Source organism: Sediminibacterium sp. FW305-C-269, from assembly GCF_058231045.1.
Map to the genome: position 1 here is coordinate 57,672 of NZ_JBIQXQ010000004.1, position 115,343 is coordinate 173,014.

Annotated in this window: 95 protein-coding genes and 2 tRNA genes (2 of these 97 cut by a window edge); 58 read left to right on the forward strand and 39 right to left on the reverse strand. The window is 47.1% G+C overall.

Annotated features, from left to right (window positions below; all coding sequences use genetic code 11):
• Positions 1-675: the end of a capsule assembly Wzi family protein gene (locus ACH3Y6_RS13930; RefSeq protein ID WP_490836232.1), read on the forward strand. Its footprint begins 990 nt before the window's first position; only the last 675 of its 1,665 coding nucleotides appear in the window; its start codon lies beyond the left edge, outside the window; its stop codon occupies positions 673-675.
• A gap of 42 nt (positions 676-717) precedes the next feature.
• Here the strand turns inward: ACH3Y6_RS13930 and ACH3Y6_RS13935 are convergent, their stop codons facing one another.
• The 15 genes from ACH3Y6_RS13935 to ACH3Y6_RS14005 all read right to left on the reverse strand — a co-directional run bounded on the left by ACH3Y6_RS13935 (position 718) and on the right by ACH3Y6_RS14005 (position 19,741).
• Positions 718-1,785 (reverse strand): hypothetical protein, encoded by a 1,068-nt coding sequence (locus ACH3Y6_RS13935; protein ID WP_490836233.1) that lies wholly within the window; start codon positions 1,783-1,785, stop codon positions 718-720.
• An 18-nt stretch (positions 1,786-1,803) separates the two neighbouring features.
• The gene (locus ACH3Y6_RS13940) at positions 1,804-4,113 is read right to left on the reverse strand and encodes an SLBB domain-containing protein (RefSeq protein WP_490836234.1); all 2,310 of its coding nucleotides are present in this window, start codon (positions 4,111-4,113) and stop codon (positions 1,804-1,806) included.
• 66 nt (positions 4,114-4,179) lie between these two features.
• On the reverse strand, positions 4,180-5,826 hold the full coding sequence (locus ACH3Y6_RS13945) for a capsule assembly Wzi family protein (protein WP_490836235.1): 1,647 nt from the start codon (positions 5,824-5,826) through the stop codon (positions 4,180-4,182).
• A gap of 320 nt (positions 5,827-6,146) precedes the next feature.
• Positions 6,147-7,553, reverse strand: a complete 1,407-nt coding sequence (locus ACH3Y6_RS13950) for an undecaprenyl-phosphate glucose phosphotransferase (RefSeq protein ID WP_490836236.1) — start codon at positions 7,551-7,553, stop codon at positions 6,147-6,149.
• A gap of 332 nt (positions 7,554-7,885) precedes the next feature.
• Complete coding sequence (locus tag ACH3Y6_RS13955) at positions 7,886-8,650, reverse strand: WecB/TagA/CpsF family glycosyltransferase (protein ID WP_490836237.1); 765 nt, start codon at positions 8,648-8,650, stop codon at positions 7,886-7,888.
• A gap of 39 nt (positions 8,651-8,689) precedes the next feature.
• Positions 8,690-9,859: a glycosyltransferase family 4 protein gene (locus ACH3Y6_RS13960; RefSeq protein WP_490836238.1), complete on the reverse strand. Its 1,170-nt coding sequence runs from the start codon at positions 9,857-9,859 to the stop codon at positions 8,690-8,692.
• Between the two features lie 29 nt (positions 9,860-9,888).
• Positions 9,889-10,851 (reverse strand): GDP-mannose 4,6-dehydratase, encoded by a 963-nt coding sequence (locus tag ACH3Y6_RS13965; protein ID WP_490836239.1) that lies wholly within the window; start codon positions 10,849-10,851, stop codon positions 9,889-9,891.
• A 99-nt stretch (positions 10,852-10,950) separates the two neighbouring features.
• A complete protein-coding gene (locus ACH3Y6_RS13970; RefSeq protein WP_490836240.1) occupies positions 10,951-12,093 on the reverse strand; it encodes a glycosyltransferase family 4 protein in 1,143 nt (380 codons plus the stop codon).
• Positions 12,094-12,237: 144 nt separating this feature from the next.
• The gene (locus tag ACH3Y6_RS13975; protein WP_490836241.1) at positions 12,238-13,341 is read right to left on the reverse strand and encodes an acyltransferase family protein; all 1,104 of its coding nucleotides are present in this window, start codon (positions 13,339-13,341) and stop codon (positions 12,238-12,240) included.
• Positions 13,331-14,710 carry an O-antigen ligase family protein gene (locus ACH3Y6_RS13980; protein ID WP_490836242.1) on the reverse strand — a complete coding sequence of 460 codons (1,380 nt, stop codon included), beginning with the start codon at positions 14,708-14,710 and terminating at the stop codon, positions 13,331-13,333. Before ACH3Y6_RS13980 ends, ACH3Y6_RS13975 begins: the two co-directional genes overlap by 11 nt.
• Before the next feature lie 229 nt (positions 14,711-14,939).
• A complete protein-coding gene (locus ACH3Y6_RS13985) occupies positions 14,940-15,881 on the reverse strand; it encodes a glycosyltransferase family 2 protein (RefSeq protein WP_490836243.1) in 942 nt (313 codons plus the stop codon).
• Positions 15,881-16,711, reverse strand: coding sequence for a class I SAM-dependent methyltransferase (locus ACH3Y6_RS13990; protein ID WP_490836244.1), 831 nt, complete (start codon positions 16,709-16,711; stop codon positions 15,881-15,883). Before ACH3Y6_RS13990 ends, ACH3Y6_RS13985 begins: the two co-directional genes overlap by 1 nt.
• Positions 16,712-16,940: 229 nt before the next feature.
• Positions 16,941-18,206, reverse strand: a complete 1,266-nt coding sequence (locus tag ACH3Y6_RS13995; RefSeq protein WP_490836245.1) for a lipopolysaccharide biosynthesis protein — start codon at positions 18,204-18,206, stop codon at positions 16,941-16,943.
• A gap of 11 nt (positions 18,207-18,217) precedes the next feature.
• The gene (locus tag ACH3Y6_RS14000; RefSeq protein ID WP_490836246.1) at positions 18,218-18,895 is read right to left on the reverse strand and encodes a hypothetical protein; all 678 of its coding nucleotides are present in this window, start codon (positions 18,893-18,895) and stop codon (positions 18,218-18,220) included.
• Between the two features lie 24 nt (positions 18,896-18,919).
• Entirely contained in the window at positions 18,920-19,741 is an 822-nt protein-coding gene (locus ACH3Y6_RS14005) for a class I SAM-dependent methyltransferase (protein WP_490836247.1), read from the reverse strand.
• 833 nt (positions 19,742-20,574) lie between these two features.
• On the opposite strand from ACH3Y6_RS14005, the gene ACH3Y6_RS14010 reads away from it, so the two are divergent.
• The 10 genes from ACH3Y6_RS14010 (at position 20,575) to ACH3Y6_RS14055 (ending at position 35,621) form a co-directional block, all read left to right on the forward strand.
• On the forward strand, positions 20,575-22,272 hold the full coding sequence (locus ACH3Y6_RS14010) for a hypothetical protein (protein WP_490836248.1): 1,698 nt from the start codon (positions 20,575-20,577) through the stop codon (positions 22,270-22,272).
• Positions 22,273-22,289: 17 nt separating this feature from the next.
• Positions 22,290-26,075: an Ig-like domain-containing protein gene (locus tag ACH3Y6_RS14015; RefSeq protein ID WP_490836249.1), complete on the forward strand. Its 3,786-nt coding sequence runs from the start codon at positions 22,290-22,292 to the stop codon at positions 26,073-26,075.
• Positions 26,072-26,941, forward strand: a complete 870-nt coding sequence (locus tag ACH3Y6_RS14020) for a hypothetical protein (RefSeq protein WP_490836250.1) — start codon at positions 26,072-26,074, stop codon at positions 26,939-26,941. Before ACH3Y6_RS14015 ends, ACH3Y6_RS14020 begins: the two co-directional genes overlap by 4 nt.
• Positions 26,942-27,282: 341 nt before the next feature.
• Positions 27,283-27,720: a dUTP diphosphatase gene (dut, locus tag ACH3Y6_RS14025; RefSeq protein ID WP_490836251.1), complete on the forward strand. Its 438-nt coding sequence runs from the start codon at positions 27,283-27,285 to the stop codon at positions 27,718-27,720.
• Between the two features lie 7 nt (positions 27,721-27,727).
• Positions 27,728-28,564 carry a lipoprotein insertase outer membrane protein LolB1 gene (gene lolB1 / locus ACH3Y6_RS14030; protein ID WP_490836252.1) on the forward strand — a complete coding sequence of 279 codons (837 nt, stop codon included), beginning with the start codon at positions 27,728-27,730 and terminating at the stop codon, positions 28,562-28,564.
• A gap of 59 nt (positions 28,565-28,623) precedes the next feature.
• Positions 28,624-29,982 (forward strand): murein hydrolase activator EnvC family protein, encoded by a 1,359-nt coding sequence (locus tag ACH3Y6_RS14035; protein ID WP_490836253.1) that lies wholly within the window; start codon positions 28,624-28,626, stop codon positions 29,980-29,982.
• Between the two features lie 324 nt (positions 29,983-30,306).
• A complete protein-coding gene (gene glpK, locus ACH3Y6_RS14040; protein WP_490836254.1) occupies positions 30,307-31,797 on the forward strand; it encodes a glycerol kinase GlpK in 1,491 nt (496 codons plus the stop codon).
• A gap of 66 nt (positions 31,798-31,863) precedes the next feature.
• Entirely contained in the window at positions 31,864-32,814 is a 951-nt protein-coding gene (locus tag ACH3Y6_RS14045) for a class I SAM-dependent methyltransferase (protein ID WP_490836255.1), read from the forward strand.
• A gap of 75 nt (positions 32,815-32,889) precedes the next feature.
• Positions 32,890-34,416 (forward strand): glycerol-3-phosphate dehydrogenase/oxidase, encoded by a 1,527-nt coding sequence (locus ACH3Y6_RS14050; RefSeq protein ID WP_490836256.1) that lies wholly within the window; start codon positions 32,890-32,892, stop codon positions 34,414-34,416.
• A 497-nt stretch (positions 34,417-34,913) separates the two neighbouring features.
• Complete coding sequence (locus tag ACH3Y6_RS14055) at positions 34,914-35,621, forward strand: MIP/aquaporin family protein (protein WP_490836257.1); 708 nt, start codon at positions 34,914-34,916, stop codon at positions 35,619-35,621.
• A gap of 265 nt (positions 35,622-35,886) precedes the next feature.
• Here the strand turns inward: ACH3Y6_RS14055 and ACH3Y6_RS14060 are convergent, their stop codons facing one another.
• Positions 35,887-36,990 carry an AI-2E family transporter gene (locus tag ACH3Y6_RS14060; RefSeq protein WP_490836258.1) on the reverse strand — a complete coding sequence of 368 codons (1,104 nt, stop codon included), beginning with the start codon at positions 36,988-36,990 and terminating at the stop codon, positions 35,887-35,889.
• A gap of 148 nt (positions 36,991-37,138) precedes the next feature.
• Between ACH3Y6_RS14060 and ACH3Y6_RS14065 the strand changes: the two genes are divergently transcribed.
• The 5 genes from ACH3Y6_RS14065 (at position 37,139) to atpC (ending at position 40,218) form a co-directional block, all read left to right on the forward strand.
• Entirely contained in the window at positions 37,139-37,387 is a 249-nt protein-coding gene (locus tag ACH3Y6_RS14065; RefSeq protein WP_490836259.1) for a YtxH domain-containing protein, read from the forward strand.
• 10 nt (positions 37,388-37,397) lie between these two features.
• A complete protein-coding gene (locus ACH3Y6_RS14070) occupies positions 37,398-37,760 on the forward strand; it encodes a phage holin family protein (RefSeq protein ID WP_490836260.1) in 363 nt (120 codons plus the stop codon).
• On the forward strand, positions 37,753-38,109 hold the full coding sequence (locus ACH3Y6_RS14075; protein ID WP_490836261.1) for a hypothetical protein: 357 nt from the start codon (positions 37,753-37,755) through the stop codon (positions 38,107-38,109). The genes ACH3Y6_RS14070 and ACH3Y6_RS14075 overlap by 8 nt, the downstream gene beginning before the upstream one ends.
• Before the next feature lie 250 nt (positions 38,110-38,359).
• On the forward strand, positions 38,360-39,862 hold the full coding sequence (gene atpD / locus ACH3Y6_RS14080) for a F0F1 ATP synthase subunit beta (protein WP_490836262.1): 1,503 nt from the start codon (positions 38,360-38,362) through the stop codon (positions 39,860-39,862).
• A gap of 104 nt (positions 39,863-39,966) precedes the next feature.
• Positions 39,967-40,218: an ATP synthase F1 subunit epsilon gene (gene atpC, locus ACH3Y6_RS14085; RefSeq protein WP_490836263.1), complete on the forward strand. Its 252-nt coding sequence runs from the start codon at positions 39,967-39,969 to the stop codon at positions 40,216-40,218.
• 143 nt (positions 40,219-40,361) lie between these two features.
• On the opposite strand, the gene ACH3Y6_RS14090 is transcribed toward atpC, so the two are convergent.
• On the reverse strand, positions 40,362-40,913 hold the full coding sequence (locus tag ACH3Y6_RS14090) for a YqgE/AlgH family protein (RefSeq protein ID WP_490836264.1): 552 nt from the start codon (positions 40,911-40,913) through the stop codon (positions 40,362-40,364).
• 108 nt (positions 40,914-41,021) lie between these two features.
• Between ACH3Y6_RS14090 and ACH3Y6_RS14095 the strand changes: the two genes are divergently transcribed.
• Positions 41,022-42,353, forward strand: coding sequence for a sensor histidine kinase (locus tag ACH3Y6_RS14095; RefSeq protein WP_490836265.1), 1,332 nt, complete (start codon positions 41,022-41,024; stop codon positions 42,351-42,353).
• An 8-nt stretch (positions 42,354-42,361) separates the two neighbouring features.
• On the opposite strand, the gene ACH3Y6_RS14100 is transcribed toward ACH3Y6_RS14095, so the two are convergent.
• Positions 42,362-43,588 (reverse strand): S-adenosylmethionine:tRNA ribosyltransferase-isomerase, encoded by a 1,227-nt coding sequence (locus ACH3Y6_RS14100; RefSeq protein ID WP_490836266.1) that lies wholly within the window; start codon positions 43,586-43,588, stop codon positions 42,362-42,364.
• Positions 43,589-44,197: 609 nt separating this feature from the next.
• Between ACH3Y6_RS14100 and mraZ the strand changes: the two genes are divergently transcribed.
• The 14 genes from mraZ (at position 44,198) to ACH3Y6_RS14170 (ending at position 62,024) form a co-directional block, all read left to right on the forward strand.
• Positions 44,198-44,647 (forward strand): division/cell wall cluster transcriptional repressor MraZ, encoded by a 450-nt coding sequence (gene mraZ, locus ACH3Y6_RS14105; RefSeq protein WP_490836267.1) that lies wholly within the window; start codon positions 44,198-44,200, stop codon positions 44,645-44,647.
• Positions 44,648-44,768: 121 nt separating this feature from the next.
• Positions 44,769-45,668, forward strand: a complete 900-nt coding sequence (rsmH, locus tag ACH3Y6_RS14110; RefSeq protein ID WP_490836268.1) for a 16S rRNA (cytosine(1402)-N(4))-methyltransferase RsmH — start codon at positions 44,769-44,771, stop codon at positions 45,666-45,668.
• Between the two features lie 91 nt (positions 45,669-45,759).
• Entirely contained in the window at positions 45,760-46,086 is a 327-nt protein-coding gene (locus ACH3Y6_RS14115; protein WP_490836269.1) for an FtsL-like putative cell division protein, read from the forward strand.
• A gap of 26 nt (positions 46,087-46,112) precedes the next feature.
• Complete coding sequence (locus ACH3Y6_RS14120; RefSeq protein WP_490836270.1) at positions 46,113-48,221, forward strand: penicillin-binding protein; 2,109 nt, start codon at positions 46,113-46,115, stop codon at positions 48,219-48,221.
• Positions 48,222-48,266: 45 nt separating this feature from the next.
• Positions 48,267-49,730: a UDP-N-acetylmuramoyl-L-alanyl-D-glutamate--2,6-diaminopimelate ligase gene (locus tag ACH3Y6_RS14125; RefSeq protein WP_490836271.1), complete on the forward strand. Its 1,464-nt coding sequence runs from the start codon at positions 48,267-48,269 to the stop codon at positions 49,728-49,730.
• A 66-nt stretch (positions 49,731-49,796) separates the two neighbouring features.
• On the forward strand, positions 49,797-51,107 hold the full coding sequence (gene mraY, locus ACH3Y6_RS14130) for a phospho-N-acetylmuramoyl-pentapeptide-transferase (RefSeq protein WP_490836272.1): 1,311 nt from the start codon (positions 49,797-49,799) through the stop codon (positions 51,105-51,107).
• Between the two features lie 3 nt (positions 51,108-51,110).
• Entirely contained in the window at positions 51,111-52,451 is a 1,341-nt protein-coding gene (gene murD, locus ACH3Y6_RS14135; RefSeq protein ID WP_490836273.1) for a UDP-N-acetylmuramoyl-L-alanine--D-glutamate ligase, read from the forward strand.
• A 68-nt stretch (positions 52,452-52,519) separates the two neighbouring features.
• On the forward strand, positions 52,520-53,833 hold the full coding sequence (locus ACH3Y6_RS14140; RefSeq protein ID WP_490836274.1) for an FtsW/RodA/SpoVE family cell cycle protein: 1,314 nt from the start codon (positions 52,520-52,522) through the stop codon (positions 53,831-53,833).
• Complete coding sequence (murG, locus tag ACH3Y6_RS14145; protein WP_490836275.1) at positions 53,830-54,972, forward strand: undecaprenyldiphospho-muramoylpentapeptide beta-N-acetylglucosaminyltransferase; 1,143 nt, start codon at positions 53,830-53,832, stop codon at positions 54,970-54,972. Before ACH3Y6_RS14140 ends, murG begins: the two co-directional genes overlap by 4 nt.
• Positions 54,969-56,330: a UDP-N-acetylmuramate--L-alanine ligase gene (murC, locus tag ACH3Y6_RS14150; RefSeq protein WP_490836276.1), complete on the forward strand. Its 1,362-nt coding sequence runs from the start codon at positions 54,969-54,971 to the stop codon at positions 56,328-56,330. The genes murG and murC overlap by 4 nt, the downstream gene beginning before the upstream one ends.
• Before the next feature lie 2 nt (positions 56,331-56,332).
• Positions 56,333-57,421, forward strand: coding sequence for a cell division protein FtsQ/DivIB (locus ACH3Y6_RS14155; RefSeq protein ID WP_490836277.1), 1,089 nt, complete (start codon positions 56,333-56,335; stop codon positions 57,419-57,421).
• Between the two features lie 106 nt (positions 57,422-57,527).
• Entirely contained in the window at positions 57,528-58,898 is a 1,371-nt protein-coding gene (gene ftsA / locus ACH3Y6_RS14160) for a cell division protein FtsA (RefSeq protein ID WP_490836278.1), read from the forward strand.
• 72 nt (positions 58,899-58,970) lie between these two features.
• Positions 58,971-60,866 carry a cell division protein FtsZ gene (gene ftsZ, locus ACH3Y6_RS14165; protein WP_490836279.1) on the forward strand — a complete coding sequence of 632 codons (1,896 nt, stop codon included), beginning with the start codon at positions 58,971-58,973 and terminating at the stop codon, positions 60,864-60,866.
• Between the two features lie 228 nt (positions 60,867-61,094).
• Positions 61,095-62,024: a TIGR01777 family oxidoreductase gene (locus tag ACH3Y6_RS14170; protein WP_490836280.1), complete on the forward strand. Its 930-nt coding sequence runs from the start codon at positions 61,095-61,097 to the stop codon at positions 62,022-62,024.
• A 5-nt stretch (positions 62,025-62,029) separates the two neighbouring features.
• Here the strand turns inward: ACH3Y6_RS14170 and ACH3Y6_RS14175 are convergent, their stop codons facing one another.
• Together ACH3Y6_RS14175 and ACH3Y6_RS14180 are read right to left on the reverse strand one after the other, a co-directional pair.
• Positions 62,030-62,854 carry an ABC transporter permease gene (locus tag ACH3Y6_RS14175; RefSeq protein WP_490836281.1) on the reverse strand — a complete coding sequence of 275 codons (825 nt, stop codon included), beginning with the start codon at positions 62,852-62,854 and terminating at the stop codon, positions 62,030-62,032.
• 10 nt (positions 62,855-62,864) lie between these two features.
• Entirely contained in the window at positions 62,865-63,761 is an 897-nt protein-coding gene (locus ACH3Y6_RS14180; RefSeq protein ID WP_490836282.1) for an ABC transporter ATP-binding protein, read from the reverse strand.
• Between the two features lie 144 nt (positions 63,762-63,905).
• On the opposite strand from ACH3Y6_RS14180, the gene ACH3Y6_RS14185 reads away from it, so the two are divergent.
• Positions 63,906-64,448, forward strand: coding sequence for a hypothetical protein (locus tag ACH3Y6_RS14185; protein ID WP_490836283.1), 543 nt, complete (start codon positions 63,906-63,908; stop codon positions 64,446-64,448).
• 82 nt (positions 64,449-64,530) lie between these two features.
• Here the strand turns inward: ACH3Y6_RS14185 and ACH3Y6_RS14190 are convergent, their stop codons facing one another.
• Positions 64,531-66,906 (reverse strand): 3-hydroxyacyl-CoA dehydrogenase/enoyl-CoA hydratase family protein, encoded by a 2,376-nt coding sequence (locus ACH3Y6_RS14190; protein ID WP_490836284.1) that lies wholly within the window; start codon positions 66,904-66,906, stop codon positions 64,531-64,533.
• 536 nt (positions 66,907-67,442) lie between these two features.
• Here ACH3Y6_RS14190 and gatC point away from each other — a divergent pair.
• From gatC to ACH3Y6_RS14205, 3 genes are all read left to right on the forward strand, one after another.
• Positions 67,443-67,733, forward strand: coding sequence for an Asp-tRNA(Asn)/Glu-tRNA(Gln) amidotransferase subunit GatC (gene gatC / locus ACH3Y6_RS14195; RefSeq protein WP_490836285.1), 291 nt, complete (start codon positions 67,443-67,445; stop codon positions 67,731-67,733).
• 28 nt (positions 67,734-67,761) lie between these two features.
• Positions 67,762-68,469 (forward strand): ABC transporter ATP-binding protein, encoded by a 708-nt coding sequence (locus tag ACH3Y6_RS14200; RefSeq protein ID WP_490836286.1) that lies wholly within the window; start codon positions 67,762-67,764, stop codon positions 68,467-68,469.
• Between the two features lie 87 nt (positions 68,470-68,556).
• A complete protein-coding gene (locus tag ACH3Y6_RS14205; RefSeq protein WP_490836287.1) occupies positions 68,557-69,120 on the forward strand; it encodes a cob(I)yrinic acid a,c-diamide adenosyltransferase in 564 nt (187 codons plus the stop codon).
• A gap of 257 nt (positions 69,121-69,377) precedes the next feature.
• Here ACH3Y6_RS14205 and ACH3Y6_RS14210 read toward each other — a convergent pair whose 3' ends face one another.
• Positions 69,378-70,028: an ABC transporter ATP-binding protein gene (locus ACH3Y6_RS14210; protein WP_490836288.1), complete on the reverse strand. Its 651-nt coding sequence runs from the start codon at positions 70,026-70,028 to the stop codon at positions 69,378-69,380.
• 147 nt (positions 70,029-70,175) lie between these two features.
• Between ACH3Y6_RS14210 and ACH3Y6_RS14215 the strand changes: the two genes are divergently transcribed.
• Complete coding sequence (locus tag ACH3Y6_RS14215) at positions 70,176-70,397, forward strand: DUF2795 domain-containing protein (RefSeq protein WP_490836289.1); 222 nt, start codon at positions 70,176-70,178, stop codon at positions 70,395-70,397.
• Between the two features lie 106 nt (positions 70,398-70,503).
• Here the strand turns inward: ACH3Y6_RS14215 and ACH3Y6_RS14220 are convergent, their stop codons facing one another.
• From ACH3Y6_RS14220 to ACH3Y6_RS14245, 6 genes are all read right to left on the reverse strand, one after another.
• The gene (locus ACH3Y6_RS14220; RefSeq protein WP_490836290.1) at positions 70,504-70,791 is read right to left on the reverse strand and encodes a SemiSWEET family sugar transporter; all 288 of its coding nucleotides are present in this window, start codon (positions 70,789-70,791) and stop codon (positions 70,504-70,506) included.
• Between the two features lie 89 nt (positions 70,792-70,880).
• The gene (locus ACH3Y6_RS14225; protein ID WP_490836291.1) at positions 70,881-71,696 is read right to left on the reverse strand and encodes an enoyl-ACP reductase FabI; all 816 of its coding nucleotides are present in this window, start codon (positions 71,694-71,696) and stop codon (positions 70,881-70,883) included.
• Between the two features lie 116 nt (positions 71,697-71,812).
• A complete protein-coding gene (gene recN, locus ACH3Y6_RS14230) occupies positions 71,813-73,465 on the reverse strand; it encodes a DNA repair protein RecN (RefSeq protein ID WP_490836292.1) in 1,653 nt (550 codons plus the stop codon).
• Between the two features lie 176 nt (positions 73,466-73,641).
• Positions 73,642-75,114, reverse strand: coding sequence for a tetratricopeptide repeat protein (locus ACH3Y6_RS14235; protein WP_490836293.1), 1,473 nt, complete (start codon positions 75,112-75,114; stop codon positions 73,642-73,644).
• Between the two features lie 157 nt (positions 75,115-75,271).
• Positions 75,272-76,027 (reverse strand): zinc ribbon domain-containing protein, encoded by a 756-nt coding sequence (locus ACH3Y6_RS14240; protein ID WP_490836294.1) that lies wholly within the window; start codon positions 76,025-76,027, stop codon positions 75,272-75,274.
• A gap of 102 nt (positions 76,028-76,129) precedes the next feature.
• Positions 76,130-77,230: a Nif3-like dinuclear metal center hexameric protein gene (locus ACH3Y6_RS14245; RefSeq protein WP_490836295.1), complete on the reverse strand. Its 1,101-nt coding sequence runs from the start codon at positions 77,228-77,230 to the stop codon at positions 76,130-76,132.
• 179 nt (positions 77,231-77,409) lie between these two features.
• Here ACH3Y6_RS14245 and ACH3Y6_RS14250 point away from each other — a divergent pair, with 179 nt between their 5' ends.
• Positions 77,410-78,300: an aminotransferase class IV gene (locus ACH3Y6_RS14250; RefSeq protein ID WP_490836296.1), complete on the forward strand. Its 891-nt coding sequence runs from the start codon at positions 77,410-77,412 to the stop codon at positions 78,298-78,300.
• A gap of 32 nt (positions 78,301-78,332) precedes the next feature.
• Positions 78,333-79,643: a cryptochrome/photolyase family protein gene (locus ACH3Y6_RS14255; protein WP_490836297.1), complete on the forward strand. Its 1,311-nt coding sequence runs from the start codon at positions 78,333-78,335 to the stop codon at positions 79,641-79,643.
• A gap of 4 nt (positions 79,644-79,647) precedes the next feature.
• On the opposite strand, the gene ACH3Y6_RS14260 is transcribed toward ACH3Y6_RS14255, so the two are convergent.
• Positions 79,648-80,472 carry a 1,4-dihydroxy-6-naphtoate synthase gene (locus ACH3Y6_RS14260; RefSeq protein WP_490836298.1) on the reverse strand — a complete coding sequence of 275 codons (825 nt, stop codon included), beginning with the start codon at positions 80,470-80,472 and terminating at the stop codon, positions 79,648-79,650.
• Between the two features lie 49 nt (positions 80,473-80,521).
• Complete coding sequence (gene mqnB, locus ACH3Y6_RS14265; RefSeq protein ID WP_490836299.1) at positions 80,522-81,190, reverse strand: futalosine hydrolase; 669 nt, start codon at positions 81,188-81,190, stop codon at positions 80,522-80,524.
• A gap of 157 nt (positions 81,191-81,347) precedes the next feature.
• Between mqnB and ACH3Y6_RS14270 the strand changes: the two genes are divergently transcribed.
• The 5 genes from ACH3Y6_RS14270 (at position 81,348) to fabD (ending at position 85,890) form a co-directional block, all read left to right on the forward strand.
• The gene (locus ACH3Y6_RS14270; protein WP_490836300.1) at positions 81,348-81,758 is read left to right on the forward strand and encodes a 6-pyruvoyl trahydropterin synthase family protein; all 411 of its coding nucleotides are present in this window, start codon (positions 81,348-81,350) and stop codon (positions 81,756-81,758) included.
• 281 nt (positions 81,759-82,039) lie between these two features.
• Positions 82,040-82,453 (forward strand): 6-pyruvoyl trahydropterin synthase family protein, encoded by a 414-nt coding sequence (locus ACH3Y6_RS14275; RefSeq protein ID WP_490836301.1) that lies wholly within the window; start codon positions 82,040-82,042, stop codon positions 82,451-82,453.
• 23 nt (positions 82,454-82,476) lie between these two features.
• Positions 82,477-83,073, forward strand: coding sequence for a GTP cyclohydrolase I FolE (gene folE / locus ACH3Y6_RS14280; protein WP_490836302.1), 597 nt, complete (start codon positions 82,477-82,479; stop codon positions 83,071-83,073).
• A gap of 182 nt (positions 83,074-83,255) precedes the next feature.
• Complete coding sequence (locus tag ACH3Y6_RS14285; RefSeq protein WP_490836303.1) at positions 83,256-84,941, forward strand: tetratricopeptide repeat protein; 1,686 nt, start codon at positions 83,256-83,258, stop codon at positions 84,939-84,941.
• A 58-nt stretch (positions 84,942-84,999) separates the two neighbouring features.
• A complete protein-coding gene (gene fabD, locus ACH3Y6_RS14290; RefSeq protein WP_490836304.1) occupies positions 85,000-85,890 on the forward strand; it encodes an ACP S-malonyltransferase in 891 nt (296 codons plus the stop codon).
• A 65-nt stretch (positions 85,891-85,955) separates the two neighbouring features.
• On the opposite strand, the gene ACH3Y6_RS14295 is transcribed toward fabD, so the two are convergent.
• From ACH3Y6_RS14295 to ACH3Y6_RS14310, 4 genes are all read right to left on the reverse strand, one after another.
• On the reverse strand, positions 85,956-86,408 hold the full coding sequence (locus ACH3Y6_RS14295) for a GNAT family N-acetyltransferase (RefSeq protein WP_490836305.1): 453 nt from the start codon (positions 86,406-86,408) through the stop codon (positions 85,956-85,958).
• Between the two features lie 59 nt (positions 86,409-86,467).
• Positions 86,468-88,138 carry an N-acyl-D-amino-acid deacylase family protein gene (locus tag ACH3Y6_RS14300; protein WP_490836306.1) on the reverse strand — a complete coding sequence of 557 codons (1,671 nt, stop codon included), beginning with the start codon at positions 88,136-88,138 and terminating at the stop codon, positions 86,468-86,470.
• An 18-nt stretch (positions 88,139-88,156) separates the two neighbouring features.
• Positions 88,157-89,983 carry a serine hydrolase gene (locus ACH3Y6_RS14305; RefSeq protein WP_490836307.1) on the reverse strand — a complete coding sequence of 609 codons (1,827 nt, stop codon included), beginning with the start codon at positions 89,981-89,983 and terminating at the stop codon, positions 88,157-88,159.
• Positions 89,984-90,061: 78 nt separating this feature from the next.
• Positions 90,062-91,291 (reverse strand): trans-sulfuration enzyme family protein, encoded by a 1,230-nt coding sequence (locus ACH3Y6_RS14310; RefSeq protein ID WP_490836308.1) that lies wholly within the window; start codon positions 91,289-91,291, stop codon positions 90,062-90,064.
• Between the two features lie 69 nt (positions 91,292-91,360).
• Between ACH3Y6_RS14310 and ACH3Y6_RS14315 the strand changes: the two genes are divergently transcribed.
• Positions 91,361-91,849 carry a DinB family protein gene (locus ACH3Y6_RS14315; RefSeq protein ID WP_490836309.1) on the forward strand — a complete coding sequence of 163 codons (489 nt, stop codon included), beginning with the start codon at positions 91,361-91,363 and terminating at the stop codon, positions 91,847-91,849.
• 91 nt (positions 91,850-91,940) lie between these two features.
• Here ACH3Y6_RS14315 and ACH3Y6_RS14320 read toward each other — a convergent pair whose 3' ends face one another.
• Positions 91,941-92,930: a beta-ketoacyl-ACP synthase III gene (locus ACH3Y6_RS14320; RefSeq protein ID WP_490836310.1), complete on the reverse strand. Its 990-nt coding sequence runs from the start codon at positions 92,928-92,930 to the stop codon at positions 91,941-91,943.
• Between the two features lie 197 nt (positions 92,931-93,127).
• On the opposite strand from ACH3Y6_RS14320, the gene ruvA reads away from it, so the two are divergent.
• Both ruvA and sov read left to right on the forward strand, forming a co-directional pair.
• The gene (ruvA, locus tag ACH3Y6_RS14325) at positions 93,128-93,715 is read left to right on the forward strand and encodes a Holliday junction branch migration protein RuvA (RefSeq protein WP_490836311.1); all 588 of its coding nucleotides are present in this window, start codon (positions 93,128-93,130) and stop codon (positions 93,713-93,715) included.
• A 72-nt stretch (positions 93,716-93,787) separates the two neighbouring features.
• Complete coding sequence (sov, locus tag ACH3Y6_RS14330) at positions 93,788-101,056, forward strand: T9SS outer membrane translocon Sov/SprA (protein WP_490836312.1); 7,269 nt, start codon at positions 93,788-93,790, stop codon at positions 101,054-101,056.
• Positions 101,057-101,121: 65 nt separating this feature from the next.
• On the opposite strand, the gene ACH3Y6_RS14335 is transcribed toward sov, so the two are convergent.
• Together ACH3Y6_RS14335 and ACH3Y6_RS14340 are read right to left on the reverse strand one after the other, a co-directional pair.
• Positions 101,122-102,456, reverse strand: coding sequence for an ABC transporter permease (locus ACH3Y6_RS14335; protein ID WP_490836313.1), 1,335 nt, complete (start codon positions 102,454-102,456; stop codon positions 101,122-101,124).
• Between the two features lie 26 nt (positions 102,457-102,482).
• Positions 102,483-103,421 carry an ABC transporter ATP-binding protein gene (locus ACH3Y6_RS14340; RefSeq protein WP_490836314.1) on the reverse strand — a complete coding sequence of 313 codons (939 nt, stop codon included), beginning with the start codon at positions 103,419-103,421 and terminating at the stop codon, positions 102,483-102,485.
• A gap of 126 nt (positions 103,422-103,547) precedes the next feature.
• Here ACH3Y6_RS14340 and ACH3Y6_RS14345 point away from each other — a divergent pair, with 126 nt between their 5' ends.
• The 3 genes from ACH3Y6_RS14345 to ACH3Y6_RS14355 all read left to right on the forward strand — a co-directional run bounded on the left by ACH3Y6_RS14345 (position 103,548) and on the right by ACH3Y6_RS14355 (position 106,692).
• A complete protein-coding gene (locus ACH3Y6_RS14345) occupies positions 103,548-104,552 on the forward strand; it encodes a zinc dependent phospholipase C family protein (RefSeq protein WP_490836315.1) in 1,005 nt (334 codons plus the stop codon).
• A 731-nt stretch (positions 104,553-105,283) separates the two neighbouring features.
• Complete coding sequence (locus ACH3Y6_RS14350) at positions 105,284-106,069, forward strand: sensor histidine kinase (protein WP_490836316.1); 786 nt, start codon at positions 105,284-105,286, stop codon at positions 106,067-106,069.
• Positions 106,066-106,692 carry a response regulator gene (locus ACH3Y6_RS14355; protein WP_490836317.1) on the forward strand — a complete coding sequence of 209 codons (627 nt, stop codon included), beginning with the start codon at positions 106,066-106,068 and terminating at the stop codon, positions 106,690-106,692. The genes ACH3Y6_RS14350 and ACH3Y6_RS14355 overlap by 4 nt, the downstream gene beginning before the upstream one ends.
• Before the next feature lie 250 nt (positions 106,693-106,942).
• Here the strand turns inward: ACH3Y6_RS14355 and ACH3Y6_RS14360 are convergent, their stop codons facing one another.
• Positions 106,943-108,535, reverse strand: coding sequence for an NAD(P)/FAD-dependent oxidoreductase (locus tag ACH3Y6_RS14360; RefSeq protein ID WP_490836318.1), 1,593 nt, complete (start codon positions 108,533-108,535; stop codon positions 106,943-106,945).
• A gap of 61 nt (positions 108,536-108,596) precedes the next feature.
• Positions 108,597-108,974, reverse strand: coding sequence for a DUF3127 domain-containing protein (locus ACH3Y6_RS14365; protein ID WP_490836319.1), 378 nt, complete (start codon positions 108,972-108,974; stop codon positions 108,597-108,599).
• 113 nt (positions 108,975-109,087) lie between these two features.
• Between ACH3Y6_RS14365 and ACH3Y6_RS14370 the strand changes: the two genes are divergently transcribed.
• The 9 genes from ACH3Y6_RS14370 to ACH3Y6_RS14410 form a co-directional block, all read left to right on the forward strand.
• Complete coding sequence (locus ACH3Y6_RS14370; RefSeq protein ID WP_490836320.1) at positions 109,088-109,831, forward strand: 5'-nucleotidase C-terminal domain-containing protein; 744 nt, start codon at positions 109,088-109,090, stop codon at positions 109,829-109,831.
• Positions 109,821-110,759 (forward strand): bifunctional metallophosphatase/5'-nucleotidase, encoded by a 939-nt coding sequence (locus ACH3Y6_RS14375; RefSeq protein WP_490836321.1) that lies wholly within the window; start codon positions 109,821-109,823, stop codon positions 110,757-110,759. Before ACH3Y6_RS14370 ends, ACH3Y6_RS14375 begins: the two co-directional genes overlap by 11 nt.
• A 151-nt stretch (positions 110,760-110,910) precedes the next feature.
• Positions 110,911-112,344: a chromosomal replication initiator protein DnaA gene (gene dnaA, locus ACH3Y6_RS14380; RefSeq protein WP_490836322.1), complete on the forward strand. Its 1,434-nt coding sequence runs from the start codon at positions 110,911-110,913 to the stop codon at positions 112,342-112,344.
• Positions 112,345-112,485: 141 nt separating this feature from the next.
• Positions 112,486-112,574: transfer RNA gene (locus ACH3Y6_RS14385), tRNA-Ser, on the forward strand.
• Positions 112,575-112,632: 58 nt separating this feature from the next.
• Positions 112,633-112,709, forward strand: a tRNA-Pro gene (locus tag ACH3Y6_RS14390).
• 79 nt (positions 112,710-112,788) lie between these two features.
• On the forward strand, positions 112,789-113,586 hold the full coding sequence (locus tag ACH3Y6_RS14395) for a HipA family kinase (RefSeq protein WP_490836323.1): 798 nt from the start codon (positions 112,789-112,791) through the stop codon (positions 113,584-113,586).
• Positions 113,564-113,947 carry a DUF3037 domain-containing protein gene (locus ACH3Y6_RS14400; protein WP_490836324.1) on the forward strand — a complete coding sequence of 128 codons (384 nt, stop codon included), beginning with the start codon at positions 113,564-113,566 and terminating at the stop codon, positions 113,945-113,947. Before ACH3Y6_RS14395 ends, ACH3Y6_RS14400 begins: the two co-directional genes overlap by 23 nt.
• A gap of 20 nt (positions 113,948-113,967) precedes the next feature.
• On the forward strand, positions 113,968-114,858 hold the full coding sequence (locus tag ACH3Y6_RS14405) for a PfkB family carbohydrate kinase (protein ID WP_490836325.1): 891 nt from the start codon (positions 113,968-113,970) through the stop codon (positions 114,856-114,858).
• 108 nt (positions 114,859-114,966) lie between these two features.
• On the forward strand, positions 114,967-115,343 hold the beginning of the coding sequence (locus ACH3Y6_RS14410; RefSeq protein WP_490836326.1) for a M28 family peptidase. 1,093 nt of this gene lie beyond the right edge of the window; the window shows 377 of its 1,470 coding nt (coding positions 1-377); it begins with the start codon at positions 114,967-114,969; its stop codon lies beyond the right edge, outside the window.

Sequence of the window (115,343 nt, forward strand, 5' to 3'; positions counted from 1 at the left end):
ACGCAGGCGGAGCGATTGGGTAAGAAATCATCCCTGGGTTCTTTGTTCGTACGGTATGTGATGCCCGGTGATCATGCGGAATTATATATGGAATATGGCAGGAAAGATCTTTCCCTGATGCCCTGGAATATCATTCAGACCGATGCCTACCGGAGGGCCTATGTGGCGGGTATCCGGAAATTATTTCCTACCCGTAACCAGGCCCATATACAGCTGGCAGTGGAACTAACACAGCTTCAGGCCCCCACGGCGGAACTGATCAGGGACCCCGACAGTTGGTATACGGATCGTTTTGTGCGCCAGGGTTATACCCATATGGGAAAAACGATCGGAGCGGGTATTGGTCCCGGAAGTAATAGCCAGACGCTGGCGATCGCCTGGGTAAAAGGCGCTAAAAAGATCGGGCTCCAGTTTGAGCGCCTGCGGCATAACAGTGATTTCTATTATTATGCATTCGAAAAAATTGGTGATTTTCGCCGACATTGGGTCGATCTTTCCACCACGGCACAGGTATCCTGGAGCTGGAAACGGGTTTGGTTGAATGCCCAGTTGGCAGTGGTGAGGTCGTATAATTACCAGTGGCTGATCGTACAAGTGGATCCCACGAACTATTTTATTCCGGGGAATGAATTTTTGAATATCCAGGGAAATCTATCGGTGACCTACCGGCTGTAAGGGGGCCTTTGCCATCAGGAAAAAAAAGCTGATCCATACGGGTCAGCTTTTCTTTTTCCTGAGAACCAGTACGGCCAGGGCCATGGCGATGATGGCAGCGAAAGCGCCAGCGGTTGCGGCAACCCATCCATGCAGGGCATTATCCGGTAAGGGAACTTCCGGCTCATCTACCACCTGAACAGTGGGTGTTTCCTGGATCATGGCAGTTTTACTGATCTCCAGGTTCTTTACGATCTCGGCATAGATGGTGGATTGCATGAATTTATCCCGGGTAGAGATCTCTGCCGACACTTCGGGAGAGGCATAGGCAGGATTGGCATCCAGTAATAAGCGGGTGGCATCTGCTGCGGAATAGGTCTTCCTGTTCAGGGATGCCGCCAGGCTGTCGGCCTTTGCCTGTAACCGGAGTACATTGTTTTTAAGCCGCCTGGTCTTGGTATCGATATAAAAATCAGTGGTAACGGAAAGCAGTCTCTGGCAAAACAGGAGGCTCAGCGTTTCGTCGCGCATACTCGCAGTGAGTTCAAAGAAGCCAAGTTTCCGGTCGGGTTTTGAAATGGAAAGGTCTTCCTTGAGGATCTTTGTAATGACGGTTTGTAACAAACTATCCTCTGTTCTGTTCAGGGGCTTCTGCTGGTTGAAGTTCACCCATCTGCCTACTTTTTGTTTCTTTTCCCATTTCCGCTTCAGGCCATAGATCTCTGCATACGCATCTGCCAGGTTCTTACCGGTACTGTCGTAGGGGGTTAACAGGGTCTTGCGGATGAGAGAATGACTTTTTAAGAGTTGCAATACATTATCGCCGGCCAGGATGCCATTGCTTCCGGACATACTTCCAATATCGAACCCGAATTGACCGGCCAATGCAGATACCAGGTTACCCCCGCCCATTTTGGATTCTTCCACCACAAAACTGATCCGGGCCGTATATTTTACGGGTTTGATCCAGAGATACCCCAAACCGAGAAGGCCACCGGCCAGGGCTGCCATGACCAGGTAACGCCAGTGGCTGAGTACATACCGCAGGGCATCCTGTACAATGGCCCATTGATGTTTCAGGGAAAAGGGGGCGTCTTCCGGAAGATCTTGATAGGTGGTAGGCTCGGACATGAAAATAAGTTAGGTGATTTATTTCTTCAGAAGGCTAACCATACTTACGATGGCCGTAAGGATACCGGTTAGTGCCGATAATTCAAAAATAGACAGTCCTTTTTTCTCGCCTGGATTTTTTTCCGGGACAAAGATCCTGCTGCCAGGAAACACTTTAGGGTATTTCCGGAAAAACAGGAAATGATGCACTTGTTTGTTTACGCCATTGCTATACTGGATATACGCTTTGCGGAGATTGGCTTTATCTGTGGTGCCGCCGGCATCGGATATATACGAAAGGAATCTTCTGGAGTCATACCGGAAGATCTGCTGGTTGAACACTTCGCCCTTTACTTCCACGAATGATTCGTTACGGGGAATGAAGATGCTGTCGCCGGGTAACAACAGGAACCTGTCAGCTTCATTGCCGGTATTATCCAGCATGGTGGCGGCTACCCTGAGTTTGTTCCTGTATACCTGTGTATTGGCAAAAGAGCCATTGGGCGTAACGCCGCCGGCACGTTTGATGAGTTCCTGTACGCTTTCATCACGTCTTTCCAGCGGATAGTCGCCGGAATACAATACTTCCCCCCTGATCTTGATATTGCCCAGGTTCCGGTAATTCAATAACCGGGGTACAAAGATCTGGTCCTCTGGCTGCAGCAGGGTCTTGCCGGTGAGGCCGGCATCCACTTCCACCGATATCATATCGATGAGTTTATTGGCCAAAGTGTCTGACTTGTTTTTTTCGAGTCGGGATATCTCCACCTTATGTGTGGCGGCATCATTGTTGAAACCTCCTGCCAGGAGGATGACATCTTCCAGCGACATGCCTTGTTTGAATTGAAAACTGCCGGGCATTCTTACCGAACCTCCGATGGTGATCTTAGCCACTTCTTCCAGCTCGTTCCTGGAAAAGATCCGTACCGAATCCTCTTTGACCAGTGTGATATCAGGTGCGGCACCCGACAGGATCTGGGTGATGTCAAAAGAGATCAGTTCTCTTTCATAACTCCCCGGTTTTCTGCGAGACAGGTACCCACGATGGCTGAACGCATCATCCAGCAACCCATCTGCTTTGCGGATCAGTCCCGATACACTCAGGCCGGATACCAGCTCATATTCTCCGGGCCGTTTAACGGCGCCATTCAGTATAACACGGTTCGTGAATAGGAACGGGATCTTTTCAATATACACCGAGTCCGCATTGCGGGGGATAAAATAACTGAAGTCAGCTGCCGCGATATCACGCAGTTTCCGTTCTTTTTCTCCCAGCTGTACCACTTTCACGGATTGTTGATAGGCGGTATCGCCCAATCCGCCCGCATAGCGGATCAGATCGGCCAAAGTTTCTTTTTCCATCAACTCGTAAATAGCGGGACGTTTCACTTCGCCGCTGATAGAGACCCTTTTCTGGTATACGGGGAAACGGATGATATCCTGGTTCTCTAGTTTCGTATTCTTTGAAAACAGCCCTTTTTGCAGGAATTCATAGAAATCGATGGTTTCGATCAATTGATTGTTCCGGATCAGTTCAATCTTTCTGAGCGAACCGGTGGGGGTGGGGCCACCAGACAGGTAGAGTACATTGAAGAAACCTGCCAGGGCAGATACGGTATACGTGCCCGGCTTTTCCGCTTCGCCGGCAATGGTGATGCTGATGGTCTTTACATTATCGATGGTCACCAATAATTGGGTCTGTCCGGTTGCCAGTGCCGGGTAGGCCAGTTTCATTTTGGATTTGATCTTCTGCGTAGCCTGATCCAGTGTAAGACCGGAAAGGTTCACAATACCCGCATAAGGGATCTGGTAGTTGCCCTCGCGGGAGATCTTGGCAGAAACAGTGGTTTCGTTGACACCGGTAAGTGACACCGTGAGCAGGTCTCCAGGGCCCAGGATATAATTTTTCGGAGGTGCCTGGTTGAAATTGGGTTCGAAACTGATCTCAGGATTACTGAAAAAATCCAGTCCATAGTAGGGAGACCGTTTCCGGATCTGCGGTACCGCAATGACCCAGGAACTGTCTTGCAGGAAATCGGTCGTGTCTTTAATGAGGGATTGGCTGCCAAAATTGGATTTTGACCGGCTCTGCAGTTGTACGAGCCGTTTTTTAAAACTGTTGACGTCTGCTGCCGGCAAGCCTTTTTTGACCAGCTGTTTGATGGCTTCATTTTCAGACATCCCCGATTTCTGTGTCTGCTGCCAAAGTTGGAGGATCTGCTGATCGGACAACTGGGTGGCTTTGAGCGTACCACCGGACTGCTGTGCCTGGGTAAAATGGGCAGTTCCTACCAGCAGGCAGGACAGGAAAAACGTACATATCAGTTTGCCGGGTTGACGATTCATCATATTCAGAAATTACTCAAATATCGTGATTATATGGTACCTGTGAGCAGAAAACGGCATTTTGGGCCGTTATAGGCCATACCGGATCCCCAAATACAAGCTTCTGTCGGTGATGGTGGCCGGAGCAGCGGGATACCTGTTATGGGTATACGTATAATACCCCGTCAGGTACAGGTTGTTATACCATTCGTAGGAGCACTGGAAAAGCCATTCCTGTTGTTTCACTTGCAGATCGAACAGGAATGCCGGTTGTGGTTGCTGGAAATACTGCTGGTCGATGGTGCCGGGCCCTCCTTTTCGCAGATATTGGTAACGTAAGGCCATTTTTAATCTGGGCAGGGGGGTATATTTCAGGGAGGCGATAAAACGGTCGGCATTATTGCCCATCCAGTCGCCTAGTGAATACTGGTGGCTGGTATAGTCCTGGGCAGGTATCAGGTTTCGGTATACGAACGGATTGATGCGGGTATATTCCAGCCCCGCCGTCAGGTACGGAATGCCCAGGTCTGTAACAGATGCACCAACGGTATATCCTAACTGGTTACGGCTTTTGGCACGGTCGAAAACGGAACCTAACCTGATCTCATCAATGAACAGCGTTCCGTACAGATGGGTGTTGCGTAGATTGTTGCGGGAGCTGATCTGGGCAAAGATCTGCCCATTGGACCCGTTATTGATACGGTTATTGCTGATCAGGTTGTCGTATATCTTAAAGAAGGAAACAGGGATGAGGTAACCGATATTCAGCTCGTCGCTATACACCACCGACTCCCCGATGGCCAGATCGACCCCCTTGGTTAGTCCAATACGAAGGCTATGTTGCGCCATGAATTTTCTGACGAACAGTTCCCTTACACCGCCATAGGCCGTATATCCTGTGCGGTAGGTCCTGGCAGAATCCAGGATACCGGATTGTAACCAGGCATGCGTGTAATGAAAACTAAGCCAGGGCAATGGTTGATAGTCCAGCCGGATATAGGGATAAGCCGGTGCTTTGGCGGATAGAACGATGTGTCCGTTTTCGCCATATCCCCAGGTCAGGCGATCCTGTCCCAGGCTGATGGATCCGTTGTTCCAGCTATAGGAGATACCGCCCCTGAGTTCGCTGAAATTGTGGCTTTTTCCGTTACTGGCAATTTTGGTAACGATACCGGGTTCCGCCGTGAATTTTCGGAGGGTATCTATGCCAGTTCCTTTTTCGTTGACATCGTTATAGGAAAGAAAGAAGCCCCAATGTTTGTTGCCATAACCATACAGGTTGAATCCGGAACTGTACCGGGTAACCTGTTTGCCACTGCCGCTGAGGGTAGCGGCGCTTAAGACAGGGTCTACCCGCAGGAGAAAAGAACCCGATGACACGGATATGGAACGCCAGCGATGATAGGGGTCCTTCGAAAACAGGCTCTTTTTTTCAACAGAATCATTTTGACGAAAGAATTGTTGATCGGTCAGGTCCCTTTGATAAAAGCGCAGTTCTTTGATCTCGATCTCAGAGAGCTGGTTGGACCGGCTATCCAGTGAATCCAGGCAGGCGGCCAGGTAGACGCGGCTGAGCGGTCGGATATTGTCATCAAAACGGATCAATCCTTTCTGGGCCATTCTGTACAGAAAATGATAGACTTCACTATTCGGATTTTCCCAAACTACCTGAGACACCAGGGGGGTAGTAAACAGGATGAAAACCAGTGTAGATAGAAGTAAGTTTTTTTTTAGCATGGGATGGGATTAGTCTTTGGTCTTTAGTCTTTAGTCTTTAGTCTTTGGGAAGAACATTCAATTGATAGCATTATTATTTAACTTCATCATTCTTTGTTCATCTGTTCAATATTCCCCTGGTCTTTAGTGGATTCGCAGGTAGCTCCTGCTACTCACGGCTCACGGCTCACAGCTCACAGCTGACGCCTCACAGCTCACGCCTCACAGCTGACGCCTCACAGCTCACGCCTCACAGCTGACGCCTCACAGCTGACGCCTCACAGCTCACGCCTCACAGCTGACGCCTCACAGCTCACGGCTCACGCCTCACCACTTCCCGCTTAATACGCATTCTGATCCCCCCTGATCATGTTAATCATGGTTTGCAGGATGATCTGACAATCCAGCCAGAAGGTCCAGCGATGGATATAATACAGGTCAAAATTCACCCTTTGCTGCATGTCGCTGGGTGATTTTGTCTCCCCCCTGCTGCCATTGACCTGTGCCCAGCCGGTGATACCGGGTTTCACCACATGCCTCAGCATATAATTATCAATGGTGTGCATGGATTCAAGGTTCAAGGGGGTGGGGTGTGGACGAGGTCCAACCACCGACATATTGCCCACCAGCACATTCCAGAACTGGGGTAATTCATCCAGGTTGGTTCTGCGGAGAAAAGCCCCTACTTTAGTGACCCGGTGATCGTTCCTGGTTGCCTGCTGATAGGCGCCGTTCTCATCAACATCCCTGCTGCTGATGACCATGGTCCTGAACTTGTAACAAATGATCTTCTCATTATTCAGTCCCCATCTTTCCTGCTTGAAGAAAGCGGGTCCTTTTGAGGTGAGTTTGATGCAGATGGCGATCAATGGCAGCAGCAGGATCCCGATGGTTGAAAAAAAACAAAGTGCGAACAGAAAGTCGAAGGCACGCTTCAGTATCTTGAACTCGGTTCTGTCGAGGGGCAGCGGCCGTACATTGATAACAGAAAGCAGGCCGATATTATTTACCTGAGTCGTTGCTGAAGTATACTGCTGAAAATCCGGAATGATACGGGCTTTGATGCGATAATAATCACAGACCTCCACACAATCCCTGATCTGGTCGTTCTGAGAGGCGGGTAACGCGATCACTACCTCATCCACAGGCTGTTCTTTTAAGACAACCGAGAGGTCCTTTATTTTGCCACGATATAAGCAGCCATTCATTTTTTGGGTATGGTTGTCGAGGAAGCCAATGCATTTATAGCCGTAATAATAATACCGATTCACCGTTTCATAGAACTCAAAGGCAGAGGGAGTAGCGCCAACGATCAGCATATTATCGAGCAGCTTACCCTGGTAAATGGCAGAGTGAAGGTATTTTCTGATGATATATTTAGTGAGGGTAAGGCATACAAAGAGCAAAAGCAATAAGATACCAAAGAAATGATTGCTGTGCTCGAGATTGAGGGGTTCTCTTAAAAAGAAGAAGACCGAACTCAGTGTGATGGCATACACCAACAGCGTGTAGATGATAAAAATGATCTCTTCGGAATATTTATTTGACCGGCGGTCTGCATATAACCTGGAGAAGGAGGAACATAAGTACCAGACCACCAACGCGATACAACATTGAATCAGGAACCTGCCGTCCTGTACCAAATTTTCTCCCAAAGAAAGCAGGGAGGCAAGGATAAAACAGATAACCACGATCGGTGCATCGATCATATAACGTATCCCGGTATAGTTATTCTGTTTATGTAACATATGTTTTCGGTCGATTCTGTTTATTACTGACCAAGACAAAAATTCAGCCAGTTTTGATGCCTCAGTATTGGGGGGAAGGCTGCTAAAATACAGAATAATTCACTCCGGGATAAATGGATTAACTTTTATTATAAAGTGTTAACATCTTTGGTTTAAGGCTTATAGTTGATGCGATGCCCTGTCTTCTGTTCGGATGAAGGATCAGTTTTTTGTTAAAAAGGAAAGTGGTTTTTTTGAATGATGGGGGTATCACCTTCTGGTTGTTGTTTACTGTTGCCGGTTTTGTTCGATTACATTCACTTGGGCCGGTGAAAACAGGCCGTTTCGATGGCCTATTGCGACCATTTTTGTTTGATCAGGGCGGGCAGAAAGGCTGGGGCTTCCACCAGGTACCTTCTGAATAATCTGCGAGGTTCTTTATATAAACGGTACAGCCATTCCAGTCCGTTTTTCTGCATGAATACCGGGGCGCGGCTGATATTACCAGCCATGACATCCAGCGCCCCGCCAATTCCAATGGCGATCTTTGTCTGGAGTTGTTCAAAATGCTCGTAGATCCAGAGGTCCTGTTTGGGGGCCGTTAAACTGACCCACAGGATATCAGGCTTTGCTGCTGCGATCAGGGAAAGCATCTTTTGATTTTCTTCTTCAGAGAAAACGGTGGCATAGGGGGGGCTATAACTGCCTGTGATCCGGATACCCGGATATTTGTCTTCCAGTTGGGAACGCAGTTTTTGTAAGGTGGACGCTGCGCCTCCGAGAAAAAACATGGAGTAATTCTTTTTATGGCAGGTCTCTGTAAAAGCGGGCAAAAGGTCCAGGCCCGTGACCCTGCCCTTCAATACACCATTGCCAAGGAAGCGGGAGGCCCAGATAAGGGGTACGCCGTCGCATAGGGTAAGGTCTGCACTGTTATACACCTGCTGCAAATACCTGTTTTTTTCGGCCCATACCAGGCAATTGATAGGGGTAACGCAGATCCTTTTCTTTTCTTGCCGATCGATCCAGTCAGAAAAATAAGCAATGGTCTCCTCCAGGTCTATATTGCTGATACCTGTACCAATGATATTTATTTTTGAAGTGATCGTTTCATTCATAATACGAAAAGAGTATGGCTTGGATTATGTAAAGGTAAGTCAGAGTGTATTGTATATCTCCTCAATGGCTTCCAGATGTTTGACTTCTGTATAATTTTGTTGAAAATGGTCATGGGCGGCCATTGACATATGCAGTAACTGCTGCTCTGTTGATCGCTCAAATGATGTCAGTACGGCATTCAGACTTTCTGCATTGCCTGCTTCATAGAAGTGGCCGGTTTCGCCTTCTTGTATCATTTGTTCCGTGGTTGCAGACCTGCCTGCAATAATGATGGCACCGGTACTTTGGGCTTCAATAATGGTCATGGGCTGACCTTCCTGCCAGATTGAAGGAAATACAAAGGCCTTGCATTGGCTGAACCATGACATGAGTTCTGACCTTTCCACTGCGGGATAATAACTGATATTATCATCGGTTTGTGTTAGGATCCAATCACGCAGTGGTCCGCTACCCACCAGTCGCAGGGGTCTTTTCGTCTGCTTGAATGCTTTGATCAGGTGTTGGATACCCTTCTCTTCACTCATTCTGCCTGCAAACAGATAAAAGTCCTTGCGATCTTGTATCGGGCTGACCGGGTGATTTGACAGATCAGGGATATAATTCGCTTTGAGACGTATTTTTTCTTCGGGTATGCCCAGCAACAACAAAGAGTCATACATCAGCCTGTTGATAGTGAGGAAACGATCTACTTTCCGATTCCATGTTCGCATATTCCGGTGGAACATTTGCGATGCAGCAAGTGCCCTGGAATACAGGGCTGAACCTTTGAAACATTTTCGCTGTATGCCATCACGAAAGCTCATTTTGTTCAGACAGTTGGTACAGGTGGTACCGTTGTAGAAAAAAAGACCATTCAAACAGAACAAACGGTAATTGTGCAGGGTGTAGACTGTTTTGGCGCCAGCCATTTTTGCTGCCCAGAAAACGGACGGTGAAGCATTGTAATAGAAATTGTGTACATGCACGATGTCTATTTTGTATTTTCTGACCCTTCTGTAAACAGCGAGAAAGGAAGAGAGATTGAAGAACAATCTCAACGGCGTGGTTACAACGGACGATACGGATGGTTTTACCTGCTGGTTATGTAAAAACAGCGATCTGACAACATAACCCTGCTTACTAAGTGTGTTGATTTCCTGCTCCACAACATTGTCCTCACCTCCGCGTTGCAAATACCTGTTGTGTACAATGAGGATTGATTTTTTCATGTCAGGAGCAGGATGTTGTGATAAGAGGTTTAGCGATCATGCCGGAGCTCTTCTTCTATCAGCAGGTTGAGAACTTCCATAAAATCCTTGTTATAATTCCAATGCAGGGTTTCTTTGGTTGCCCTGTTATCGCCATAAAGGTCCATGATCTCTGAGGGTCTGTACAGGTTGGGGTCGATCAGGATCCTATCTTTGTCAATTTTCAAATAATCAAATACATGTTCTATGATCTGCCTGAGCGATACGGATCTGCCTGAGCAAACAATATAATCAGCAGCCTTGTGATGATGCATGGCCAGATACATGGCTTCTACATAGTCGGGGGCATAGCCAAAATCTCTTTTGATGTCGATGTTTCCCACCCTCAGCTCTTTCTGAACCCCTTTTTTTATCTGTATGGACTGTGTGATCACTTTTTTGACAAAGAAATTGGTCGTTCTCAGAAAGGATTCATGATTGAAAAGGATACCATTGATAGCGAAAAGTCCGTACGCATCTCTGTAGTTGCTGGTCAGCATGTATCCTGAAGCTTTGGAAACAGCATAGGGGCTTACCGGATTCAGGTGGGTATCAACCGACACCGGTAACTGGGTGACGGAGCCAAACATTTCGCTGCTGGATGCCTGGTAAAAACGGATATCAGGGTTGCAGAGGCGAATGGCTTCCAGCAGGTTCAATACGCTCTCAATATTGTATTTGATGGTACTGATCGGTTGCTCAAAAGACAGTTTCACGGAACTCTGGGCCGCAAGATTATAGATATGCGTGGGATTGTATTTCTTCAGCAAATGAATGATGCCTACGATGTCATATAGGTCACATTCCGTGATCTCGATCTCTTTGTCGATGCCAAGATATTCCAGGTTTCTGAAATTCGCGGTTGTATAACTCCTTGTTATGCCTACAACCTTATACCCATTTTGTAAAAGCAGCTTACTGAGGTAAGAGCCGTCCTGGCCTGTGATACCTGTGATCAGCGCTGTTTTTGACATGGTTTGTTTTTTAGATCCGTCAGCTACAAATATACAGTGTAGCCAGTTACCTGATGATCCAAAGTTAGCAAATGATCCGGTAAGGGGGGCTAAATAGGGTTAGCGCTGTTCTACGATATTCCGGAACTCCTTTTTCAATGCTGTGACAGCTTTTTCCCATGAAAAATTCAGTAGTCTTTCTTTCCCTTTGGTGATCAGCAGGTCAGCTGTCTCGGGGTTGCTGATCACCTGTTGCATTTTGCTGCAGATGTCTTCCACGTCATAGGGGTCAAAGGTTAATACCGCATCTCCTCCCACTTCGGGGAGACTGGTATTATTGGCTACCAATACGGGAATATTTGCTTTGAAAGCTTCCAGCACAGGGATCCCAAACCCTTCATTAACGGAAGGGAACACATACAAGCTGGCGTGTTGATACACCATATCCACTTCTGCATCCGGCAGATAGCCGGTACATATTATTTTGTGACCCCAGCCGGAATGCGCAATGGCTTGCTGTACCTGTACGGAATCATCAGAAAATATTTTTCCATTGCCCTGTCCTACCAAAACGAGATAGAGATCATCGCCTGTTCTTTCCAACAGAAGTGCGAATGCTTTGATCAGCGCCGGCAGGTTCTTTCGTTTCTCCATTACCCCCACATGCAGTACATATTTTTTGTGGATAAAGGACTGCACATGTTCCGGGATTACAGTGAGTGCTTTCTTTTCGGAAATGGTTTTGGGGGCAAGGGGTATCACTGCCATTTTATTCCTGTCGATCCCTGTGAGTTCTGCAATTCTGCCTTTGGCATATTCAGTTGTTGTCATGATCACACTGCAGCGTTTTGCAGCCGGCATGGCCAGCTTATGAAACAATTGTAACCATAACTTATTGTAATGCTCGGGGTATTCAAAAAAAAATGCATCATGAAATACCTCTACGGTCTTAAAGTTCAAATGCAGGTAGGGAACAAAGTAGTCGACGCAGAATACGATATCACATTTTTTATACCAGGCTTTTAGCGGAAGAACGCATTGTTTCCAAAAATGATACCGAATATGCTCAATCATGAGTTTCCATTTGACCTTGCCTGTATATACGGGTAGAACAGAGTCTATGAAAATAAACGAAAAGTCTTCGTTGGTAGAAGCGGCAAATTGCTTGCACAACTCTTCGGTAACTGTCTTTTGGCCTGTTTTGGCAATACGAAGGTCTCTGATATCAATGCCTACACGGATAGGTTTCTGAAATTGAGCCATCGTATTGTAATGATATTTTTAGAAAACGATGAGATGATACATCGGTCTGAACTTGCAATATAATAACAAATCAGTTTTGTTTCGATGAGGAATAGATAAGTTCTTGGGAATGCCTGGCTGTATTGGGTCCTGGGATGATCGCTTTTAGGCGATGGCATTGGAACCAAACTTTCTTCTTAAAGCAACAAAAGGTTGCTCCACATAATGATAGGAGAGGAGGGCACAGGCAATGGTTAAGGGCCAGAATAAGCTTTGCCATTGCCAGGAATGTTCCGCAAAAAAATGGTTGGCCAGTTTGGAAATGCCCCAGTGGAATAGGTACAGCGAGTAGCTGATCTTTCCGATAAAAATCAGGATGTTCGATTCAATGATCCTTCGTATACCCTGATAGGCAGGTAGGTGTAAGGCGGGTACCAGTAATGCCAGGCCTATTCCCTGAAAGCTAAAGAGTAATGTTTGCCGGAACAGTTCCTGTCGGATGGCCACTGATAAAAAGAGGAGAAGTATTCCTGCGAAAAAAACAATTCTTCTTGAAATGAATGAGATAAAAAAGGAGGAGCTCTTACCAAAGAGCCATATTGCCGACAAGCAACCCCATAAAATGGAATCCATTCTTGTGTGAGAGGAAAAATAGATCCGACCGGCCACTGCTGAAACATCACCCGGATTACTGAAATACAACCCGTATCTGAATACCAGTGCCATAATACTCAAAATGAGTAATAAGATGGTAAAAGCAGAAAATGCTTTAGGGTTGGAACTGGAAAGAAAGAGGGAAAAAAGGAAGGGAAAGAAAAAGTAGAAATGTTCTTCTACGGACAATGACCATATGATGTCTAAAAGGCGCAAGCAATCAGGCACAACGGGCCTGATCCAGCCTACATAATAATTGGTGAAATAAAATAGTGCAGACGCTATATCCTTTCCTGGAACAGGGCATTGGATGATGCTGCCCAACAACAGGCTTACCAGGATCATGGTGAGCAATGCGGGATATAACCTGAAAAACCGACGCAGATAGAACTTGCCGATAGCGATCTTGCCCTTTTTCTCGATTTCGAGCAGCAATAATTTGGTAATCAGGAACCCGCTGATAAAGAAGAAAAAAGTGACCCCGAATTTTCCGGGTATCACCTTGCCCAGACCTGCGTGCGACAATATAACAATCAGGATAGCCATTCCCCTGCAGCCATCTATATAGGACATGTGCTCATCCTTATTGGATATCATGTTCGGTTTATTTTTCATGTTGCAGTGGTAAAGGATGTTTGAATAGGGGTGGGGTCTTGATCAGATTGGCAACGATCCCGGTAAGCAGCCAACTGAAATACGATAGGTACATATAAGACTCTGTATTGGCAGTCAGCAACGGTATTATGATCCCAATTTTGATCAGTAGGAGTGCCAGGGCTGGTTTACGCGACTTACCTGTGGTGTGCCGGAACACCTGGATACAGGTTCTGATCGTATAGATATAGATCGCGATGTATAGCAGCACCGCTACCAGCCCTGCCTGAACGCCGATAATGATCAACTGGTTCTCACCGCCCACGTTAGAATCATTGGCGCTGGAAACGCGTCCTGACATACCGATACCCATTCCCAGGGGATGCGTTTGAATGGCATTCAATCCATCGAGCCACTGCATTACGTGAAATGCACTGGATGAGTCGCTGAAGTCTATGGTGTTCATTACCCAGTCATACAGATCTCCCTGCAACCAGAGCCCTCCGGCTATAATAGCAGCTATGATGCCATAATGGAAAATTTTCAACACCGTTTTGTTTTCAGTGAGAAATGCATAGATGTAAATGATAAAGAAATAACTGACAAATGCAGCCCTGGACAGTGCCATGAAAATGGCATAAAGAGAGAAGGCCAGGGTAGCAATGATCAGGTTGCTTGGCTGGAAACGATTTTTATCGTTGGTGCTCAAGGCAATGGCTACGGATACGGTACAGACCGTATTGACCCCCAATTCAAGGGGCCCCCCGTAAAAACTGGCAAACCTTTTCAGACCATTCGATGTTTCAAATGTCCAGCTGAGTCCGAAATTTCCGCCGGGTTCCTGTTTGAAAAATTGCCTGTTAAACTCGGCATATCCTGTATAGAGTTGCAAGTGTTCGTATCTTATCGCTTCTATAATGAGTACACAGCCTGCAAGGATGGCCACTATACAGATATAGGAAAAATAGGTGTTGAAATTGATCTTACTGACGTCCAGTAACCGGCCGGTGAAGTATACGAAGGGAAAAAAGGAGAGACTTTTGAATGCCAGTAACCGATCTGTAAAAGAAAAGTCGCCCAGGGGAAGAAGTGTATAGATCAGGGTATAGGTAAAATAGGCAATGATCAGCCAGTCAAGTGTATGGAGATGTATGGGTTGTTTTCTGTGATAGATAAGAACGCCAAGGCTGATGAGGATAATGATTTCCTTAAAGCTCTGCAACAAGGGGATGAAAGCCCCCATTCCATTGATGTAAGCGATGGAGAGGGCTGTAAAATAGATGGGTAGTCCCAGGATAATGAACAGAAAGGCCCTTCCAATATTTCCCTTGAGAATACCGGCCAATGAAATGACAAATGCCAATGCGTATATGACAAATAATAGGATCATTTTTTTTCAGGAACTATACAGTAAATCTGGCCTGACACTGTTTTATGGGTACTTCGTGATAGTACTTGGGTATACTGTTTGGCATGTTCAATACTTGATCGGAATGATGCGTGCATGTTATGCTTCTTTAATACTGAAATGATCTGGTAGGTAAGTCAGTGATACCTGCCGTACGTTTAAGTCGGGGGTAGATCCCGTTGGTTCCTTTAGATACAGGCTATTGTATATCTTATCTATAGTCAATAGCGCCTGAGATCCCATCCTTAACAGCATTGATCACTGCATTCATTTTGCGGAATCGGAACCGTACAGTGAAATACCCCAACACTAGTGTAATGTAAATAAAATTTGCAAAAAATGTGGGCAGGGCAAATTGCCATTTGCTATATTTTTTTAGGATCCATATCCTGTTTCGTTGATTTAAATAATGCACCTGTGGGTTCACAAAACCATCTTTTCCTTTTGTCTTTCGTTTATTCGACATTCCGGCAATATGAAAGATCAGGGAATCGGCAACATAGATAAGTTGATAACCATGCTTGCGGATACGGAAGGATAGATCCACGTCTTCACTATACATGAACATGTTTTCTGCCAGTAATCCAACCTGTTTCAATATGGTGTTCTTTACCAAAAAAGCACACCCGGTGATCCAATCGACCTCTTGGTTGATCAAATGTTCTTTTTGCGGTGCTCTGTTTTCTCCTCTTGTATAAGTAAAGCCCCAAAACTGATTGAAATAGGAACCGCCATTCCATAACAACTGCCTGTTATGATCAAAATGTATGCGGGGTTGAACGGCACCGATCGTTTCGGAGCTTTCTATGATATTCATGAGCTTACTGAGAAAATCGGGCTCAACGATCGTATCGTTGTTGAGCATCATCGAGTAATCGAAATTATTTTCAAGTGAGTACCTGAAGCCTGTATTATTGCCGCCTGTGAAGCCGGTGTTTGTATCAGAAAGGATCGTTATGATATCGGGATGCGCTCTCTGGATCTTCATCCCAGATCCATCTGCGGATCCGTTATCAACGAAAATGATGGTGTAATTCGGGTAATCGATCTTTTTTAGTGAAAGGATACAATCATTGCTCACCTCATAGCTGTTCCAGTTGACCAGTATGATGGCAACGCTTGGTCTTGTTTTTTGTTCGGATACTCGATTCATCAGCTGCGGTAACCCTGGTATTGTGACAATAATTCTTTATCAGACAGCAGATAACCTTCCTGTTTTTCGCCGCAGAAATAATACCCGCAGGCAGCATCCAGTGTTCCCCTGGTGTGGTTGGTGAGATAGTCAAAGTATTTGATCCAGAACACAAGGAAGCAGGAAATATAACTAAGCACTTTATCGATCTTTTTATTAGGCGCAAAACTGAGTATGAAATACCTCAGCGCCCAGGCAAGCGAAGAACCTGCGCCTGCAACCACGCCGCTTTTGATCTCTGTAAAATGCCTGAACAACCTGCGATGACCCAGGTGTGTAAACCTGTGAAAGTCATATTTACCACCGTGTACCTGTTGCATGAATGGTGTTTCGGCATATACCAGGCCACCTGGTTTCAATACCCGGTGAATTTCGCCCACACAAATAAATGGGTCAAGTACATGTTCCAGCACAGCTTGCGCGATGACCAGGTCAAAAGAATTATCGCGGAATGGAATATAATGGGAGTCGAAAATGATACTTGTGTTCGGTCCGTGGGCAACGTCTGACTCTATCAGTACCGTATGGGTCGGTAATTTTTCCTTCAGGGTTTTGATTCCGTTGCCATCAAAACTCCCGCCGATAATAAGTATGCGTAGTTGTTCTTTGGTGGCTAGTCTTTTGGCAATATCGGTGTAATTGATCTTACTGGTATAGTTAAGTGTAATATCCGGCCGTATCTTTTTAAGAAACCGGATGACCGGGTTCTTGTATTGTTTAAAGAAAATATCAGGTGGTTCCTTAATAGCAAAATCAGACTGCGTGAAAGACTCATTGCTTTGAGGGATCATAACGGGTATGTCAAAGAAAACGGGGTAGCTACTGCCGCAGCTGCTCTGATTGCTGCAGGTATACAGGTTGTTGCTGAAAGTTAATGCAGACCGGCATTGGGGGCAGATCAGCAAGTCTTGATATGATGAATGATCCATTGATTTCTGTGTTTATCCGGGCTGTGGCCTACAGGTGCGTATTATGTATACTTCAATACTACGCGAAAGTAATCAACTGTTATTGATTGAGCTACCCTTGTTTGGTATTATTTTTTTTTATAAAGTATAAATAAAGAGGCAAAGCACTTAATTCAACGATGATCGGGTAAAAACCGAAAGCGTGGGTGTTCCCGGAGTAGATGAAGATCTCTGTCACTACAACGGAGATGGTAATGATGATCAGGCCGATCCTGAAGATGGTACGGTAATCGCCCCTCATTAGCATATCAATCACATTGAGGGCATTCAGTGCCGCAGCAAGGGGTACAAGACTCACCGCCTTTACAAAATTCGCTGCAAGCTGATTGGGGGTGCCTGTGATAATAGATACGATCCAGTGCGCGTAAAAAAATAAGACGACGCTGGTACAGGCGAATACTGCCACCAGAAGATAATTCATTTTTCTCTTGAAAGTGGTCCAATAGGAGTTCCCTGCCTGGAACAGGGAAACTGCTTTAGGGTAAACGGCATTTGCAAAGGAAATGATCAGTATCCGGAACGACCATACAATTTTATCGCATAATGAATAGGCGCCGAGAAGTATCGGGTTCCCCATTCCTGACACAGCAAACAGAAAAAAGGATTGTTGCAACTGTACCAGTATGTTGTTTCCGGTAAGGTAGGAATTCTGGATCATATATTTCCGGAAGCTGCTGAGCGATATTTTGCAGAAGGATAATTTGTATTTTCTTACGGCATATATACAGAGAAGCAAATACCCGATAGCATTGGTAATTCCCAGGTAAAAGTTGATCCACAGGCTTTGGTCTGCAGACCTGATGAAGATCAGTATCAGTATGGCAGACAAGGTTTTTGTTATGAGGTTTGTCAGGTTGTATACAAACAGGTTTTGTAAACCGATAAAAAAGAACAAGGGATTTACCGCTTCGCTCAGTATGATGGCGTTGGCCATTAAAAAATGACCTGTATAATGGAACTGCAGCAGGTACATGATTACCAGGGAAAGCAATGAGAGCGAAAACAGAAAAAGCCTCACCCCGAAAATGGTATAAAAGGTGACCGATAAGGCGAAGGGATCATCTTTGTGTATGGCAACATCCTTCACACCCGATTGACTGCTGCCAAAGTTCACCAATAACGAAACAAGGGCAGCATAGGAGCTTGCCACCATTACCTCACCGAAGGACGCGAGCCCAACACTGCGGGTAATGATCGGGATCATTAATACCTGTATCAGGATATTGGCACCCTGGATGAAACTCAGGTTGATAAAACTGAAGATGGATGCCAGATTCCGCGTGATCAGGTTTTGATAAGCTGATAATCCTTGTTTCATGCAGAAAGGCTTTACCGGGTTACCGCTGTGATCTTAATATTGTCGATGGACCAGCTTTTGAGGCACAATTCATTATACGGCTGCAATGCATCGTTCATGTCTAAGATCATTTTATTACTGCTATGCGATGTTATGTACTCTATGATATAATGTGATGAGCCATCCTTTTTACCTGCCCAGGAACATACACCCGGGGTCAGGTCCCAGGCATTGCTCCGGGGTGGATTTTTAGAAACAGTGCCTGTATAATTATCAGGGAATGACTGGTTATGGGTAGTGTTGGAAAAAGTGGTTGCATAAATAGGATAATTATCAATACTCATGTTCCAAACATCCGGAATGCTAAATCCCGGTCTGATATAGTCTCCATCCCACTGGTCTTGTATGTACAGGTCGAATTTGATTTCTATGGTGTTATGTGAGGGTAAATTATCCAGAATGACGCGTACCAGCCTTCCATTGAAATTACCCAGTACCGCCGACCCGTTGTAAGGAATTACCTTATAATAATTGGCACGTCCCTGTGGGTCATATATTTCGATGTTACGCATGCTGCTGTCTTCAAAATTGTTTTCATATACCACTTTTTTTTGTGGGATATCTTTAAAACAGCCTCCTGCAAACACAAAGAACAGCAGTACCGTAAAAGCTGCAGCCAGTTTTTCTTTTGTTGGTAAATGGGTTTTCATTGATTCATGGTTGCTGGTGGTTGATTAATATTCCGGAGCGTTCGTTTTCCATGGTTTTGATTTGTCAACCTGAATAACGACTTCAATGGCTTCTTTGAAAAAGGGGATGCCATTGCCGATCTTAAGGAGCAGTACCCTGATATTATCGATCCTGTTCTGAGGCGGATGCTGCTGGTATTGAAATTTTTTGATGGAAACAGTAAATCCATCGCTCAGTTTTTTGAAATAGTGTCTGATCTCACTGGCAGAGTATTCCTTCCAGTGGTGCCCATACGTTACACTGCTGAAAATAGAGTTTACGCCTATGCCGATACCTCTAAGGGTAAGCAGGTTGGCAATTGTCCGGAAGATATTGTACAGGGTCAGGGAATTGGGCGTTGTTACATAAATATACCCATGGTCTTTGATCACTTCGTGGATCCGCTGCCAGAATGCTATTGGATTGAATGTGATGTGTTCGAGTATTTCTGTAAAAAGAATGAGATCGTAGGTATCTTTTGTGCCCGAAAGGCTTGTTAACTTTTCAAGATTGTTTTCCTGGATGGCAACGATCCCATGTTGCCGGATCCTGTCCTGAATGAGCGGCATTGCCAGGAATTCACCAACATCCATGGATGCGACCTTGTAGCCCAGTAAACTGAGCAATACGGAGGAATGCTGGTAATGACTTCCTATATCGAGAATGGTATCCCCCTCTTTACACATACTTGTAACAGTAGCAGCCATGACCCTGAACCTCTTTTTATGATACATAAAATAAGTAAGATCATTTTTATTACCCGATGCTTTGACCATCGATTCTACTTCCGAAAGGGCCTTATCGATTAAATTCGCTTTATCTAGCATGAAATGGCAGAATAAGGTACGAAGATACTGATGCGCCTGTACTCTTTAATAAAAAAAACTTTTATGTATAGAATGTCTGTATATCACTAGGGGCTAGATATGAACTTCGCGCTCCTGGGCGGTACAATACGAATCATAGATAGATCCGCCCATTCATAGCCGGTTGATACCACTTCCGGCTCCTTCGGATTGGATGTGAGAGCATCCGCTAATGAAACTACCTGATCACTACATTCTCTTATTGCCTTCGATCTAGGCTATTTCCTCACCGCAGAGCCGCAGGGGCCGGGGAGTTTGTGCAGAGAATAAGCCGTTCTTCATTATTATCCGCCATGGTGGGATTTCCCGTCTACCCTCAGGCTATTTATCTGTTCGTCTGTTCCTTGCTCATCTGTTCCTCTGTTCGAAAGCATTTATCATTGATACTCTCCCACTAGCTCCCAGCCACGAGCCATGAGCATCCAGTATCTAGTATCCAGTATCCAGCCACGAGCCATGAGCATCCAGTATCCAGCATCCAGCATCCAGTATCCAACCCCCAGCCCCCAGCAACTTCCCCCCGCTCCCTACTGACAACTCACGACTCACGATTGACGCATTGGCAGATTAACGAATTAAAACATTCTATCATCCTATCTTTCACTCATTCTATCATTACCCTCCCCCCTTCATTTGGTCAGTTCCTAAAATTCAGTAGCTTTACCAAGTATTCACCCTGCTGGCTGAAACAGATAACCCCCGTATCCCTCCCCCATATGGCCAGCGAGATATCCTGATAAAAGCAGGTGTTCCCGGAAACTATTTTCTACATCCGTATTTTGAAACGCTGGAATATGAAAAAAAATCTATTGCTACTGAGCATTCTGTTGCTTGCCGGTACGCTGTCAGTAAGGGCCAATGGTATCACTCTTCAGAAAGTGGCGCTTACCGATACCAATAAAACAGCCAAGACAGCCATGATACGTTTCAATATTGCCTGGGAGAATTCCTGGCGCGATAGTATCAACTGGGACGCAGCATGGATCTTTGTGAAATTCAGGGAGTTGAAGGATAGTGTATGGAAATACCGGCATCTTACCCTTTCTCAAACCGGCAACCTTCCCGGAACGGGAAATACCACGATGAAATTTGCTGTTTCCTCCGATAATAAAGGTGTGTTTTATTACCGGCAGTTGCCAGGTAGCGGTACTATCAAAATGGATAGTGTGAAGTTGTTATGGAACTATGCAATAGATAAAATAGCCAATATTGACAGTGTAGAGATCAAAGTGTTCGCCACCGAAATGGTGTATGTACCGGCCGGTAACTTTAGCCTGGGTGATGGCAATGGGACCCAGCGCAGTTACAACTCCTTCCAGCTGAAAAATGCGCCGAATAATTATGCAGTGATCACTGACAAGTGGAGCCCGCTCATTAATACCAAGAATGAAGGTTCAACAGGGATACAAAACGATGATGCGATACTGTATACAGACGGTATCCGGATATCGGGGCTGGGGGGATTGGATATTAGCGGGGATAAAGTAGCCGAATACCCTGACTTTCCTACGGGTTACCGGTCGTTCTACTGTATGAAATACGATGTGACCCAGGGGCAGTACGCTGATTTTCTAAATACCCTTTCATTACGGGATTCTACGTTTCCTTATTACTATACTGATACCACCCGTCTGAAGAAAGTGCCTGCTAAATATAAACTGGCCCTGCAAACCCTGGATCCGATTTATGGTACAACCCCATTGGACCTCCAGCGGCACACCATTGTACTGGACAGCACAGAAGTAAAATACACTGTATCAAGACCAGACCGCGCTTATGGCAAAGGAAATTCAACTACCTATCTCTCCTTCTCCGATTGGGCGGCGCTCAGACCAATGACTGAACTGGAATACGAGAAAGCTGCCCGTGGACCTTTACCGCCGGTATACAAGACCTACAATAACAGCAATTATAATTACAACGCCGATACCACCAGTAACTGGTCGGGTTTCGACTGGGCATGGGGTAATGATACCAGTTATGCCAGAACCAATTCTATGGCAGGCAACAATACTTATAATGTCCTTACCTATAACGGTGTAGAAAACGGAGCCGAAACATTTAGTAATTACAATGTATATAAACGCTATATCAATCCTGTCTATAGCAGTAATGGCATATCGAAGACTTTTTCCGGTGGTGATGGTGGCGATGGCCCTTACCGTTCGGGGATCTTTGCCACGGATAGTTCTACCCGTATCTCATCCGGAGCTACTTATTATGGCATTATGGATTTCAGTAAAAATGTCTCCAAAATAGTGGTCAGCATTTCACAGCCATCCAGCAGGACTTTTTCCTATAAAGTGCATGGCGATGGTATGTTAAATGTTTATGGTAACAGCGACACTGCTGAATTCTTCTCTAACGGGAATAATGGTCCGATAATGGGGGGCGTCTCTTTTTTGAATAAATCAGGAGCTGTATCTGAACGACAAAACTATTCCCAATTCATCGGATTCCGTTCTGTAAGAACTGCTCCTTCAGACAATTAAACACCAGCATACCCGGTTTGAAAAAGTTTCTGATCATATGTTTCCTGTTAACCGTTTCCGGCAGTCTGTCGGCACAGGTATTATTGCTGAAAAAGCCGATGGCTGGCGATATATGGCCCGGTTATTCGGTACAAAGGATCGAATGGACCAGTACCAATATCGACAATATCAAAATTGAATCCTCACTGGATTCCGGAAAAACCTGGAACCTGATCATCAACAGTTATCCCGCTTCGGCACAATATTATGACTGGGAAGTTCCCAACAAGGTCTCCGACAGCTGTTTTATCCGTATCACGGATATTACCAATGCTGCTACTTCCAGTTCCAATTACCGAAACAGTCCTTTCCGGATCCCCCCTGCAGGAATTACCCTGGATAGCCTGGCCACTACACAATTCATGCACACGGCTTTACCGGTTACCTGGACCTCCAGCGGTGTTAGAAAACTGAACCTGTCCGTTAGTTATGATAACCAGGTCAGTTTTCAGAAAATCGCAGATAGTATTCCTGCCAACCGATTCTACTACAATTGGGTTATTCCGGCCATATCCAGCAACCAGGTATTTCTCAAACTACAGGATGCTGAACGACCCTCACTGGTCAGCATCAGCCCTGTTTCATTCAGCATTCAACCGTTGACAACGACGAATACCGCCAAGTACAAAGGTGGCGGTTATGATGGCCATACGGTTGCCAATAATCAATTACCCAAGCTGTTTTTCACTAGTCCTGCAGGTATTGATTCCTCATTTGGCAGTGAAGTGTATACGATTAGGTGGACACAAAACAATGTGGACCAGGTGACGCTGCAATACTCCCTCAATGATGGCGTGAGCTGGAATACCATTGTATCAGGGTTGGCTGCCACTGCCGGTCGTTATGCCTGGACCATACCTAACTCACCTACTACGCAAGGCCGTTTGCGTATTCTCAACAGCACTGACAGCAGTATCCAGGAAACCTCAGCATTCCGCTTTATCATCCGTAAAAAAATCCTGCAGGTAACATCACCCCTGGCAGAGAATACGGTTTACCGGGGCACGGCCTTGCCCATTAGCTGGAACAGTGGAGGTATCAGTCTGCTTAGGATCACCTGTCTGTACAACAACAAAACCTTCCTGCTCAGGGATTCAGTAACCGTTCAGAACGAAACCTTTAACTGGATCATACCCGATACACTTACCGGCAGTTGCCGGATAGTGATACAGGACAGGGCCGACTCCACTGCCAGTGATACAAGTGCTGTAATGACAATAACAGCTATCCCCTCAGCAGCAGCAGCCAAGTTCAGAGGAGGAAGTTTTGACGGGCACAGCGCCCTATCCGACCAGCGCCCACAGTTACAGCTGCTCACTCCTAAGGAAGGGGAAAAGATAGCCGTATCCATGACGCTCAGCATCCATTGGAAAGCCAATAACCTGGAGAGGGTTCATCTGTATTTCTCTAATAACAATGGCGGCAACTGGACGCGCATTGCTTCCAATATAGCCGCATCGGCAGGCAGTTACGACTGGCGTACACCGAACATTACTTCTTCGCAATGTTTGCTGCGCATTGAAGATGCAACCGACTCAACCGTCTTTGATCTGTCTAAAACGAATTTCACACTGCTTCCCAAGCAGATCGATCATTTGACAGACTCACTTAACTGGATCAGGAAAACAGCCAAAACCCTGGAGTGGAACACATTGGGTATCGATGCCATCCGGATCTACTACAAACTCAGGGAAAACAATGGCTGGACATTACTCAAAGACTCGATCCCCGCAAGTTATCAAGCTTGTAACTGGATCGTACCGGCATCCCTGCAGGATACGGTATGGATCAGGTTACAGGACCGGGCAGATAGCACTGTGCTGGCAGACAAATACTACACATCCCTGCACAGCCTTGCCGAAACCTTTTCAGCCACCAAATACCGGGGAGGAAGTTTTGACGGACATACCCAGCGAAGTAATATCACGAAGATCATTGTACAACGGCCGGTAGAAAATGAAGTACTCACTTCGGGGACCATCTATACCATTAAATGGTCTACCGTGAACTTGGAAGATTCTATTGTGCTGCAATATTCGGTGGATAGTGGGGCCACCTGGACCACGATCGCCAGAACCCTTGCCAATCTCGGACTGTATGAGTGGCGGATACCGGCTGTTTTATCCAGCTACCAGCCACCACAGTTCATGACCATCAAAACACAAAGTACCGGTACTGCCGGCGGTTACCTGTATCAGACCAATGGCAGCAGCGGCGTAGCCAACAAATGCCTGATACGCGCGCTGGACCCAACATCCGGGAATACCTTGGTGGGCATCAGCAGTAAACCGTTCACCATTGCGTCAAAAGATGTTCCGCTAAAAGCCGATATCAATTTCCCGTTGCCGGAAGAGAAAGAATATAAAATGGGTTTACAGATCATGCTGGCAGCCAGCAGTCAGACGAAAAATCCTGTCACCTATTTTGTAACCAAGGGTTCCGCTACAGTTACAAGAGATACTTTGCGGGTATCTGAAGCCGGACCTATTACCATTGGGGCTTTTGTAGCTGCCCGAAACGGGTACCTGGGGTCCGATACACTCTACCAAAGTTTCTGCGTCAATCCGATCCGTCCCCTCATTCTGACAAATGGCGATACCAGTGCCTGCGCCAATGATACTGTTATTTTACGCTCCAGCGTTATTACCGGCAATCAATGGTACCGGAACGGTCAACTGATCACGGGTGGTAACGAAAGCAGCTTACGCGTGTTTACCGGCGGAATCTACACGGATAGCCTGAATGTATTGGGTTGCAGGTCCGGCTCAGTGCCGATGACCGTGCAGTTCAAAACAAAACCCCTTACACCGGTTCTCACAGCCAGTAAATCCAGCATCTGTTCGGGAGAAAGTGCCATTCTTCACAGCAGCCATACAACCACCAACCGCTGGTTATTCAATGGAACCATCCTGGCAAACCTGTCCGACTCTGTATTGGTGACCCGTAATGCGGGTAAATACCAGGTAATTGCCAGTGCCAATGGCTGTTTCAGTGATACCAGTAATACACTCAATATGGTGGTGATCCAGTCACCCGCTGCGCCCCAGGTAAGCCCGATAAAGGTTTGTCAGGGAACTGCTATATCGCTGTCTGCAGTAAAAACAAGGGGAAATGAATTGTTATGGTACCCGGTTGCAGCAGGGGGCACGGCGTTCAATGGCACGCCGGTGATCGCTTCGGATAAGCCGGGACAGACGTGGCTATACGCCAGTCAAAAAGATCCGGCCACAGGCTGCGAGAGTGAACGTGCGGCCTTATTGATCGCTGTTGGCAGCGTGCCGGTGCAACCCGTTATTACCCGAAACGGCGACAGGTTGATCAGTACTCCGGCCAAACAATACCAATGGTATCGGAATAACCTGCCATTGGCAGCGGCAGACAGCAGCCAGCTGAAGATACCCGCCAGTGGAACCTATCAGGTAGCCGTGTCTACGGATAGCAGTTGCTGGTTACGATCGGCCGGTTACCTGGTGCAGGAGGACCCTGTTCTGCCTGCACAGGACAGTTTACAGGTGCTGGCATATCCCAATCCTGCACAGGGGCAGTTCTTTGTACAGGTGCAGGCCCAGCATCCGATCAATGGGTTCATCAACCTACAGCTGTTTGATATGAACGGTGTGCCGGTCACTTCCCTGCAGCGGTTTGTATTCAATGAAAAACAAGTCAGGATACCTGTGTATATCTATCTGAACAAATCCCTCTATACCATCCGTGTAACCGTGAACGGTTATCAAACCAAAAACATTCAGCTGATCGGACTTTGAGAAACCTGCTACGATATGGTTTACTGATCTGCATAAGCATATGGCAGCTTGCCTGCAGCAAGACCTTTATTGAGACCGATCCCGGAACGGGTACCCAGTCAGGCCCCATTGCTACGGCAACAGATACCCTCTGCGGAATCGCTGCCATCCGGCAAGTGAATGGCAGTAGCCTTTATAACGAATGGATCTATACCCGGAATGCCAGTCAGCAAGCCGGCCGTATTCAATTCAGGGATCTCATTGCGGCAGCGACCAGTTTTTCCCAAACATTGCAATACAAGGGAGATAACATTCTGCTGGACACGACCAGCTGGATGGTCCGCGATCCTAAAACCGGTCATATCCAGCAGTATTTTACCCGTGTACAATATGCCGGAGCCTTATACGATGACATCTATTATACGTATCAATACGATTCCAATGGCCGGTTAAAACAGAAACAGGCTTATTACAATCAAACCCTTACGCCCGATTATATCACCTTCTACTATTACAATGGCAATAACCTGATCAATTGCCAATTATTTACGGGAGACCAGAAACAGCGGCTGCTGCAATCAAAGATCAGTTATGACCTTACCAGGCAGATCAAACCCTGGGTCTATCTGTTTACAGATGCCTTTCATGAATACCCGTATCTGCCCATCCTGAATTTTGGGGTATACCCGCAAAACCCCGTTACGGAAATACAAACCTTTCTCTACAACGTATCCAATGACACCCTGAAAGACCAATGGACGACCCGCTTCAATGGATATGTATTCAGTAGCGATAATTATATCCTACAGGTAACCACTTCGGGCCAACCCCAGCAAGGGCTCAGTTTCCTGATCGGCACCCAGCGGTTTGATTACCAGTGCTGGTAGTGAGAGGATAGCAGTTAGCAGTTAGCTGTGAGCGACGAGCTTTGAGCTGTGAGCAGTTGGCAACTTTTGTAAATGGTCACCTATATCAGGGACAGACATTGTCGGAAAAAATTCTTTTGGTTACCCGATCTATTGTTACCTATCATTTTTCAGATCAGTTACCCGATCCACGAAACGGGAAAGGATGACTTGTTGTATAGTGAGTGGGTACAATGCAATTGCCTGAGGATTGCTATTGAGCCCGGCAATACAGGTTTATCTGGCAAGGCATTCCACCAGCATGCATGTACACCTGTTTTTCGTAATCATCGCTTAGTTTCAAAACCCTAACTTTGTCAACTATGCATGTGTCGATATCTATTATCAATAAATCGGTCAATGGTCTGCCTGAATATGCCACTTTAGGCTCATCGGGTATGGATGTTAGGGCCAGTATGGAAGCCCCCCTGAATCTGAAACCCATGGAAAGGGTCTTGGTACCCACCGGTCTCTTTGTAGAGATCCCCGAAGGGTATGAGATCCAGGTACGTCCCCGCAGCGGACTGGCCATCAAACAGGGGCTCACCTGTCTGAATACACCGGGCACCATTGATGCTGATTATAGGGGAGAGATCAAAGTGATCCTGATCAATCTTTCGGGTGAGGAACAGATCATTCAACCCGGCGACCGCATTGCCCAGCTGGTATTACAAAAAGTAGAAAAAATAAACTGGAAACCCGTAGACGGGATCTCTGAAACAGACAGAGGGGCCGGAGGTTTTGGCCATACCGGTAAATAAGTCCATTATGATGAAACAAACCATACTGTTCCTTGCCGCCCTTGTATTGGCAGCGGCATCCTGTACCACGGTCAAAAAAACACAGGTCATACAGGAAGCCATCACCAAAAAAGATACGGCACAGACCATTGTGATCAAGGAATCGCCGCATGTTGACTCTGAAGCGATCGTAAAAGAGATCCTGGGTAAGGTAACATTGAGTAAAATAGCGTTCAATACCTTCAATGCCAAGATCAAAGTGTCATATGAAAGCGCCGAAAAAAGCGATAACTACACTGTATACCTGGGCATGAAAAAGGACAGTGTGATACTGATCAAGGTAACCGGTACTTTCCTGGGCATACCCGGGCTGGGACTGGAGGCCAAGATCAAAAAGGACAGTGTACTGATTGTGCGCCATGCCGGTGAGAAATATGTGATGAACCGCCCTATCAACTATTTGCCCGAAGTGACCCAGATACCTTTCGATTTTGCCACGATACAGGATATACTGATCGGCAACCCGGTGTTCATAGACAGCAATGTGGTCTCTTATAAGGCCGGCGCCAGCCAGTTACTGGTGCTGATGGTGGGCAACGTGTTCAAACACCTGTTGACCCTCGATAATACTGATTACAAAGTACTGCACAGCAAACTGGATGATGTGGACATACAGCGTAACCGTACCTGCGATATCACATTCGGCAATTACCAGGCCATGGGGCCTTACCGATTTGCGGCTTACCGGAGTATCTCGATAGCAGAGAAATCCAAACTGGATATTTACCTGGATTTTAAGGAGTTTGCCCTAAACGAACCGTTAAAATACAATTTTGAACCACCCAAAAAATACAAGCGTAAGTAATTTACCTGCAACTTAGCCGTTCTATAACGGGCGAGTTCACTGTTTTAAATCCTGATAACATGTATACAAGGCTTTTTTTTGTACTCTTTCTGATCATCACGATGAGTGTCTGTGCGGTTGCCCAGAATACCAGGGAAGAATTGCAGAAAAAAGAACAGGAGCTCCAGAAAGAGATCGCCGAGCTGAACCGGATGTTCAATGAAACGCAGAACAACAAAAAGACCTCTTTGAAACAGCTGGCCCTCATCAAAAGCAAGATCAATAAACGGGAAGAACTCATCAACAGTATCAATCGCCAGGTAAGACAGATGGATGAGACCATCTTCACCAATGAACGGGATATCTACCGTTTGCGAAAGGAACTGGATACGCTGAAGATGAAATATGCCAAAAGTATCGTGTTCGCCTACAAGAACAGGAGCAGTTATGAATACCTGAACTTCCTGTTTTCGGCCAGCAGCTTCAATGATGCCATTAAACGGATCACTTACCTGAAAAGCTACCGCCAGAACCGCGAAACCCAGGCCAATGCCATCATGCAGTCGGACAAACTGCTGCAGGACAAGATCAGCCTGCTCAGCTCCAACAAAAAAGAGAGGCTGGGTGTGCTGCAAACACAGAGTCAGCAGCTGAAAGTGCTGGAAGCCGATAAAAAGGAACAGGACCAGGTGGTGGCCCAGTATAAAGGAAAGGAAAAAGAGATCTCAAGACAGATCAACGATAAAGAAAAACAACGTCAGCGGGTACAGCAGGCTTTTAATGCCATCATCCGCCGTGAGATAGAAGATGCCCGTAAAAAAGAACTGGCCCGCCTGAAAGCGCTGGAAGAACAGAAGAAAGCAGCCCTGGCCGATGCTGCCAAAAATAACAATGCGGCCAATAAACCAGCTACTTCTAAACCCTCGACCGCCACATTGAGCAATGAACCGGTGACCGGCGTAGCAGCTCCCGCGCGCGACAGGGTATATACCCCGCTTGAGTCAACCCCGGAAGGCAGGGAAATGTCGATTAATTTTGAGAACAACAAAGGGCGTCTGCCCTGGCCGGCATCAACAGGTGTGGTAACCGCCCACTTTGGCATTGAAAGGATTGCCGGAACCAAATTGAGTCGTCGTACCGACGGTATCGAAATATCGCTACCCGTCGGCACTGTGGTCCGTTCTGTGGCTGATGGAAAAGTACTGTATGCCGGCGAAGTAGATGGCCAGCAGGTACTGGTGGTACAACACGGTAAATATTTCTGCGGATACCAGAATCTTTCCTCCGTATCCGTATCCAAAGACCAGGAAGTAAAAGCCGGCTCCGTCCTGGGCCGCACCGGAACCTCTATTGATGGGGAAGGCGTACTCCTGTTCTCCATCATGAACGATAAACTCGTACAACAAGACCCCGAGAATTGGCTGAAGCCGAGGAAATGAGGGAATAATGAACAGATGAACAGATGAGCAAGGAACAGATGAACAAGGAATCCCGCCATGGAGGGAAATGATGAAGTAGCATGAATTCCTCTGCGTCAACTCCCCGATCTCTGCGGCTCTGCGGTGAAAAAAAGGACAAATAATGAACGGATGAGCAAGGAGCCAGCGAACCGATGAAGGAGGTTATGTATTCCACTTCGTCTGTTCCTTGTTCGTCTGTTCAATTTTCACCATTCCTTTCGTCTGTTCCTTGCTCATCTGTTCATCTGTTCTTTTTCTCCACAACTTTCAAAATCCCTAACTTCAACAAAATGCTTGCTTTCTATGAACCAGTACATTTTGTCGTTCGATCAGGGAACCACCAGTAGCCGGGCGATCGTCTTTGATAAAAAAGGGGCCATTGTTTCAGTGGCACAGAAAGAGTTCACGCAGATCTTTCCACAGCCGGGATGGGTGGAACATGATGCCAATGAAATCTGGAGCACCCAGCTGGGTGTTGCAGCGGAAGCCATTACCAAGGCGGGACTGACCATACAGCATATTGCTGCTATCGGGATCACCAACCAGCGCGAAACAACGGTGGTGTGGGATAAGCGTACCGGTATGCCCATTCATCATGCCATTGTATGGCAGGATCGACGCACCGCTTCGTTCTGTGACGAATTGAAAGCTGCAGGCAAAGACAAGATGATCCAACAGAAAACGGGCCTCGTGGTGGATGCATATTTCTCGGCCACCAAAGTGAAATGGATATTGGATCATGTGGAAGGCGCGCGCGCCAGGGCGGCAAAAGGAGAACTTTGTTTCGGAACGGTTGACAGCTGGTTACTGTGGAAACTCACCAATGGTAAGGTACATGCAACAGATGTGTCGAACGCATCGCGTACCATGCTGTTCAATATTCATACCCTGGCCTGGGATGAAGAACTGTTGCAGCTTTTTGATGTGCCTGCGACCATGCTGCCCGAAGTGCGGAGTAGCAGTGAAGTATACGGTCATACGCAGCATGTATTGACGGCACACAATGTTCCTATTGCAGGGATTGCCGGGGACCAGCAGGCCGCTTTATTTGGCCAGATGTGTACACAGCCTGGCATGGTGAAAAATACCTATGGTACAGGCTGTTTTATGCTGATGAATACGGGAGAGAAAGCAGTCCCCTCTTCCAATAACCTGTTGACCACCATTGCCTGGAAAGTGAACGGGGTTACACAGTATGCCCTGGAAGGAAGTGTGTTCATTGCCGGAGCCGTGGTGCAATGGCTGCGCGATGGTCTGAAGATCATCCGCAATTCTTCAGAAGTGGAAAGCCTGGCGGCCCAGGTCAGCAGCAGCGAAGGTGTGTATGTAGTGCCGGCTTTTGCCGGACTGGGTGCGCCTTACTGGAACCAGCATGCGCGTGGTACCATTGTGGGTATTACCAGGGGCACCACGGGCGCACATTTTGCCCGGGCAGCCCTGGATAGCATTGCCTACCAGACCATGGATGTGTTAAAAGCCATGGAAGCCGATTCGGGTATAGCCATCAAAGAATTGCGGGTAGACGGCGGGGCCACCGCCAACAACCTGCTGATGCAGTTCCAGAGCGATATTCTGCATACCAATGTGGTACGCCCTACTGTAGTAGAGACCACCGCACTGGGTGCGGCCTACCTGGCCGGCCTGGCCGTAGGCTATTGGAGTGGCACCGAGGATATACAACAACAATGGCAGATGGAACGGGTATTCTCCCCACAAATGCCTGAAGCCGAACGTGCTGCTCTCACAGCCGGCTGGACCCGTGCCATTAACACCACGATCAGTTGGAGCGTCTAAAAAAAGCAACATACCATCCTACGGTCATTGATTACAGTCTTGTCAAAATTTTGAAATAACAGCATCATGAACACGCCACTCAAAAAAACGATCTTCCGGTTGGTGGATTTGTGCATGTTCCCATTGATGTTACTCAGTGTTCCCCTGTTTCGCATGATCAGGCGATATGGGGTCAAATATTTCCCGCTAAGCAGGTTCCTGTTCCTGAAACAGGGAGTTTTTCCGATCAGGGATCATTATTATGAGCCGCTTTTCCTGCTTCCCAAAGGTTTTGAAGGCGGAAAAAAACGGGAACTGCAGTTTACTCTTTCTCTGGAAAAACAACTGCAGGGGTTGAACCGTTTGCAATATTCAGAGGAACTGAAAATTTTTCCCGAAACAGCAGTGGCCGGAGGTTTTTATGTGAGGAACCCCAATTTTGGTCCGGGAGACTGGGACCTCTATTATTTGCTTATCAGGAATCAACAACCCCGGAATATTATTGAGATCGGTTCGGGTTTCAGTACCCTCGTCGCGCATGAAGCCATTCGTAAGAACAGGCAGGAAGGTGTTCTTACAAAAATGACCTGCATTGAACCTTACGAAAACAAATGGCTGGAGACGCTGCCCGATATCAGATTGATCAGGCAAAAGGTAGAAACGGTATCGCCAGACCTGTTTGAAACTTTGGAAGAGAACGATATCCTGTTCATAGATTCGTCACATGTGATACGGCCGGAGGGAGATGTGCTTTTTGAATACCTCACCGTATTGCCCCGCTTGAAAAAAGGTGTGATCATTCATGTTCATGATATTTTTACACCCAGGCATTACAGATCTGATTGGTTGGATACCGAATTCCGTTTCTGGAATGAACAATACCTCTTGGAGGCATTTTTGTATTTCAATGATCATTTTGAGATCATGTATGCGGCTAATTTTTTAAAACACGAAGCCTGTGAGGATACAGCCCGGGTGCTGACATCCCTTACGCAGAACGATGAACCTTCTTCATTCTGGATGCGTAAAGTCAAGTGAGTTTCTGATTTCAGGGGTGCTGGTTTCGGTAAATTGTATAGGTTTATCACAAGACAGATAATGGTAAAAAGTAAAATGGATAGGGAGGATTTACTGAGCCGTTTGCAACAGGCGCAAAACGATTACTGGGATATTGTGATCATCGGTGGTGGGGCCACCGGTTTGGGGGCGGCACTGGATGCTGCCTCCCGCGGATACAAGACCTTGCTGGTGGAACAATGCGATTTTGCCAAAGGCACATCCAGCCGATCCACCAAACTGGTGCACGGGGGCGTACGGTACCTGCAGCAAGGTAATATCAAACTGGTAAGGGAAGCGCTGCGCGAAAGAGGGTACCTGCTCCGGAATGCTCCGCATCTCACCTCGGTACAGGCATTCATTGTACCGGCTTTCAGTTGGTGGGAGAAGACCTATTATGCCTTGGGTTTGAAGATCTACGACCTGCTCTCGGGAAAACTATCGCTTGGCAAGACAAGGGTACTTTCTAAAAAAGAAACGAAGGACCGTTTACCTGCCATTCAGGCAAAGGACCTTTCAGGTGGCATATTATATTACGATGGTCAGTTCGACGATAGCCGTTTGTGTACCGACCTGGCCGTAACAGCCATGAGGTATGGTGCCAGCCTGGTGAATTATTGCAAAGCCATCGGTTTCGAAAAAGAAAAAGGGAAGATCACAGGGGTACAGCTGGAAGATGTGTTGACAGGCAGCCGTTATACCGTACCCACCAGGGTAGTGATCAATGCCACCGGGGTATTTACAGATAGTTTGCTGCAGTTGGATGATGAGCAGCGGGAGAACATGGTCTCCCCGTCGCAGGGCATTCATCTGGTGGTGGACAAACAATTCTTTCCGGGCAATGATGCGATGATGATCCCGAAAACGGATGATGGCAGGGTATTGTTCGCAGTGCCCTGGCATGGAGAAGTGGTGTTGGGTACCACCGATACGCCCGTGGAAACTGCGGAAATGGAACCCAGGCCGCTGGAAGAGGAAATTGAGTTCATCCTGAAACATATTAACCAGTACGGTACGCAGATCATCACCCGCAAGGACGTGAAAAGTGTATTTGTGGGATTGAGGCCACTGGTAAAAGCCAAAAGTTCCGGTGGTAGTACGGCACTTTTGTCGAGAGACCATACGCTGATGATCGCTGCCAGCGGATTGATCACGGTCACGGGTGGCAAATGGACCACTTATCGGAAGATGGCTGAAGACGCCGTGAACAATGCCATATTCGTGGCCCGTCTTGCCCAGCGGGAATGCATCACCCGCGACCTCAAAATAGGAGATCCTGCATGGCGGGAACAGGGGCTTACCCGGATCATGACAGAGGACCCGGCCATGGGTGAGAAACTCATACCCACCCAACCCTATACCTGGGCAGAACTGCGTTATGCGATCCGCTTTGAAATGGCCCAGACAGTAGAGGACCTCCTGGCCCGCAGAACCCGGATCCTGTTCCTCGATGCTGCCGCAGCAAAAGCCCTGGCTCCCCAAGTGGCCTCATTCATGGCCCATGAGCTGAATAAGGATGAGAACTGGGTGCACCAGCAGGTGAAGCAGGCCACTGAACTGGCAGAGCAGTATTTGCTGGTGTGATTTGTTTGCTCCTGTCAGAAAAAAGAATGGGCATAATGGGATACAGTACTACTCAACTGGGTATCCGGATATATTGGCTTTCCCCGGCATCTGAAAAAAAGCGTTAAGAAATTTATGGAATGGAGCGTAAGAAATGAACGATGCCTGGCTTAGTTCATTGGCTGAAGGGCAGGTCAGCTCAATTGTGACGGAATAGACGAGCTTTAGACTTCGTTCATTTTAGCGGAATGCAATAAATTTTAGCTTTTTTTCAGGAGCCTTGACTTTTTTTGTTACTTTTTTTGTGTCAAGACAAAAAAGTAAATAGAGGGTATACTATCAGTTAGCGGTTATGCGTCCTGAATGTATGGCTTCAAGATGATGATGGCAGGAACAAGGCTTTCACAATTGCGGACCCAGAGCGACAAAGATTCACACATAACAGCATGATCGATTTTACTACCGCAATACGTTGCTTTTATAATTTCCCTATCTTTTACTTCTAAACGATTGTTACTATGACGCCATTTGTTGCAGAATTGACCGGTACCGCATTGCTCATTGTTCTGGGCGATGGGGTAGTGGCCAATGTGGTACTTAATAAGACCAAAGGAAACAACGGGGGACTGATCTCCATCACTTTCGGCTGGGCCATTGCGGTATTCGTGGCGGTATATGCCACTGCTGCCGTGAGCGGAGCACATTTGAATCCGGCGGTAACCGTGGCGTTGGCGTCTATCGGAAAATTTGACTGGGCACTGGTGCCTTCTTACCTGTTGGCGCAGTTGCTCGGTGCCATGTTGGGCGCATTCCTCGTATGGCTGGTGTATCGCCAGCATTTTAACGCTACCGAAGATGCAGACGCCAAGAGGGCCGTTTTCTGCACCGGTCCTGCCATCAAAAATCCGATCGATAATATCCTTTCCGAGCTTATCGGAACTTTTGTATTCATACTGGCAGTCTTGTTCATCACCAAATCGCAGAGTTCGCTGGGGGCACTGGATGCGTTACCGGTAGCTTTGCTGGTGTTGGGTATCGGTCTAAGTCTTGGTGGGACCACCGGTTATGCCATCAATCCCGCTCGTGATCTGGGACCCCGTATCATGCATACATTGTTGCCTATCCCTAATAAAAACGGGAGCGACTGGTGGTATGCCTGGATACCGGTGATGAGTCCTTTAGCAGGTGCCGTACTCGCTGCTTTTGTGTACCGGTGGATCGCTTAAGTGCTATCATTTTTGTTATTGGTAATTTACAATGATCCTAATTTAAAAGGACCGCTGTTGTAGGGTGTATGATGCATACAATCTAACGCGTTGTATTAACCTCTACTATAATCGGAGACCCTCTGCGTAAACTCTGCCTCTCATGTTCTCCGCGGTGAAAAAAACTTAAAAAATGCCTGGTTGCTAATGTTCGGAATGTTATTCACCGCAGAGAACATGAGAACAGGGAGTTTACGCAGAGGGTTTAATAACAACACGTTAACCGCTAAGGATTCGGGTTGCTGTGTTTTTCTTTGCTCTTCAGGAAAGGCATGTTGAAATACGGCGTAACATGGGTTCTCTTTTTCCTTGCGGGATGCGGTTTCTGGTATTCCAGGTAATAGATGCGTAACAGGATGATGAAATAAGAAATGATCAGCGGCCCAAAGATCAGCCCTGTAATGCCGAAGTAACGGATACCCACGATCACACCCAATACAGTTACGATCGGATGTACGTCTGCCATTTTCTGGGCCAGTATAAAACGTACCACATTGTCTACGCTGCTCAGGATGATCAGTCCCCAGGCGAGTAGAAAAATACCCTGCCATACCTGGTCATTGGCCAGTACATAGATGCCCATCGGCACCCAGATTAGTCCCGTACCCACGATGGGGATGATAGAAGCAAAACCTGTGAATACAGCCCAGAAAACCGGTTCATCCAGTCCGGCGATCAGGTAAGAAAAATAGGCCACCGTTCCCTGTGCCAGCGCCACCAGGGGTACTCCCACGGCATTGCTGAAGGTCTGGGCTTTCAATTCCTGTCCGAACAGTTCAATTTTTTTCCGGTTAAAGGGCAGGTAAAAAACAATGGCCGCTTCCACGCGGTTGATGTTTACGATGAGGAAATACAGGAAGAAATACATCATCGTGATCGTGCCCAGCAGGTTCAGTCCCTGGTTCAGCAGCGATGAGATGAAGGAAGTGATGAAAGCCTGCGCTTCGGCGATATTTTTTTCGGTGATCAGTTTTACATGGAAATGATCCTGTAACACCGCATCCAGGTGTTGCAGGGGTTGAACCACTACGGTCTGTATATCGGTACCGATGGCCTGTGCCTTTTTGAACAGCAGAGCGGCCATCAGTGAAACGGGAAGCAGGATGATGAAGAACGATACGACGATCACCAGCACGGCGGCGGCAGATTTGTTCCAGCCCTTCTTTTTGATGAGCCATTCTACTGAATGTTTGCTGAGCACATAGAACATGATGGCTGCCAGGAAAGCGGTAAAGAATTCCAGCAGACTGTACAGTAAAAACAAGGCGAACAAAAGGATGCCCGCCAGGAAAAAATACCGGTTAATCTTATGTTCTTGCGCGTTTTCCATGTAACTTGTATAATGAAATCCGATCGTATCGTGAAGATAACCAAGAAACGCTAGATTTCATTCACAGAATAGCAGATGTTGAAAGCAGTTTTGCTGCATGTTACCCCCTGTTTCGGACACCTGTTGTTCGACCTATAAACTTGATCTTATGACAGACAATCAAAAATTCATGGCGGGTCTGCTGCTGGGTGCAGTGGCCGGCGCCGCATTGGCATTGTTCCTGAAAACGGAGAAAGGACAGGAGCTGGTGAGCGACGTACAGGAAGGTGCCGATAAAGTCCAGGAAGAACTGAAAGAGAAATTGCATGGGTTTGATACCGCGGTGAACGACCTGCTGCAAAAAGGCAAGGCATTCATCAACGACCTGGAACAGAAATCCCAGCAAACCAGTGCTTAAAAACTGAAGAATGGAAGAGAATACAGAAAGCTTTTTTGCGGCTTCGAAAAAAGACCTGGAAGGATATGTTCAGGACAGGATCTGGTTACTCAAACTGCAGGCAGGCGAAAAGATATCCCGGATCATTGCCTTAATGGTATCGATCCTGCTGATAGGGTTACTTTCCTTTTTTGTGCTGCTGTTCCTCAGCATCATGGCCGGTTATTATTTTTCAGAGCTTACCGGTAGCCTGTTCTCAGGTTTTGGCATCATCACCGGTTTGTATATCCTGTTACTGGTGGCCATCATACTGGGCCGGAAGCGGATCGAGGCGAGAGTGATCGATAGGGTGATCCGTACCCTCTTTGACAAAACACCCGAAAAAAATGCTTAATCAGACGAATAGAACGATCCGGTCACTGGCCGATTTGCAGGCAGAGATGCAGGAGACAACATTTCGGATCAAAGAACGCGAGACCGGCCTTGCTACCCGCTTGCAGAGCCTGCCCGGTGAAGTAGTCAAATCGGTAGCCGCGGGTGTTGTTCCACTGTTCCTGGGTGGCGAACTGGCCACCGGGGCCTGGAAACTGGCTAAGGGGGCATTTGAGCTGATCCGGAGCCGGAAATCCGGCGACCAGGCAGCCAGTGCCGGCGACTGGAAAGCGGATTTACTGGGCGGCGCCAGAAAACTGGGACTTTTCGGTGCCCTGAAACTGCTTTTCGGCCTCTGGAAAGGCAAATAACCCCAATCCCGCGCCTTTGCGCTTCCGCGAGAAACCCCTTCTGCCAGTCAAATAAGGAGTGAAAGCTTAGGTTTTTGCGTACTTGTGCATCCCTATGCCCCGCAAATCCTTTTCTTTCCCACATTTTTCCAATTTTCCCCTTGTTTTTTCTCAATTAACGGTGCATCCCCTTACCTTTGCCGCCAAGTTGGAAAACCCCGGTTTCCCGACGCAAAAAAGCTCATTTTAAAACCATAATATATCTCCTGATATGGCTACGAAAGGTAAGATCAAACAGATTATCGGTGCGGTAGTTGACGTTCACTTCCCCGACGATAATACCCTTCCTGAAATTTATAACGCCCTGGAAATTACCAGGGAGAGCGGTGAAAAGCTGGTACTGGAAGTACAACAGCACCTGGGTGAAGACAGTGTACGTACCATTGCGATGGACGGAACAGAAGGCCTGGTGCGTGGTATGGAAGTGATCGATACCGGTAAAGCCATCGCTATGCCAATCGGTGAAGGTATCAACGGTCGTCTGTTCAACGTAACAGGTGATGCGATTGATGGTCTGCCACAACTGAGCAAAGAGAATGGTCGTCCTATTCACAATAAACCTCCGTTGTTCGAGAACCTGAGTACCTCTGCTGAGATATTGTTCACCGGTATCAAAGTAATTGACCTGATCGAGCCTTATGCAAAAGGTGGTAAGATCGGTCTGTTTGGTGGTGCGGGTGTAGGTAAGACCGTATTGATCCAGGAGCTGATCAACAATATCGCAAAAGGCCACGGTGGTCTGTCAGTATTTGCCGGTGTGGGTGAGCGTACCCGTGAAGGTAATGACCTGTTGCGCGAGATGATCGAAGCGGGTATCATGAAATACGGTGATGCTTTCAAACACAGCATGGAAGAAGGCGGATGGGACCTGAGCAAAGTGGACATGGAAGGCCTGAAAGAGTCTAAAGCGACTTTCGTATTCGGACAGATGAACGAGCCACCGGGAGCCCGTGCACGTGTGGCACTGAGCGGTCTGACCATCGCTGAATATTTCCGTGATGGAGATGGTACCGGAAAAGGTAAGGACATCCTGTTCTTCGTAGATAACATCTTCCGTTTCACCCAGGCAGGTTCTGAGGTATCGGCGCTGTTGGGACGTATGCCTTCAGCGGTAGGTTACCAGCCCACCCTGGCTACAGAAATGGGTCTGATGCAGGAGCGTATCACTTCTACCAAAAATGGTTCTATTACCTCCGTACAGGCGGTATACGTACCTGCGGATGACTTGACTGACCCCGCTCCGGCAACTACTTTCGCCCACCTGGATGCTACCACGGTATTGAGCCGTAAGATCGCCGACCTGGGTATCTACCCTGCGGTGGATCCACTGGATTCCACTTCCAGGATCCTGACACCGGCTATTGTGGGTGAAGCACACTACGATTGTGCCAACCGTGTAAAACTGATCCTCCAGCGTTATAAGGAGTTACAGGATATCATCGCCATCCTGGGTATGGATGAGCTGAGCGAAGAAGATAAGATGACCGTACAGCGTGCCCGTAAGGTACAGCGTTTCCTGAGTCAGCCTTTCCACGTGGCTGAGCAGTTCACCGGTCTGAAAGGCGTATTCGTAGACATCAACGATACCATCCGCGGATTCAACGCCATCATGGACGGTGAAGTGGATGAATATCCTGAAGCGGCTTTCAACCTGGTAGGTACCCTGGAAGATGCGATCGAGAAGGGTAAGAAGATGATGGAAGCAGCGAAATAATCAATTTGACAATTTGAAGATGTGATAATGTGATGATGGATACAACCATCCCGCATCAGAAACGCTCTCAAATTTTCAAATTCCCAAATTCTCAAATTGACCCAATGACATTAGAAATATTAACTCCCGAAAAAAAGCTCTATAGCGGCGAAGTATACGGTGTGATGTTGCCCGGTATTACTGGTCTGTTCGAGGTTCTCGACAAACACGCACCGCTGGTAAGTGCGCTGGGAAAAGGAACCCTGAAGATCCTGAAAGCCAAAAACGACACAGAACGTTACTCCATCCAGAGCGGTTTTGTAGAAGTCCTCAATAACAAAGTCACCGTACTGGTAGAAGGGGCGGAAGCGATCTGATCAATGAATGAATGATAGAATGATAGGATGATAGAATGTTTTGTAGGGTTGAAAAAATTAGCGACTCCGAGAAATCGGGGTCGTTTTTTTTGTATCTCTAAACGCCACCCATTCACTCATTCTATCATCCTATCATTCTATCATTAATTCAGCTGCGGATCTATCGGATAATTGACCATCTGTTTGTATTCGCCGCCTAATTCCTCCAGGGCGGTTCGCCAGAGCTGATAGGGGTCCTTGGTAAAAACCAGGTTGGGGTTAGTATCCCGGGTGATCCAGCTTTTTTCTTTGAGCTCGTCTTCCAGTTGTCCCTGGTCCCAGCCGCTGTAACCCAGGTAAAAGCGGATATCGGTCTTGCTCAGTTTGTCTTCCCTAAGCAGTTTCAGTACTTCGGCAAAGTCGCCACCCCAGTAGATGCCCTTGGTGATCTCCATACCGCCGGTGATCAGGTCCGGGCGCTGGTGAAGAAAATGGAGGGTCTCTTTCTGTACAGGTCCACCCTCGTATACCGGGAAACGGATACCTTCGGCACCTTCGATCAGGTCACCGATATCATGGTCGAAGGTCTTGTTAATGACAAAGCCAATAGCTCCATCCTGCCGGTAATCGCAGATAAAGATCACGGAACGGATAAAGTTCGGGTCCTTCAGGAAAGGATTCGAGATGAGTAATATGCCAACTGACAGATCGGTCATAATCGGATAGAAAGTTACGCAATTCCCGGGGGAAATACAGCAGTTAAAATCCTGATAAAGCGCCTGCTTCCGTAACAGGTATCTCGGCTTCCCAGTATATTTGTAAGGATGAAGAGAACTTTCCCCGCTATCGTCATACTGATCTCCCTCTCACTTTTCGGTCTGATCCTGCTTCAGATCTCATGGTTCCATAACCTGTTGGAAACCACGCGGAACCAGTACGATAATAACTATACGCAGGTGGGGGCCACCGTTGCGGATGAACTCTTCAACAGTACTTCCAAACCCATGCTCAGGCTTCCACGCAGGGGGGGCATGACCTTTAACTCAGACCCGCATTTCCATTTTCTGAAACCTACGCTGGTCGGTGAAAAATTCACTGCCCAGGAAGTGCAGGAAAAGATCCGGGCCAATTTCGACAGGTACAACCTGAAAAAACTGGAATTCGAATTTGCCGTGACCAATGCGGAAGATGAATATGAACTGGGCAGCAAGAACTTTTCCCAGGAATATTTTGATACGTTGAACAACAAACGCCGTTATTTCCCGATCATCCCGATCAATAACCAGGACTTAGAGATCGGTACTCCGGAAATGTTGATCATTGTGGTACCCGATTTTGACAAACAGATCTGGGATGCATTGCGTTGGGTCATTTTTGGGGCTGTTGTATTCATGCTGGTGATCGTAGCAGCTTTCTATGTGACCGTAAAGTCTTTGCTGTACCAGAAAAAACTCAGTGAGATCAAGAGTGATTTCATCAACAACATGACGCATGAGTTCAAAACACCTCTGGCCACCATATCGCTGGCGGTGGATGCTTTGCGTAATGAGAAGGTACAGAACGATAAAGAGAAAACGAAATATTTCAGCAATATCATCAAGGAGGAGAATGTACGCATGAACAAACATGTGGAAACCATTCTTCAGGCTGCGTTCATGGAGAAACAGGAACTGCAGCTGAATCTGACGTCACTGCATGTACATGAGGTGATACAGGCAGTGCTGGACAATTACCAATTGCAGTTACAGGAGAAAGGGGCAAACGTACAGTTGCTGCTGAATGCCCGGAACGACCTGGTGAAGGCAGATGAAGTACATTTCACCAATCTCTTCTCCAACCTGATCGATAATGCGATCAAATATTCCAAGGAGCAGCTCAGCATTGTGATATCGACACACAGTACCAGGAACCATATTGTGATACGGGTGGCAGACAATGGGATCGGTATGAGCAAGGAATCCGTAAAAAGGGTATTCGAAAAATTCTACCGGGCACATACCGGTAACCTGCATAATGTAAAAGGCTTCGGACTGGGTATGAGTTATGTGAAAACCGTGATCGATGCACATAAAGGCAAGATCAAGGTAGACAGTACCCTGGGCAAAGGCACCACATTTACCATTGATATGACCTTATTGCCGGAAGACAAAGCCTGACAGCATTGCTATAGCCATAACAAACTCCCGTCACCATAACTCAGGAAACGGAAATCGTGATCCAGTGCGTACTGGTAGATCTTTCTCCAGTTGTTTCCGGTAATAGCCGCAACCAATAACAACAGGGTGGACTGTGGCTGGTGAAAATTGGTGACAAGTCCTTTTACCACCCGGAACACATAACCGGGAGCAATGATGATCTGGGTCCGTGTGATCAGCCTGTCTGTATGGTGCTGCTGCAACCAGCTAAGCAATGCGTTCAATGCATCTGCAGTACTGATATGCTTCTCGGCCAGTGAATAAGCTTCCCATTGTGTAAGAGTGAGTGCTTCCGGACGGATGGCAGGATGCAATAGCGTTTTTACCCCCAGCCAATAGAGGCTTTCCAGCGTACGAAGTGATGTGGTTCCCACAGCGATCACCGGATCAGTCAGTTGTTGTAACAGTGTCTGGATGAATGCAGCGGTTACATCAATGAACTCTGCATGCATTTCATGGTGTTGCATGGTTTCGCTCTTCACGGGTTTGAATGTGCCAGCGCCCACATGCAGGGTAATAAAAGCGTGACCGATATTCTTTTTCGATAGTTTGTCAAACAGACTTTCGGTGAAATGCAGGCCCGCAGTGGGTGCGGCCACAGAGCCATCGTGTTTGGCATAGATGGTCTGGTACCTTTCCTGATCGGCTTCTTCGGCCTGTCGGTTCAGATAAGGGGGCAGGGGTATCACGCCGGCCATATGCAGTAATTCCGCAAAACTCAGATGGGGATCGTCCCAACTTAATTCAATCAGGTAAGCATCTGTCAGCTGTTCAACTTTTCGGGCGCTTAGGGTAACCTTGGCTGAATCATATCTTTCTATCTGCGCGATCAGCGATCCCTCTTTCCATTTCTTGGCTCCACCTACCAGGCATTTCCAGAGTACCTTTCCTTTTTGCAACATGGCGCTGGTGATATCACCGTACGACTCATGTGGCTCCAGACAGAAGATCTCGATCTTACCGCCATTGGGTTTTTCAAAGAGCAACCGGGCTTCCACCACTTTGGTATTGTTGAATACCAACAGGCTATTGGCTGGTAGATGATCTGCAAGGTTGGCATACAGGTCTTCCTGGATGGTACCCTTGCGGTAAACCAGTAATTTGCTCTGATCCCTTTCTGCCAGAGGATACCTGGCAATGCGATGGTCCGGTAATTCGTAACTGAAATCTTTGATGGAAAGTTCCTGGGGGTGCATGATCGCGGATGCTTATGATTTTTGTTATGATTGCTGGATGATCAGCGCGAAGCTAAAGCAACTGTTCAAATTCAGGTGCCATTAATCGGGGCAATCCTGCAGGCAAATGCATCGGAGCAGTCGCTCGGCTCCGCCGAGTGACGCCTATCTCCAGGCTTCCAGCCTGGGAAATATAAAGTCTCATCGATAGGTCCTGGGTACTATCCGCCCGCATTACCACTTTTTACCACTCCCATGGGTTCATCCCTGCATAAAGTCATAAAAAGCCTTCCGGAATCAAAAAAAGGACATCTCTACCTTCCTGAAAAGGCTTCTCCGACTGACTTTGCCTGAAAAAGTCCTTCATGCCGATATGATTGATTTTTAGGTAGATATAGATCAGGATCACCCATAATTCACAGTTCGATCTCCTGTATTCACTGGTTATCCACAGTAATTCACAGTCATTAAAGAATAGGATTCGAAAAATCGCTTCAAACGCTTTGCTGCATTGCATTACAGGTCAATCTGTTGTGTGGATAAATACAAATGCCCCAAAATGGAGATAAAAGTGGGAAAAGGTGTTATTTTGTGTCAACAAGTGGTAAACTTGAAAATATTTATACCCAAATGAACGGATTTCACGGAGAATATGAAGCAACGGTTGACGCGAAAGGTCGCTTCCTGATTCCGGGCGGACTGAAAAAACAGTTGCCTGAAGGGGAGGGACGTTTCATCCTCAGCCGTGGTTTTGAAAAATGTCTCACGTTGTATCCGATCAAAAGTTGGGAATTGATTATTGCCAAGATCAGCCAGTTGAATGATTTCGACCCCAAGGTACGTCAATTTCGCCGCCAGTTTCTGGGCGGGGCAACGGAAATAGAGCTGGATTCTGCCGGCCGTATGTTGCTTCCCCAAACACTGAGGGAATTTGCCGGCTTAGGCAAGGATATTGTTCTTGCCGCCGCATTGGACCGATTCGAGATCTGGGATGCTAGTAAGTACAAACAGCTCTTTGAGGATTTTTCACCCGAGGCCTTTAGTAACCTGGCGCAGGAAGTGATGACTGAAAAAATTTGAAAATGAGACAATGTGAAAATTTGAGAATGCGACCAGCTCGACGATCAAATTTTACCGGTCTCAGCTTCATTCGTTTTCATCCCGCCGGTGGCGGGATCAAATTTTCAAATTGTCAAATTCAATGAATTATCACATACCTGTATTATACCATGAAACCCTTGCCGGTTTGGCCATTCAACCCGATGGTGTGTATGTGGATTGCACATTTGGCGGTGGTGGTCATAGTAAGGGGATTCTGGAACAGCTGAGTGCTAAAGGGAAACTGATCGCTTTTGACCAGGATGCGGATGCGCAGCGAAATCTGCCGGAGGATGACCGTGTCATCTTTGTAGCACAGAATTTCCGGCACCTGCAGCGGATGCTTCGTTTGCACAAGATCACGCAGGTGGATGGTATACTGGCCGATCTCGGCGTCAGCAGTCACCAGTTCGATGAAGGCGAGCGCGGCTTCTCTATCCGTTTTTCCGGACCACTGGATATGCGGATGGACAGGAGGCAGGGCGCTACGGCCGCTGATATCATCAAGACCTATAGTGAGCAACAGTTGCATAAACTGTTTGAGCAATATGGCGAAGTCACCAACTCCAAAACGCTGGCGAAACATATCGTGCATGAGCGCAAGCACCTGCAATTCGAGACCGTTGAGCAGTTCAAGGCGTTGATCAGTCCCGTGGTGAAGGGAAATCCTAATAAGTACTTAGCCCAGGTGTTCCAGGCTTTGCGAATTGAGGTGAACGACGAAATGGGTGCTTTGAAAGACATGCTGCAGCAGGTTCCTGCTGTGCTGAAACCCGGTGGCCGTGTTGCCATCATCACCTTCCATTCTATAGAAGACAGGGTAGTGAAGAATTTCTTCCGCCAGGGTAGTTTCGACGAAACACCTGATAACCCCTTATTGCCTGTGGTTAAGGAAGAAGTGTTCAGGATCGTTACCCGAAAACCGGTAACGGCTTCAGAGGAAGAGTTGAAAAGGAATACCAGGAGCCGCAGCGCAAAACTGAGGATTGCGGAGAAAATATAAAGAGCCGGGTGTGTTGGTGGATGGAGCCTGTGTAACAAGGCCGGATGCCAATAGACTTGCAACTGATCGTCAATAAACCAATTAACAGAAAGTGTCCGAATCATTGACCGATAAGACCACAAAGAATCCGCTGAAAGGTTTGTTTAACTACCAGTGGATCGTGAAGAACATTCCGTTCTTCCTGTTCTTATCTGTGTTAACGATCCTGTATATCGCCAATGGGCATAGGGCAGATAAGACCATACGTAAGATCAACAGTACAACATCTGAACTGAAGGATCTGCAGTATGAATACAAGACGCTGAAAAGCGAAGTGATGTTCAGGAGCGAAGAGGGGCAGATCGTAAAATCGACGGAGCCGTTGGGATTGAAAGTGAGTAAGGATATGCCCCGCCGGTTACAAACTGAAAAACCTTAAAACGAAACTTAACTATTCAATAAAAGGTGGACGTAAAACGCGACATACTCTGGAGAGTTTACCTCAGTTACATACTGGTGGTGCTTGCCTGTGTGGCCATTTTCGGGAAAGCCATCTATATACAACAGGTGCAGGGAAGCCACTGGCGCAGCATGAGTGATAGCCTGCACCAGAAGCTGGATGAAATAGAAGCGGAGCGGGGAACCATTTACAGTGAAGACGGGCAGATGCTGAGTACCAGTATCCCCCAGTTCGATCTGTACATCGATTTCAGGGTGGATGCTTTGCGTGAAAAGAATGGCCGGTTGTTTCGCGAGAACCTGGACTCTTTGAGTGAGAGCCTGGCAGGACTGTTCAAGGATATGTCGGCCGGAGAGTACAAGGCCTTGCTTAGGGAAGGATATAAAAATGAAGAAGGATATTTTCCGCTGAAGAAAAAGATCTCTTTCCGTGAGTACGAGCAATTGCGGCATTTTCCGCTGTTCAAGCTGGGTAGATATAAAAGCGGGTTGATAGCGCAGGAAAAGACCATCAGGTTGAATCCTTACCAGATGTTGGCATTCAGGACGATCGGTCTGGCGCGGGACTCCAATAAAGTCGGACTTGAAATGACCTACGATTCGATACTGAGGGGCAGGAACGGAAAACAGTTCGTAAGAAGGATCGCAGGAGGGGTGAATGTTCCTGTTGATGATACTTATGAGATAGAACCTGAAACTGGTAAAGATATTGTGAGTACGATCGATGTGTTCATTCAGGATGTAACGGAGAACGCCCTGATGAAGATGATGATGAAGAATGAGGCCCAGACCGGTTGTGCAATTGTGATGGAAGTGAAGACCGGAAAGATCAAAGCTATTGCCAACCTTGGAAAAAGGAGCGACGGAAGCTACTGGGAAGATTTCAATTACGCGATCAGTCCTACAGAACCCGGATCAACCTTTAAGCTGGCTACCATGCTGGCCTTGCTGGAAGACAAGAAAGTATCGCTGAATCAGATGATCACCCTGGAACATGGCGCCTGGAAGATCGCGGGTCAGACGGTATATGATTCTGAAGTGCATAAAGAAAATGATGTGACCGTACAACATGCGTTCGAGTTGAGTTCCAATGTGGCGATGGCCAAGATGGCAGCACAGCATTATTCTTCCAACCCGAACCAGTTTCTGAAGCACCTGAAGAAAATGCGGATGGATACGCTTACCGGTGTTGATCTCTCCGGTGAAAGAAAACCGGTGATCTATAGGCCTGGCGGTAAATTCTGGGGGCCTACCACGTTACCCTGGATGGCTTTTGGTTATAACCTGTCGGTAAGTCCGCTGCAGACAACCGTATTGTACAATGCGATTGCCAATAATGGCAAGATCATGCGTCCTTACCTGGTGAGCGCGGTAAAAGAAGAAGGCATCCTGTTACAGGAGTTTGGCCCGAAACTGATCGATGAAAGTGTTTGCAGCAGCCAGACCTTACAACAGTTGAAAGCCTGTCTCGAAGGGGTTTGTATTTCCGGAACCGCGAAAGAGCTGTTCAAAGGTTCTCCTTATAAGGTGGCTGGCAAAACCGGTACAGCACTCGTGGCAGACGGTAACAGGGGGTATGCCGATAAGATCTACCAGTCTTCCTTTGCCGGTTATTTTCCTGCAGAGAACCCTCAGTATACCTGTGTGGTGATCATCAAGAACAAAGCACATGCACCGGTATATTATGGTGCTGCAGTTGCGGGACCTGTTTTTAAAGAGATCGCTGACCGTTTGTACAGTACTTATATCAGGCAGGCCAATACAGTTATAGCGCAGGCGAAAAAGGACAGTAGTGCATTCAACTATGCCGGTAATAAGAAAGATATCGCGTACCTGTCACAAAAACTGAGGTTATCCTATTCCGATTCCACAACCAGGACGGATGAATGGATCGATATGAAAGGAAAAGATGCGGTGGTGGTACTGAATAAAAAAACGGTTGATAAAAACATCATGCCCCAGTTAAAGGGTATGGGACTGAAAGATGTGGTGTTTCTCTGTGAGAACATGGGCTTGAAAGTGAATGCGAGGGGAAGAGGTAAAGTGGCCGAACAGTCGATCCTGCCCGGTCAGCCAGTGGTGAAAGGGCAGTTGGTGAATGTTGCATTGAATTGATAACGATAAAATAATTGCAGGACACAAATGGTCCGGCATAAAATAATGGCGATACTTAAAGACATATTATACAAAGTGCACCTGAAGCAGGTTCAGGGGGCTACGGGTATTGAAGTGAACGGCATACAGATCGATTCGCGGAAAGTGCTTCCCGGTAATGTGTTTGTGGCGATCCGCGGCGTGCAGTCTGATGGGCATCAGTTCATCGATAAAGCCATATCGCTCGGTGCTGCAGCGATCGTTTGTGAGGAAATGCCTGCTTTGATTACAGAAGGTGTTACCTACCTGCAGGTGAATAATACCAATGAAGCTGTTGCGTATATGGCACACCAGTTCTATGGAGAACCTTCCGCCAAAATAAAATTGGTGGGCGTTACCGGAACCAATGGTAAAACCACGATCGCAACGGTCTTGTTTAAGTTGTTTACCAAGCTGGGTTACCGTTGTGGATTGGTGAGCACCGTGCAGAACCAGATAGGGGAGACCATCATCCCGGCCACGCATACCACACCGGATGCGGTCAGCCTGAATGCATTGTTGAAACAGATGCTGGATGAGGGCTGTACCCATGTGTTCATGGAATGCAGCAGTCATGCCATACACCAGCACCGAATTACGGGCTTGCAGTTCACCGGGGCGTTGTTCAGCAATATTACCCATGATCATTTGGATTATCACAAAACCTTCGATGAGTATATCCGTGTGAAGAAAAGTTTCTTCGATCATCTGCCTTCTACTGCTTTTGCGATCTCGAATGCCGATGATAAAAGGGGTGAAGTGATGCTGCAGAATACACATGCCAAAAAATACCTGTACAGCCTGAAAACGGTAGCAGCTTTCAAAGGAAAGATCCTGGAGAACGCGTTGACCGGCCTTGTGATGCTGGTAAATGATAAGGAAGTGCATTTCCGGCTGATCGGCGAGTTCAATGCCTATAACCTGCTGGCGGTCTACGGTGCAGCTGTTTGTCTGGGTGAAGAGAGCGAACAGGTATTAACGGCACTCAGCCTGCTCAGTGGTGCTGAAGGAAGATTTGATTATAGCATCAGCAGTGGACTGATCATCGGTATCGTGGATTATGCACATACGCCCGATGCACTGGAGAATGTGCTGATGACCATAAAAAAATTACGCAAAGGGCATGAGCAGATCATCACTGTTGTGGGTTGTGGGGGCGACAGGGACAAAACAAAACGCCCCATCATGGCGCAAACTGCCTGTGACCTGAGTGACAGGGTGATACTGACCAGCGATAACCCCCGGACAGAAGATCCGGCACAGATACTGCGCGATATGGAAACAGGATTGAGCAGTTCTGCCAAAAGAAAATATATCTCGATAACAGACAGGAAGGAAGCCATTAAAACGGCGGTGAGTTTTGCCAACCGGGATGATATCATCCTGGTGGCGGGGAAGGGACACGAAAAATACCAGGATATCAACGGGGTGAAACATCCTTTTGATGACAAGGAGATTTTAAAAGAAATGTTTGAATTATTAGGAAAGTGAAATAGATGACAGGTGATGGCTGGCAGACAATGTGCACAGCCACAGCTAACACTAACAACTTTAACTATGCTATACTACTTATTCAGCTGGCTTAACAAAGAGTTTCACCTTCCGGGTACGGGCATGTTCCAGTTCCTTACATTCCGTATTGCGATGGCTGTGATTTTGTCATTGCTGCTGGCAACAGTGTATGGTAAACGGATCATCCTGCTGCTGAAAAGAAAACAGATCGGTGAAAGTGTACGCGACCTGGGACTGGAAGGGCAGGCGCAGAAAAAAGGTACACCTACCATGGGTGGCATCATCATCCTGCTTAGTATCCTGATACCCACACTGCTGTTTGCCAACCTGGATAAAGTATACATCCGCCTGATGATACTCTGCACTGTATGGCTGGGTGTGATCGGATTCCTGGATGACCTCTTCAAGATCAGAGCCAGGAAAGCTGCCCAGGAAAGAGGGGAAGCCTATAAAAAGAAAGACAGTGATGGATTGGCCGGTATCTCAAAGATCATCGGGCAGATCGGTCTCGGTGTTATCATTGGTTTGACCCTTTATTTCAGTAATGCAGTGACCGTTGAGAGGGAAGTGATCACCAGTCCGCAGGCACAACTGCAGCAGGGGGAGCGCCTGGCAAAGGATTCCAACATTGTTGTGAGGAAGCTGAACGGTATTGAAAAGAAGTTCGTGAAAGTGAAAACCCCCATTACAACAATCCCTTTTGTAAAGAACCACCAGTTCAACTATAGCAAACTGATCAGTTGGATCGGTCCGGGTGCGGAGAAGTATACCTGGGTGGTGTATATCCTGATAGTAACCTTTATCGTAACGGCCGTTTCGAACGGAGCCAATTTAACGGATGGGCTGGACGGACTGGCAGCCGGTGTGAGTGCGATCATTGGTGCGGGTATCGGGGTGTTCGTCTATGTGAGCGGTAACTACATTTTCGCAGACTACTTTGATGTAATGTATATCCCCAATCTGGGTGAGTTATCCATTTTTGTGGGTGCATTTGTGGGAGCCTGCATCGGGTTCTTATGGTACAATGCCTTTCCGGCGCAGGTTTTCATGGGCGATACCGGCAGTTTGGCTTTGGGCGGTATCATCGCTTCGCTTGCCATTATTGTTCGTAAAGAATTATTGATCCCAATTTTCTGCGGTGTGTTCCTGATCGAGAACCTGAGCGTGATCATCCAGGTGAGCTATTTCAAGTATACCAAGAAAAAATATGGTGAAGGGAAAAGGGTGTTCCTGATGAGTCCCCTGCATCATCACTACCAGAAAAAGGGATTTCACGAAAGTAAAATAGCAGTGCGGTTCTGGATCATTACCATCATCTGTGTGGTACTGTCCATTGTAACACTGAAAATGAGGTAAAAGATGGCGCATAAACTGGTGATACTGGGCGGAGGAGAAAGCGGCATCGGTGCAGCTATCCTGGGAAAAAAACAAGGTTACGATGTATTCCTGAGCGATGGTGGCCAGCTGAAAACATCCTACAAACAAGAGCTCTTTGATAATGGAATTGCATTTGAAGAAGGACAGCATACAGCTGAAAAGATACTGTCGGCAGATGAAGTGATGAAAAGTCCGGGTATTCCTGAGAAGAACGAGATGGTGAAACAGATCAGGGCCAAAGGTATACCGGTGATCAGTGAGATAGAGCTGGCGTACCGTTTCAAGGGTGATAGTAAGATTGTTGCCATCACGGGCAGCAATGGAAAAAGCACCACTACGGCACTCACCTACCATATCTGCCGAACAGCCGGTTTGGATTGTGCCATGGTGGGCAATATCGGGATCTCGTTTGCCAAACAGGTGGCACTCGATCCCAAAGAGGTCTACGTGGTGGAAGTGAGCTCTTTTCAGTTGGACGATATCAAAGAGTTCCGGGCAGACATAGCGGTGTTACTGAATATTACCGAAGACCATCTCGACAGGTATGAGTACAAGTTCGAGAACTATATCAACAGTAAGTTCAGGATCATCAATAACCAAACAGAAAAAGATCATTTCATCTATTGTCTGGATGATGAAGTGATCATGCAAAAAATCCCATTACTAACCATTCATACTAACCCATTACCATTCTCTATGAAACAAGAAGTAAAAAAAGGCGGCTACATCAAGGGCGACCAGATGATGCTGAGAATCCAGGAAGAAAGAGTAAGCATGAGTATCTATGACTTTGCTCTGAAAGGTAAACACAACAACTACAACACTATGGCAGCAGGAATCGCAGCCGCTACGCTCGGCATCCGCAAAGAGAAGATCCGCGAGGCAGTAAAGAACTTTCACAGCCTTGAGCATCGTATGGAGTTTGTGGCCATGGTAAGGGGAGTTGAATTTATTAACGACAGTAAGGCAACCAACGTGAACAGTACCTGGTTTGCCCTGGAAAGTATGAACAAGCCGACCATATTGGTATTGGGTGGTACCGATAAGGGAAACGACTACAGTCTTATCGCCGACCTCGTAAAAGAGAAGGTGAAAGCCATAGTATGTATGGGAGTGGACAATAAAAAGATCATAGAGGCTTTCAAAGATATTGTGCCAACGATCGTAGAGACCGATTCGGCCAAGAAGGCGGTGAATGCTTCCTTTAAATTGTCAGCTAAAGGTGATGTGGTTCTGTTAAGTCCGGCCTGTGCCAGTTTTGACCTCTTCAAAAATTATGAGGACAGGGGCCGTCAGTTTAAAGATGCAGTAAAAGAATTGTAAATAGGCAGGTCTGTGGTATGAGGCAAGAACCCTGTTTTGTGCTTTAGACCACATAATCCAAAACCGAAATGTCAGAGATCAGAGATACCTTGTTTTCACAGATACCCAGCATTGGTGGAATGCGTGGGCAGCTGGTGAACCGTACCCGGGGCGACAAATATATCTGGGGTATCGTGGTATTGTTATCACTGATCTCTATCCTGGTGGTATACAGTGCAACGGGATCGCTGGCTTATAAAATGTATAAAGGTAATACCAATGTGTACCTTTTTAAGCAGGTCTCTTTCTCACTGGTGGGTTTACTGGTGATCTACTTCCTGCACCGCATCAACTATACCATCTTTTCCAGGGTGGCTACGATCCTGTTCCTGATCTCGATACCTCTATTGTTATATACCTTGTTCTTCGGTGCCAAGATCAACGATGGCAGCCGCTGGATCAAACTGCCCATCATCAACATGACCATCCAGACCAGCGACCTGGCGAAACTGGCATTGTTCATGTACATCTCCCGTTTGCTGAGTAAGAAACAGGAAATGATCAAAGATTTTAAGAAAGCCTTTCTTCCTGTTGTTACACCGGTGCTGATCATCTGTGCGCTGATCATGCCGGCTAACCTGTCGAATGCCTTATTGACCGGTGCCACTGCACTATTGCTGATGTTCATTGGCCGGGTTAGTATCAAACATATTCTGATGACCATTGGTGTGGCGCTGATACCTGTGGCGCTCATTATCACGGTGGCCGTGTTCACGTATGATGGCAAACAGAGCGACGAGACCAAAAAAGCAGGTATTGCTGAAAAAGCCAAATCGTTCGGCCGTATCGGTACCTGGGTACGCAGGGTACAGGATTTTATGTACGCCAAAGACAATGAAACGCCATACCAGGTGCAGCAGGCCAAGATCGCCATTGCCAACGGCAGCGTACTGGTGGGATTGGGCCCTGGCAACAGCCGTCAGCGGAACTTTCTGCCACAGGCTTATAACGACTTTATTTATTCCATCATCATAGAAGAATATGGATTGTTGGGTGGTGCGTTCATGATATTCATCTACCTCGTTTTTCTGTTCCGGTGTATCCGGATATTCCGGAGATGCCCTTATGCGTTTGGCGCATTTCTTGCATTGGGATTGAGCTTTACGCTCGTGATACAGGCAGTTGCGAATATGGCGGTGAATGTAAACCTGGTGCCGGTTACGGGGGTAACGCTTCCGCTGGTAAGTATGGGAGGAAGCTCCTTCCTGTTTACCTGTGGTGCTATTGGAATTATATTAAGTGTGGCAAGAAATGTGGAACAGATGGAAGGAAAGATTGAACCGGTTGCCGTAACACAGCCAATACCTGACGAATCTGTTAAACCTGTTGAACAGAAATCATGAATGAGCATACACATACCATGTTGCATTCCGATGCTGCCGCAGGGCAGAAGCCGATCCGTGTGATCATTGCCGGAGGAGGAACGGGTGGACATATCTTTCCGGCGATCGCGATTGCCAACGCTTTAAAGCAGGAACATAACGCCATCGAGATCCTGTTTGTAGGAGCCAATGGCAAGATGGAGATGGAAAAGGTTCCGCAGACCGGTTATCCAATCAAAGGACTGGATATAGCAGGACTCGATAGGCAATCCTTATGGAGGAACCTCAGTCTTCCCATCAAGCTGGTAAAAAGTTTTTTACAGGTAAGGCTGATCATAGATAAGTTTCGCCCCGATGCGGTCATAGGTGTGGGAGGATATTCTTCGTTCCCAGTGTTGCGGTATGCGCAGTCGAAAAGGATCCCCACATTCATCCACGAGAGCAATTCATTTGCGGGCAAGAGCAATATCCTGCTGGGTAAAAAAGCCACAGCTGTTTTTGTAGCAACGGATGGAATGGAGAAGTTCTTCCCCAAAGAAAAACTTTTTGTGGTAGGCAATCCTGTGCGGAAGACCATTGTCCAGTCAAAGATCGACCACGCAGAAGCACTCCGGTTCTTTGGTCTGGATCCCAATAAAAAAACGGTGCTTGCTATTGGCGGAAGCCTTGGTGCACGCAGCATCAATGAGTCGCTGGCGCTGCATCTGGATGAGTTGGCGCAGAATGACCTGCAATTGATCTGGCAGACCGGAAAAACCACTGCTGCAGAATATAGGATGAAGGGGAGTGGGAGAAAGAATGTGTGGGTGAATGATTTTATCAAAGAAATGGAAATGGCCTATGCGGCAGCCGATGTGGTCATCAGCAGGGCAGGTGCCATGTCGGTAACGGAGATCTGTGTGGTGGGCAAACCAACGGTGTTTGTTCCGTTCCCGCTGGCTGCAGAGGATCACCAGACCTCCAATGCCATGAACCTGGTGAATAAACAGGCCGCATTGATCGTGAATGATAAGGAAGCGAAAACAAAACTGGTGGCAACCGTGATCGCATTGGCAAAGGACGAAGCCTTGCAGCAACAGTTACATAGCAATTGTAAAGCGTTGGCGGTAAACAATGCGGACGAAGTGATCGCCAAAGAAATATTGAAACATATCAGGTGAGCAAATTGAACGACATACAAAAGATATATTTCATCGGTATCGGTGGAATTGGCATGAGTGCCCTGGCCCGTTATTTCAAGGCCAAGGGGGCTGATGTGAGTGGTTACGACAGGACATCGACGCCGCTTACCCGTGAGCTGGAAGCTTCTGGTATTGCCATTCATTACGAGGAGCGGGTAGACCTGGTTCCCAAAGATGTGGATGCGGTTGTATATACACCTGCTATTCCGGCACAGCATGCGGAGCTGGTATTTTACCAGGAGAAGGGTTATACCGTAGTGAAAAGAAGCGATGTGTTACAGTGGATCACGGAAGGTTCTTTCAATATCTGCGTTGGGGGCACCCATGGAAAGACCACGGTCACTTCTATGACGGCGCACCTGCTTCGCCACACAGGTTATGGATGTAATGCCTTTTTAGGAGGTATTGCCGCTAATTATAACACGAATTTCTGGAGCAGCGAGAAGAATGTGGTGGTGGTGGAGGCCGACGAATATGACCGCAGTTTTTTAAAACTGTTTCCCGATGTGGCGGTGATCACGGCCATGGATCCGGATCACCTTGACATTTATGGTACACCGGAGGAAGTGGTCAATGCCTTCATCCAGTTCTCCCAGAAGCTGAAACCCGGCGGTTGCCTGATTGCCAAATACGACCTGGAACGTGGCGAGGAGCTGACCGCTGGCAACCTGTATACTTACAGTTTTGAAGATACCCGGGCCGATGTGTATGCTGCTAACCGCAAAGTGCTGAATGGCAGTTATGTATTTGATGTAGTGAGTCAGAACTGGACCATACCGAATGTGGTGCTGCACATGGGGGGCTTGCATAATATTGAGAACTGCGTGGCTGCGATCACGGTCGCCAAACACCTGGGCATCGACGATGATAAGATCAAAGCGGCCGTGGCCGATTTCAAAGGTGTGAGAAGAAGGTTCGAATATGCATTGAAGACAGAAGGCCAGGTGCTGATCGATGATTATGCGCATCATCCAGAGGAGCTGCGCGCACTGATCACCGGTGTGAAAAGCATTTTCCCCGGGGAGAAGCTGACGCTGGTATTTCAGCCGCACCTGTTCAGTCGCACCAACGACCTGGCCAATGAATTTGCCCTGAGCCTGGATATGGCCGATGAAGTGATACTGTTACCCATCTACCCCGCCCGTGAACTGCCTATGCGGGGTGTGAGCAGTGAACTGGTGATGAGTAAGATGAATGTGGCCAAACGCCAGGTGCTGGATAAAGAAGAATTGAAGAACTGGGTGGCTATAAACAAACCCAGCCTGTTGGTCATGGCCGGAGCCGGTGATATTGATGCGCTGGTGCAACCCGTAAAAGAATTGTTGTTGAAAGGATAAACATGCGGAAGTACAACTGGAAAAAAATACTGTTGAATGGTCTTTGGATCCTGGCTGGCATCGGAACGATGGTGCTGCTGGGAGCTGCCATGCAGCAGAAAAGCCAGAAAACCTGTACCAATGTTACCATTGAGATCACCGGGGTTGAGCAGCATATGTTCATTGACGAAAAGGATGTGATGGAAATGTTGCATTCGGTGGGCCAGGTGGCCGGCAGCCGTATCGGATCACTGAACCTTCGGCAGATGGAATCGCTGGTAGAAAAAGATCCCTGGGTGAAGAATGCTGAAATGTTCATCGATAACAACCAGGTATTGCAGGTGAAGATAGAAGAACGCCAGCCCGTAGCCAGGGTGTTTACACTGGGAGGGAATTCGTTTTACCTCGATAGCAATGCACTTCGGTTACCATTGAGTGATAAGCTGTCTGCAAGAGTGCCTGTTTTTACCGGCTTCCCATCGGATAAATCCAAACTGGCTAAGCCGGACAGTGCACTGCTGAATGACATTGTGAAGGTTGGGAAGTATATACTGGCAGATTCTTTCTGGATGGCGCAGGTGGCTCAGGTAGATATCACGTCGGGTGCTGGTTTTGAACTGGTGCCGGTATTGGGCGATCATACGGTCATGTTAGGAAATGTGGAAGACCTGGACAGGAAGTTCCGAAAACTCAACACTTTCTACCACAAAGCCTGGTTGCAGAACGGGATCAATACTTATGAAAAACTCGATATCCAATACGATAATCAGGTAGTCGCTATCCGCAAAGGTGCTTCCCAGGCCCGTATCGATTCAGCAAAAGCACATGCTTTGATGCAGGGAATGATGCGTCAGTCCGCACCGGATTTCCAGGATAGCAGTCGCGTAAGTAAACCGGCGCCTGTTATCAAAAAAGATACAGTGGTTAAAAAGCCGCTAGTTACCACGGCGTTAAAACCTGTTGCAAAAGCAAATTCTGCAACGGTTACAAACAATAAAGTGATTAATAAATCGTTAACGAATGTGAAGAAGACCCGGGTCAAAAAAGCAACGCAAAAGAAACCTGTGGTAAAGAACAAAAAACCAAGAGCCGTGATGACCAGAAATCAATAACCGTGACCGGCGGTTGTGGATCGGGGGAAGGTTTTCGCCGCTGTTCACGACCTGCCACGAACGATAACATAACAACTACCCATTAAAAACAACTAAAACACAACACATGAATCACAACGAATCACCCATCATTGTTGGCCTGGACATCGGTACAACAAAGATCGCAGCCATTGCCGGCCGTAAGAATGAATATGGCAAGCTGGAGATTTTGGGTTTTGGCCGCGCCAACAGCAATGGCGTACAGCATGGCCAGGTTTTGAACATTGACCAGACCATCAAAGCCATACAGCAGGCCCTGGAAAATTGTTATGAAAGTAACCCGGATCTGGAGATCAATGAAGTATATGTGGGTATTGCCGGACATCATATCAAGAGCCTGCAGACCCGCGGCGATATCGTTCGCCAGGACGCAGATATCGAGATCAAAAGACCAGAGATCGAACAGCTGATCAACAACCAGCGCAAGACCTTCATTCCTGCCGGTGATCAGATCATCGATGTGATCCCTCAGGATTTCCATGTGGATAATATACAGAACATCAAGGACCCCATCGGGTACAACGGGGTGAAAGTGGGCGCGAATTTCCATATCATCACCGGTGACCGCAACGCCATCCGTAACATCAACCGTGCTGTTGAAAGAAGCGGGCTGACCACCAAAGACCTGGTTCTCCAGCCCCTGGCTTCTGCGAGCGCTGTTATGAGCGATATTGATATGGAAGCGGGTGTTGCCATCCTCGATATCGGCGGTGGTACCAGTGACCTGGCCGTATTTTATGAAGGCATCCTGAAACATACTGCCGTAATACCTTTTGGTGGTGAGAACATTACCAATGATATCCGTATGGGTCTGGGCGTATTGAAGAGCCAGGCCGAAGCCATGAAAGTGCAGTTCGGCTCAGCCCTGGCAGATGAGGCAAAAGCCAATGCTTATATCACCATACCTGGCCTGAAGGGTATGCCTGCCAAAGAGATCAGCGTAAAGAACCTGGCAGCCATCATCCAGGCAAGAATGAGCGAGATCCTGGATTTTGTGACCTATCACCTGAAACAAGTGGGGCTCGACAGCCGCATGCTGAATGGCGGTATCATTCTGACAGGTGGCGGATCGCAGCTGAAACACCTGATCCAGCTGACCGAATATACCACAGGCCTGAATGCCCGTATCGGATACCCGAATGAGCACCTGGCGCCGAATCATATTGAAGAACTGAAGAAACCGATGTACTCTACCTGTTTGGGACTGATCCTGAAAGGGTACAGCGATTTCGATCACAAACACAAAGAGTTCACCGAAAAATTCAGAAAGGTGGAAGTGCCTAAGAAACTCACGGTTGAACAGGCAGAGGTTCCGGCTGAACCCGTTGCTCCTGTTGCATCTGTAGATGTATCTGGAAGAAAAGGGAAGTTCTGGGACAAGTTCAAGAACAACCTGATCGATCTCTTCAAGGAAGAAGAAGACCAGGTGATAAAATAAAACGGTGCTGATCATCGTTAGTACCCAAACACCCTCTAAGAAAACCCGTTAATTCAATTTAAAAAGTACGCTATGATTCATTTCGATCTTCCCAAACAGAAATCATCCATCATCAAAGTGTTGGGTGTGGGCGGAGGTGGAAGCAACGCCGTAAACTTCATGTTTGAACAGAATATCGAAGGTGTAGATTTCATCATCTGTAATACGGATGCGAAAGCCATCGAACAAAGTAATATTCCCAATAAAATTCAGCTTGGACCACACCTTACTCAAGGGCTGGGTGCCGGAGCCAATCCTGAAGTAGGTAAAAAAGCAACAGAAGAATCCCTGGAAGAGATCAAACGTATCCTGGAAGTTAATACCAAGATGGCATTCATTACCGTGGGTATGGGCGGTGGTACCGGTACCGGTGGTGCCCCTATCATTGCACAGATCTGTAAAGAACTGGGCATTCTTACGGTAGGTATTGTTACCACACCCTTCGGATTTGAAGGTCCCCGCCGTCACCAACAGGCAGAAGAAGGTATCATGGCATTGAAGCCCTATGTGGATACCCTGCTGGTGATCAGCAACGATAAACTGCGCATGCAGTATGGTAACCTGAAAATGAAGGAAGCATTTGGCAAGGCAGATAATGTACTGGCCACTGCTGCCAAGTGTATCACGGATATCATCAACAGCCGCGGACACATCATCGTCGATTTCGCCGATGTATGCACCGTAATGAAGAACGGAGGCGTAGCCATTCTTGGTAAAGCGGAACTGGAAGGTGAAGATCGTGCGCAACGTGCCATTGAAGAGGCTCTGTCATCTCCTTTGCTGAACGATAATGATATCCGCGGAGCCAAATGGATCCTGATCAATATCAACAGCGCTGAAGGTGAACACGAGTGCACCATGGACGAGTTGGAGATCATCAATAACCACCTGCGTATGCAGGCCGGTGAAAATACCGATGTGATCGTGGGTATGGGTTATGACCCTACATTGGATAAGAAGATCGGCATCACTTTGATCGCGACCGGTTTTGAGCACAAAGATCCTTTTGCCAAACCCGTACAGGCCAAAAAAGTGGAACCGCAGCCCGAGAAGATCGTAATGGTACTGGAAACAGAAGCGCCAGCCGCAATGACTCCTGTAAAGGAAGCGGTAGCACCGGCGCCCGCTCCGGTGGTGGAAGAACCCCAGGACCAGCTGGCCCCCAGTATGCAGGAGAGAATGCCACTGGAAGATATGCTGACCATATTCAGCAAACCCGAGTTCACGTCAAGCCCAATACAGGTATATGAAGAAGTGGCCGAAGAGAAAGAAACCAGCGTATTGCAGTTTGAGCTGAGCACTGAGATCACGCAGGAAATAAAAGTGGAAGAGCCTGTTGAAGAAGTACATGTTCCCAAAACAGTTATGGAAGAGCTGACCAGTTTCGAGGTAAAGGAGAAAGACGAACCACAGGCTCCCATCACTACCATGAGTTTTCTGAGTAAACCGGTGAATATTTATGCCGAGCCTGAGATGCCGGTGCAACAAACCATGCCGGCTCCGGCGATGGAGAACCGGCAGCCGGAACCACAGCCCCAGCCAGAACCTGTAAACAAAGCAGAGGAGCCCGATATGGAATTTCAACTGGTGGAGAAAGAACTGACGGTTACGCAGACGCCAGTATCGCACCCTGCTATGCAGGCTGCTTTCCAGGAAGATAGTTTTGATGAAGCAGAAGAGCAGAAGAAAAGGGCAGCAGAAAGGATCCAGAAGCTCCGTAATCTGTCGTTCAACATGAACAATGCAGCCGATGCCAATAATGAGTTTGACGCCGTGCCAGCCTATGTGCGCCGTAATATGGAACTGTTTGGTAATACGCTGACTTCTGTAGAGAATTTCTACAGCAAATACACGGTGGGTAAGGATGAGAACGACCAGACGCAGATCTCAACGATCAACACGTTCCTGGACGGTAAAAAACCAGACTAACCCTTTGTTTTCGATAGTTGTGTTTTAAAATGGTGATTTTAGTTGTGGCCCCCGGTGAATAACCGGGGGTTTTTGTTGAACACCGATAAAGGGTATTGCCAACAGATCTGCAAACACTGTGTTGATTCTGATCGATAAGTCTGATCTTTGCTGCTTAATAACCGCGCCTTTGCGCCTTCGCGATCGATTCCCCGCCAAAGCACGAAAAGCGCTGTAAAAATCAATAGAATGGCAACTATACTGATTACAGGTGGCACAGGTATGATCGGTACCCGCTTAACGGAAATGCTGGCAGACAGGGGATATGACGTGATCATCCTTACAAGAGATACAACAAAACATCAACCATCGCCAGGTGTTAGTTATGCAAGTTGGGATATAAATGCGCAGGCAATTGACCGGGATGCCATCGGGAAAGCAGATCATATCATTCACCTGGCAGGTGCTGGTGTTGCAGATAAGCGCTGGAGCCAGGCGCGCAAGCAAGAGATCATGCGTAGCCGTACAGAAAGCAGTGCGCTGATCGTAAAAGCACTGAAGGAATATCCTAATAAGGTCCAGTCAGTGATTAGTAGTTCCGCCATTGGTTGGTACGGGCCAGATACAGCCAGAAGTCTGAAAGAGGGTTTTACGGAAGATGCACCAGCCGATACCGCTTTTCTGGGTGAAACCTGCCGCCAATGGGAAGCCAGCATAGAGCCGGTGACCGGTTTAGGCAAACGCCTGGTGAAATTAAGAACAGGCATTGTATTAAGTAATCGGGGCGGTGCACTGGCAGAATTCCGTAAACCGGTCATGGGTGGTGTGGCGGCCATCCTGGGCAACGGTAACCAGGTGGTTAGCTGGATTCATGTAGAGGATCTTTGCAGCATGTTTCTGTTTGCCGTTGAGAACCATTCGCTGGATGGGGCCTACAATGCTGTAGCGCCGAATCCTGTGACCAATAAGACCCTCACGCTGACTATTGCCCAAAAACTTCGTGGTCGTTTTTATATACCGGTGTATGTTCCGGTGTTTGTATTGAAGATTGTATTGGGCGAAATGAGCATTGAAGTGCTCAAAAGCGCCAATGTAAGTGCCCGGAAAATTCAGCAGGCCGGTTTTGACTTCAGCTACCCGGTTATCGACCAGGCATTGGATAATCTGCTTGCCAGGTAAAAGAATTACAGGTCCCTTCTTTTGTGTATTGCATAACAGATGATCCAGATGAGGATCGTCAGGACGATCGTATACACCACATGCTCGGGAATCAAATCGATTAAACGGGTATAAGCTTCTTTGGCATCCTTGCCCATCCGGCTGAAGAATGGCGGCGCGGGTATTAAACGGTCCGACATTTCAAAAGGAAGAAACCTGCCGATATCATTCATCTTAAACCGGGCATAAGTGACTGCAATGTTCTCTATAATGAGATAATAAAACAGGAAGATACCCAATGCAATAAATGCTTTTTTGATCAGGTAACCTAACAGGAATGCGATAGATAACTGCGCAAAGGTTTGTAAGAGGAATAAGGGGATGAACTGCAGGCCTTCTGTCCAGCGGTTTACGGAACTGCTGTCTGCATAAACGCCAAACCCTGCAGCCGCTAACACATATACCAGTGTAACGATAACAGCAATGATCAGTACATCAAATAGTTTGCTGGTGATGTACTGCGACCTGCTCCAGCCATCAATGATGTTCTGACGATGGGTGCGGAAAGTATATTCATTCGTCACCATCATGATCACCAGAATCGAAGGCAACAGGATGAAAAAAGAAGAAAAATAGGCAACGGAATGCCAGGCATCCGGGAAGGCAAAAGGGTTGCCCAAAAACATTTTTGCCAGGTTATTACTAAGTGCTTTTCCGGTAGTGGCTTTCAGGTACCCGACATAGGCCATGGAATTGGTGCCGGGGTAGGTGAGCGCCACAATACCCAGCATCCACCAGAAAGCGGGATATTTCTTTATCTTAAGCCATTCGATTTTGATCAGGGCAAACATGAGCAGTGTTTTAGTCGTTGGTTAATTCAAAGAATTTGGTTTCCAGGCTTTTCTTCTTGGCAAAAAGCAGGTTCAGTGTGATACCTTTCTCAAAGCAGTACCGGTTAATATCTTCCATGGGCGCAGTGCCGATGGGGAAGAACAGCTGGACCTTGTTCCCTTCCAGTTTGATATGGGTATGCCCCGGAAAACCGATCAGCAGATCGTGCAGGTGTATCGGGTTACTGCAGGAGAGTTCTACAATATCTTCATTGGTCAGAACCTCATCTACCGGCCCTGCAGTTAGGAGGGTTCCTTTTTTAAGGATGGCCACATGGGTGCACACTTTTTCTACTTCATCCAGCAGGTGGCTGGCCATGATGATGGTCTTGCCCCGCCTTGCCAGTTCCCTGATCAATTCCCTGATCTCTGCAATCCCTACCGGGTCCAGTCCATTGGTAGGTTCATCAAATACCAATACCTGCGGATCGCCCAGTAAGGCGGCGGCGATGGCCAGCCTTTGTTTCATACCAAGACTGTAGGCACTGAAGCGGCTTCGCTTCCGCTCGGATAATTTTACGATCTCCAATACGTGGTCTATATCTGCTGCACTGCCGCGCCCGCTGATGGCATGGGTGATGTTGAGGTTATCAACGGCAGACAGGTAATGGTAAAAATTAGGTGTTTCCAGCAAAGAGCCGATCTGTTTGCGTGTCTCAGGAGAACCGGGTTTGCCAAACCAGGCAAAGCTGCCGGCATCGGCTTTCAGGATGTCGAGGACAATGCTCAGCATGGTGGTCTTGCCGCTGCCATTGGGCCCGAGGATGCCAAACACAGCACCTTCCGGTACTTCAAAAGAAACGTTTTTCAGTGCCTGGATCTTACCATAAGACTTGGAAATGCCATTTAGCGTTAGTACAGGTTGCATATAACCTTGTTTAAGGATGTATTCCGAAGATACTCAGTTACCAGAAAAATGTCAGCAATATTGATAAGTATCTGTTCCTTGTATACAAGCGGTAAAAAAAGACAGGTTCCTGCAAGTACATCGCTATTTTGTATCTTACTTTCCATGGATAACTGTTTTTACAATAAGGACCTGGTTGTGATACTGAACGATCTGAAACAGTCAGCCACTTTACCTTACGAGGCGTTGTTGGTGAACAATATCGGGGAACGGGTGGAGAGTGAATATGCTGACGGCAAAAGGGTATTTCGTTATGATAGTCAACCCGTTCTTATCAAACCCTTGCTCGAAGCGTTACTGGTATCCTTGTTGTTTGACAGAGAGCCCGGTTTGAACGTTCAGTTGCATGTGCCTCCGGAAACAACAGTGGTACAGGCCGATCCTTTTTTCCTGAAAGAGATACTGCTGCTGATCTTTCATTACCTGGCTGGCCAGCTTCGGGACGATGCGGTCAGCATATACCTTACCCGTGGAGAGGAAAAATGCATCATCGAAATTGAAACGACTGCTGTTGTCGGCACAATATTATCTGCCTCTGTCGTTACCTTATGCCAAAAGCTGCTGCAGGATATGAACGGTGAACTGGTGTATACCGGTGGCGGGCATGCAGGCACCTATTTCAGTTTGAAACTGTTATTGGCGGCATGATATGACACTTGTGTAAACAGAAAGGGCACACCAGCTTGTCTGTTGGTATGCCCTCTAATAAGAATAAAGAATCTGTTGTGTGCTAGTTCCTGACAGGTCTGCCGCTTTTTAAAACGCTCTGGATTCTTTCCAGTGTTTTCTTTTCGCCACAGAGACTCAGGAAAGCTTCTCTTTCCAGGTCAAGCAGGTATTGCTCACTTACCAGGCTCTGGCTGCTCAGGTCGCCGCCGCACATCACGTAGGCCAGCTTACGTGCCACCACAGCATCGTGATCGGTGGCATAACCGCCCCGCCACATACCGTTGATGCCAGCCAGCATGGCGCCGAGGCCCTGGCGGCCCATTACTTTTATGTCTTTCCGTGGTTGCGGCATTGAATAACCCTGGTCATAGATCTCGATCACCGATTTCTTGGCTTCTGCGATCCTGCGACCTGTATTCATCACTACTTCATCATGTCCTTTGCGTAAGATGCCCATATCAAAACCTTCCTGTGCCGATGTGGCTACTTTGGCCGTAGCAATGGCAAAGAACCGGTTTTTCAGGGTCACGGTCTCGGGTTCATCTTCGTGCAGCTCATCACCGGCGCGTAATGCGAACTCTTTGGTTCCGCCGCCGCCGGGTATCAATCCAACACCCAGTTCCACCAGTCCGATATAGGTCTCTGCCGCTGCACAGATCTTGTCGGCATGCAGGTTGATCTCGCAACCACCACCCAATGATAAGCCATGCGGTGCGGTAACCACCGGTACTGATGAATAACGCACCCGCATCATGCTGTTCTGGAACATGCGGATAGCCATATCCAGTTCATCGTATTCCTGTTCAATGGCCAGCATGAAAATCATGCCCACATTGGCGCCCGCACTGAAATTTGGCCCGTCGTTGGCGATCACCAGTCCCTTGAATTTTTCTTCCGCTGTTGTAATGGCTTTGTTCAATCCCTCCAGTACTTCACCGCCAATGCTGTTCATCTTGGTACTCCACTCAAAACCGGCAACCCCGTCTCCAATATCATACAGGCGACAGGCGCTGTTTTTCCATACCAGCTTGTCTGCATGGTGATTGAGGATGAGGAATGCATCGCCACCCGGCATGGCTTTGTAGGTTTTGGTCGGCACATCATAATACATCCGTTTGCCGTTTTCCACTTTATAAAAACTGGTGGCACCGCCGGCAAGCATCTCATCTACCCAGGCTGCCACGGAGTAACCGGCAGTTTTCATGGCTGCTACGGTTTTTGCCACGCCAAGTGTATCCCAGCTTTCAAAAGCGCCGATCTCCCAGCCAAAACCGGCCATCATCGCATCGTCGAGGCGATAGATCTCGTCGCTGATCTCAGGGATGCGGTGTGAGATATAGGAAAACAGGGAAAAATGGAACTGACGGTAGAACTCGCCTGCTTTATCCGGAGAAGCTGACAACATCTTGATACGCTGTTTCAGGTCCTCCACGGGTTTGGCGGCATCGATACTGGCAAATTTGGGTTTGCTTCTCGGGCCATATTCCATGGTCTGCAGGTTCAGGGTCAGGATCTCTTTGCCTGCGGCTGATTTGGTTTTTTTGAAGAATCCCTGGCCTGTTTTATCGCCCAGCCAGTTATTGTTCACCACGGTGTCAAGCCATGCGGGGATGGTAAAAATAGCTTTGGCTTCGTCATTGGGACAGTTGTCTGCAACTCCTTTGGCCACTTTCACGAGAGTATCGATACCCACTACATCCGCTGTACGGAATGTGGCCGATTTGGGGCGGCCGATGATGGGGCCTGTTAATGCATCCACTTCATCAATGCTCAGGCCCAGTTTGTTCATGATATGAAAGATGCTCATGATGCTGAACACACCGATCCGGTTGGCAATGAATGCAGGCGTGTCTTTACATAGTACGGTTGTCTTACCCAGGTACAGATCACCGTAATGCAGCAGGAAGTCAACAATTTCAGGATCCGTATGCGGGGTGGGAATGATTTCTAGCAACCGCAGGTAACGCGGCGGGTTAAAGAAGTGGGAGCCGCAGAAATGTTTTTTAAAATCGTCACTTCTGCCTTCGGCCATCATATGAATGGGTATACCTGAAGTGTTGGAAGTGACCAGTGTGCCGGGCTTACGGTACTTCTCTACTTTTTCGTAGATCAGTTGTTTGATATCCAGGCGTTCCACTACTACTTCGATGATCCAGTCGCAGCCCGCAATATCTTTCATGTTATCGTCGAAATTGCCTGTAGTGATGCGTTTTACCACATCTTTGGTGAATACGGGTGAGGGGTTGCTTTTGACAGCCGCCTGCAAGGCGTCGTTCACCAGTTGGTTACGTTCGTTGGGTCGGGTACTTTCTTCAGCACCTTTGGGTACCATGTCCAGCAACAATACCTGCACACCAATGCCTGCAAAATGACAGGCGATACGCGAGCCCATTACGCCACTACCTAAAACAGCCACTTTCCGGATAGATCGTTTCATAAGACAATGCTTTGTGTAAAAATAGTTAGTTATGCAACTAATTTGTGCAAATTGACCTAATTTTTTTTCGCGGGGGGCAATTGAATAATAACTGTCGTAAAAGGATAGGGAGGGCCTAAAATGAAAATAGTTAACTGTGCTACCTGGGGGGCAATACAGTTAACTATGGGTGAGTACTCAACTCATTCGGTGAATACAGCGGTTGGTCATTCTTCGGCTGTTGCTGCACCTTTATACGCCATATACAGGCATACCAGGTAAACAACAACCAGTACAAATACTAACATATGCGGGGGATTTAATGTTAATTTAAGTCAATTTACTTAGAAAATATTTTCAACTGCAACACTATTTATTAAGACCTGTGGATAGCGATATTGTTCGTTAAAATATCGCGAATGTTCTGTTAAATCCCTATCTGCCTCGCTTTCAACCCTTTTTAACCGGGAATGGCGCTGATTTACCGTCCTTTAAGCCTAATGACCTTTTAAAAATTACGCTGCAGTTTTGCCGTTGATTCTGTTATTTTTGTTTATATGACTATTGACGCTAAGATGGTAGACAATTTGGCCCACCTGGCCCGGTTGCGATTTGCAGAGGAGGAAAAGGAAGCCATCCGTACCGATCTGGAGAAAATGGTGGCTTTTGTAGAAAAGCTGCAGGCGGTGGATACTTCCGGCGTGGCACCCCTGCTCCATATCAGTGATGCCGCCAATGTTTTGCGGGAAGATGTGGTGCGCGGCTCAATCCCTCGCGAAGAAGCTTTGTTGAATTCGCCGGTGGCTGACCCGGAATTTTTTAAAGTACCCAAAGTGATCAAGAAATAAATCCGACACGATTACCAAAACCCTTTCTATGAGTGATGCGATCATCCGTTTAGAAGATATCCAGAAAAGTTATTTCATGGGTAACCAGGCCATCCCGGTACTGAAAGGGATCACACTGGATATTTTTAAAAATGAATACGTGGCGCTGATGGGCCCTTCGGGCAGTGGTAAAAGCACTTTGATGAATATCCTGGGCTGTCTGGATTCTCCAACTGGCGGCAGGTATATCCTCAATGGTAAAGACGTGAGTAAAATGCCGGATGATGACCTGGCCGAAGTCCGTAATACGGAGATCGGTTTCGTGTTCCAGCAATTCAACCTGCTCCCAAGGTTGACCGCTGCAGAGAATGTGGCACTGCCCCTGATCTATGCCGGTGTTCCGAAAAAGGAAAGATATGAACGTGCTATGGAAGCGTTGAAGAAAGTAGGATTGGAAGAAAGAAGTCACCATAAATCGAATGAACTCAGCGGTGGACAGATCCAGCGGGTTGCCATTGCCCGTGCGCTGGTGAACAATCCTTCGCTGTTGTTGGCCGATGAACCTACCGGTAACCTCGACTCCCGTACGTCGGTGGAAGTGATGGAGATCTTCGGTAAGATACAGGAAGCCGGTAATACCGTGGTGCTGGTAACACATGAAGAAGATATTGCACACTATGCCCACCGCGTGGTACGTTTGCGGGATGGACTGATCGAAAGCGATAAAGAACAGGCATTCACCGCCATACACCATTGACCGCCTTGGTTCGTTTTTGGTGGGTGACCGAACTTTTCCGATCTGATTTTGTTTCATAGCAGTTACTCAATTTTACGACAAGCATACATGGCACTTAAAATATATACCAAAACAGGCGACCTGGGCAAAACTTCTCTGATAGGTGGAACCAAAGTGCCTAAAAGTCATATCCGTATTGAGACCTACGGAACTGTGGATGAACTGAATTCATATATCGGACTGGTAAGCGACCATATCAGTGATAATCATTCCCGGATAACCCTCAAAGAAATACAGGACCGCCTCTTCACCATCGGCTCTTCTCTGGCCTGCGATCCGGACAAAGAGCCCCTCATGAAAATGCCCGATCTGAAGGAAACGGATATCACCCTCCTGGAAAAACAGATCGATGCGATGAATGAAGTGTTGCCGCCCATGAAATCCTTTTTACTTCCCGGTGGTCATGTAGCCGTATCTACCACACATGTGGCGCGTTGCGTTTGCCGGAGGGCGGAAAGATTGTGTGTGAACATGCAGGAGCATGAACTTTTTGTAGACCCACTCGTGATCAAATACCTGAATCGTTTGAGCGATTACTTATTCGTACTCTCCCGTTACATAGGTCACCTGCTTCAGGTGGCGGAAATCCCGTGGAAACCAAGAGTATCTTAATTTGAGAATTGGTGAATTTGAAAATTTGAAAAGTGCTTTTTAGAGAGGGTCATTAGCTAATTTCCCAATTGCCACATTTTCAAATTACCCTGAACTATTGCATGATTATTTATGCTTGCCAGCACTATACTGATCAGCTGTTGGAAACCGAAGTTGTATCAATTTGAGAATTGGTCAATTTGGAAATTTGAGAATGGCTTTTCAAAGAAGATTATTAGCCAATTTTCCAATTGCCACATTTTCAAATTAATTAATTCTCAAATTATTTTCCCGTCTTTCATATGCAATAGCCGGTCGCTCATCCCAGCGAGTTCTTCGTTGTGGGTTACGATCAGGAAAGTCTGTTTGAAATCGTTGCGGAGTTGTACAAATAATTCGTGCAGTTCCCTGGCGTGAATACTGTCGAGGTTGCCGGTGGGTTCATCGGCAAATACAATGGAAGGATGATTGATCAGGGCCCTGGCCACAGCCACCCGTTGCTGCTCACCCCCGGAAAGTTCCTGGGGTTTGTTCTCCATGCGGTCGGCCAGCCCTAAAGTTGTTAACAATGCTACCGCCCTTTCGGCCACTTCTTTCTTTTTCCGGCCCGCTATCCAGCCGGGGATGGAAACATTCTCCAGGGCGGTAAATTCAGGTAATAAATGGTGAAACTGGAATACGAAACCGATATGCCGGTTGCGGAAAGCAGCCAGTTTTTTGCCCTGTAAGAGGTCTACCCGTTGCCCGTCAAGCCAGATCTGGCCTTCATCTGCCCTGTCAAGCGTGCCCAATATGTGTAAAAGTGTACTTTTCCCGGCTCCAGATGAGCCTACAATACTGACAATCTCGCCGGTTTTTACCTCAATATCAACGCCTTTGAGCACTTGTAGACTGCCGTATCTTTTAGTGATATGTTCTGCTTTCAGCATCCGGAATAGGTCCTGTTTTAGCTACAAACCTACAACAGGGGGCGGGTTAACGGGCAATTTTTAAACATTTCTTTGCACAGGCTGAAAAACTCGCATTTGGTGGTTTCGTATATACGGCTACATTTGCAAAAAATTAAAAGGTAAAATATGTTCTGGACATTAGAATTGGCAAGTTACCTGGAAGAGGCTCCCTGGCCTGCAACCAAAGACGAACTGATTGACTATTCTATCCGTAGCGGAGCCCCGCTGGAAGTAGTGGAGAACCTGCAGGAACTGGACGACGAAGGGGAAGTATATGAGAGCATCGAAGACATCTGGCCGGATTATCCAAGCCAGGAAGATTTTATGTTCAATGAAGATGAGTATTGATCCCTATCCTGGCTATGCCGGGTAACTGATATGATGAAAAAGCCATCATGCTTTGCAGCGTGATGGCTTTTTTGTTGTCCGAGGCGAACGGGGTCACCTTCGATGATCAGTTTTGTTTAGGGAAACTGTATTTGAAATAAAGCAGAACCAGGGTCAGTAACAATACCACGGTATTGGCAACGATTACCGGTCCGCTGTGAATGGCAAAACCATAGATAAGCCAGACGATGGTACTGGTGACCACGATCAGTATCATCCAGATACTCAGATCGCCCACACTTTTCGACTGCCAGGATTTATATACCTGCGGGATGAAAGTGATCGCCGTAAGAAAAGATCCGAAATAACCGATATACTCAACCAGGTTGGCAGGGATTTCCAGTAGTGTAGGCATGGGTATGGTTTGCAGTAAAACGCTCTGCGTAAACTGACCTGTTGTGTCCATGCGGGACTGGACAGTCTACGCAGAGCGTAAAGGTATGATTAAGAAATTCCGAGTTTCTGCATGACTTCATTGCTCACGCCGGTGGTGGAGTAACCGCCATCGTGGAAGAGGTTCTGCATGGTAACCATCCTGGTCAGGTCGGAGAACAGGGTGATGCAATAGTTGGCGCAATCTTCAGCAGAAGCGTTACCCAGCGGGGCAATCGCATCGGCATAATCGTAAAAATCGCCAAAACCTTTGATACCGGTGCCGGCAGTGGTTTTGGTGGGTGATTGCGATACGGTGTTGATACGTACTTTTTTCTCCAGTCCGTAATGATACCCGAAACTGCGGGCAATGGATTCCAGCAGGGCTTTGATATCGGCCATATCGGTGTAGAACGGGTAAGTACGTTGGGCAGCGGCATAGGTAAGTGCCACTACGCTTCCCCATTCATTGATGGCGTCTAATTTCTTGGCTACGGCCAGCATCTTGTGTAATGACATGGCAGAAACATCGATACCCTTCATGAAGAAATCGTAGTTGGATTCTGTATATGGGATATTCTTACGGATGTTCACGCTCATGCCGATGGAGTGGAGCACGAAATCTATTTTGCCACCCAGTACCTCCTGGGATTTTGTAAATAAAGTGGTCAACTCTTCAACGCTGGTAGCATCAGCCGGAATAATCTCTGAACCGGTCTTTTCTGCCAGTTTCTTGATCTCGCCCATGCGCATAGCGATCGGGGCATTGGTCAATACAAAACTGGCACCTTCTTCGTGTGCTTTCTCTGCTACTTTCCAGGCAATGGAATTCTCATCCAAAGCACCGGTTATGATACCGCGTTTTCCTTTTAATAAGTTGTAAGCCATAGTCTTCGTTGGTTTAGAATGATTACGGGGTAAAAGTATACAATATCTGGAACAATTGGCCAATTGGCAGATGGATGAGCCATCAGGAATCCAAAACTGTCAAATCAGGAATCTGCTCAATTCATCATTTCACGGGCATTCTCCAGTGCTGCCGCTGTTGGTTTCTCGCCACTCAGCATGCGTGCAATGGCAGTGATCCGTTCGTCTTCATTGAGCATGCGGATATTGGTCTTGACCGCATCGTTCTTGATCTCTTTATATACAAAGAAATGCGCATTGGCCTTGCCGGCTATCTGCGGCTGGTGGGTGATGCAGATGATCTGTCTGCTGGCGGCCAGTCCCTGCATGATCATGCCAACCTGTTTGGCGGCTTCACCTGAGATACCGGTATCGATCTCGTCGAAGATCAGGGTAGGCAGGTCAATGGATTGCGCTACCAGCGATTTGATGCATAACATCAAACGGCTGAGTTCGCCACCACTGGCTACTTTGCGTATGGGTTCAAAACGGTTGCTCTTGTTGGCGTCGAATAAAAAGTCGATCTGGTCTTTTCCTGAAAGGGTCAATGCACTGTCTTTCATTTCCACTTTCATGCGGGCGTTGGGCATACCCACCTGTGCCAGGAGCTGATTCACTTTTTCTTCCAGCGGTTGACTTTGTTTGTGGCGGGCTTTGGAGAGCAGGTCTGCCAGTTCGTTAGCTTCGTTCAATAACTGACCGGTCTGTTTTTCTTTGGCCGCAAGGGCATCATCCATATCCAGCACGGCCTTCAGTTTCTCTGCCAGTTGGTTGCGTAGTTCTAACAGTTGGGCTGTTGTCTGTACATTGTGTTTTTTGGCCAGTTTATAGCCATCCATCAAACGCTGGTTGATCCATTCAATCCTCTTTTCATCGTAGTTTACCGAATCGTTGATGCGTTCCACTTCATCAGCAATATCCTGCAGTTCTATTTGTGAGCTTTGCAGGCGTTCTATCAGGTTCGGTAAGTTGGTATGATAGGAAGCGTAGCCCTGTAATTGGTTCAGCAGCTGTTTCAGTAACTGCACCACGGGTTGTTCACTTTCTTTCAGATCAAAATATACTTTTGATAAAGTGGTTTTAATACCTTCCGCATTAGAAAGCAACTTCAGCTCATTGTCCAGGTCTTCCAGTTCATTTTCCTTCAGATCAAGCTCGTTCAGCTCATCGAACAGGAATTGGTTATAATCGAGCTCTTTGGTAAAAGCCGCTTTTTGCTGTTGCAGCAGGTCCAGCTCCTTGCAGGCTGCCTGCCATTGACGGAAAAATTTCTGGTAACCCAACAGCGTATTTTCATTGCCCGACAGTGCATCCATTACCTCGCGTTGAAAATCAGCATCGCCCAGTTCCAGTGTGTCGAACTGCTGGTGTAGGTCAACCAGCAGAGATGCCAGCAGCTTTAACTGTTGCAGTGTGGCAGGGGTATCGTTAATGAACGCCCTTGATTTTCCATTGGAAGCGATCTCCCGCCGCAATACCAGCTCTTCTTCCACATCCAGGTCATTTTCCTCTAAAAAGCGGACCACCGATTTTTTATGGTTCACCGCAAAATAGCCTTCTATGAAACATTTCTTTTCGGTATTCACCAGTACGGAACTGTCGGCCCTTTCGCCCAGTATCAGGCTCAGTGCTCCCATCAGGATACTTTTACCCGCACCTGTCTCGCCGGTAATGATGTTCAGCTTCGATGAGAAATCGATTTCGATCTCATCGATGATGGCGTAATTCTGTATGATCAGTTTACGAAGCATGGTTGTGAATGGGCAATGATGAATTGTGAGTCGTCAGTGGGGAGTAGTAAGTGGTAAGTTTTGGGAACTTTTGCCTATTCACTACTGACGAGTCACGATTCACGACTGTGCCTGCAATTTAGGTTACTAAGCCTGTTTTGCAAAGGCCTGTCATGAATACCTGTTGAAAATACGGATTATTCCCCCTTACACCGGGCAATGCCTGATTTGGCTTTTTGGTCGAGCGAATCTTTGTATTCATGGTCATCCATGTCCAGGCATTTTTGGTAATAAGTGATGGCGAGCGCTTTCTGTCCTCTTTTTTCATAGATCTGACCTATCTGCAGGGCGGAACGTGCAGCAAAGTATTCCTGCCGGTGTTCACCCAGCCGTATCGCGATCAGGTAATTGCGGATAGCATCATCCTCACGATGCAGGTCGTCATAGATACGCGCTACACGGTAGGCAAATTCCAGCTTCTCTTCTTCCAGGTCAAAATCATCTTCTGTTTTTCCCTGCAGCAGGGCCGCTGCATCAATGGCATATCCGCCATCGCTTAATAACCTGGCTCTTAGCAGGAGTTTATTGGGCCATTTACCCGACTTGGCATCTTTTAATGCCTGCTTATCGGCATCTGCATCCGTACCTCCTCTTTTCAGGATGTTTTTCCTCACTTCTTCTGCTTTGGCCTGGTTACCCTGCAGGTAATAACACCAGCTCAGTTTCTGGTAAGCATCCCTTACATAGAACTTACCTTTAAAAACGGCCAGGAAATTTTCCAGGTGCCGGGCGGCTTCCTGGGTCTCCAGGTGGTATATTTTGGTGAAGCCCAATTCAAAATCCCAGATACCGGTTTTCAGGTATTCGTCTGATCTGTTCCGGTTCAGTATCACATTCTTTGCATATTCCGACTGCTTGTTGTTGATAGCCAGGTTGGCGGCCATGTATGCGTGCAGATGATTATTGACCAGATCCAATTTGCGTTGCTGGGTAAATACAAGAGCTTCTTCTTTTTTGTTCTCCAGGTAGAAGAGGAGATAGGGATACATGAAAGCCGCTTCATTAAAGAATGTTTTGGCCCAGGTATCGTTGCTGTTGATAAAACCCCGCACGATGCGCATGCCTTCTGTTAGGGAACCCCGCATACCAAACAGGCTGGCGATCCATTTATATCCCTTAGGTATGGTGCCCACTACTGCCTGTAATGATCCGTATAAAAGTTCGTTGGGAACAAAATGGGGGAACTGTTTCCTGTTTTCCTTGATGAGTTGGTAAGATTTACGAAAATCCCAGCCTGCATCCCAGAATTTACCAAACTTAATGGCGGTCCCGGCTCTGTGCAGTTTGCTTATGCTCAAACAGTACTGATAAAATGGTGAGTTCCTGGGCCCTTCCTGTAATAGGGCATAGCGTTCTGCAAAATGCGGATAACGCAGGTCAAATTCTTTAGGGTCTTCGTTCAGGAATAGTACATAAAAGTCCGCATAACTCTCCAGCAGGAGGGGGATGAGGTTGTCGGGATTCTGTTGCCTGGCTTTTTCTGCCAGTGCCAGTCCGCTGCTGATCTTCAGTTTGGTGATCTCCTGGTAAGCCTGTAAACAGGTGCTGTTGAAATCGTATACTTTCTCTGCACTGCACAGTGAGCTGTACCCAAGGCAGAAAATAAACATGATCAGCCATTTACCCATACCCCGAAAATAAGACAACTATGATATACCGGCTTGTTAATATAATGAAGCCTCACCTGTATCTACATAAAGAAAGGCTGCCATCGGCAGCCTTTCCAACTATCATAAAATCATACTTCAATCTGCGTAATCAGCGATATTACTTGGCTTCCACGCTATCGTTCAGATCTGCATCAACCAGGATACGTCCGCAGTTCTCGCAAACGATGATCTTTTTGTGCAGGCGAATCTCGCTCTGGCGCTGTGGCGGGATAGAGTTGAAGCAACCACCGCAGGCATCACGCTCAACCGGTACAACGGCCAGGCCATTGCGGTAGCTTTTGCGGATACGATCGTAGCTGTACAGTAAACGCTCGTCAATATGGCCGCGGGCTTCTGTGCTCAGTTTGTTGAAAGCGGTCTCTTCTTTTTCTGTATCGGTGATGATCTTCTGTAATTCGCCTTTTTTGTGGTTCAGCACGCCTTCTTTAACGGCTACCTGCTTTTTAGCAGCTTCCAGGTTCTTTACTTTCTCGGCCAGTTCTTCGTTGGCATCGCGGATATGTTTCTCAGACAGCTTAATCTCCAGCTGCTGCATCTCGATTTCTTTGTTGATGGCTTCAAACTCACGGTTATTCTTTACGTTCTCGCTCTGCTTCTCGTATTTGGCAATCAGGGCTTCGCTTTCCTTGATGGCGTTCTTCTTTCCATCAATGAACTCTGTAATACCGTTGATCTCTTCCTCGATACGGGTCTGGCGGGCGGTCAAACCCTGGATCTCATCTTCCAGGTCGCTAACTTCCATCGGAAGTTCACCTTTCAGGATCTGGATCTCATCCAGTTTGCTGTCAATCTTCTGTAATCGTAACAGGGTTACCAGCTTTTCTTCAACAGAGAAATCTTTAACTGCGGCCATAACTAGTTTATTGTTTGTGGTTTGTTGTTTGTGGTGATGGTCCGGGCCTGGTGCTTCTGGCATCGCCGGTTGTGTCACTCACTTCAGGGTTCCGAACCTTCCTCAGCCCAGAAAGTAGTGAACCGGATTGGTTTTTACGCCTGATTTGAGGACGGCAAAGGTAGGGAATTTCGCCTGTAAAATCTCAACCAAAAGCTCGGCGGTAAATTGTTCGCTCTCCCAGTGACCGATATCGGCCAGCAGTATCCGATCATTGGCGTCAAAAAACTCGTGGTATTTGATGTCGGATGTCACATATACGTCTGCACCGGCAGCCAGTGCTTTTCCGCTTAAAAAACTGCCCGAACCGCCGCAAACGGCCACTTTTTTGATCATTTTACCCAATAATGGGGTATGTTTTACCAATTTCAGCTCAAAAGAGGTCTTCAGCATATGCAGAAAACCGGTTTCGTCCAAGGCCTCAGGCAATTCTCCCAGCAATCCACTCCCAACTAGTTGATTATCATTTGATAAGCTGACCAGGTCATAGGCAACTTCCTCATAAGGATGGGCATCCCACAGGGCTTTTACAATGGATTGCTGCAGGTAGGCTGGCAGTATCACTTCTATCTTCACCTCCTTTTCCTCATGTCGTTTGCCGGGTTCACCCGCAAAAGGATGGGTGTTTGCAGATCCCTTGAATGTACCGGTACCCTCGCCGTTAAAGCTGGTTTCACTGTATTCGCCAATATGTCCGGCCCCGGCGGCAAAAAGTGCCTCCCGCACCTGGTTGGCCTGGGCATGGGGCACAAAAGTGTATAGTTTCATGAGCTGGCCGGCCTTCGGCGACAGGATCCGGCGGTTGATCAACCCCAGTCGGTCGGCTATCCGGTCATTCACTCCGTCCAGCACATTATCCAGGTTGGTATGGATGGCATAAATGGCGATATCGTTCTTGATGGCGGTTATCACGGTCTTCTCCACGTAATTCTTTCCGTTCAGTTTTTTCAGTCCGCCAAAGATGATCGGATGGTGCGCCACCACCAGGTTGCAACCCCGCTCCCGGGCTTCCAGGATCACGGCTTCTGTTGCATCCAGTGTACATAACACGCCTTTACATTCCCAATCGGAACTTCCGGTAAGCAAACCGGCATTGTCATAACTCTCCTGCAGGGAAAGGGGAGCTTTTTTTTCCAGTTCGCGGATGATATCGATGATTTGCATGGGAGGGGATTATGGGGTTAAAAAGGGTAAAGTAGTTAAAAGGGTTAAACAGGGTTAAAGTGGTTAAAGTGGTTAAAGTGGTTAAAGTGGTTAAAGTGGTTGAAAAGGGGAGTGGTAAAAATAGAAGAAAAGCTTAAACAGAGATCGGGAAACTTGTTTTGCAGCCTATCTTTGAGCCTATGGCGGCGGGCAATTTCCTTTTTTACAATGGCCGGATAAGCAAAGCGGGTAAACCCCTGATCTCCCCGGATAACCGTTCGTTCCGGTATGGGGATGGTTTTTTTGAAACGCTGAAACTGCTGAATGGGAAAATCATACTGGCCGACCATCATTTCGAAAGATTGTTCGCCTCACTGGACCTCCTGCATTTTCAGAAGCCCACTTATTTTACTCCGGAATACCTGTACGAGCATATCAGCCTGCTGGCCAAAAAGAATTACCACCATAAAATGGCGAGGGTTCGTATCACTATTTTCCGTGGCGATGGCGGGTTATACGATGTGGAGAACCATTTTCCACATCACCTCATACAAACCTGGCAATTGAACCCCGCCAACAACCACCTGAACGAAAACGGGCTTGTGATCGGTATCTACCCGGATGCTAAAAAGGTTTGTGACCTTTTCTCCCCTGTAAAGAGTAACAATTACCTGGGGTATGCCATGGGCGCTTTATGGGCCAAACAGCAAAAATATAATGATGTGATCCTGCTGAACCCTTACGGACGGGTGGCAGATGCCACCATCGCCAATGTTTTTGTGGTTAAGGACGGGATGGTAAAGACCCCGGCATTGACAGAAGGCCCCATCAATGGCATCATGCGCCGCTACCTGCTTGAAATGATGCGTAAAGAAAATATACCCGTTGAAGAAGGTATGCTGACCCTGGAAGAGCTGGAACAGGCATCTGAATTGTTCCTCACCAACTCCATTTATGGCATCCGCTGGGTAAGGCAGTTGGGCAAGAGCGGTTATACCCACCAGCTGGCCTCCCATCTATACAAGACTTTCATTCTTCCGTTACAGGCCGAAAAGTTGGCCGTGACCCATAAACAACCTGTTGGCCAATAAACCTTTTCTTCCCAGACTTGTTTCATAGCCGTATGAAACCCCAAGTGAACATCATGTGGTTCAGGCGCGACCTCCGTTTAACGGATAATGCGGCCCTGTATCATGCCCTGCAACAGGGACTGCCAATTGTGCCCGTCTTTATTTTCGACAGGAATATCCTTGATCAGCTGGAGGAGAAGGCGGACAGGCGCGTAGAATTCATACATGCGGCTCTCACGGAAATGCAGCAACAACTGGTGCAACTGGGTAGCAGTCTGGAAGTGTATCATGGTTTTCCGGAACAGGTATTTGCGATGCTGATGGAGAAATACCAGGTATCGACCGTGTTTGCCAATCACGACTATGAACCCTATGCCCTTGAACGGGAAGCATTGATCACTGCGTTGCTTGCATCGAAGCATGTTTCCTTACATACATACAAAGACCAGGTGATATTTGAAAAGGATGAAGTGGTGAAAGACGATGGCAAACCTTATACAGTATTCACCCCTTATTCGAACAAATGGAAGTCAAAGCTAAAAGATGCTGACCTGGTTGCTTATCCTGCCGAAAAATATTTCAGTCATTTTTACCGGCAGCCTGCTTTACCGATACCTGCGCTGGAAAACATAGGTTTCAGCAAAGCTGGTCAGCCTTTCCCTCCAGGTCAATTGGCGGATGAAGTGATCAGGCATTATTCCGAGCGAAGAAATTTTCCGGCATTGGAGAACGGTACATCCAAAATGGGGGTACACCTGCGTTTTGGCACCGTCAGTATCCGGGAACTGGCCCGTCGCGCCAAAGCCCTCAATGAGACCTACCTGAACGAATTAATCTGGCGTGATTTCTACCATATGATCCTCTGGCATTTTCCACAGGTGGGCAGGGGTAAAAGTTTTAAACCTGCTTATGAAATGATCGAGTGGCGGAATAATGAAGAGGAATTTCAGAAATGGTGCGAAGGCAAAACAGGATACCCAATTGTAGATGCGGGTATGCGCGAACTGAATGCCACCGGATTCATGCATAACCGGGTTCGTATGATTGTGGCTTCCTTTCTGGTGAAACACCTGCTGATCGACTGGCGTTGGGGAGAAGCTTATTTTGCACAGAAACTACTTGATTTTGACCTGGCGGCCAATAATGGCGGGTGGCAATGGGCCAGCAGTAGTGGCTGTGATGCCGCTCCGTACTTCAGGGTGTTCAACCCCAGCCTGCAGATGGAGAAATTCGATAAGGATCTGAAGTATGTCAAGAAATGGGTGCCTGAGTTTCAGGAACTGACCTATCCCAGACCGATTGTCCAGCATGAACTGGCGCGCAAGCGCGTGTTGAAAGCTTACGCGAAGGCTTTGAAGCCATAATGTTTTATGCAACAAAAATGCCCGAAGCATCTATGGTGGGGCTGTTGTTGATCTTTTGATATACGGCTAGTAGTGTGTTCACTGCTTTTTTTCCCTCATCGCCGAGGTTCAATGAATACTGGTTCACATAAAGATCAATATGCTGGCGCATTACCTGCTCGCTCATTTCCTGTGAATGCTGTCGAACGTAGTCGGGCAGCTGCGGGTAGTTGGCAAAAGCATATTCGAGACTTTTACGGATCAGTCTGTCGATGCTGTGCTGTAGCGCAGCATCCATATCTTTCCTGATGATGATGCCGCCCAGTGGTATCGGCACTTTTACAGTTCCTTCCCAATACTCGCCTAGGTCGCGGATCTTACTGAGGCCTTTGTCCTGGTAGGTGAAACGGTTCTCATGGATGATGACACCTGCATCCACCCGTCCGCTCAGCACCGCTTCTTCAATCTCATGAAATACCAGGAATTGTTTGTTCCTGGCATCCGGGTAGGCCAGTGAGAACAGCATATGTGCCGTTGTGTTCTCTCCGGGTATGGCGATCAGCATATCTTTTACGGCTTTCTTCGTTTCGCCTTTAGAGATCAATAAAGGCCCAACGCCCATACCCAGGGCACCACCACTGTTCAACACTTTGTATTCATTCAGCACCAGCGGCAAAACGCCGTAGCTGATCTTGGAAATATCCAGCCTGCCTGCCCTGGCCCATTCGTTCAGGGTTTGCACATCTTCCAGTACCACATCGAAAGAAATGCCTTCCGTATCGATTTTACCGTTCACCAGCGCGTCGAAGATGAATGTGTCATTGGGGCAGGGGGAGAAAGCGAGGGTCATTTGTTTAATGAGTGAATGAGTGAATGAGTGAATGATAGAATGATTGGGGTTATTTGAGTTTGTAGAGTTTGTCGATGTATTTGATCAGGGTTTGGTTGAGATTTTCGATGGCATTTTTGAGGGCCCAGTTGGCTTTGTTTCGTTCACCGATATAATTTGAGATGGCGCGGATCTGAAGGAATGGTACCTGTGCTTCACGGCATACATAGTGTAATGCGGCGCCTTCCATGCTTTCGATAACCGGGTTATATTTTTTAACGAGCTGTTTGATTCTTTCCGGATCAGTACTAATCTCGTTAATGGTAATGGCACTTACTTCTGGCAATTTGAGCAGGTTGTACGCAGAGAGCCAGGGGTTGGGCAGTTTTCTTTTTTCAAAAGGGTGATAACTGCTTTTCTCCAGTTTGAGGTCAAAAATATCTTTCCACTTGCCATCTTCCTGTACGCCCATATCAGCAAGGGATTCTTCTGAAATGACCACCACTTTCCCCAATGGCAGGCTGCTATCGAAACTGCCGGCAATGCCTGCCTGTATAACCAGGTCGGGCTTGTCTTCCAGCACCATTCTGGTCAGTGAAACAGCAGATGCCAGCATGCCCACGCCACTCTGATGAAATTGCACTTTTAAGCGTTGACTTTCACCGGCATACAAGGGGTCCAATGACAGAAAGCCCGGCATCCATTCGGCAACAGTAGCGGCAGTGATCATTACTCGCATGGGGTAAAGGTAGGCAATTGTGAATTGTCAATTGTGAGTGGTCAGTGGTGAGTAGTGAGAAGTGAGTAGGAGGTAAATTTGCCCCCCACTCACTACTCACCACTGACCACTCACGATTCCCCCTCATTTCTTACCTTTGCCGAAATTTTTGAGGCGAATGGTGTATTTAACCAGACAGGAACATTTTAATGCAGCACATAAGCTCTTCAATCCCGGGTGGAGCAAGGAGCAGAATGAGGCTGTTTTCGGGGTTTGTGCCAATGAGAACTGGCATGGGCATAATTATGACCTTTTTGTGACAATAAAGGGAGAACCCCATCCTGATACCGGTTTTTTATACGATGTGAAGCAACTGAGCAAGCTGATCAAAACGTATGTAATAGACAAACTGGATCATAAAAACCTGAACCTGGATGTGGATTTCATGAAAGACAAGATGTGTAGTACGGAGAACCTGGCCATCGCCATCTGGCAGCAGCTGATACCCCATCTGCCGGCCGAGGTGAAACTGCATTGCATCAAATTATACGAGACGCATCGGATCTACGTAGAGTATTTTGGAGAATAATTTTCCGGTTTGCAAACAAATTAAAGGGTATACGGGTTATTAGTATCCTGTGTAACTTTAAAGGAGATGATCGGAATAGATATTCAAGCTCAGTCATTGATTTCCTGGCCCCTTTGATGTCCGGCCACTTGATCAGCACACTTCTGAAACAGTGCCGGCAGTCAATGACAGAATCACTTGAAAATTGTTTCACATAAAGTTCAGCGGTATTGTGCTGCCCAAGTGTGCGACGCAACCGGTGTGGAGGTATGCACAGGAGCTGGACAATGAATTATGATTTCATGGCAAACAAAGTAGCGGTTTACCGGAAAGAACATTTTAATGCGGCTCACAGGCTGTTCAATCCTTTGTGGACAGAAGCCGAAAATGACCGTGTGTTTGGGTTGTGTAACAATCCCAATTACCATGGGCATAATTATGACCTGGTGGTAAAAGTGGCGGGAGAACCCGATCCGCAAACGGGTTATGTGATTGACCTGAAACTGCTGAGCGACCTGGTTCGGGAGGAAGTGATGGCCCGTTTTGATCACAAGAACCTGAACCTGGATACCGTAGAGTTCGCCAACCTGAACCCTACTGCTGAAAACATTGCCATCGTGATTTATGGTTTGCTGCGCCCGAAGATCGATGCGAAGCTGGAGCTGCAGATCCGTTTGTATGAGACTGAAAGAAATTTTGTAGAATATCCTGCATAATTCACCAACACAAAAACAGCGCTATGGCGTATACCAAAATTGAGAAGTACGATGAAGACGTTACTTCCGGACTGATCAAGAATTATCACGAAGCATTGTCATTACTTGGAGAGGATCCGGAACGGGAGGGGCTGGTGAAAACGCCGGAGCGCGTAGCCAAGGCCATGCAGTACCTGACGCAAGGGTACCACCAGGATCCCATTGCGATCATCAATTCAGCAAAGTTCAAAGAATCTGTCAGTGAGATGGTGATCGTAAAGGATATAGAGCTGTACTCCATGTGCGAACACCATATGTTGCCGTTCTTCGGTAAAGCGCATATTGCCTATATTCCCAATGGCTGGATTACCGGTTTGAGCAAACTGGCCCGTGTAGTGGATGTGTATTCACGCAGGTTGCAGGTGCAGGAAAGGTTGACGACACAGATACTGGAAGCTATTAAAGAATCACTGAATCCGGTAGGTGTAGCGGTAGTAATCGAAGCCAAACACCTGTGTATGATGATGCGGGGAGTGGGTAAACAAAACTCTGTGACCACCACTTCTGCTTTTGACGGGGAATTCCTGAAAAATACCACGAGAAGTGAATTCCTGAAGTTGATCAGCAAAAACCTTGATTAACAGGCTGAAAATTTAAAAATTTATCATTTTCTATCAAACTTCCCTTTTTAGGGCCGCAGCGTTAAGCTGCGGCTTTTTTTTTATACAGATCATTGTGAAGGCCTGCCATTGTTTTTGTTTTTTGAAATCTGTGACAGGATAGCAGGAGCGGGATTTTGTAATTTAAAGACAAAATCTTGTATATGAAAAACCCAAACACAGTCTTATTGACACTGCTTTTATGTGTGCTGTCTGTTTCTTTTTCGGTTCAGGCCCAGGATCATACTTACTATAACAATCTGGCCAAGGAAGAGTACAACAACAAAAAATATTATAGTGCGATTGATTATGCCACCCGATCGCTTAATAGCAAATTGAACGGAGAAGCCTATTGGTGGCGGGGTATGGCCAGGTATTACCTGAACAATTATTCAGACGCGTCAGATGATTTCGGGAATGCCATTCCTTATTATTCTTCAGACAGGGTATCACTTGGAAACCTGTATTCGTGGCGGGGAGATTGCAGACTGGCCCAAAAGTTGAACGACGATGCCATACGGGATTATGAACTGGCTTTGTCATATGGTTTTGAAAACAAACTGCACCTGTATTGGAGCGAAGCGGAAGCGTATTACCGTAATGGAAATTTTAAGCGGGCGGAAGAATATTATACTTCTGCCATTACTGTTGCGTCGCAGGCCGAAGACCTGTCCAAGCTATATAAATACCGTGGTGATGCGAAAGGGTATTTATATAAATATGATGAAGCGATTGCTGATTTTTCAAAGGCATTGGAATACGATCCCCGTTTTGTGCGGGCCTTCTGGCAAAGAGGGTATTATCGTGCCAAAAAACTGCAGTACGAACTCGCTATTGGCGATTATACGGCAGCTATTGGTTTTGTGGACCGTGATAAAGCAGGCGGCACTGCAGACCTGGTGATCTTGTATAATAACCGGGGACTGCACCATTATCAGTTGAAGCATTATGCAGAATCGCTGGCCGACCTGGGAGAATCACTCAAACTGAATCCTGGCTACGATTATGCCAACTGGAACATGGGGAGAACGCTGGCGGCAATGCATCGTTATCAGGATGCCACCAGGTATTATTTGATGGCAGTATCTCTGATGCAGCAAGAAAAAGACCGGGCATCCTGTTACGCAGACCTGTACTGGACAGACCGAGCCCAACTGGATTACCGGCAGGCCGTGGTGCATATTACGGAAGCAGTACGGTTGAACCCCGATAACAGTACGTATCGCTGGAATAGAGCGTATGTACTTCGGGTTACCAAAGAATATGCACTAGCTTTGATTGACTACGAAAATGCGATTACCCGCTACCAGGATGACAGTGCTAACCTCCGGAAACTTTATGGAGAACGGGCAGTTGTGAAAATGCAGATGAAAGATGCCGGTGGGGCCTTGCAGGATCTGCAGAAAGCGGTACAGCTGAACCAGGCTTCTTACCGGCCTCATTATGATCTCGGATGGTATTATAAAGAAGTGCTGAAACAAAATGACCTTGCTTCCATTCACCTGCAAAAAGCAGCAGACCTGTCTTCGCTGCCCGATACAACCGTAAACTATGCGTATGCCAAAGCGATTAAGGGAGATCGTCTGGATGCGATTCGTATGATGGAGAAACTCCTGAAACAGGAATCAGCGAATCCCGAAAGGCTGAAATGGGAACTGTATAATGCTGGCTGTATCTATATTCTGACCGGTAACAGCAGCAGGGGGCTCCAGTATCTGGACCAGGCACTGCTGGCAGGATTCGACGATTATGACCATATGCATACCGACAGGGATCTGGATATAGTTCGGCAGACGCCTGCGTTTAAAGCTTTGCTGGTGAAATACAAACTGCCCATACCTAAACTTTGATTTCTTCTGTTGCCGGGTATTAGTGGTTTATAGCTATTTTCGCAAAAAAGAATTACTGATGAAACAGGCATATATATTCCCCGGCCAGGGCTCACAGTTCAGTGGAATGGGTAAGAGTCTTTACGAGACCAACCCGCTTGCGAAAGACCTGTTTGAGAAAGCCAACGATATCCTCGGGTTCCGTATCAGCGATGTGATGTTCGGTGGAACGGATGAAGAGTTGAAGCAGACCAATATTACACAGCCAGCGGTATTCCTCCATTCTGTCATTGCTTTTAAGACCCTTGATGCAGCACAACCCGATATGGTTGCAGGACATTCACTGGGAGAATTTTCTGCGCTGGTAGCCAATTGTGTATTACAGTTTGAAGATGCCTTGAAACTGGTGAGTATCCGCGCCAAAGCCATGCAGAAAGCTTGTGAGCTGCAACCCTCTACCATGGCAGCCGTACTGGCGCTGGCCGATGAGAAAGTAGAAGAGATCTGCGCTGAAGTAAGTAAAGAGACCGGAGAAGTGGTGGTAGCTGCCAATTATAACTGTCCCGGACAGTTGGTGATCAGCGGTTCTGTTAAGGGTATTGAGATAGCCTGCGAAAGAATGAAGGCGGCTGGTGCCAAACGTGCACTAGTGTTGCCCGTAGGTGGTGCTTTTCATTCTCCTCTGATGGCCCCGGCCAAAGAGGAACTGGCGGCAGCTATTGAATCAACTGTGTTTCATGCGGCCAGTTGCCCCGTTTACCAGAACGTGGTTGCCAAAGCAGTGACCGATCCCGCTCAGATAAAACAGAATTTGATAGACCAGTTGACCGGCGCCGTTCGCTGGACGCAAAGCGTACAGGCCATGGTAGCCGATGGGGCCACCCATTTTACGGAATCAGGCCCTGGCAAAGTATTGCAGGGACTGGTACAGAAGATCCACAAAGACGCCGTAGTGGCGGGTGTGAATTAAGTAATCAGCGAATTACGAATCAGCAGATCAATGCATTGGATGATGCTTCTTGATCAGCTGATTCATTACTCAAAATCAAGGATGCCATTGATCCACTCGGGATCAAGTGTTGCCTGGTATTTTTTGTAGAAGTTGATAGCGGGTTCGTTCCATTCGAGCACCTGCCAAACCATTCGTTTGAATCCCTTGTCTTTCGCTTCCTGGATAATGCGGTCGAATAACAATTTGCCCGCCCCTAAACCACGTAGTTTTTCAGTCACCAGGAAATCTTCCAGGTATAAGCATTGTCCTTTCCAGGTACTGTAACGGATATAGTAGAGTGCAAAACCTTCCACCCGTCCATTTATTTCAGCTACAAAGGCCCACCACACAGGATTTGAACCAAAGCCACTATCTTCAAAATGTGCCAGTGTCACGGTCACTTCCTGCGGTGCTTTCTCATAGTCTGCCAGTTCCTGTATCAGTTCCAGTAAACGCGCACAGTCTTTTCTTTCCGCACGCCTGATCAATATTTCCATATAGCTGTTTTACAATTCTGCATTCACTCATCCACTCATTCGCTCATCCACTCATTGTCTTATTGTCCCGCTCCTGCTCCTTTCACAAATCTTCCTGGTTTCGCTCCCGTGTGTTCGCCCTCTTTCAACACCTGTGTGCCGTTCACCCAAACATGCAGCATGCCATCTGCATACTGGTGAGGGTTCTCGTAAGTGGCATTTTCTTTTACTTTGGCGGGATCAAAAATAAGGATGTCGGCATAGTTGCCTGTTTTCAGTTCGCCTCTTTTTTTGATGTTAAGATGCGTGGCAGCTACTTTGGCCAGTTTGTGGATGGCTTGTTCCAGCGGAAGTGCTTTTTCGTCCCGCACATAATGACCGATCACCCTGGCAAAATTGCCGTAGGCACGTGGATGAGTACTTTGTTTGATAAAATTGCCCTCAGTAGCCATGGATGCTGCATCGGATCCGAAACTAAGCCAGGGAAGGGCTACCTGTTTTTTTACATTCTCCTCGCTCATCAGGAAATAGGCGACTTCGACCCGGCTGCTATCCTGGATGATCAGGTCAATGGCCGCATCTTCCGGTGTGGTGTTCCTGAGCCTGGCAACTTCGGCCAGCGATTTTCCGGTGTATTTGAACAGGGAATCCCTGCGGAAACCGAGAAGCAGTACTTTCTCGGCAGAGCCGGCACCATAATAGAGATTTTCCCAATCGGCTGCGTTTGTTTTCATGGCTTTTTTCATTTGTTCCCGCGTTTTGGGATCCTGTAGCCGCTGCCATAGTTTACCAAAACCGCCGTCCTGCAAAGAGGGAGGCAAAGCTGCCGTCATACCGGTAGCGCCTGCCGTATAGGTGTACATGTTGGCGGCGATGTCAATGCCTTCCTTACGGGCGCGTTCCACTCTCCTGATTACGCTGTCCATTTTTCCCCAATTGCTCATGCCAGCCGCTTTCAGGTGATAGATCTCTCCATGAACTCCCGCTTCTTTGGCAATAGTGATCAGTTCTTCCACCGCTTCATACAGTTGATTGCCTTCGCTGCGCATATGTGAGATATAACTGCCGCCATAAGGTGCCGCAGCTTTACAGAGTTCGATCAGTTCCTGTGTTTTGGCGAAAAATGCAGGAGGATAGATAAGGGAACTGCCCACTCCGAGCGCGCCTTCTTCCATGGCCTGTTTTACGAGGGCTTTCATGCGCTGCATTTCGGCTGCTGTAGGAGCGCGGTTGTCTTCACCGATCACATGGGTTCGGATGGTGGTGGCGCCAACAAATGAAGCGATATTGGTGCTGATACCTCGTTTCTCCATATACCGCATGTATTCGCCGAGCGTGTTCCAGGTTACGTCGAATTTGATCAGCGACTGGTCATGCTGCATGTCCGCCTTCATTTTTGCATTGAGTGGCCCCATACTTTCCCCTTCGCCGAATACTTCCAGTGTTACCCCCTGCCTGATATCTCCCTGTGATCTCCCATCTTCGATCAGCGATACCGGCGCCCAACTGAGCATATTGATAAAACCGGGCGATACGGCCAACCCTTTGGCATCCACTTCCTTGTTGGCGGACTCTTTAGACAGGTCGCCAATAAATGCAATGGTATCATTCTGAATGGCGATATCGGCTTTGAAGGGTTTGCCGCCATTGCCGTCGTATACCAGGCCATTGCGGATGATGGTATCATATTTTTTATGACTGCACGATACGATCCATCCGGCGCAGATCAGTAAACAGGCGAGTTTATGCATGTTATTTGATTGAGTGGGTTACAATTGTTTTCTGGTTGCTTTGAAATTCCCATTAGGTTGTATGAATGTGGCATTCACGGATTCGCCTTTTTCATTCACCTCGAACTGCAGGAAAAAGCCATTGGCCACTTTGAGGGCAAACTTGTGTTTCTCAACGGGCAGCAGTTCATAGTCGGGCTGGCCCGGTACCAGCACATACAGCGTTTTATTGTCTTTGATATAGACCTTTACTGTAGCACCTCCCAGCAGGTAGTCGCCCACATATTTTTCCAGTTCTTCTTTGGTGATGGCTTTGGCTTTGGGTGTTTTCAGGAATTTGAAAGGTTCCAGGCCTGCTTCCAGCTGTTGTGTCACCATAGAGATATCACCGGCTTCATTCATATGAAACTGCAGCCTGAACGGACTTTTTTCAGTAGTATCAATGGCTTCACCGGGTGTTTTACCGAAGGGTTCGAATATATCGTAATGATAATGTCTTAACCACATCAGGTCTTTGCCCAGCTGAGCGAACAAAGAATCGTTCACGAGACTGATCTCAAAACTTCCATAACCCGGGTGTTGGTAGATGCCTTCATAATCTTTTAACGGATGAGAAGGGTTGGTATGGGCTTTCTGGCTACTGCTTTTGAGTTTTTCCGCTTCTTTGGCTTTTGCTTTGGCGCTGTCGGAACTGCGTTTCAGGTCCGTGTTCCAGTCGAAATATGACAAATTCAACAACCTGTCTGATACAAGATTTCTTACGATAGATGGTACGGCTGAGCCGTTCTGGTTGGCCAGTACCACGATGCCGATACTGTCGGTAGGATAAAAACTGGTGCTGGCAGAAAAACCATCGATATTACCGCCGTGTTCAACGCGGTAATGGCCTTTGTAAGAGCTGATCATCCATCCGAAGCCATAGTTGGCCAAATGCATGTCGGGTTTTTCTTTGCTGGGCATTCCGCCGCTGATCACCATTTGTGCGCTCATGGCTTCTGTAACATAGGCGGCCGGTAAGATGTCTTTCCCATTGAACTTTCCGCCATTGATCCAGGTGCGCAGCCAATTGGCCATTTCCGTTACGCTGCTGTTGATGCTGCCGGCAGGGCCCATGGCATCGATATGGTAATAATCCAGTTTCTTGATGATGCTGTCTTTTTTGAGCCCGTATCCGATCGCGGCATCGTCACTTTTTTCCATTTCGCCAATGGTGAAGACCGTCCGGTTCATACCGAGTGGTCTGAGTAAATTATCGCGAACGGCATTCTCCCAGCTTTTGTTCATCAGCTTCTCGGCAATCATCCCCTGTAACAGGAACATGAAATTGTTGTACTGCCATTTCTCGCGTACGTGGAAAGTAGGTTCCATAAACCGGATACGCTTCATCAGGCTGTCGCGTGAGGAACTTGGGAAAGCATACCAGGAAAAATCATGCCGGGGCAGGCCTGTGCGGTGACTCATCATATCACGAACTGTTACGAGATTGTTCATTTCATCGTTGTAGAACTTAAGTTCGGATAGGTAATCGCGCACCGGTTTGTCGTACTGCAGTTTGCCGTCTTTCTGCAACAGACCCAGTATCGAGGAAGTAAAGGCTTTGGTGCAGCTGCCGATGGCAAATAAGGTGTTGGTGGTTACAGGTAATTTCTTTTCAAGATCCCGGTAGCCGAATCCTTTGGCATAGATGAGTTTGTCTTTTTCCACGACCGCTACGGCAAAACCTGCAGCGTGCCAGTCTTTCAGCACCCTTTCAAAAGCAGTATCCAAACCTGCGAAACGGTCATTGGCTGTTGTGTTTTTTTTCTTCTGTGCAACGACGGGTAAGATCAATGCCATCATGCAGATAACGCATATGAATTTTCTCATTTTGTCAAGTTTTGGTATAAAAAAGCCCGATAAATGTAAACAGTTACCGGGCTAAAAGCAATAATCTTATGTGAATCCCTATACTTTCTTCAGGGCCTGTTCCATATCAGCCAGAATATCGGCAATGTTCTCGATGCCCACACTCAGGCGGATCAGCCCGTCGGTGATGCCGAACTGGATCCTTTCTTCCTTTTTCAGGCCTGCATGGCTCATGGTGGCAGGGTGTGATAACAGTGTATCCACGGTTCCCAGCGATACGGCCCTTACGCACATTTGTAAAGCATCGATGAATTTGCGACCTGCGTCAAGCCCGCCTTTGAGTTCAAAGCTCATCAGTGCACCCGGGTGTTTCATCTGTTTGCTGGTGATGACATAGTCTGGGTGTGAAGAGAGACCATTATAATTGACATGCGCGATACCGGGATGCCTGTCCAGAAATGCGGCAACTTCCATGGCATTGGCACAGTGCCGGTCCATCCGGATCTCGAGCGTTTTCATGCCCTGTGTTAACAGGAAAGCATCGAAGGGATTGCTGTTGCCGCCCAGTAAAACATGCCATTTCCATACCTTGGTACGCATATATTCCAGGTCTCTGCCCAGCAATACACCACCAATGGCGGTACCATGCCCGTTCAGGAATTTGGTGGTTGAGTGAAAGACGAAATCAACACCATACCGGAAAGGTTGTTGCAGGTAGGGGGTTGCAAATGTATTGTCAACCGATACCAGTTTGTTGTATCGCTTGGCGATCCTGGTCACTTCCTCAATATCCACGCATTGGATGGTGGGATTGGCCGGTGTTTCAATATGGACCAGTTTGATCTTCGGATCTTTTTTCAGGGCATCTTCCACCAGTTCCAGGTTGCGCATGTCAATGATGGTGGCTTTTACGCCTGTATCTGCCAGTAGCTTGTTCAGCACTTCGTGTGTGCCTCCGTACAGCGAATAATGGGAGAGAACCGAATCGCCTGCCTGCAAAGTACTCAGGAACAAGGTGCTCATAGCAGCCTGCCCGCTGGCATGCAGCAGGGCTTTTACTTCCAGTTGACTGCCATCGGCATTCTTGACCCCGAAGGTTTCCAGTGCGGCAATGGTTTCTTCGGCAACGGTAAAAGTAGGATTGCCCCAGCGGCCGTAGATCTTTGTTTTATCAGCGCCGGCAAAACGATCGCTGCCCTGTTGGGCAGAGTCGAAAGTAAAGGTAGAAGTGGCATAGATCGGTGTAAGGTGCGCGTAATCGGCATTCTCCTGTCCGGATGCGTGCATGGCCACGGAACTGATACCGGTGAATGGGAATTTTTTATTCATTATATTTAAATTGGTATAGGATTGTTTTCAAAACCGGCCAGACCGGCCACCTCAAAAGTAGGATTAAACATGAAGCAATTATTAACCTCTTTTGCCCGTTATGAAAGATGGGCCAATGAAAAACTCCTCGACGTATCGGTAACGCTTGCCGAAGCCCAGCAACAGCAGGAGATTGTCAGCAGTTTTCCTTCCATACAGAAAACCTGGCTGCATCTCTGGGATGCTTCCAGTATCTGGTGGCAGCGGTTACAGCGTCATGAGCAGGTGGTGGTACCCAGTCTGAGTTTCCATCCTTCCATGAGAGATATTGAGAATGGCATCCTGCACCAGAATGACCAATGGATCGATTGGATAGCAGCTGCCACAGACGCGCAACTGGAAACCATCCTTCCTTACAAGAACATGAAAGGTGAACATTACCAGCAGCCGGTAAAGGATATTCTGTTACACCTGAATAACCATGGTACTTATCACCGCGGACAACTGGTCACCATGCTCCGGCAGGTTGGAGTATCCACGATACCCCAAACGGATTATATACTGTTCAGCAGGATCTAAACTGTTGGGTGTCTCACCTATAACAAAACAACATCCCCCTTATAGGAGGATGTTGTACATACATTCAGTTAGTCAGGTTTGTCAAGAACGGTCAATAGGCCCATTTTACCCAGGTAGCACCCCATGTAAAACCTCCGCCAAAAGCGGCCAATACCAGGTTGTCGCCTTTTTTCAGTTGGCTTTCCCATTCCCACAGGCAAAGGGGTATGGTGGCAGCTGTGGTGTTACCGTATTTCTGGATATTGATCATCACTTTGTCTTTTGACAGGCCCATCCGGTTGGCGGTGGCATCAATGATGCGCAGGTTGGCCTGGTGGGGTACCAGCCAGGCAATGTCATCGCCGGTAAGATGGTTTCGTTCCAACAGTTCCGCACTTACATCGGCCATGCCTTTTACGGCAAATTTGAATACAGGCTGCCCTTCCTGGTAAGCATAGTGTTCTTTGGCCAGAACGGTTTCTACGGTAGCGGGTTTTACGGAGCCTCCTGCTTTCATATGCAGGTACTGGCGGCCACTTCCGTCGGTACGTAAGATACTGTCGAGGATACCATTTTCGTCGGTAGAAGGTTCCAGCAGCACAGCACCGGCCCCATCGCCAAAAATAATACAGGTGGCACGGTCGGTGTAGTCTACAATGGCGCTCATTTTGTCAACACCTACCACCACCACTTTTTTGTATCGGCCGCTTTCAATATACATGGCACCGGTGGTGAGCGCAAACAGGAAACCGCTGCAGGCGGCACTCATATCGTAACCCCAGGCATTGGTGGCGCCGATCTTATCGCAGATGATATTGGCTGTAGCCGGGAAAACCATATCGGGGGTGACGGTGGCACAGATCAAACAGTCTATATCTGTTGGGGCAAGACCTTTTTTCCGGAGAAGTTCCTGTACAGCTGGTACAGCCATATCGCTGCTGCCCATGCCGGGCTCTTTTAAAATTCTTCTTTCTTCAATACCGGTTCGGGTCCGTATCCATTCATCATTGGTATCCACCATTTTTTCAAGATCGAAATTGGTGAGTTTGGTTTCGGGAACATAACCGCCTACGCCGGTAATCGCTGCTCTGATTTTGTCCATAGATTTTGCTAAGATTGGCGCAAATATCCATAAGATTTCCAAATTATCTTACACAGGGAGCTGCTCGCCAATGAAATTCACCGGATTCTAACAACTATTAGCGGGCCGATCCGGTGGGGTAATGGGGCAGGAGAAGGTATTTCGGGAGCAATAAAGTTAGTTGTAACAAGGTTTTTTAACATATTTTTGAGCCAGTTATGATCGCTTTTGTAAGAGGAAATTTTGCCGTAAAAACCCCCGCCCGGGTGGTGGTGGACGTAAATGGGGTGGGATATGAGTTACAGGTGAGCCTGAATACCTATTCAGCCATCAGTAATAAGGAAAGTGGTCAGCTGTTCACGTACCTGCATATTACGGAGAATGCTCAGACCCTGTTTGGTTTTGCTGAATGGGCTGAGAAAGAAATGTTCCTGCACCTCATCAGCGTATCCGGTGTGGGCGCAGCTACCGCCCGTATGATGCTGTCCGGAATGCGACCCGATGAAATCGCCAGGGCCATTGTACAAGGCAACACCCGGCAACTGGAAGGTATCAAAGGCATTGGAAAGAAATCGGCCGAAAGGTTGATCGTGGAACTGAGGGATAAATTGGGTAAACTGTCGCTGGATCCTGCAGCAACGCCGATGACCGGTTTCCAGTCGGTGGATGCAGATGCGGTAAACGCATTGGTGGCACTGGGTATTGGCAAAGCAGTGGCAGAACAGGCCGTGAAAAAGACCCTTGCAGCAGAAACACAGGATATGTCGCTGGAAGATATCATTAAACATGCACTCAAAAATTTATAGTCTATCGTTCCTATTTCTACCTGACCAGTTTTACTAGTATCGTTCCATCTTTACCTAACCAAGCATAACTGTTTGAGAGTTATTCGTCATCTACTGATAGCCCTGTTGCTGTTGCAAGCTGCGACCAGCGTTTTTGCGCAGCAGAAAGATTCTGTGCACTATCCCATCAGTGACAGAAGAGGCGATCCCTTGTCTAACCAGAGCAAAAACCCCTTTGATCTCCGCGAAAGCCCACTGATTAAGCGCGAGATCGAATACGATCCCAAAACCAGGCAATACTATGTGATCGAAAAGATCGGCAACAAGTATTACCGTACGCCTACTTCCCTTAGCTACGATGAATTTTGGCGTATCCAGTCGCGACAAGCTGAAACGGATTATTTCAAGAAAAGGGCTGCGGCATTGACCACGCTGAACCTGAAATCACCCAGACCTAAAATGCAGGTCTATGACAAACTGTTTGATCGCATATTTGGGACTTCAGGGAATGGACTGAAGGTTGATATCAGGCCAACCGGTGAAGTAAACATTATGGCGGGATACCAGGGCCAGAATATCAAGAACCCGACACTGCCCGAACGGGCGAGAAGGAATGGCGGGTTTGATTTTGACATGAACGCCAAACTTAATGTGAATGCCAATATCGGCGAGAAACTCAAATTCCCCATCAACTATAATACGCTGTCCAATTTCGGCTTTGATAACCAGCTGAAGCTGGACTATAAAGGTATGGACGATGAGATCATCAAAAGTCTGGAAGCAGGTAATATCTCTTTCCAGTCGAGAAGCACGCTCATGCCCAGTGCACAGAACCTGTTTGGTATCAAAGCGCAGTTGCAGTTCGGTAAATTATTTGTTACAGGAGCCATTGCCAATCAGCGGTCAACACGCCAGTCGGTGGGATTGCAAGGAGGTGCCGCCACTACCAATTTCCAGAAGCGGCTGGACGATTATGAGGAGAACCGGCACTTCCTGTTGGGGCAATATTTCCGGGATACGTATAACAAAACCATGTCAAACCTGCCAGTGGTTAACTCGCAGGTACAGATACAGAAAATGGAAGTATGGGTGACCAACCGGACCGGGGCTACCACCGATGCCCGGGATATTGTGGGATTGATGGACCTGGCGGAATCAAAACCCTATAATCCATCGGTACGTTCTTTAACTACTTCCCCATTACCTGCCAATGGTGTGAATGACCTGTACGCTTCGCTGGCGGGTAATCCCATGTCAAGAAATCCCGCTGCCATCAATGCTCTTTTATTGGCAAAGGGATTGCGGCCGGTGGATGATTATGAAAAGACTTTTGCGAGAAAACTCAATCCTTCAGAATATTATTTCAACCCCCAGGCTGGGTTCCTTTCGGTGAACGTGCAGCTGCAATCGGATGAGGTATTGGCAGTTGCCTATCAATACACCTATAACGGACAGGTATTCCAGGTAGGCGAGTTGACGCAGGATGTGGCGCTCGATTCAACGCGTGGTGTACAGAAAGTATTGTTCCTGAAATTATTGAAAGCGACCTCGCAACGGGTTGAACTGCCTACCTGGGGCTGGATGATGAAGAACGTGTATGCGCTGGACCTGTTTGGCGGTATCCAGCGCGACGGTTTTCAGTTGAACGTGTTGTATGAAGAACCCAGTGGTGGATTGAAAAGGTATCTGCCGGAATCTTCACCTGCGGTGGATGGTAAATCCTTATTGCGCATCCTGAATCTCGACCGGCTGAATAACCGGAACGATCCCCAACCCGATGGTGTGTTCGACTATGTGGATGGCTTCACCATTCTGCCACAAATGGGGCGTGTCGTCTTCCCGGTGCTGGAGCCTTTTGGCCGCGACCTGGATACCATGGCATTTGCCGGACAGAGTACGGCTATGAAGAAGAAGTATGTGTATTACCAGTTGTACGATTCCATCAAAGCCATCGCACAGACCTATGCCAACCTGAACCGTTTTGTGATGCAGGGCCAGGTAAAAGGCAGCGCCGGCGGATCGGAGATCAACCTGAATGCTTTTAATATTCCACCGGGATCAGTTACGGTAACTGCTGGCGGACAAATATTACGCGAAGGACTGGATTATTCGATCGATTATAATCTTGGCGTGGTCAAGATCCTGAATGCAGGCATCCTGAGTTCCAATATACCGGTGAAAGTGTCATACGAGAACAATGCAGGATTTGGTATACAGCAGCGGAATTTTACCGGGCTTAGGTTAGATTATGTGGCTAATAAGAAACTCACACTGGGTACCACATTCATGCGCTTGTCGGAACGGCCCTTTTTTACCAAAATGGGTTATGGAGATGATCCTATCCGGAACAGCATGTATGGATTTGATGTAAGTTACCGTTCGGAGTTGCCTGGACTTACCCGTTTGCTGGATAAACTTCCATTTTATTCCACTAAGGCCAAATCGAGTATCACAGCCTATGGAGAAGCGGCGGTATTGAAACCGGGTCACCCTTCACAGATCGGAAGCGGGGAAAACGGGTTGATCTTTGTGGATGATTTCGAAGGCACGCGCACCAGCATCGATCTTCGTTTTCCACTGGTGGCCTGGGCACTGGCTTCCACACCACAGGGCAATCCTAAATTTCCGGAGGCCTCACTGAACGATTCGGTGGATTATAATTATAACCGTGCCAAACTTGCCTGGTACAATATTGAACCTAATCTGCAGGATAAGAACAGTCCGAATAACCCCTTGCGCAGGAACCTGGCAGAACTGAGCGATCCGCGCGTGCGGCAGGTGTTCACCAATGAACTGTTTCCACAGCGTACCACCAATATTACGGATGTACAGGCGTCTACTTTTGACCTGGCCTATTATCCTTCAGAAAAAGGTCCATACAATTTTGAAACGCGAAGAACGGAACTGGATGCCAATGGCAACCTGGTAAGACCTGCCAGCAGATGGGGTGGCCTGATGCGTTCTATCGACCAGACCGATTTTGAAACCGGAAATATTGAGTATATCGAATTCTGGATGCAGAATCCTTTTATCAAGAACCCCACCAGCAAGGGTGGTAAAATGTTCCTGAACCTGGGTAATATCAGCGAGGATATCCTGAAAGATGGAAAACGTTTTTATGAGAACGGGATGAATACGCCGAATATCCCCTCGGCGGTAGACAGTACGAATACCTGGGGTAAAACGCCTGTGAACCCGATACAGATCACCCAGGCTTTCAGCAATGACCCCAATGACCGTCCATACCAGGACGTGGGACTGGATGGCCTGGATGACGATGCGGAGAGAAGAAAGAAAGGGTATGTACTGAATAAGCTTGCCACTAATTTCGGCACTGCTTCACCTGTTTACCAGAAAGCACTTATAGATCCCGCAGGCGATAATTATAAATGGTATCGTGATCCCGGCTTTGATCCTTTGGGTACTGGTATTCTCGGTCGTTACAAAAATTTCAATAACCCACAGGGCAACTCGCCCATTGCCACTACCGGCGGGCAGTTTACTTCTGCTGCCACTTTATACCCTGACAACGAGGACCTGAACAGGGATAATACACTGAATGAAACGGAATCATATTATGAGTATCAGATAGAACTAAAGCCTGGTATGGCTGTGGGCGCCACACCTTATATCACGGATAAAAGAACGGTGAGTGTGAATTCTGCAGATGGGATCCGTCGTACAGAAGACTGGTTCCTGTTTCGTATTCCGATTAAGGGATATGCCAGGAAGATCGGTAGTATACCTGATTTTAAATCGATCCGGTTTGCACGTCTGTACCTCACCGATTTTGAAGATTCGGTGGTGTTGCGTCTGGCACGCCTGGACCTGGTGCGTAACCAATGGCGCCAGTTCATTTACAATATTGATACCACCGGATCCTATACGCCGATCAATAATTCAGGAGGTACTTCCCTGAATACACTGGCCGTGAACCTGGAGGAGAACAGCAGTCGCCAGCCGGTGAACTACCTGATGCCGCCCGGTGTGGAAAGGGTGCAATTGCTCAGTAACAATGGGGTGAACCTGCAACAGAATGAGCAGGCTATGAGTCTGAAAATCCGGAACCTGTTATCAGGTGATTCGCGTGGTGTATTCAAGACCATGAACCTGGATATCCGCCAATTCGGGAAACTTTCCATGTATGTGCATGCCGAATCCGTTCCGGGAGAAAGACCTTTGAAAGATAATGAGATGAATGCCGTTATCCGGATCGGCCAGGATTTCCTGAACAACTATTATGAGATCAAGATACCACTCAAAATCACTGCACCGGGAACCTATACACGCGGACAGGAGGATAAAGTATGGCCTGCAGCCAATAATCTCGACATCAGCCTGCGATCACTGATCGATCTAAAACTGAAACGGAACAATTCCGGTGCCTCTGTTACCAGGATATTCCGGACCGTGTTGGATAATAAGATTGTTTCTATCATGGGTAATCCCAACCTGGGAGAAGTGCGTGGTATCCTGTTTGCAATAGAGAATCCGCTGCAGCAGGATGGAGCTATTATCAACACGGAAGTATGGGCCAATGAGTTGAGGCTCTCCCAACTCGATGAAAACGGTGGATGGGCTGCACTGGGCAGGGTAGACCTTACCCTGGCCGATCTGGGTGCGCTCACTGTATCGGCCAATACACATACGCAGGGTTTTGGCACCATCGAACAAAGGGTGAACGAACGTGCCAAAGAGAACCTGCTGCAGTTTGATGCGGCAGCAAGCATTGATGCGGGAAAACTAATGCCCAAACAGGCAAGGATATCATTGCCTGTTTATGCAAGTATCAATCGTACAGTACTAACTCCGCAGTTCGATCCGTATGATCTGGATGTTCGTTATAAAGACAAGCTGAATGCAGCTTCTATGGATAAACGGGATTCTATACGAAATGCTGCCCTGGATCAGACAACCATCAAGACCATCAACTTTACCAATGTGCGCATATTACCGGGAAAAGCAAAACCGGGTTTACTGAATATCAGCAATTTTGATTTCAGTTATTCGTATTCGCAGATCACGCAGACCAACCCGGTGATCCTGCAGAATTCAGTGACCAGACAAAGAGGTGGTTTGGGGTATACCTATGTGGGATCATCTTCTTATATCGAGCCCTTCAGAAAGATCATCCGTACGCAAACCCCATGGCTGGCTTTATTCCGCGAATTCAATTTTAACCTGAAACCTTCCTTCTTAAGTTTCAGGGCTGATATCAACCGGCAGTTCGGAGAGTTCATCCCGCGTATCGTTAATACCATTGACAGCAAAGTAGAACGCGTAGACACGACCTATGACAAATATTTTACGTTCGACAGGTATTACGGATTGCGCTGGGACCTTTCCCGTTCGCTGAACCTGGACTTTAATGCCACCAACAATGCCCGTATTGATGAGCCTTATGGCAGGTTGAATACTCAGGCCAAAAAAGATACCGTCCGCAATAACTTGTTGAAAGGCGGAAGAAATACTTTGTACCAGCAGAAAGCAACACTGGGATATACACTGCCGCTTAGTAAGTTTCCGCTTACCGACTGGATCAATGCACGATACACATATGGTACTTCCTATAACTGGATAGGCGCCAGCAGGCTGGCCCTGAACCTGGGTAACACCATCGAGAACTCGCAGGAGAACAGCTTTACTGCGCAGTTCAATTTTGCCAGTTTGTATAATAAGTCAAAGTGGCTGCGTGCTCTCGATAATATTCCGACCCCCAAACCCAAGTCCGACCCGACCCGATCAGCTGATGTGAAAGACACCAGGAAGAATGCACTGGGTACGGAAATACCTACCAAGGCGGAAGTGGTAAAAGGACTGAAAGGTAAACAACGCAGGGAAGCTTTGAAGAAGTGGCGTAAGATGAAACGCGATGCCCGGATAGCAGACCGTTTATTGAAAGCTAATGAATCGATCGAGTTGAATGGCTTTACACGAACTGTGGGTAAGCTGATCACCATGGTGCGTAATGTGAATGTTCAGTATACAGAGAACTACCGAAGCCGCTTGCCGGGTTATATGGACAGTACCCGTTTTATGGGCCAGAACTGGAGTTCCATGGCGCCGGGACTGGATTATGTATTTGGCAAACAACCTGATAGTAACTGGCTCAATAAAAAAGCTGCGCAGGGTTTGATCACACGCGACAGTACCTTCAATTTCCTGTTCCGGCAGAGTTTTGAACAACAGTTCAGGATAACGGCACAACTGGAGCCTATCCGTGAACTGGTGATCGATATCAATCTTGACAAAACCTTTACCAAAGAATATTCAGAATTATATAAAGACACTACCGGAAAATCAGGATTGCGTCACCTCAATCCTTTGGCTAGCGGTGGATTCAGCGTTTCTTATATATCCTTTAATACGCTATTTGGACAACATAATCCCAACGAGATATCGCAGACCTTCCGGACGTTTGAAGACAATCGTCTGATCGTTAGTAAACGGGTAGCCGAGCAGAATCCTTACTGGCAGCAGTTGCCGACAGGACAGAAATTCACTGCCGATGGGTATGCCGCAGGTTATGGCAGGTATGCACAGGATGTGCTGGTTCCGGCATTCCTGGCAGCGTATACGAAAAAAGATCCCAATACGATTCCGTTGATACGCCAGTCTAATGCAAAGATCAGTTCCAATCCTTTTAGCGGAATTCTGCCTAAGCCGAATTGGAAGATGACTTATACGGGATTGAGTAAGTATCCTGCATTGGCTTCTGTCTTCAGTAATATCGTTATTACGCATGGCTACAATGGTAACCTTAGTATGAACAGTTTTAACAGCGCACTGTTGTACCAGGATCCTTTCCGCTTTAATGCGCCAGGATTTATTGATACGATCAGCGGCAATTATATTCCGTATTTCCTGGTGCCGAATATCACTATCAAAGAAGGTTTCGAGCCTTTGATTGGGGTAGACGTCACTACTGTAGATCAACTGAATGTGAAATTTGAATACCGTAAGAGCCGACAGCTGAGTCTGAGTTTGATCGACTACCAGCTGAGTGAGAGTCGCAGTACAGAATGGATCTTTGGGGCTGGTCTTCGGAAAAAGGGGGTGAATCTTCCATTCAGGCTGCCGGGAGCAAAAGGTAAGAAACTGCAGAATGATCTGAACATACGTCTTGATCTTTCCATGCGGGATGTAGCTACCAGCAATAGCCGGCTTGATCAGGCCAATGCTTATGGAACCGGCGGGCAGAAAGAGATTTCCATACAGCCGTCTATCGATTATGTCTTGAACAACCGGATCAATATCAAGTTTTTCTTCGATCAGCGGAAAGTGATCCCGTATATCTCCACTTCTGCACCGATCACGAATACAAAGGCGGGTATCAATATTAGAATATCATTGGCTCAATAGTAATAACAAAAGCCTGAGCTATTAAGGAATAGCTCAGGCTTTCTTGTATAAGAACATTGTTTAGTTTAGTTACTCCGGAAAGCCCACTTGAACATTTCTTTCCAGCTTACTTTTTTCCCGTACATCAGGATACCTGTCCGGTAGATCTTGGCACTGAGCCAGGTGGTCAGTAAAAAGCCGCCGATCAACGACAGTATACTTGCTCCCAATTGCCAGTAAGGTACGGTGCCGGGTATACCATAGGCGATCCTTGCCATCATTACCATAGGTGAACTAAAGGGAATGATACTGGCCCAAACGGCCATGGGAGTGCTGGGATCCTGAACGGCATTCGTCATGATGATGAATGAGAAGATGATGGGCATGGTGATGGGCAGCATCAGACTTTGCGCATCCTGGGGATCTTCGTTAACTACGCTGCCTACTGCAGCAAACAATGCCGCATAGAATAAATATCCGCCAAGGAAATAGAAGATGAAACAGGCAATGATTACCGGCCAGTTGGCAGTGCTGAATGTATGCTGCACCTTATAGATCTGTTGTGCCGCCTCACCGGCCTGGGCCATATTGCTTCCGGGTAATTGTCCATTGGCCTGTTGCAGTGTCTTTACCTGTTCCATTACGTCATGCGGAACAAAAGCCTGAGCCGCTGTTGTCAGTCCAATGATCAGTACGATCCACATCAGGAACTGAGTCAAACCCACTGCACCGATACCAATAATCTTACCCGACATGAGCTGAAAAGGTTTTACACTGCTGACCATCACTTCTGCAATACGGTTGGTCTTTTCTTCCATCACCCCCCGCATCACCATGGCTCCATAAATAAACATGGTGATGTAAATGAGCATACCGCTGCCAAAACCAATACCATACGATAATCCCGCACTACTTTCTTTGACACTACCTTCACTTTCCTCTACGGCTTTCAGCTCTGCAAATTGCGATTGTTTGTGGATCGAATCCAGTTGGGCTTTGTCGATTCCGGCGGTCTGCAGCATATGGTCTTCAATAGCGGCATTGATCCTTTCCGAAATCTGCGATTCCGTTGTGATGCTGATCCTTTTTTTGGAGCGGATGAGGTAGGTTGTTTTTTCCGTATCTCCCAGTTTGGGTATCAGTATGATGTCGGTATAACCTTTCTGCAGATAATTACTGGTGTCTACCTTGTCTGGGAACTCAAAAGTAAGTTGTGGAGAGCTTTTGATATTGCCTTTGAAGAAACCATTGTTGTCGATAACAGCGATCTTACGTTCGTCCTTGCCCTTGATGGATAAAAATGTTGTCCCGGCAATCAGTACCACGATCAGCAGGGGCATAAGAATGGTGGTGAGTACGAATCTTTTGTTCTTAACCCTGGTAAGGTATTCGCGTTGTATAATAAGTAAGGTCTTGTTCATATAAGCAGTTTGAAAAATAGGAGGTATTAGGATTGAACAGTTTGAAAAGCGCGACTGGTGGCCCGTGTGCCTTCTACCAGGTTAATGAAGATCTCGTTCAGAGAGGGTAATACTTCGTGAAAGGCTTCGATGGTCAGGTTTTGCTGCAGCAGGTGTTGTAAAACATCGTTGCTCCTGTACCCATCCCGGATCTTCACGGTCAAGCGGTTGGCTTTCTGTTCTGTTATTTCAAAAGAGGCTGCTGTAAGGCTGGCGGGTATTTCTGCCAGCTGGATGGCGAATTTGTTTTCCTTAAATTTCTGTTTGATATCGCTGACAGTGCCGTCCAGGATCTTTTTACCCAGGTTCATCAGTACAATATGGTCGCAGATCTCTTCTACCTGTTCCATCCGGTGTGTGCTGAAAATAATGGTACTGCCTCTTTGCGCCAGTCCATAGATCTCATCTTTAATCAGGTTGGCATTAACAGGATCCAGTCCGCTGAACGGTTCATCCAGGATAATCAGCTTGGGTTCATGCAGAACCGTGGTTACAAACTGAAGTTTCTGACTCATGCCTTTACTCAGGTCTTCTACCTTTTTGTTCCACCAGGTCTCCATTTCCAGTCTTTTGAACCAGAACCGGATTTTGTCCATGGCTTCGCTTCTGCTAAGGCCTTTCAGCTGGGCCAGGTAGAGCGCCTGTTCACCGATCTTCATTTTCTTATACAGACCCCGCTCTTCGGGCATATACCCGATCTTGATGATGTCGTTGGCCGGATCAAAATTTTTTCCGTCGAAGCGGATATGACCACTGTCGGGATAAAAAATACCTGTGATCATCCGGAGCAAAGTGGTTTTACCTGCGCCATTAGGTCCCAATAAGCCAAAAATGCTTCCTTTTTCAATGGAGAAACTGATATCGTCCACCGCTTTCTGGGTAGCGTAGTGTTTTTTCAGGTGACTGAGTTCAAGTAGCGTATTCATAAGCCAAAGGTTGTTCTCAAATGTAGGTTTATTTTTCTGGCTGGTTAGTAGCGCTATTCACCTAATTCTTACAGTCAGGATGGAAAAAATAATACATTTGCCCTTTTATCAGTCAACAAAGAAACTATGTTACGAAAGTTGGGATTTACGGCATTGATAGTGGGAATAGGGATTATTTCAACCAGCTGGGGTTTCCTGGCGCATAGGACCATTCATCAGCTGGCAGTATATGAGTTGCCTGATGAGATGATGCCGGTTTTTTACCCGGCCATGGAAAGCCTGGTAAGCAATTCCACCCGGCCGGATATGCGTCGAAACCAGGATAGTATGGAAGCCACCAGGCATTTTATTGACTTTGAAATGTTTGGAGAAAAGGCGGCAACCAAAATGCCTATGGATTGGAACAGGGCGGTAAAAAAATATACCAAGGACAGCCTTTTGAAATATGGATATGTGCCTTATCATGTTATGTACATGAAAGACAAATTAACCGAGGCTTTTCGCAGCGGCGACCGGGACAGTATCCTGTTTTATGCAACGGATATGGGTCATTACATTGCGGATGCGCATGTGCCCTTGCATACCACAGTCAATTATGACGGACAGCTGACTGATCAGAAAGGGATACATAGTTTATGGGAATCGATGATTCCAGAACTGGAGATAGGTAAGTATGATCTGTCCTCGGCGCATAAAGCCACTTATCTGAAACAACCCGCACGGGCTATCTGGAAAGCGCTTCGCAGGGCGGCAAGCCTGGTTCCGGATATGTTACAGAAGGAAAAAGAGGTGAGTAAGGGTTTCACGGAACAGGAGAAGTTCAGGGTGCAGATCAGGAGGGGCAGGGAATCAAAGAGTTATACAGCCGCATTTGCCCGGGCGTACGCTGCAGCGCTGGCACCAGGTATTAATGATCAGTTGCGTAATTCTGTAGATTTGATTGCTGATTTCTGGTATACCAGCTGGGTAGATGCGGGGAAGCCGGATCTCAATGCCATCGCAAAGGGTTGGACAGCTGGAGCAAAACAACAACTGGAAAGAGAATTGAAAGCTTTCAGGGAGAATAAGCTGTTGGAAAACAAATGGTTACTTTCTAAAAGGAGCGATGAAAAGGAAGAACATGCCAATTAGGTATAACTACTTATTAAAATAGGGTGTAAAAACGGTTGTCTGGAGATAACCGTTTTTTTATTTTGGGGGCAGCTTTAAAAATATCCTGAGAAAACTAATTGAGAATTGATGAAATGGTATTTAAATAATTTGGCAGAACTAGCCTGCTTATTAATCGCAATCGTCTATTATCCCTATCTGAAAGGAACTTTTATGAAATGGGTGTTGCCGTTTATGATCTTTATTTTTTTGAGCGAATTATATACAAAATATATAGGCCACGTTTTGGGTGGGACAACAATTGCGCCTAATTATATTATAGGAATAATAGAATCTGTTTTTTATGGTTATGTCTTTTATACTCTTGGGCGTAGTAGGCTTTTAAGGAAGTTGACTCAGATACTGATTACGATAAGTATTTTTAGCTATAGTGTCTCTTTGATTCTATTTCCATCTGATCCTGATTTATTATACATTAACTTAGTTCTTTCAGGTTTGATACTTTCGTTTATATCCTTAGTATATCTATATTCGAGATTTCTTGATGATGATACTGCATATCTTATTGAAGAGCCTGAGTTTTGGATCGCTTTTGGTGTGTCGATATTCTTCTCTGGTGTTTGTGTTGTTTTTTCTTTGCACGATATTATTGTTAAGAACAATCTTTCGGTATTTGGGCTCAAATTACATCATATTGTTCCTCGAGTGTTAAGTGTAATATTATATATCAGTATTTCAATCGCAATTATCCAATGCAAAAAGAAAACCAGGATATCATTATAGCCATCATTAGCGGCACTCTGTTTGTACTGCTATTTGGATTTATCAGTTTCCTGGTAGTCGTTAGTTATGTGCGTCATAAACGAAAACTCCTGCAGGAAAAAGAAGCGCGTGAGATCGTATATCAGAAAGAATTGTTGCAGGCACAACTGGAAATGCAGGAGCATACATTCCGTACCATTGCCCAGGAGATCCATGATAATGTAGGACAGATACTCGGATTGGTGAAACTGAATGTCAACCTGCTTGCTCTGACATTGAAAGACAATGAGATTGTTGAGAATTTGCGTGAACAGACCAATAAAGCGATGGCGGAACTCAGACATCTCGGTAATTCCTATCATGCTGATCGCCTTGCTGAACAGGGGCTGATTGATGCTCTAAAACAACAGTTGGAGCAACTGCAGAAAACAGGCATGTTCAGCACGACTTTTTATTCTGAATATGACAGGTTACAGATTCGTAAAAACTCCCTTATTTTTTTATACCGGATGCTTCAGGAAGCGTTGAATAATATTGTGAAACATGCAAAGGCAGATAAAATAGATCTGAATATTTCCCGGAGAGGAGACGAAGTTTGCATTACCTTGAAGGATAATGGTCTGGGTTTCGATATGGCAGATAGTGCTTTTAAGCCAGGCATAGGGTTGGTGAGTATGCAGGAACGGGCCGCCATGATCAATGCTCATATGGAACTGAGCAGTAAACTTGGGGTTGGTACCACTATTCAATTTAGTTTCAAGCAAAAGAATGTATGATCAGAATTGCATTGGTAGATGATCATGTGGTGCTAAGGAAAAGCCTTGGTATCATGCTGGATAATATGCCAGGGTTCAAAGTAGTGTTAGAAGCCGATAATGGGCTGCATTTGATCGAACAATTGCAGACGGATGCAGAACCCGATCTGGTATTACTGGATATCACCATGCCCGGAATGGATGGTGCTGAAACGGCCCGCTGGCTAAAACAGGAATATCCGGCTATAAAAATCCTGGTGGTAACCATGCTCCGCAGTGACCCGGTAATATTGCAGATGGTGAAGATAGGCGCCAGGGGTTATATATTGAAAGACTGTGAACCAGTTGAATTGCAGGATGCTATTACCTCTGTATATGAAACCGGATATTATTATAATGAACTGTTTACCCCTGGTATGCGAACCAGCAATATCTCAGAAGATGATGCGCCTTTAAGCACACAGGAGATAAGTTTCCTGCGATGGGCCTGTACAGACCTTACACATAAAGAAATTGCCGTAGAAATGCAGGTTAGCCCAAGAACTGTTGATGGTTACCGGGATTCCCTATTCCGGAAGCTGAAAGTGACTTCCAGGGTGGGTATTGTGATATATGCTATCCGTAATGGATTTGTTCAGGTTTAATTCGGTTTAGGCTGTTTTTTCAAAAAAACGGGAATTTTCCCGTATGCCGGTTGGATCTGACCATGTAGCTTTACCATATAAAGAGGATTAACAACGCAGACTGAAAGGTTTGCTTGTTAAGCAGAAGTAGCGGCCCAATACCGGGGGGAATTTGGTCCCGCTATTTCTGCCTCTTTTCTAACATTTTAGGAGGCAATTCTTCAGTTTGGCAAGTGACTGTTCAATTGTTTTTGGAGGGGAGAGATGGTTATCATCTCTCTTTTTTTATGATTATCTGCGCTACACGCTCCCCATCCATTGCGGCACTGATAATACCTCCGGCATAACCGGCACCTTCGCCACAGGGGTATAGATTCTGTACCTGTGGATGTGATAAAAGATCCGGATCTCTTGGAATACGTACCGGTGAAGATGTCCGGCTTTCTGTGGCCACCACGATGGCTTCATTGGTCAGGTATCCCCGCATCTTCTTACCAAAAGCCTGGAATCCTTTTTGCAGGCGCTCGTGTATAAAGCCAGGCAATACCGTTTTCAGATCAGCTGTCACTACCCCGGGTAAATAACTGCAGTCAGGAAGGTCCTGTGATATTGTATGGGTGCAGAAATCCGCCATTCTTTGGGCTGGCGCCCGCAACTGTCCGCCACCGGCCCTAAAAGCTGCCTGCTCAATTTCCTGCTGAAAATAGAGAAGTGCCAGTGGATCTTTCTCCGAAATTTTTTCTTTCCGGGAAGACCTGTTCAAGTAGGCCAGGGCATCGGCCAGTTCTACCTGAACCACCATGCCACTGTTGGCGAAGGGATTGTTTCTTTTACTCGGACTCCAGCCATTTACCACCAGCTCACCGGGCGCAGTGGCAGCGGGTGCAATAATGCCTCCCGGGCACATACAGAAGCTGAAAACCCCTTTCTCGTTCACCTGTTCTACCAATCCGTATGAAGCGGGGGGCAGGTCTCCGTCTCTTACCGTACAATGATATTGTATCGAATCGATCAGCGATTGCGGGTGCTCAATACGCACGCCCATGGCAAAAGGTTTGGCTTCAATCTGTAGTTTCTTATTCGCTAAGAGATGGAAAATATCCCTCGCCGAATGTCCCGTGGCCAGTATGGCCGCATCGCCCGCTATTTTTTCCCCGTCAGCAGTGATAACCGCCGTCAGCCGGTCACCTTCAATCACAAAGTCAGTTACTTTTTTCTCAAAGAGAAATTGTCCACCGCTGGACCGGATCTGTTCACGGATAGCGGTGATAATGTGAGGCAGTTTGTTGGTGCCGATATGCGGATGGGCCTCATACAGGATACGTTCGTCAGCCCCAAATCGCCAGAACAGTTGCAGGATACGATTGATATCTCCCCGTTTATTGCTTCTTGTATACAATTTGCCATCACTATAAGTACCGGCACCCCCTTCTCCAAAACAATAATTGCTTTCCGGGTTTACCACCCCTGCTTTGTTCAGTGCGGCAAGGTCCCGGCGCCTGGCTTTTACATCCTTGCCTCTTTCCAGTACGATGGGCTGTATACCGGCTTCAATAAGCTGGAGTGCGGCAAAAAGTCCGGCTGGACCGGCGCCAATAATGATGACTTTTGTTTGGGCTTTACTTACATCCGGAAAATGTATCGGCAGAAAATGTCTCTTTTCAAAAGGCTCGTTCACAAAAGCCTTCACAGTAAGGTTGATCCATACCTGGCTTCTGCTCCGGGCATCGATCGATTGCTTCAGTTTCCGGAAACCGGTGATCTCCTGTTCCTTACTACCGATAGAAGCCGCGATATGCTGACTGATGGCATTGTCACTGACAGCTTCAGCCGGTTTTAATTTGAGTTGGATGTCTTTTTGCATTCCGTTAGGTGTTTATCCTAAAAAGAAACTTTAAGGAATATGCCCTGATAGGGCAGCTTCTTTAAAATGGCAGGTCGTCTATATTGTCTGATGCCGGGGGCATATCATGATAATCCACAGAATCGCCGCCATTACTGTTTTGTCCCAGCTTAACGGTCTCCATACGCCAGGCATCCAGGTTGGTGATATAGTTCTCCCTGCCATCCTTCACCCATTTGGTTCCCTTGATGTTGAACTGGACTTTTACTTCGTCGCCCAGGTTGAACCTATCGGGCATGGAAGTCCTGTCCTGCACACATTGGAACTTTACATAATTGGTAATAGTGCGCCCTCCAATATCTTCTGTTTTTTCAATAACAAACTCGCGTGTTTTGAATGTTTCTTTGCGCTGTACGATCTCAAATACAGCCACCAGTTTTCCAACAATTTCGTAAGACATAACTTCTTTGTTTAAAGTGGTCAAAAGTAGCATTAAAATCTGCTCGCTCTTCAAAAAAGGGCTTTTAAAGGATCATTAATATTGTATCTTTCGTATCATAAGTCAGCTTACCCATGAACAGGAGTTTTTTTTCATTCTGGACCCTTATTATCTGTATCAGTTCCTGCACCAGTACTCAGCCTGTTACCACTGTTCAATACAAGGATTACCGCATAGAAAGATCAGGCCGGTCTGATACTGCCATGATCAGCATGCTGACGCCTTATAGTGCGGCACTGAATGAGTCCATGAACAAAATCATCGGCTTCTCCAATAACCAGCTTTCAGCCAAACAGCCCGAAAGTGGTCTGGGAAACTTCATGGCCGATTGTATGCGTATCATGGCTGAGAAAAAATTTGGCAGGAAGGTAGATGCCGGATTTATGAACCAGGGCGGTATCCGGTCCTATATACCCAAAGGGAACATTACGGCGGGAAGGATCTTTGAACTGATGCCTTTCGATAACCTGTTGGTGATTCAGGAAGTAAAAGGCGCCGTATTGCAGCAGTTCCTGGATAAAATGGCTTCGGATGGAGGATGGCCGGTATCGGCGGGGTTGACCATGGGTATCAAAGATAAAAGAGCGGTGAATGTTCAGATCAATGGTAAACCACTGGATATCGCCGCAGTGTATGTGATCGCCAATTCTGATTATGTGGCCAATGGGGGCAGCGATTGTGAGATGTTGCGCAGGATTCCCCAGCAGAACAAAGGGTACCTGATGCGGGATGCGCTGATCGATTTTGTGTCGGATCTGACCCGCCAGGGCAAACCATTGGATTATCATATTGAAAATAGGGTGGTATATGTTAATTAACAGAAGAAAATTCCTAGAGCAATCTGCGCTTGCCAGTGGAGCACTGGCCCTGTCTTCGGTATTGCCTTCTTCCGAAGCGGAAGCTGCTGCAGCCGTAAGGCGGATTACGATTTTACACACCAATGATGTACATAGCCGGCTGGATCCCTTCCCGATGGATGGAAGCCGTAACCAGGGACTGGGAGGTGTAGCCGCCAGGGCTGCTCTGATCGAAGAAATCCGTGCCGAAGGGGGAGAGGTTTTATTACTGGATGCAGGTGATATTTTTCAGGGCACTCCCTATTTTAACCTGTACAAAGGTGAACCGGAAATGAAAGCCATGGAAAAAATGGGCTATCATGCCGCTACCATGGGTAACCACGATTTTGATGCCGGACTGGAAAACTTTGCTGCGCAGTTATCGCATGTCAGCTTTCCTATCCTGATCTGTAACTACGATTTTTCAGGAACGGTCATGGAATCAAAGTTTCAACCTTATAAAATTTTCCAGAAAGGTGACCTGAAGATCGGCGTGTTAGGGGTGGGGATTGAACTGCGGGGATTGGTGCCTGAGCATCTCTACGGTAAGACCGTGTATCTGAACCCAATAGAATCCGCCAACCGGACTGCGGACCTCTTGCGGAAACAGGGTTGCGATATGGTAATCTGTTTATCACACCTGGGCGATAAGTACGATGACGACAAGGTGAGCGATGAGATACTGGCCAAAGAGAGTTACGATATTGACCTGATCATAGGCGGACATACCCATCGTTTTTTTGAGCAACCCCGAAAATACCCTAATCGTAGGGGTGCAGATACGGTAGTGAACCAGGTGGGCTGGGCGGGGATCCAGCTGGGGCGGCTGGACTATAGTTTTTCGGGCTCAAAAAAGAAAAATCTGGCAAATGCCCATACTGTGGTAATAGGGAAAAAAACAAGGGAATAAAAAATTTTTTTTTCAACATAAAGTCTACATATTCGCAACCCCAATTTATTTTTTTTACTTATCCACATGTGGAAAAAAAACGATAACTTGAAGGCTTGGGATAAGTAATAAAGCAGAATAATATAACTCATTATAAATTCTTTCTTTTTGTATGGCTAAGAACGCTGAATCAGTCTGGAGCAATTGTTTAAAGATCATCAAAGACATTGTAGAATGGCAACATTTTAAAACATGGTTTGAGCCGATTACCCCTGTAGAATTGAAAGGTAATGTTTTAATGATTCAGGTTCCCAGTCAGTTCTTTTACGAATACCTGGAAGAACATTATGTGAACCTGCTTGCCAAAACACTGAAAAGAGAACTGGGGAAAGAAGCAAGGTTGGAATACAGGATCATGGTTGACAGTGGCAATACAAATGGACGAAATGGTTCTATGGATGTTCCTGCCAGCAATATGAAAACTTACAACAACAACGAGATGAACTTCCCGTTGGTGATCGATAATCCGGTAAAAAATCCTTTCGTCATTCCCGGGCTCAAGAAAATGCAGATTGATCCGCAGTTGAACCACATGTATGTTTTCGAATCTTTTATAGAAGGCGATTGCAACCGTGTGGCCCGACGTGCCGGTAAAACCGTGGCAGAGAAACCCGGGGCCAATTCTTTCAATCCGTTGGTGATTTATGGTGGTGTAGGTCTGGGGAAAACACACCTGGCACAAGCCATTGGTAATGAGGTAAAAAGACAGCATCCCGGGAAAGTGGTACTGTACGTAAGCAGCGAAAAATTCATCAACCAGTTCCAGGATCATAGCCGGAACAATGCTATTAATGACTTTATCCATTTTTACCAGCTGATCGACGTGCTGATCATCGACGATGTGCAGTTCTTCAGTCGCGCAGAAAAAAGCCAGGATGCATTTTTTGCCATCTTCAACCACTTACACCAGAGCGGCAAACAACTGGTATTAACTTCTGACAAGCCACCCAAAGACCTGGATGGTATGCAGGAGCGTTTGCTGAGCCGTTTCCGTTGGGGATTAAGCGCCGACCTCCAGATCCCCGATTATGAGACCCGTATCGAGATCCTGGAAAAGAAAATGAAGAACGATGGCCTGGATATGCCCAAAGAAGTGGTGAAGTATGTTGCCTATAATATCAACACCAATGTACGTGAACTGGAAGGCGCATTGATCTCACTGCTGGCCCAGTCTTCCCTGAACAAAAAGGACATTGATGTGGAACTGGCCAAAAAAGTGCTCCGCAACTTTGTTAAGACCAGCAGCAAAGAGATCACCATTGATGCGATCCAGAAGATGGTTTGTGAATATTTTGATGTTTCTTACGATAAACTGTTACAAAAAACCCGTAAACGCGAGATCGTACAGGCAAGGCAGATCACCATGTACCTGGCCAAAGCCTTTACCAAGAACTCGCTGAAGACCATCGGCGAACATTTCGGAGGACGTGATCACACCACCGTGATCCATTCCTGCCAGACGGTAAAAGACCTGATGGATACGGATTCCATCTTCCGCGAGAATGTGATGGAGCTGACCCAGAAAGTACAGTTAGCTGCCATGTAACCCCTGCTATTCGAAGAGATTATGATGACCTCCCGGACGCATCCCGTTCGGGAGGTTTATTTTTTAGGTTTTTACGATACATTTTTGGCAGTTAAGCACGGGCATCCTATTTTTGCAGCCCTCTCTGAAAAGAGCAGGAACGGTGAGGTGGGAGAGTGGCTCAATCCAGTAGTTTGCTAAACTGCCGTACGGGTCAAACTGTACCGAGGGTTCGAATCCCTCCCTCACCGCTTTCTTTTGGGTTCCTTATCTGGAAGAAAGTATCGGCATCCATTCCGGTAGAGGTTTCGGGAAGTAGCGCAGGCCGGTAGCGCACCTGGTTTGGGACCAGGGGGTCGCAGGTTCGAATCCTGTCTTCCCGACCACAAAGAGTCTTTCAGCAATGAAAGACTCTTTTTTTGCGGTATATTTATCCTTTTCACTGCTTAATCTGCAATAATAGCCATGGCTCAGTATTTACCCGAAATAAGAACCGTGACGGTAACCCGTTATGTAGCACCCCTGCGCGAGGGTGGTTCTTTGCCGGCTATTGCTGAAGCCGATGATGGATTCCTGTATGTATTGAAATTCAGAGGAGCGGGCCAGGGAGTGAAAGCCCTGATCGCAGAACTGATCGGGGGAGAACTGGCGCGTGCATTGGGATTGAAGGTTCCGGAGATCGTGTTCGCCAACCTGGATACCGTATTTGGCAGAACAGAGCCCGATGAGGAGATCCAGGACCTGTTGAAAGCCAGCGAAGGACTGAACCTGGGTTTACACTATCTCTCAGGTGCCATCACTTTTGACCCTAACGTTACACCGATCGATGCAAAACTTGCATCCAGGATCGTTTGGCTGGATTGCCTGTTAATGAATGTTGACAGGACGGTACGGAATACCAATATGCTGATCTGGAAAAAAGAGCTCTGGCTGATAGACCATGGTGCGGCGCTCTATTTTCATCATTCCTGGCAGGATTGGGAATCGTATGCGGAAAGACCTTTTGTACAGGTAAAAGATCATGTACTGTTGCCCTGGGCATCTGCACTTGAGGAAGCACAAAAGGAAGCCAGTGCTATATTGACACCGGAACTGATCAACGCCATTGTGGCTTTGTTGCCCGATGAATGGCTGCAGCCAGGCGAGGAGAACCTGTCGCCTGAAGAACGCAGAAACGTATATGCCAGCTTCCTGAACACGAGGATACGTCTTGCTGACAATTTTGTAAAAGAAGCAAAATATGCCCGAGAACCACATATTTGAGTATGCCATCATACGCATTGTGCCGAAAGTGGAGCGTGAAGAATTCTTCAACGTTGGGGTAGTGCTGTTTTGCAAGCGGCAGGATTTTTTGGAAATGAAATACGTGTTACCCGAAGAAAAGATCCGCCTGTTTTGTGAGATGTTGAATACGGAAGAACTGAAGCAATACCTGCTGAGTTTCGAAAAGATCTGCAAAGGCAGCTCAGAAGGCGGGCCCATTGCTACACTGGATAAAGCTTCCCGCTTTCGTTGGTTAACGGCGGCCCGGAGTACTGTATTACAGACCTCTAAAGTACACCCTGGTTTATGTGGTGATCCGCAAAAAGCATTGGACCACCTGTTTCAACAACTTGTTTTATAAAAGCCTGCCTGAAAGGAGTTATGAAGTACGATATCTGTTGCATAGGACATATTACCCATGATAAGATCGTTACCCCTGCATCGGTGGTGCACATGGCTGGAGGAACCTCTTTTTATTTTTCCAATGCCATCAGGCAGATGCCCCTCCGTTACCAGCTGATAACGGCCGTAGCAGCAACAGAAATGCCCTATGTACAGGCACTGCGTGATACAGAAATTGACGTTACAGTATTTCCCAGCAGACAAACTGTTTATTTTGAGAATATCTATGGAGAAAACCAGGACAATCGTACCCAGCGTGTATTGCATAAATCAGACCCTTTTACGGTAGCACAACTGCAAACGGTTACTGCCAGCATATTTCACCTGGGGCCACTGTTGGCAGATGATATCCCGGTTGACTTGATCCGCCACCTCGCTTCTCGGGGTAAAGTTTCACTTGATGTGCAGGGTTTTCTGCGTGAGGTAAGGGATGAACAGGTGTACCCGGTTGACTGGTCTGAAAAACGGGAAGCACTTCCTTATATCTCGATCCTGAAAGCCAATGAAACGGAAATGGAGCAACTTACCGGTACTGCTGATATCAGGGCAGGCATTCAGCAATTGGTTAACTGGGGTGTGCCTGAAGTGATCATTACACTGGGTAGTAAAGGTTCTGTGATCTATTACGATGGAGGCCTACATCCGATACCGGCTTTTGTACCAAGGCAGGTGATTGATGCAACCGGTTGTGGGGATACCTATATGGCCGGTTACCTTTTCCGCCGGTATAAAGGCGATTTTGCAGAAAAAGCCGGCAATTTTGCAGCCGCCATGGCCACTTCCAAAATAGAAGCTTCCGGGCCATTCTGTGGTAATGAAGCGGATGTGAAAGAAGTAATGCAGCATAGGAGTTCCTTTGTGTTTCATTAATTATCATCTTGCTTATTGCCGCTCATAATAGTTGTATCTGTTTACTTCTAGAATGAACGATGTGTGGGAATTATTGAATAAATTGGCAACTCAAACTAACGGTACTATATGAAAAAAATCAGTGGCATGGTTGCCCTTTTTTCCCTGGCGGGTCTGTTGCCTGTTGCTGCGCAGGACAAACCTGAATGGCAGTCGGTATTCGGCAAGATCAACCAGGAAGTGTTGAATCATTCACAGGCGTATAGCAGTCTTAAAAAAACTACTGAAACCGTAGGACATCGTCTGACCGGTTCTGCCAACGGAAAAAAAGCGGAAGCATTCGCGTTCGACCTGTTGAAGTCCTATGGGTTCACCGATCTGCGTTATCAGCCTTTTGAAGTAGAAAGCTGGAGTCGCGGGACCATCCATGTGCAGATGGGAACCGATGTCAACCAGATGCAGGAGGTAAAATCGGTATCATTGGCGCATTCTCCGGTAAAAGCGGA

What these genes read in the sequence shown, in the direction of transcription:
- ACH3Y6_RS13935 (WP_490836233.1), bottom strand. Translation starts at nt 1,785, where the DNA reads ATGTCCGAGCCTACCACCTATCAAGATCTTCCGGAAGACGCCCCCTTT.
- ACH3Y6_RS13940 (WP_490836234.1), bottom strand. Translation starts at nt 4,113, where the DNA reads ATGATGAATCGTCAACCCGGCAAACTGATATGTACGTTTTTCCTGTCC.
- ACH3Y6_RS13945 (WP_490836235.1), bottom strand. Translation starts at nt 5,826, where the DNA reads ATGCTAAAAAAAAACTTACTTCTATCTACACTGGTTTTCATCCTGTTT.
- ACH3Y6_RS13950 (WP_490836236.1), bottom strand. Translation starts at nt 7,553, where the DNA reads ATGTTACATAAACAGAATAACTATACCGGGATACGTTATATGATCGAT.
- ACH3Y6_RS13955 (WP_490836237.1), bottom strand. Translation starts at nt 8,650, where the DNA reads ATGAATGAAACGATCACTTCAAAAATAAATATCATTGGTACAGGTATC.
- ACH3Y6_RS13960 (WP_490836238.1), bottom strand. Translation starts at nt 9,859, where the DNA reads ATGAAAAAATCAATCCTCATTGTACACAACAGGTATTTGCAACGCGGA.
- ACH3Y6_RS13965 (WP_490836239.1), bottom strand. Translation starts at nt 10,851, where the DNA reads ATGTCAAAAACAGCGCTGATCACAGGTATCACAGGCCAGGACGGCTCT.
- ACH3Y6_RS13970 (WP_490836240.1), bottom strand. Translation starts at nt 12,093, where the DNA reads ATGGCTCAATTTCAGAAACCTATCCGTGTAGGCATTGATATCAGAGAC.
- ACH3Y6_RS13975 (WP_490836241.1), bottom strand. Translation starts at nt 13,341, where the DNA reads ATGAAAAATAAACCGAACATGATATCCAATAAGGATGAGCACATGTCC.
- ACH3Y6_RS13980 (WP_490836242.1), bottom strand. Translation starts at nt 14,710, where the DNA reads ATGATCCTATTATTTGTCATATACGCATTGGCATTTGTCATTTCATTG.
- ACH3Y6_RS13985 (WP_490836243.1), bottom strand. Translation starts at nt 15,881, where the DNA reads ATGAATCGAGTATCCGAACAAAAAACAAGACCAAGCGTTGCCATCATA.
- ACH3Y6_RS13990 (WP_490836244.1), bottom strand. Translation starts at nt 16,711, where the DNA reads ATGATCCCTCAAAGCAATGAGTCTTTCACGCAGTCTGATTTTGCTATT.
- ACH3Y6_RS13995 (WP_490836245.1), bottom strand. Translation starts at nt 18,206, where the DNA reads ATGAAACAAGGATTATCAGCTTATCAAAACCTGATCACGCGGAATCTG.
- ACH3Y6_RS14000 (WP_490836246.1), bottom strand. Translation starts at nt 18,895, where the DNA reads ATGAAAACCCATTTACCAACAAAAGAAAAACTGGCTGCAGCTTTTACG.
- ACH3Y6_RS14005 (WP_490836247.1), bottom strand. Translation starts at nt 19,741, where the DNA reads ATGCTAGATAAAGCGAATTTAATCGATAAGGCCCTTTCGGAAGTAGAA.
- ACH3Y6_RS14010 (WP_490836248.1), top strand. Translation starts at nt 20,575, where the DNA reads ATGAAAAAAAATCTATTGCTACTGAGCATTCTGTTGCTTGCCGGTACG.
- dut (WP_490836251.1), top strand. Translation starts at nt 27,283, where the DNA reads ATGCATGTGTCGATATCTATTATCAATAAATCGGTCAATGGTCTGCCT.
- lolB1 (WP_490836252.1), top strand. Translation starts at nt 27,728, where the DNA reads ATGATGAAACAAACCATACTGTTCCTTGCCGCCCTTGTATTGGCAGCG.
- ACH3Y6_RS14035 (WP_490836253.1), top strand. Translation starts at nt 28,624, where the DNA reads ATGTATACAAGGCTTTTTTTTGTACTCTTTCTGATCATCACGATGAGT.
- glpK (WP_490836254.1), top strand. Translation starts at nt 30,307, where the DNA reads ATGAACCAGTACATTTTGTCGTTCGATCAGGGAACCACCAGTAGCCGG.
- ACH3Y6_RS14045 (WP_490836255.1), top strand. Translation starts at nt 31,864, where the DNA reads ATGAACACGCCACTCAAAAAAACGATCTTCCGGTTGGTGGATTTGTGC.
- ACH3Y6_RS14050 (WP_490836256.1), top strand. Translation starts at nt 32,890, where the DNA reads ATGGATAGGGAGGATTTACTGAGCCGTTTGCAACAGGCGCAAAACGAT.
- ACH3Y6_RS14055 (WP_490836257.1), top strand. Translation starts at nt 34,914, where the DNA reads ATGACGCCATTTGTTGCAGAATTGACCGGTACCGCATTGCTCATTGTT.
- ACH3Y6_RS14060 (WP_490836258.1), bottom strand. Translation starts at nt 36,990, where the DNA reads ATGGAAAACGCGCAAGAACATAAGATTAACCGGTATTTTTTCCTGGCG.
- ACH3Y6_RS14065 (WP_490836259.1), top strand. Translation starts at nt 37,139, where the DNA reads ATGACAGACAATCAAAAATTCATGGCGGGTCTGCTGCTGGGTGCAGTG.
- ACH3Y6_RS14070 (WP_490836260.1), top strand. Translation starts at nt 37,398, where the DNA reads ATGGAAGAGAATACAGAAAGCTTTTTTGCGGCTTCGAAAAAAGACCTG.
- ACH3Y6_RS14075 (WP_490836261.1), top strand. Translation starts at nt 37,753, where the DNA reads ATGCTTAATCAGACGAATAGAACGATCCGGTCACTGGCCGATTTGCAG.
- atpD (WP_490836262.1), top strand. Translation starts at nt 38,360, where the DNA reads ATGGCTACGAAAGGTAAGATCAAACAGATTATCGGTGCGGTAGTTGAC.
- atpC (WP_490836263.1), top strand. Translation starts at nt 39,967, where the DNA reads ATGACATTAGAAATATTAACTCCCGAAAAAAAGCTCTATAGCGGCGAA.
- ACH3Y6_RS14090 (WP_490836264.1), bottom strand. Translation starts at nt 40,913, where the DNA reads ATGACCGATCTGTCAGTTGGCATATTACTCATCTCGAATCCTTTCCTG.
- ACH3Y6_RS14095 (WP_490836265.1), top strand. Translation starts at nt 41,022, where the DNA reads ATGAAGAGAACTTTCCCCGCTATCGTCATACTGATCTCCCTCTCACTT.
- ACH3Y6_RS14100 (WP_490836266.1), bottom strand. Translation starts at nt 43,588, where the DNA reads ATGCACCCCCAGGAACTTTCCATCAAAGATTTCAGTTACGAATTACCG.
- mraZ (WP_490836267.1), top strand. Translation starts at nt 44,198, where the DNA reads ATGAACGGATTTCACGGAGAATATGAAGCAACGGTTGACGCGAAAGGT.
- rsmH (WP_490836268.1), top strand. Translation starts at nt 44,769, where the DNA reads ATGAATTATCACATACCTGTATTATACCATGAAACCCTTGCCGGTTTG.
- ACH3Y6_RS14125 (WP_490836271.1), top strand. Translation starts at nt 48,267, where the DNA reads ATGGCGATACTTAAAGACATATTATACAAAGTGCACCTGAAGCAGGTT.
- mraY (WP_490836272.1), top strand. Translation starts at nt 49,797, where the DNA reads ATGCTATACTACTTATTCAGCTGGCTTAACAAAGAGTTTCACCTTCCG.
- murD (WP_490836273.1), top strand. Translation starts at nt 51,111, where the DNA reads ATGGCGCATAAACTGGTGATACTGGGCGGAGGAGAAAGCGGCATCGGT.
- ACH3Y6_RS14140 (WP_490836274.1), top strand. Translation starts at nt 52,520, where the DNA reads ATGTCAGAGATCAGAGATACCTTGTTTTCACAGATACCCAGCATTGGT.
- murG (WP_490836275.1), top strand. Translation starts at nt 53,830, where the DNA reads ATGAATGAGCATACACATACCATGTTGCATTCCGATGCTGCCGCAGGG.
- ACH3Y6_RS14155 (WP_490836277.1), top strand. Translation starts at nt 56,333, where the DNA reads ATGCGGAAGTACAACTGGAAAAAAATACTGTTGAATGGTCTTTGGATC.
- ftsA (WP_490836278.1), top strand. Translation starts at nt 57,528, where the DNA reads ATGAATCACAACGAATCACCCATCATTGTTGGCCTGGACATCGGTACA.
- ftsZ (WP_490836279.1), top strand. Translation starts at nt 58,971, where the DNA reads ATGATTCATTTCGATCTTCCCAAACAGAAATCATCCATCATCAAAGTG.
- ACH3Y6_RS14170 (WP_490836280.1), top strand. Translation starts at nt 61,095, where the DNA reads ATGGCAACTATACTGATTACAGGTGGCACAGGTATGATCGGTACCCGC.
- ACH3Y6_RS14175 (WP_490836281.1), bottom strand. Translation starts at nt 62,854, where the DNA reads ATGTTTGCCCTGATCAAAATCGAATGGCTTAAGATAAAGAAATATCCC.
- ACH3Y6_RS14180 (WP_490836282.1), bottom strand. Translation starts at nt 63,761, where the DNA reads ATGCAACCTGTACTAACGCTAAATGGCATTTCCAAGTCTTATGGTAAG.
- ACH3Y6_RS14185 (WP_490836283.1), top strand. Translation starts at nt 63,906, where the DNA reads ATGGATAACTGTTTTTACAATAAGGACCTGGTTGTGATACTGAACGAT.
- ACH3Y6_RS14190 (WP_490836284.1), bottom strand. Translation starts at nt 66,906, where the DNA reads ATGAAACGATCTATCCGGAAAGTGGCTGTTTTAGGTAGTGGCGTAATG.
- gatC (WP_490836285.1), top strand. Translation starts at nt 67,443, where the DNA reads ATGACTATTGACGCTAAGATGGTAGACAATTTGGCCCACCTGGCCCGG.
- ACH3Y6_RS14200 (WP_490836286.1), top strand. Translation starts at nt 67,762, where the DNA reads ATGAGTGATGCGATCATCCGTTTAGAAGATATCCAGAAAAGTTATTTC.
- ACH3Y6_RS14205 (WP_490836287.1), top strand. Translation starts at nt 68,557, where the DNA reads ATGGCACTTAAAATATATACCAAAACAGGCGACCTGGGCAAAACTTCT.
- ACH3Y6_RS14210 (WP_490836288.1), bottom strand. Translation starts at nt 70,028, where the DNA reads ATGCTGAAAGCAGAACATATCACTAAAAGATACGGCAGTCTACAAGTG.
- ACH3Y6_RS14215 (WP_490836289.1), top strand. Translation starts at nt 70,176, where the DNA reads ATGTTCTGGACATTAGAATTGGCAAGTTACCTGGAAGAGGCTCCCTGG.
- ACH3Y6_RS14220 (WP_490836290.1), bottom strand. Translation starts at nt 70,791, where the DNA reads ATGCCTACACTACTGGAAATCCCTGCCAACCTGGTTGAGTATATCGGT.
- ACH3Y6_RS14225 (WP_490836291.1), bottom strand. Translation starts at nt 71,696, where the DNA reads ATGGCTTACAACTTATTAAAAGGAAAACGCGGTATCATAACCGGTGCT.
- recN (WP_490836292.1), bottom strand. Translation starts at nt 73,465, where the DNA reads ATGCTTCGTAAACTGATCATACAGAATTACGCCATCATCGATGAGATC.
- ACH3Y6_RS14235 (WP_490836293.1), bottom strand. Translation starts at nt 75,114, where the DNA reads ATGTTTATTTTCTGCCTTGGGTACAGCTCACTGTGCAGTGCAGAGAAA.
- ACH3Y6_RS14240 (WP_490836294.1), bottom strand. Translation starts at nt 76,027, where the DNA reads ATGGCCGCAGTTAAAGATTTCTCTGTTGAAGAAAAGCTGGTAACCCTG.
- ACH3Y6_RS14245 (WP_490836295.1), bottom strand. Translation starts at nt 77,230, where the DNA reads ATGCAAATCATCGATATCATCCGCGAACTGGAAAAAAAAGCTCCCCTT.
- ACH3Y6_RS14250 (WP_490836296.1), top strand. Translation starts at nt 77,410, where the DNA reads ATGGCGGCGGGCAATTTCCTTTTTTACAATGGCCGGATAAGCAAAGCG.
- ACH3Y6_RS14255 (WP_490836297.1), top strand. Translation starts at nt 78,333, where the DNA reads ATGAAACCCCAAGTGAACATCATGTGGTTCAGGCGCGACCTCCGTTTA.
- ACH3Y6_RS14260 (WP_490836298.1), bottom strand. Translation starts at nt 80,472, where the DNA reads ATGACCCTCGCTTTCTCCCCCTGCCCCAATGACACATTCATCTTCGAC.
- mqnB (WP_490836299.1), bottom strand. Translation starts at nt 81,190, where the DNA reads ATGCGAGTAATGATCACTGCCGCTACTGTTGCCGAATGGATGCCGGGC.
- ACH3Y6_RS14270 (WP_490836300.1), top strand. Translation starts at nt 81,348, where the DNA reads ATGGTGTATTTAACCAGACAGGAACATTTTAATGCAGCACATAAGCTC.
- ACH3Y6_RS14275 (WP_490836301.1), top strand. Translation starts at nt 82,040, where the DNA reads ATGGCAAACAAAGTAGCGGTTTACCGGAAAGAACATTTTAATGCGGCT.
- folE (WP_490836302.1), top strand. Translation starts at nt 82,477, where the DNA reads ATGGCGTATACCAAAATTGAGAAGTACGATGAAGACGTTACTTCCGGA.
- ACH3Y6_RS14285 (WP_490836303.1), top strand. Translation starts at nt 83,256, where the DNA reads ATGAAAAACCCAAACACAGTCTTATTGACACTGCTTTTATGTGTGCTG.
- fabD (WP_490836304.1), top strand. Translation starts at nt 85,000, where the DNA reads ATGAAACAGGCATATATATTCCCCGGCCAGGGCTCACAGTTCAGTGGA.
- ACH3Y6_RS14295 (WP_490836305.1), bottom strand. Translation starts at nt 86,408, where the DNA reads ATGGAAATATTGATCAGGCGTGCGGAAAGAAAAGACTGTGCGCGTTTA.
- ACH3Y6_RS14300 (WP_490836306.1), bottom strand. Translation starts at nt 88,138, where the DNA reads ATGCATAAACTCGCCTGTTTACTGATCTGCGCCGGATGGATCGTATCG.
- ACH3Y6_RS14305 (WP_490836307.1), bottom strand. Translation starts at nt 89,983, where the DNA reads ATGAGAAAATTCATATGCGTTATCTGCATGATGGCATTGATCTTACCC.
- ACH3Y6_RS14310 (WP_490836308.1), bottom strand. Translation starts at nt 91,291, where the DNA reads ATGAATAAAAAATTCCCATTCACCGGTATCAGTTCCGTGGCCATGCAC.
- ACH3Y6_RS14315 (WP_490836309.1), top strand. Translation starts at nt 91,361, where the DNA reads ATGAAGCAATTATTAACCTCTTTTGCCCGTTATGAAAGATGGGCCAAT.
- ACH3Y6_RS14320 (WP_490836310.1), bottom strand. Translation starts at nt 92,930, where the DNA reads ATGGACAAAATCAGAGCAGCGATTACCGGCGTAGGCGGTTATGTTCCC.
- ruvA (WP_490836311.1), top strand. Translation starts at nt 93,128, where the DNA reads ATGATCGCTTTTGTAAGAGGAAATTTTGCCGTAAAAACCCCCGCCCGG.
- ACH3Y6_RS14335 (WP_490836313.1), bottom strand. Translation starts at nt 102,456, where the DNA reads ATGAACAAGACCTTACTTATTATACAACGCGAATACCTTACCAGGGTT.
- ACH3Y6_RS14340 (WP_490836314.1), bottom strand. Translation starts at nt 103,421, where the DNA reads ATGAATACGCTACTTGAACTCAGTCACCTGAAAAAACACTACGCTACC.
- ACH3Y6_RS14345 (WP_490836315.1), top strand. Translation starts at nt 103,548, where the DNA reads ATGTTACGAAAGTTGGGATTTACGGCATTGATAGTGGGAATAGGGATT.
- ACH3Y6_RS14350 (WP_490836316.1), top strand. Translation starts at nt 105,284, where the DNA reads ATGCAAAAAGAAAACCAGGATATCATTATAGCCATCATTAGCGGCACT.
- ACH3Y6_RS14355 (WP_490836317.1), top strand. Translation starts at nt 106,066, where the DNA reads ATGATCAGAATTGCATTGGTAGATGATCATGTGGTGCTAAGGAAAAGC.
- ACH3Y6_RS14360 (WP_490836318.1), bottom strand. Translation starts at nt 108,535, where the DNA reads ATGCAAAAAGACATCCAACTCAAATTAAAACCGGCTGAAGCTGTCAGT.
- ACH3Y6_RS14365 (WP_490836319.1), bottom strand. Translation starts at nt 108,974, where the DNA reads ATGTCTTACGAAATTGTTGGAAAACTGGTGGCTGTATTTGAGATCGTA.
- ACH3Y6_RS14370 (WP_490836320.1), top strand. Translation starts at nt 109,088, where the DNA reads ATGAACAGGAGTTTTTTTTCATTCTGGACCCTTATTATCTGTATCAGT.
- ACH3Y6_RS14375 (WP_490836321.1), top strand. Translation starts at nt 109,821, where the DNA reads ATGTTAATTAACAGAAGAAAATTCCTAGAGCAATCTGCGCTTGCCAGT.
- dnaA (WP_490836322.1), top strand. Translation starts at nt 110,911, where the DNA reads ATGGCTAAGAACGCTGAATCAGTCTGGAGCAATTGTTTAAAGATCATC.
- ACH3Y6_RS14395 (WP_490836323.1), top strand. Translation starts at nt 112,789, where the DNA reads ATGGCTCAGTATTTACCCGAAATAAGAACCGTGACGGTAACCCGTTAT.
- ACH3Y6_RS14400 (WP_490836324.1), top strand. Translation starts at nt 113,564, where the DNA reads ATGCCCGAGAACCACATATTTGAGTATGCCATCATACGCATTGTGCCG.
- ACH3Y6_RS14405 (WP_490836325.1), top strand. Translation starts at nt 113,968, where the DNA reads ATGAAGTACGATATCTGTTGCATAGGACATATTACCCATGATAAGATC.